The organism is Streptomyces sp. M92 (genome assembly GCF_028473745.1).
In the GTDB taxonomy this organism is placed as follows: domain Bacteria; phylum Actinomycetota; class Actinomycetes; order Streptomycetales; family Streptomycetaceae; genus Streptomyces.
This window is the reverse complement of the sequence record NZ_CP101137.1, coordinates 7288874-7404216: the sequence shown is the minus strand read 5'-3', so window position 1 is coordinate 7404216 and position 115343 is coordinate 7288874. Positions and strand designations below refer to the sequence as shown.

Annotated in this window: 95 protein-coding genes, 2 tRNA genes, 1 pseudogene and 1 riboswitch (2 of these 99 running past the window's edge); of the genes and pseudogenes, 52 read left to right on the top strand and 46 right to left on the bottom strand. The window is 71.9% G+C overall.

Annotation, left to right across the window (positions count from 1 at the left end; all coding sequences use genetic code 11):
* A protein-coding gene (locus tag M6G08_RS34115; protein WP_272590988.1) for an acyl-CoA desaturase crosses the window boundary here: on the bottom strand, nt 1-923 show its 5' portion. Its footprint begins 97 nt before the window's first position; the window shows 923 of its 1020 coding nt (coding positions 1-923); it begins with the start codon at nt 921-923; its stop codon lies off the left edge, out of view.
* A 291-nt stretch (nt 924-1214) separates the two neighbouring features.
* On the opposite strand from M6G08_RS34115, the gene ppc reads away from it, so the two are divergent.
* Nucleotides 1215-3950 carry a phosphoenolpyruvate carboxylase gene (gene ppc / locus M6G08_RS34110; RefSeq protein WP_272590987.1) on the top strand — a complete coding sequence of 912 codons (2736 nt, stop codon included), beginning with the start codon at nt 1215-1217 and terminating at the stop codon, nt 3948-3950.
* Between the two features lie 81 nt (nt 3951-4031).
* On the opposite strand, the gene M6G08_RS34105 is transcribed toward ppc, so the two are convergent.
* The 7 genes from M6G08_RS34105 to M6G08_RS34075 all read right to left on the bottom strand — a co-directional run bounded on the left by M6G08_RS34105 (nt 4032) and on the right by M6G08_RS34075 (nt 9719).
* A complete protein-coding gene (locus tag M6G08_RS34105) occupies nt 4032-4550 on the bottom strand; it encodes a hypothetical protein (RefSeq protein ID WP_383142378.1) in 519 nt (172 codons plus the stop codon).
* Between the two features lie 52 nt (nt 4551-4602).
* Complete coding sequence (pth, locus tag M6G08_RS34100; RefSeq protein WP_272590985.1) at nt 4603-5199, bottom strand: aminoacyl-tRNA hydrolase; 597 nt, start codon at nt 5197-5199, stop codon at nt 4603-4605.
* 96 nt (nt 5200-5295) lie between these two features.
* Nucleotides 5296-5886 (bottom strand): 50S ribosomal protein L25/general stress protein Ctc, encoded by a 591-nt coding sequence (locus tag M6G08_RS34095; RefSeq protein WP_272590984.1) that lies wholly within the window; start codon nt 5884-5886, stop codon nt 5296-5298.
* Nucleotides 5887-6091: 205 nt separating this feature from the next.
* A complete protein-coding gene (locus M6G08_RS34090; protein ID WP_073729275.1) occupies nt 6092-7066 on the bottom strand; it encodes a ribose-phosphate diphosphokinase in 975 nt (324 codons plus the stop codon).
* Between the two features lie 131 nt (nt 7067-7197).
* Entirely contained in the window at nt 7198-8646 is a 1449-nt protein-coding gene (gene glmU, locus M6G08_RS34085; RefSeq protein ID WP_272590983.1) for a bifunctional UDP-N-acetylglucosamine diphosphorylase/glucosamine-1-phosphate N-acetyltransferase GlmU, read from the bottom strand.
* A gap of 122 nt (nt 8647-8768) precedes the next feature.
* Nucleotides 8769-8844: transfer RNA gene (locus tag M6G08_RS34080), tRNA-Gln, on the bottom strand.
* Between the two features lie 14 nt (nt 8845-8858).
* Nucleotides 8859-9719 carry a hypothetical protein gene (locus tag M6G08_RS34075; protein ID WP_272590982.1) on the bottom strand — a complete coding sequence of 287 codons (861 nt, stop codon included), beginning with the start codon at nt 9717-9719 and terminating at the stop codon, nt 8859-8861.
* Nucleotides 9720-9853: 134 nt separating this feature from the next.
* Between M6G08_RS34075 and M6G08_RS34070 the strand changes: the two genes are divergently transcribed.
* A complete protein-coding gene (locus M6G08_RS34070; protein ID WP_272590981.1) occupies nt 9854-11179 on the top strand; it encodes a sensor histidine kinase in 1326 nt (441 codons plus the stop codon).
* A 20-nt stretch (nt 11180-11199) separates the two neighbouring features.
* Here M6G08_RS34070 and M6G08_RS34065 read toward each other — a convergent pair whose 3' ends face one another.
* Both M6G08_RS34065 and M6G08_RS34060 read right to left on the bottom strand, forming a co-directional pair.
* Entirely contained in the window at nt 11200-11694 is a 495-nt protein-coding gene (locus tag M6G08_RS34065; protein ID WP_272590980.1) for an SUKH-3 domain-containing protein, read from the bottom strand.
* Between the two features lie 82 nt (nt 11695-11776).
* Nucleotides 11777-12307, bottom strand: coding sequence for a YwqJ-related putative deaminase (locus M6G08_RS34060; RefSeq protein WP_272590979.1), 531 nt, complete (start codon nt 12305-12307; stop codon nt 11777-11779).
* Nucleotides 12308-12593: 286 nt separating this feature from the next.
* Between M6G08_RS34060 and M6G08_RS34055 the strand changes: the two genes are divergently transcribed.
* The 3 genes from M6G08_RS34055 to M6G08_RS34045 all read left to right on the top strand — a co-directional run bounded on the left by M6G08_RS34055 (nt 12594) and on the right by M6G08_RS34045 (nt 17331).
* On the top strand, nt 12594-13586 hold the full coding sequence (locus M6G08_RS34055; protein WP_272590978.1) for an SMI1/KNR4 family protein: 993 nt from the start codon (nt 12594-12596) through the stop codon (nt 13584-13586).
* A 7-nt stretch (nt 13587-13593) separates the two neighbouring features.
* Nucleotides 13594-16260, top strand: a complete 2667-nt coding sequence (locus tag M6G08_RS34050; protein ID WP_272590977.1) for an SUKH-4 family immunity protein — start codon at nt 13594-13596, stop codon at nt 16258-16260.
* Nucleotides 16261-16440: 180 nt separating this feature from the next.
* Nucleotides 16441-17331 (top strand): cellulose-binding protein, encoded by an 891-nt coding sequence (locus tag M6G08_RS34045; protein WP_272590976.1) that lies wholly within the window; start codon nt 16441-16443, stop codon nt 17329-17331.
* Nucleotides 17332-17353: 22 nt separating this feature from the next.
* On the opposite strand, the pseudogene M6G08_RS34040 reads toward M6G08_RS34045, so the two are convergent.
* A pseudogene (locus tag M6G08_RS34040) lies at nt 17354-17634 on the bottom strand (cation acetate symporter); the annotation flags it as partial.
* Between the two features lie 240 nt (nt 17635-17874).
* Nucleotides 17875-19401 (bottom strand): MFS transporter, encoded by a 1527-nt coding sequence (locus M6G08_RS34035; protein WP_272590975.1) that lies wholly within the window; start codon nt 19399-19401, stop codon nt 17875-17877.
* A 500-nt stretch (nt 19402-19901) separates the two neighbouring features.
* Here M6G08_RS34035 and M6G08_RS34030 point away from each other — a divergent pair, with 500 nt between their 5' ends.
* The 3 genes from M6G08_RS34030 to mfd all read left to right on the top strand — a co-directional run bounded on the left by M6G08_RS34030 (nt 19902) and on the right by mfd (nt 27192).
* Nucleotides 19902-20690, top strand: coding sequence for an ABC transporter ATP-binding protein (locus tag M6G08_RS34030; protein ID WP_073729257.1), 789 nt, complete (start codon nt 19902-19904; stop codon nt 20688-20690).
* A complete protein-coding gene (locus M6G08_RS34025) occupies nt 20687-23254 on the top strand; it encodes an ABC transporter permease (RefSeq protein ID WP_272590974.1) in 2568 nt (855 codons plus the stop codon). The genes M6G08_RS34030 and M6G08_RS34025 overlap by 4 nt, the downstream gene beginning before the upstream one ends.
* A 404-nt stretch (nt 23255-23658) precedes the next feature.
* Nucleotides 23659-27192: a transcription-repair coupling factor gene (gene mfd, locus M6G08_RS34020; protein WP_272590973.1), complete on the top strand. Its 3534-nt coding sequence runs from the start codon at nt 23659-23661 to the stop codon at nt 27190-27192.
* 94 nt (nt 27193-27286) lie between these two features.
* Here mfd and M6G08_RS34015 read toward each other — a convergent pair whose 3' ends face one another.
* Nucleotides 27287-27487, bottom strand: a complete 201-nt coding sequence (locus tag M6G08_RS34015) for an antitoxin (protein ID WP_272590972.1) — start codon at nt 27485-27487, stop codon at nt 27287-27289.
* Nucleotides 27488-27621: 134 nt separating this feature from the next.
* On the opposite strand from M6G08_RS34015, the gene M6G08_RS34010 reads away from it, so the two are divergent.
* Nucleotides 27622-28392, top strand: coding sequence for an HNH endonuclease family protein (locus M6G08_RS34010; protein ID WP_272590971.1), 771 nt, complete (start codon nt 27622-27624; stop codon nt 28390-28392).
* Between the two features lie 86 nt (nt 28393-28478).
* Nucleotides 28479-29222: a GNAT family N-acetyltransferase gene (locus tag M6G08_RS34005; protein WP_272590970.1), complete on the top strand. Its 744-nt coding sequence runs from the start codon at nt 28479-28481 to the stop codon at nt 29220-29222.
* A 39-nt stretch (nt 29223-29261) separates the two neighbouring features.
* Here the strand turns inward: M6G08_RS34005 and M6G08_RS34000 are convergent, their stop codons facing one another.
* The gene (locus tag M6G08_RS34000; protein ID WP_272590969.1) at nt 29262-30167 is read right to left on the bottom strand and encodes a hypothetical protein; all 906 of its coding nucleotides are present in this window, start codon (nt 30165-30167) and stop codon (nt 29262-29264) included.
* Between the two features lie 98 nt (nt 30168-30265).
* Nucleotides 30266-30748, bottom strand: a complete 483-nt coding sequence (locus M6G08_RS33995; RefSeq protein ID WP_272590968.1) for a hypothetical protein — start codon at nt 30746-30748, stop codon at nt 30266-30268.
* A 189-nt stretch (nt 30749-30937) separates the two neighbouring features.
* Here M6G08_RS33995 and M6G08_RS33990 point away from each other — a divergent pair, with 189 nt between their 5' ends.
* From M6G08_RS33990 to M6G08_RS33925, 14 genes are all read left to right on the top strand, one after another.
* The gene (locus M6G08_RS33990) at nt 30938-33208 is read left to right on the top strand and encodes an N-6 DNA methylase (RefSeq protein ID WP_272590967.1); all 2271 of its coding nucleotides are present in this window, start codon (nt 30938-30940) and stop codon (nt 33206-33208) included.
* A gap of 132 nt (nt 33209-33340) precedes the next feature.
* The gene (locus M6G08_RS33985; protein ID WP_272590966.1) at nt 33341-34075 is read left to right on the top strand and encodes a hypothetical protein; all 735 of its coding nucleotides are present in this window, start codon (nt 33341-33343) and stop codon (nt 34073-34075) included.
* Nucleotides 34076-34113: 38 nt separating this feature from the next.
* Nucleotides 34114-35604 carry a serine/threonine protein kinase PkaE gene (gene pkaE / locus M6G08_RS33980; protein WP_272591508.1) on the top strand — a complete coding sequence of 497 codons (1491 nt, stop codon included), beginning with the start codon at nt 34114-34116 and terminating at the stop codon, nt 35602-35604.
* Between the two features lie 145 nt (nt 35605-35749).
* Nucleotides 35750-36397: a SurA N-terminal domain-containing protein gene (locus M6G08_RS33975; RefSeq protein WP_272590965.1), complete on the top strand. Its 648-nt coding sequence runs from the start codon at nt 35750-35752 to the stop codon at nt 36395-36397.
* Nucleotides 36398-36515: 118 nt separating this feature from the next.
* Nucleotides 36516-37502 (top strand): nucleoside triphosphate pyrophosphohydrolase, encoded by a 987-nt coding sequence (locus M6G08_RS33970; protein ID WP_272590964.1) that lies wholly within the window; start codon nt 36516-36518, stop codon nt 37500-37502.
* The gene (locus tag M6G08_RS33965; protein WP_272590963.1) at nt 37499-38794 is read left to right on the top strand and encodes a cytochrome P450 family protein; all 1296 of its coding nucleotides are present in this window, start codon (nt 37499-37501) and stop codon (nt 38792-38794) included. Before M6G08_RS33970 ends, M6G08_RS33965 begins: the two co-directional genes overlap by 4 nt.
* Nucleotides 38795-38941: 147 nt before the next feature.
* The gene (locus tag M6G08_RS33960) at nt 38942-40015 is read left to right on the top strand and encodes a transglycosylase family protein (RefSeq protein WP_272590962.1); all 1074 of its coding nucleotides are present in this window, start codon (nt 38942-38944) and stop codon (nt 40013-40015) included.
* 183 nt (nt 40016-40198) lie between these two features.
* Nucleotides 40199-40365: riboswitch (cyclic di-AMP (ydaO/yuaA leader) on the top strand.
* Nucleotides 40366-40368: 3 nt separating this feature from the next.
* Nucleotides 40369-41091, top strand: a complete 723-nt coding sequence (locus tag M6G08_RS33955) for a LysM peptidoglycan-binding domain-containing protein (RefSeq protein ID WP_272590961.1) — start codon at nt 40369-40371, stop codon at nt 41089-41091.
* Nucleotides 41092-41384: 293 nt separating this feature from the next.
* Nucleotides 41385-42665, top strand: coding sequence for a phosphopyruvate hydratase (eno, locus tag M6G08_RS33950; RefSeq protein ID WP_272590960.1), 1281 nt, complete (start codon nt 41385-41387; stop codon nt 42663-42665).
* 99 nt (nt 42666-42764) lie between these two features.
* Nucleotides 42765-43247, top strand: coding sequence for an FtsB family cell division protein (locus tag M6G08_RS33945; protein WP_272590959.1), 483 nt, complete (start codon nt 42765-42767; stop codon nt 43245-43247).
* A 65-nt stretch (nt 43248-43312) separates the two neighbouring features.
* A complete protein-coding gene (locus tag M6G08_RS33940) occupies nt 43313-43870 on the top strand; it encodes a DUF501 domain-containing protein (protein WP_272590958.1) in 558 nt (185 codons plus the stop codon).
* Nucleotides 43867-44814 carry a Ppx/GppA phosphatase family protein gene (locus M6G08_RS33935; RefSeq protein WP_272590957.1) on the top strand — a complete coding sequence of 316 codons (948 nt, stop codon included), beginning with the start codon at nt 43867-43869 and terminating at the stop codon, nt 44812-44814. The genes M6G08_RS33940 and M6G08_RS33935 overlap by 4 nt, the downstream gene beginning before the upstream one ends.
* A gap of 483 nt (nt 44815-45297) precedes the next feature.
* A complete protein-coding gene (locus M6G08_RS33930) occupies nt 45298-46698 on the top strand; it encodes an NAD(P)/FAD-dependent oxidoreductase (RefSeq protein WP_272590956.1) in 1401 nt (466 codons plus the stop codon).
* A gap of 219 nt (nt 46699-46917) precedes the next feature.
* Nucleotides 46918-48219 (top strand): class I SAM-dependent methyltransferase, encoded by a 1302-nt coding sequence (locus M6G08_RS33925; RefSeq protein WP_272590955.1) that lies wholly within the window; start codon nt 46918-46920, stop codon nt 48217-48219.
* Nucleotides 48220-48326: 107 nt separating this feature from the next.
* On the opposite strand, the gene M6G08_RS33920 is transcribed toward M6G08_RS33925, so the two are convergent.
* Together M6G08_RS33920 and M6G08_RS33915 are read right to left on the bottom strand one after the other, a co-directional pair.
* Nucleotides 48327-50855, bottom strand: coding sequence for an ABC transporter permease (locus M6G08_RS33920; protein ID WP_272590954.1), 2529 nt, complete (start codon nt 50853-50855; stop codon nt 48327-48329).
* A 44-nt stretch (nt 50856-50899) separates the two neighbouring features.
* Nucleotides 50900-51697: an ABC transporter ATP-binding protein gene (locus tag M6G08_RS33915; protein WP_272590953.1), complete on the bottom strand. Its 798-nt coding sequence runs from the start codon at nt 51695-51697 to the stop codon at nt 50900-50902.
* 417 nt (nt 51698-52114) lie between these two features.
* On the opposite strand from M6G08_RS33915, the gene M6G08_RS33910 reads away from it, so the two are divergent.
* From M6G08_RS33910 to M6G08_RS33895, 4 genes are all read left to right on the top strand, one after another.
* Nucleotides 52115-52198: transfer RNA gene (locus M6G08_RS33910), tRNA-Leu, on the top strand.
* A 116-nt stretch (nt 52199-52314) separates the two neighbouring features.
* Entirely contained in the window at nt 52315-52920 is a 606-nt protein-coding gene (locus tag M6G08_RS33905; protein WP_272590952.1) for an NADPH-dependent FMN reductase, read from the top strand.
* Nucleotides 52921-53072: 152 nt separating this feature from the next.
* Nucleotides 53073-54248, top strand: a complete 1176-nt coding sequence (locus M6G08_RS33900; protein ID WP_272590951.1) for a 4-hydroxybenzoate 3-monooxygenase — start codon at nt 53073-53075, stop codon at nt 54246-54248.
* 168 nt (nt 54249-54416) lie between these two features.
* Nucleotides 54417-55328, top strand: a complete 912-nt coding sequence (locus M6G08_RS33895) for a Bax inhibitor-1/YccA family protein (RefSeq protein ID WP_272590950.1) — start codon at nt 54417-54419, stop codon at nt 55326-55328.
* A 109-nt stretch (nt 55329-55437) separates the two neighbouring features.
* Here M6G08_RS33895 and M6G08_RS33890 read toward each other — a convergent pair whose 3' ends face one another.
* Nucleotides 55438-55668, bottom strand: coding sequence for a DUF4287 domain-containing protein (locus M6G08_RS33890; protein ID WP_272590949.1), 231 nt, complete (start codon nt 55666-55668; stop codon nt 55438-55440).
* Between the two features lie 122 nt (nt 55669-55790).
* Between M6G08_RS33890 and M6G08_RS33885 the strand changes: the two genes are divergently transcribed.
* On the top strand, nt 55791-56084 hold the full coding sequence (locus M6G08_RS33885) for a hypothetical protein (protein ID WP_272591507.1): 294 nt from the start codon (nt 55791-55793) through the stop codon (nt 56082-56084).
* A 34-nt stretch (nt 56085-56118) separates the two neighbouring features.
* On the opposite strand, the gene M6G08_RS33880 is transcribed toward M6G08_RS33885, so the two are convergent.
* The 3 genes from M6G08_RS33880 to M6G08_RS33870 all read right to left on the bottom strand — a co-directional run bounded on the left by M6G08_RS33880 (nt 56119) and on the right by M6G08_RS33870 (nt 59692).
* Nucleotides 56119-56922 carry a hypothetical protein gene (locus tag M6G08_RS33880; protein ID WP_272590948.1) on the bottom strand — a complete coding sequence of 268 codons (804 nt, stop codon included), beginning with the start codon at nt 56920-56922 and terminating at the stop codon, nt 56119-56121.
* Between the two features lie 293 nt (nt 56923-57215).
* Nucleotides 57216-58436, bottom strand: a complete 1221-nt coding sequence (locus M6G08_RS33875) for an acetyl-CoA C-acetyltransferase (protein ID WP_272590947.1) — start codon at nt 58434-58436, stop codon at nt 57216-57218.
* A gap of 230 nt (nt 58437-58666) precedes the next feature.
* Nucleotides 58667-59692 carry an SGNH/GDSL hydrolase family protein gene (locus M6G08_RS33870; protein ID WP_272590946.1) on the bottom strand — a complete coding sequence of 342 codons (1026 nt, stop codon included), beginning with the start codon at nt 59690-59692 and terminating at the stop codon, nt 58667-58669.
* A 181-nt stretch (nt 59693-59873) separates the two neighbouring features.
* Between M6G08_RS33870 and M6G08_RS33865 the strand changes: the two genes are divergently transcribed.
* The gene (locus tag M6G08_RS33865) at nt 59874-61259 is read left to right on the top strand and encodes a cystathionine beta-synthase (RefSeq protein ID WP_272590945.1); all 1386 of its coding nucleotides are present in this window, start codon (nt 59874-59876) and stop codon (nt 61257-61259) included.
* 405 nt (nt 61260-61664) lie between these two features.
* Here M6G08_RS33865 and M6G08_RS33860 read toward each other — a convergent pair whose 3' ends face one another.
* Complete coding sequence (locus M6G08_RS33860; protein ID WP_272591506.1) at nt 61665-62090, bottom strand: hypothetical protein; 426 nt, start codon at nt 62088-62090, stop codon at nt 61665-61667.
* 183 nt (nt 62091-62273) lie between these two features.
* Between M6G08_RS33860 and M6G08_RS33855 the strand changes: the two genes are divergently transcribed.
* Nucleotides 62274-63140 carry a MurR/RpiR family transcriptional regulator gene (locus M6G08_RS33855; protein WP_272590944.1) on the top strand — a complete coding sequence of 289 codons (867 nt, stop codon included), beginning with the start codon at nt 62274-62276 and terminating at the stop codon, nt 63138-63140.
* 163 nt (nt 63141-63303) lie between these two features.
* Entirely contained in the window at nt 63304-63888 is a 585-nt protein-coding gene (locus M6G08_RS33850; protein ID WP_272590943.1) for a hypothetical protein, read from the top strand.
* Nucleotides 63889-64021: 133 nt separating this feature from the next.
* Here the strand turns inward: M6G08_RS33850 and M6G08_RS33845 are convergent, their stop codons facing one another.
* Nucleotides 64022-65401 (bottom strand): type III PLP-dependent enzyme domain-containing protein, encoded by a 1380-nt coding sequence (locus tag M6G08_RS33845; RefSeq protein WP_272590942.1) that lies wholly within the window; start codon nt 65399-65401, stop codon nt 64022-64024.
* A 169-nt stretch (nt 65402-65570) separates the two neighbouring features.
* Between M6G08_RS33845 and hutU the strand changes: the two genes are divergently transcribed.
* From hutU to hutI, 4 genes are read left to right on the top strand one after another with little or no spacing between them, the layout of a single operon-like run.
* Entirely contained in the window at nt 65571-67316 is a 1746-nt protein-coding gene (gene hutU / locus M6G08_RS33840) for a urocanate hydratase (RefSeq protein WP_272590941.1), read from the top strand.
* Complete coding sequence (locus M6G08_RS33835; RefSeq protein WP_272590940.1) at nt 67313-68530, top strand: allantoate amidohydrolase; 1218 nt, start codon at nt 67313-67315, stop codon at nt 68528-68530. The genes hutU and M6G08_RS33835 overlap by 4 nt, the downstream gene beginning before the upstream one ends.
* A complete protein-coding gene (locus M6G08_RS33830; protein ID WP_272590939.1) occupies nt 68527-69882 on the top strand; it encodes a formimidoylglutamate deiminase in 1356 nt (451 codons plus the stop codon). Before M6G08_RS33835 ends, M6G08_RS33830 begins: the two co-directional genes overlap by 4 nt.
* Before the next feature lie 41 nt (nt 69883-69923).
* On the top strand, nt 69924-71096 hold the full coding sequence (gene hutI, locus M6G08_RS33825) for an imidazolonepropionase (RefSeq protein ID WP_272590938.1): 1173 nt from the start codon (nt 69924-69926) through the stop codon (nt 71094-71096).
* A gap of 40 nt (nt 71097-71136) precedes the next feature.
* Here hutI and M6G08_RS33820 read toward each other — a convergent pair whose 3' ends face one another.
* On the bottom strand, nt 71137-72699 hold the full coding sequence (locus M6G08_RS33820) for an RICIN domain-containing protein (protein WP_272590937.1): 1563 nt from the start codon (nt 72697-72699) through the stop codon (nt 71137-71139).
* 241 nt (nt 72700-72940) lie between these two features.
* A complete protein-coding gene (locus M6G08_RS33815; RefSeq protein WP_272590936.1) occupies nt 72941-73870 on the bottom strand; it encodes an RNA polymerase sigma factor SigF in 930 nt (309 codons plus the stop codon).
* 240 nt (nt 73871-74110) lie between these two features.
* Between M6G08_RS33815 and M6G08_RS33810 the strand changes: the two genes are divergently transcribed.
* Together M6G08_RS33810 and M6G08_RS33805 are read left to right on the top strand one after the other, a co-directional pair.
* Nucleotides 74111-74488 carry an STAS domain-containing protein gene (locus M6G08_RS33810; RefSeq protein WP_272590935.1) on the top strand — a complete coding sequence of 126 codons (378 nt, stop codon included), beginning with the start codon at nt 74111-74113 and terminating at the stop codon, nt 74486-74488.
* Nucleotides 74489-74676: 188 nt separating this feature from the next.
* Entirely contained in the window at nt 74677-75243 is a 567-nt protein-coding gene (locus M6G08_RS33805) for an ATP-binding protein (protein ID WP_272590934.1), read from the top strand.
* A 1169-nt stretch (nt 75244-76412) separates the two neighbouring features.
* Here the strand turns inward: M6G08_RS33805 and M6G08_RS33800 are convergent.
* Entirely contained in the window at nt 76413-77909 is a 1497-nt protein-coding gene (locus M6G08_RS33800) for an oligopeptide:H+ symporter (protein WP_272590933.1), read from the bottom strand.
* A gap of 539 nt (nt 77910-78448) precedes the next feature.
* Between M6G08_RS33800 and M6G08_RS33795 the strand changes: the two genes are divergently transcribed.
* On the top strand, nt 78449-79126 hold the full coding sequence (locus M6G08_RS33795) for a response regulator transcription factor (protein ID WP_272590932.1): 678 nt from the start codon (nt 78449-78451) through the stop codon (nt 79124-79126).
* Nucleotides 79127-79157: 31 nt separating this feature from the next.
* A complete protein-coding gene (gene draK / locus M6G08_RS33790) occupies nt 79158-80432 on the top strand; it encodes a two-component system sensor histidine kinase DraK (protein WP_073729172.1) in 1275 nt (424 codons plus the stop codon).
* A gap of 236 nt (nt 80433-80668) precedes the next feature.
* On the opposite strand, the gene M6G08_RS33785 is transcribed toward draK, so the two are convergent.
* Entirely contained in the window at nt 80669-81241 is a 573-nt protein-coding gene (locus M6G08_RS33785) for a GtrA family protein (protein WP_272590931.1), read from the bottom strand.
* Between the two features lie 160 nt (nt 81242-81401).
* Between M6G08_RS33785 and M6G08_RS33780 the strand changes: the two genes are divergently transcribed.
* The 4 genes from M6G08_RS33780 to M6G08_RS33765 all read left to right on the top strand — a co-directional run bounded on the left by M6G08_RS33780 (nt 81402) and on the right by M6G08_RS33765 (nt 85555).
* Nucleotides 81402-82559, top strand: a complete 1158-nt coding sequence (locus tag M6G08_RS33780; protein WP_272590930.1) for a 5-(carboxyamino)imidazole ribonucleotide synthase — start codon at nt 81402-81404, stop codon at nt 82557-82559.
* The gene (gene purE, locus M6G08_RS33775) at nt 82556-83098 is read left to right on the top strand and encodes a 5-(carboxyamino)imidazole ribonucleotide mutase (RefSeq protein WP_029394366.1); all 543 of its coding nucleotides are present in this window, start codon (nt 82556-82558) and stop codon (nt 83096-83098) included. The genes M6G08_RS33780 and purE overlap by 4 nt, the downstream gene beginning before the upstream one ends.
* Before the next feature lie 5 nt (nt 83099-83103).
* The gene (locus M6G08_RS33770; RefSeq protein WP_272590929.1) at nt 83104-84282 is read left to right on the top strand and encodes a dipeptidase; all 1179 of its coding nucleotides are present in this window, start codon (nt 83104-83106) and stop codon (nt 84280-84282) included.
* A gap of 142 nt (nt 84283-84424) precedes the next feature.
* Nucleotides 84425-85555: a dipeptidase gene (locus M6G08_RS33765; RefSeq protein WP_272590928.1), complete on the top strand. Its 1131-nt coding sequence runs from the start codon at nt 84425-84427 to the stop codon at nt 85553-85555.
* 13 nt (nt 85556-85568) lie between these two features.
* On the opposite strand, the gene M6G08_RS33760 is transcribed toward M6G08_RS33765, so the two are convergent.
* Together M6G08_RS33760 and M6G08_RS33755 are read right to left on the bottom strand one after the other, a co-directional pair.
* The gene (locus M6G08_RS33760) at nt 85569-85961 is read right to left on the bottom strand and encodes a VOC family protein (RefSeq protein WP_272590927.1); all 393 of its coding nucleotides are present in this window, start codon (nt 85959-85961) and stop codon (nt 85569-85571) included.
* A gap of 34 nt (nt 85962-85995) precedes the next feature.
* Nucleotides 85996-86367, bottom strand: coding sequence for a VOC family protein (locus M6G08_RS33755; RefSeq protein ID WP_272590926.1), 372 nt, complete (start codon nt 86365-86367; stop codon nt 85996-85998).
* Between the two features lie 110 nt (nt 86368-86477).
* Here M6G08_RS33755 and M6G08_RS33750 point away from each other — a divergent pair, with 110 nt between their 5' ends.
* Nucleotides 86478-86984: a CGNR zinc finger domain-containing protein gene (locus tag M6G08_RS33750; protein WP_272590925.1), complete on the top strand. Its 507-nt coding sequence runs from the start codon at nt 86478-86480 to the stop codon at nt 86982-86984.
* A gap of 115 nt (nt 86985-87099) precedes the next feature.
* Here M6G08_RS33750 and M6G08_RS33745 read toward each other — a convergent pair whose 3' ends face one another.
* Nucleotides 87100-88443 (bottom strand): UDP-glucose dehydrogenase family protein, encoded by a 1344-nt coding sequence (locus M6G08_RS33745; RefSeq protein ID WP_272590924.1) that lies wholly within the window; start codon nt 88441-88443, stop codon nt 87100-87102.
* Between the two features lie 179 nt (nt 88444-88622).
* Between M6G08_RS33745 and M6G08_RS33740 the strand changes: the two genes are divergently transcribed.
* A complete protein-coding gene (locus M6G08_RS33740) occupies nt 88623-89780 on the top strand; it encodes an acyl-CoA dehydrogenase (RefSeq protein ID WP_272590923.1) in 1158 nt (385 codons plus the stop codon).
* Between the two features lie 134 nt (nt 89781-89914).
* Here the strand turns inward: M6G08_RS33740 and M6G08_RS33735 are convergent, their stop codons facing one another.
* Both M6G08_RS33735 and M6G08_RS33730 read right to left on the bottom strand, forming a co-directional pair.
* A complete protein-coding gene (locus M6G08_RS33735) occupies nt 89915-90343 on the bottom strand; it encodes a nucleoside deaminase (RefSeq protein ID WP_272590922.1) in 429 nt (142 codons plus the stop codon).
* Nucleotides 90340-91215 (bottom strand): LLM class flavin-dependent oxidoreductase, encoded by an 876-nt coding sequence (locus M6G08_RS33730; RefSeq protein ID WP_272590921.1) that lies wholly within the window; start codon nt 91213-91215, stop codon nt 90340-90342. The genes M6G08_RS33735 and M6G08_RS33730 overlap by 4 nt, the downstream gene beginning before the upstream one ends.
* Before the next feature lie 95 nt (nt 91216-91310).
* On the opposite strand from M6G08_RS33730, the gene M6G08_RS33725 reads away from it, so the two are divergent.
* Entirely contained in the window at nt 91311-91787 is a 477-nt protein-coding gene (locus tag M6G08_RS33725) for an Lrp/AsnC family transcriptional regulator (RefSeq protein WP_272590920.1), read from the top strand.
* An 89-nt stretch (nt 91788-91876) separates the two neighbouring features.
* On the opposite strand, the gene M6G08_RS33720 is transcribed toward M6G08_RS33725, so the two are convergent.
* Together M6G08_RS33720 and M6G08_RS33715 are read right to left on the bottom strand one after the other, a co-directional pair.
* Nucleotides 91877-92065, bottom strand: coding sequence for a DUF397 domain-containing protein (locus M6G08_RS33720; protein WP_272590919.1), 189 nt, complete (start codon nt 92063-92065; stop codon nt 91877-91879).
* 11 nt (nt 92066-92076) lie between these two features.
* On the bottom strand, nt 92077-92931 hold the full coding sequence (locus M6G08_RS33715) for a helix-turn-helix domain-containing protein (RefSeq protein ID WP_272590918.1): 855 nt from the start codon (nt 92929-92931) through the stop codon (nt 92077-92079).
* A 224-nt stretch (nt 92932-93155) separates the two neighbouring features.
* Here M6G08_RS33715 and M6G08_RS33710 point away from each other — a divergent pair, with 224 nt between their 5' ends.
* Nucleotides 93156-93671 carry an ATP-binding protein gene (locus M6G08_RS33710; RefSeq protein ID WP_272590917.1) on the top strand — a complete coding sequence of 172 codons (516 nt, stop codon included), beginning with the start codon at nt 93156-93158 and terminating at the stop codon, nt 93669-93671.
* On the opposite strand, the gene M6G08_RS33705 is transcribed toward M6G08_RS33710, so the two are convergent.
* Nucleotides 93625-94191 carry an acyl-CoA thioesterase gene (locus tag M6G08_RS33705; protein WP_272590916.1) on the bottom strand — a complete coding sequence of 189 codons (567 nt, stop codon included), beginning with the start codon at nt 94189-94191 and terminating at the stop codon, nt 93625-93627. The genes M6G08_RS33710 and M6G08_RS33705 overlap by 47 nt on opposite strands.
* 119 nt (nt 94192-94310) lie before the next feature.
* Between M6G08_RS33705 and M6G08_RS33700 the strand changes: the two genes are divergently transcribed.
* Nucleotides 94311-95597 carry an LCP family protein gene (locus M6G08_RS33700; RefSeq protein ID WP_272590915.1) on the top strand — a complete coding sequence of 429 codons (1287 nt, stop codon included), beginning with the start codon at nt 94311-94313 and terminating at the stop codon, nt 95595-95597.
* A gap of 12 nt (nt 95598-95609) precedes the next feature.
* Here the strand turns inward: M6G08_RS33700 and M6G08_RS33695 are convergent, their stop codons facing one another.
* The gene (locus tag M6G08_RS33695; protein ID WP_443048994.1) at nt 95610-97112 is read right to left on the bottom strand and encodes an LCP family protein; all 1503 of its coding nucleotides are present in this window, start codon (nt 97110-97112) and stop codon (nt 95610-95612) included.
* 139 nt (nt 97113-97251) lie between these two features.
* Here M6G08_RS33695 and M6G08_RS33690 point away from each other — a divergent pair, with 139 nt between their 5' ends.
* Nucleotides 97252-98298 (top strand): glycosyltransferase family 2 protein, encoded by a 1047-nt coding sequence (locus M6G08_RS33690; RefSeq protein ID WP_272590914.1) that lies wholly within the window; start codon nt 97252-97254, stop codon nt 98296-98298.
* Nucleotides 98299-98378: 80 nt separating this feature from the next.
* Here M6G08_RS33690 and M6G08_RS33685 read toward each other — a convergent pair whose 3' ends face one another.
* The 6 genes from M6G08_RS33685 to M6G08_RS33660 all read right to left on the bottom strand — a co-directional run bounded on the left by M6G08_RS33685 (nt 98379) and on the right by M6G08_RS33660 (nt 108133).
* Nucleotides 98379-99992, bottom strand: coding sequence for an LCP family protein (locus tag M6G08_RS33685; protein WP_272590913.1), 1614 nt, complete (start codon nt 99990-99992; stop codon nt 98379-98381).
* Between the two features lie 77 nt (nt 99993-100069).
* Complete coding sequence (locus M6G08_RS33680) at nt 100070-101827, bottom strand: LCP family protein (RefSeq protein WP_272590912.1); 1758 nt, start codon at nt 101825-101827, stop codon at nt 100070-100072.
* Nucleotides 101828-102033: 206 nt separating this feature from the next.
* Nucleotides 102034-103647, bottom strand: coding sequence for an LCP family protein (locus tag M6G08_RS33675; protein ID WP_272590911.1), 1614 nt, complete (start codon nt 103645-103647; stop codon nt 102034-102036).
* Nucleotides 103648-103788: 141 nt separating this feature from the next.
* Nucleotides 103789-105498, bottom strand: coding sequence for an LCP family protein (locus tag M6G08_RS33670; protein WP_272590910.1), 1710 nt, complete (start codon nt 105496-105498; stop codon nt 103789-103791).
* Between the two features lie 262 nt (nt 105499-105760).
* Nucleotides 105761-107002 carry an LCP family protein gene (locus M6G08_RS33665; protein WP_443048993.1) on the bottom strand — a complete coding sequence of 414 codons (1242 nt, stop codon included), beginning with the start codon at nt 107000-107002 and terminating at the stop codon, nt 105761-105763.
* A 366-nt stretch (nt 107003-107368) separates the two neighbouring features.
* The gene (locus tag M6G08_RS33660) at nt 107369-108133 is read right to left on the bottom strand and encodes a TIGR03089 family protein (protein WP_272590908.1); all 765 of its coding nucleotides are present in this window, start codon (nt 108131-108133) and stop codon (nt 107369-107371) included.
* A 139-nt stretch (nt 108134-108272) separates the two neighbouring features.
* Between M6G08_RS33660 and M6G08_RS33655 the strand changes: the two genes are divergently transcribed.
* Entirely contained in the window at nt 108273-109553 is a 1281-nt protein-coding gene (locus tag M6G08_RS33655) for an N-acetylmuramoyl-L-alanine amidase (protein WP_272590907.1), read from the top strand.
* Nucleotides 109554-109656: 103 nt separating this feature from the next.
* The gene (gene manB, locus M6G08_RS33650; protein WP_073729130.1) at nt 109657-110739 is read left to right on the top strand and encodes a mannose-1-phosphate guanylyltransferase; all 1083 of its coding nucleotides are present in this window, start codon (nt 109657-109659) and stop codon (nt 110737-110739) included.
* Between the two features lie 742 nt (nt 110740-111481).
* Here manB and M6G08_RS33645 read toward each other — a convergent pair.
* The 4 genes from M6G08_RS33645 to M6G08_RS33630 all read right to left on the bottom strand — a co-directional run.
* Entirely contained in the window at nt 111482-112486 is a 1005-nt protein-coding gene (locus tag M6G08_RS33645) for a DNA-3-methyladenine glycosylase family protein (RefSeq protein ID WP_272590906.1), read from the bottom strand.
* A gap of 65 nt (nt 112487-112551) precedes the next feature.
* Complete coding sequence (locus tag M6G08_RS33640) at nt 112552-113859, bottom strand: coenzyme F420-0:L-glutamate ligase (RefSeq protein ID WP_272590905.1); 1308 nt, start codon at nt 113857-113859, stop codon at nt 112552-112554.
* A complete protein-coding gene (gene cofD, locus M6G08_RS33635) occupies nt 113856-114815 on the bottom strand; it encodes a 2-phospho-L-lactate transferase (protein WP_272590904.1) in 960 nt (319 codons plus the stop codon). Before cofD ends, M6G08_RS33640 begins: the two co-directional genes overlap by 4 nt.
* Before the next feature lie 33 nt (nt 114816-114848).
* Nucleotides 114849-115343, bottom strand: partial view of a cysteine dioxygenase gene (locus M6G08_RS33630; protein WP_272590903.1) — the 3' portion only. 21 nt of this gene lie beyond the right edge of the window; the window shows 495 of its 516 coding nt (coding positions 22-516); the start codon falls outside the window, past its right edge; its stop codon occupies nt 114849-114851.

Sequence of the window (115343 nt, the reverse complement as noted above, 5' to 3'; positions counted from 1 at the left end):
TACGCCCAGCCGAACTGCTCGAACCAGCGGATCAGCCGCGCCGACGAGTCCAGCTGGCCGCGCATCACACCGTGCCGCGCCGACGTCGGGTCGGCGTGGTGCAGGTTGTGCCACGACTCACCGCACGACAGGACCGCCAGCCACCACACGTTGCCCGAGCGGTCCCGCGACTTGAACGGACGCTTGCCGACCGCGTGGCAGATCGAGTTGATCGACCACGTCACGTGGTGCAACAGAGCCACCCGGACGAGTGAACCCCAGAAGAAGCCGGTGAACGCGCCCCACCACGACATCGTGACCAGCCCGCCGATCAGCGCCGGGAGAGCCAGCGACACCACCGTCCACAGGATGAACTGCCGGGAGATCGCACGCAGCGCCGGGTCCCTGATCAGATCCGGGGCGTACTTCTCCTGCGGCGTCTGCTCCTCGTCGAACATCCACGCGATGTGCGCCCACCACAGGCCCTTGATCAGCGCCGGCACCGTCTCGCCGTACCGCCACGGCGAATGCGGGTCCCCCTCGTCGTCGGAGAACTTGTGGTGCTTGCGGTGGTCCGCCACCCAGCGCACCAGCGGCCCCTCCACCGCCATCGAACCCGCGATCGCCAACGCGATCTTCAGCGGCCGCTTCGCCTTGAAGGAGCCGTGCGTGAAGTGACGGTGGAAGCCGATGGTGATGCCGTGGCAGCCCAGGAAGTAGAAGAAGGCCAGCAGCCCCAGGTCCAGCCAGCTCACCCCCCACCCCCACGCCAGCGGCACCGCCGCCACCAGCGCCAGGAACGGAACGGTGATGAACAACAACAGCGTGATCTGCTCGATGGACCGCTTCTGCTCACCCCCCAGCGTCGCGGAAGACGCGGAACCGCCGTCGGGCGGCTCAGGAGGCTTCGGAGCGTCTGCGATCACATCGGAACTCGAGGTCATGCGCGTCCCCTGTGGGGTCGAGGGTGGTGTCCGGTGCCGGGCTGCCAGAACCATGCACACTTTCCTACGGTTCCGTAACCTACGGCGACGTAAGTATGGCAGTGCGTCGCCCCGCGGCAAGAGCCCGAGAACCTGCGCGTCCTGGCCGACACCTATCCTGGGAGCCGGTCGGACAGCGCGGTCCGCTCGGAATACTTCCCGGACGTCCGGCCCCGTAAGCGGCGCCCGCCGCGCGAGACGCCGTCCGGGTTCCCTCCCAGACGAGCTTCAACACTGCAAGGAGCCGCACCTGTGAGCAGTGCCGACGACCAGACCACCACGACGACCAGCAGCGAACTGCGTGCCGACATCCGCCGACTGGGTGACCTCCTCGGAGAAACACTCGTACGGCAGGAGGGCCCCGAACTGCTGGACCTCGTCGAGAAGGTCCGCCGCCTCACCCGAGAGGACGGCGAGGCCGCCGCCGAGCTGCTGCGCGGCACCGAACTGGAGACCGCCGCCAAGCTGGTACGTGCCTTCTCCACCTACTTCCACCTCGCCAACGTCACCGAACAGGTCCACCGCGGCCGCGAACTCGGCGCCAAGCGCGCAGCCGAAGGCGGACTCCTCGCCCGAACGGCCGACCGCCTCAAGGACGCCGACCCCGAGCACCTGCGCGACACCGTCCGCAACCTCAACGTGCGCCCCGTCTTCACCGCACACCCCACCGAGGCCGCCCGCCGCTCCGTCCTCAACAAGCTGCGCCGCATCGCCGCCCTCCTCGACACCCCGGTCAACCAGTCCGACCGCCGCCGCCTCGACACCCGCCTCGCCGAGAACATCGACCTGGTGTGGCAGACCGACGAACTGCGCGTGGTCCGCCCCGAGCCCGCCGACGAGGCCCGCAACGCCATCTACTACCTCGACGAACTGCACGCGGGCGCCGTCGGCGACGTCCTGGAGGACCTGACCGCCGAACTGGAACGCGCCGGCGTCAAGCTCCCCGACGACACCCGCCCCCTCACCTTCGGCACCTGGATCGGCGGCGACCGCGACGGCAACCCCAACGTCACCCCCCAGGTCACCTGGGACGTCCTCATCCTCCAGCACGAGCACGGCATCAACGACGCCCTGGAGATGATCGACGAACTGCGCGGCTTCCTCTCCAACTCCATCCGCTACGCGGGCGCCACCGAGGAACTCCTCACCTCCCTCCAGGCCGACCTGGAACGCCTGCCCGAGATCAGCCCCCGCTACAAGCGCCTCAACGCCGAGGAGCCCTACCGGCTCAAGGCCACCTGCATCCGGCAGAAGCTGGAGAACACCAAGCAGCGCCTCGCCAAGGGCACCCCCCACGAGGCCGGCCGCGACTACCTCGGCACCGCACAGCTCCTCGACGACCTGCGCATCGTCCAGACCTCCCTGCGCGAACACCGCGGCGGCCTCTTCGCCGACGGCCGCCTCGCCCGCACCATCCGCACCCTCGCCGCCTTCGGCCTCCAGCTCGCCACCATGGACGTCCGCGAACACGCCGACGCCCACCACCACGCCCTCGGCCAGCTCTTCGACCGGCTCGGCGAGGAATCCTGGCGCTACGCCGACATGCCCCGCGAGTACCGCGCCAAGCTCCTCGCCAAGGAACTGCGCTCCCGGCGCCCGCTCGCACCCAGCCCGGCACCCGTCGACGCGGCCGGCGAGAAGACCCTCGGCGTCTTCCAGACCGTCAAGCGCGCCCTGGAGGTCTTCGGCCCCGAGGTCATCGAGTCCTACATCATCTCCATGTGCCAGGGCGCCGACGACGTCTTCGCCGCCGCCGTACTCGCCCGCGAGGCCGGACTCATCGACCTCCACGCCGGCTGGGCCAAGATCGGCATCGTGCCGCTCCTGGAGACCACCGACGAACTCAAGGCCGCCGACACCATCCTCGAGGACCTCCTCGCCGACCCCTCCTACCGGCGCCTGGTCGCCCTGCGCGGCGACGTCCAGGAGGTCATGCTCGGCTACTCCGACTCCTCCAAGTTCGGCGGCATCACCACCAGCCAGTGGGAGATCCACCGCGCCCAGCGCCGCCTGCGCGACGTCGCCCACCGCTACGGCGTACGCCTGCGCCTCTTCCACGGCCGCGGCGGCACCGTCGGCCGCGGCGGCGGCCCCACCCACGACGCCATCCTCGCCCAGCCCTGGGGCACCCTCGAAGGCGAGATCAAGGTCACCGAGCAGGGCGAGGTCATCTCCGACAAGTACCTCATCCCCTCCCTCGCCAGGGAGAACCTGGAACTGACCGTCGCGGCCACCCTCCAGGCCTCCGCCCTGCACACCGCACCCCGCCAGTCCGACGAGGCCCTCGCCCGCTGGGACGCCGCCATGGACGTCGTCTCCGACGCCGCCCACACGGCCTACCGGGGGCTCGTCGAGGACCCCGACCTGCCGACGTACTTCCTGGCCTCCACGCCCGTCGACCAGCTCGCCGACCTCCACCTGGGCTCCCGGCCCTCCCGCCGCCCCGGCTCCGGCGTCTCCCTCGACGGACTGCGCGCCATCCCCTGGGTGTTCGGCTGGACCCAGTCACGGCAGATCGTCCCCGGCTGGTACGGCGTCGGCTCCGGCCTCAAGGCCCTGCGCGAGGCCGGCCTGGACACCGTCCTCGACGAGATGCACCAGCAGTGGCACTTCTTCCGCAACTTCATCTCCAACGTCGAGATGACCCTCGCCAAGACCGACCTGCGCATCGCCCAGCACTACGTCGACACCCTCGTCCCCGACGAGCTCAAGCACGTCTTCGACCGGATCAAGGCCGAACACGAACTCACCGTCGCCGAGGTGCTGCGCGTCACCGGCGAGAAGGAACTGCTCGACGCCGACCCCGTCCTCAAGCAGACCTTCACCATCCGCGACGCCTACCTCGACCCGATCTCCTACCTCCAGGTCGCCCTCCTCGGCCGCCAGCGCGAGGCCGCCGCCGCGGGCGAGACCCCCGACCCCCTGCTCGCCCGAGCCCTCCTCCTCACCGTCAACGGAGTCGCCGCCGGCCTGCGCAACACCGGCTGACCAACCCCCACGGCCGAAAAACAACGGTGCCCCGGACTCACCAGAGCCCGGGGCACCGTCACGTCGTACACACGGCGCCACTCACACCGCGAAGAACGCCGCCGTCAGCAACACCACACCGGCCCCCGCCATCCCCCACGCCACCCGAGTCCGCCGCAACCCCCCGGCCACCACCACGGACGCCAGCAACAACGCCCCACCCATCGGCACCCACGCGTACAGCACCCCCGCCGGCCCCGACCGCACCACACCGACACCGCCCGGCTTCACCACCACGGAGTACGTCCGCCCCTCCGCAACGGCCACCGAGTCCTCCAGCACCACCCGGCCCCGCGCCCGCGACCCCGCCGACACCGGCGCGTACGGACCACTGCACACACCGTCGCCGCACCGCGTCACCTCGACGGTCCCCCGCTCACGCCCCTTGGTCAGCATCACGTGCTGCGCCGTACCCCACGACGCCCACACCCCGGCGATCAGCAGCAGCACCGCCACCGTCCCCATCACCGCGACCCGCCCGAACCCGAGGACGGCCCGGGCGACCCGACGGGGACGAGGGCGAGGAGCGGCGACGGCTGAGGCAGGCATGGCCGGGATCATTGGCCATGCCTGCACGGCCGGTCAACTCATCCGCATACCACCCACGGACAAGTCACGAGTTGTACGTGCTCTGCGCCCGCTCCAGCCCCTCGATCACCAGAGCCTCCACCGCATCCGCCGCCCGGTCCACGAAGTAGTCCAGCTCCTTGCGCTCCGCCGACGAGAAGTCCTTCAGCACGAAATCCGCCACCGGCATCCGCCCCGGCGGCCGCCCGATCCCGAACCGCACCCGGTGATAGTCCGACCCCAGCGACCTGGTGATCGACTTCAGCCCGTTGTGCCCGTTGTCCCCGCCGCCCAGCTTCAGCCGCAGCACCCCGTAGTCGATGTCCAGCTCGTCGTGCACCGCCACGACGTTGCCCACCGGGACCTTGTAAAAGTCCCGCAACACCGTCACCGGACCGCCCGACACGTTCATGAACGACATCGGCTTCGCCAGAACCACCCGCCGGTTCGCCGGCCCGGGCGGACCGATCCGCCCCTCCACCACCTGCGCCTGCGCCTTGCCGTGCCGCTTGAACCGCGCCCCCATCCGCTCCGCCAGCAGATCCGCCACCATGAAACCGACGTTGTGCCGGTTCGCGGCGTACTCGGCCCCCGGGTTGCCGAGACCGGCCACCAACCAGGGCGCACCCGCGTCCGTCGTCACGTCCCTGTCTCCTTCGCGTCCGTCCACACATACGCGTCGGCCGCTGCCCCCGCACGGGAACAGCGGCCGACCACACAATGACCGTAAGGGAGACGATCAGGCCTCGGCGGCCTCTTCGCCCTCACCCTCGGCCGCCGGCTCCTCCGCCTGCGACGCCAGGACCTGCAGCACCACGGCGTCGTCCTCGACGGCCAGCTTCACACCGGCCGGCAGCTTGACGTCCTTGGCCAGGATCGAGGCACCGGCCTCCAGACCCGCCACCGACACGACGACCTGCTCCGGGATGTGCGTGGCCTCGGCCTCGACCGGCAGCGCGTCCAGGACGTACTCCAGCAGATTGCCACCCGGGGCCAGCTCACCCTCGGCCTGCACCGGGATCTCGACCGTCACGGTCTCGCCGCGCTGCACCAGCTGCAGGTCGACGTGCTCCAGGAAGCCCTTGATCGGGTCACGCTGGACCGACTTCGGGATCGCCAGCTCGTTCGTCTTGCCGTCGATGTCCAGCGCGATCAGGACGTTCGGCGTACGCAGCGCCAGCAGCAGGGCGTGGCCCGGCAGGGTCAGGTGCAGCGGGTCCGAACCGTGGCCGTACAGGACACCGGGAACGTTGTCTTCACGACGGATACGGCGGGCAGCGCCCTTGCCGAACTCGGTGCGCGTCGCGGCGGCGATCTTCACCTCGGACATGATCACTCCTCGTAGAGGTAGAAACGGACGTGGTCACCCGGCCACGAACGGCCTGCTACGAAGAGCGCGTCGATAACGGACAGCCACCACCCGCCGAGAAAACGGGCACGGCCTCCCTCGCCGAGCAACTTCAGCAGTCTACTCGGAGAGGGAGGCCGCACCCAAAACGATCTCAGCGCTGTGCAGAACGGTTACTGCAGAACGCTCACTGCTCGTCGAACAGGCTCGTCACCGAACCGTCCTCGAACACCTCACGCACCGCACGCGCGATCGTCGGCGCGATCGACAGCACCGTGATCTTGTCCAGCTCCAGCTCGGACGGCGTCGGCAGCGTGTCCGTGAACACGAACTCACTCACCTTCGAATTCTTCAGCCGGTCCGCCGCCGGACCCGACAGCACACCGTGCGTCGCCGTCACGATCACGTCCTCCGCACCATGCGCGAACAACGCGTCCGCAGCGGCACAGATCGTGCCACCCGTGTCGATCATGTCGTCGACCAGGACGCAGATACGCCCCTTCACGTCACCCACGACCTCATGCACCGTGACCTGATTCGCCACGTCCTTGTCACGCCGCTTGTGCACGATCGCCAGCGGCGCACCCAGACGGTCACACCAACGGTCCGCCACCCGCACCCGGCCCGCGTCCGGCGACACCACCGTCAGCTTCGAACGGTCCACCTTCGCACCCACGTAGTCCGCCAGCAGCGGCAACGCGAACAGGTGGTCCACCGGACCGTCGAAGAAGCCCTGGATCTGGTCCGTGTGCAGATCCACCGCCAGAATCCGGTCCGCACCCGCGGTCTTCATCAGATCCGCGATCAGACGCGCCGAGATCGGTTCACGCCCCCGGTGCTTCTTGTCCTGCCGCGCGTAACCGTAGAACGGCACGATGACCGTGATGGAGCGAGCCGACGCACGCTTCAACGCGTCGATCATGATCAACTGCTCCATGACCCACTTGTTGATCGGAGCCGTGTGGCTCTGGATCAGGAAACAGTCCGCACCACGCGCCGACTCCTGATAACGCACATAGATCTCGCCGTTGGCGAAGTCGAAGGCCTTCGTCGGGACGACCCCGACACCCAGCTGATGGGCGACCTCCTCGGCAAGCTCGGGGTGGGCGCGGCCGGAGAAGAACATCAGCTTCTTCTCGCCGGTCGTCTTGATCCCGGTCACAGCACTTTCTCCTCAGAGGTTCGCAGCTGAGCGTCACGAGCGCTCTCCCGCTGGCCGCGGGGGCGTCTCAGCTGGTGGGGTGCGGATGTGCACTTATCACGGTACGCCCAGTTCGACGCACCGGTTTCCGGTCAGCCTTCGCCACCGGCCTCCGGAGCCGCCGCCCCGGCCGCCTTCGCCGCCGCGCTCCCCGGACGCTTACGAGCCACCCAACCCTCGATATTCCGCTGCTGGCCACGGGCCACGGCCAGCGAACCGGGCGGCACATCCTTCGTGATCACCGAGCCGGCGGCGGTGTAGGCCCCGTCCCCGACAGTGACAGGAGCCACAAACATGTTGTCCGAACCCGTACGGCAGTGCGACCCGATGGTCGTGTGGTGCTTGTCCTGCCCGTCGTAGTTCACGAACACGCTCGCCGCACCGATGTTGGTGTACTCACCGATCGTCGCGTCACCCACGTAGGAGAGGTGCGGGACCTTCGTCCCCTCACCGATCGAGGCGTTCTTCGTCTCGACGTACGTCCCGACCTTCGACTTGAGCCCGAGGCGAGTCCCCGGACGCAGGTACGCGAACGGACCCACGGTCGCCTCCGGACCGACGTCGGCACCGAGAGAGACGGTGTTGTCGACACGGGCGCCCGCACCCACACGGGTGTCGGTGAGTCGGGAATTCGGCCCGACCTCACACCCCTCGCCCAGGTGAGTGGAACCCTCGAGCTGCGTACCCGGATGCACGACGGCATCCTGCTCGAACGTCACCGTCACATCGACCCACGTCGTCGCCGGGTCCACCACCGTCACGCCGGCCAGCATCGCCCGAGTCAGCAGCCGCTCGTTCAGAATCCGGCGGGCCTCGGCCAGCTGCACCCGGTTGTTGATCCCCGCGATCTCCCGGTGATCACCGGCAACCGACGCACCGACCCGGTGACCGGCCTCGCGCAGAATCCCGAGCACGTCGGTGAGGTACTCCTCGCCCTGGCTGTTGTCCGTCCGCACCTTGCCCAGCGCGTCGGCGAGCAGCCGCCCGTCGAAGGCGAAGACGCCGGAATTGATCTCCCGGATCGCCCGCTGCGACTCGGACGCGTCCTTGTGCTCCACGATCGCCGTCACGGCGCCCGAGGCCCCGTCCCGCACGATCCGGCCGTACCCCGTCGCGTTCGGCACCTCAGCCGTCAGCACCGTCACCGCGTTCCCGTCGGCGGAGTGCGTGGCCGCCAGGGCCCGCAGCGTCTCGCCGGTGAGGAGGGGAGTGTCACCGCAGACGACCACCACGGTCCCGTCCACGGCACCGCCCAGCGCCTCCAGCCCCATCCGGACCGCGTGACCCGTGCCGTTCTGCTGCTCCTGGACGGCGGTACGGACGTCGGGGGCGACCTCGGCGAGGTGCGCGGTGACCTTCTCGCGGGCGTGCCCGACGACGGCGACCAGGTTCTCGGGGTCCAGCTCACCGGCGGCGGCGAGCACGTGCCCGACGAGGGAACGGCCGCACAGCTCGTGGAGGACCTTGGGTGTGGCCGACTTCATACGGGTGCCCTCACCCGCTGCGAGAACGACGACGGCTGCCGGGCGAATGGCGCTCACGGGATGCCCTTCGGCTTTGAGGGGGTGGGGGTGGACATCCGCAGGATACCGGGGTGGTTTGTGGGGGGTATGAGTGCGGGCCCTGACGGTGTGGTCAGGGCCCGCATCGAGGCCGTGCGCAGTGGCTCCCCCGCAAGGATTCGAACCTTGTCCTGCTAGATCCAAAATCTAGTGTGCTGCCAGTTACACCACGGGGGAACGTGCGTCAGACCTTACCGGAGTCGTGTGATGGCGCCAGCAACGATTCCCGTCCACCAGCCTTCGATGCGCCGGTACAACTCGGCGCTCTGTCGCACGGTGAGCACGAGGCAACCGCGGTAGTCGTCACCCGTATTCTTGCGCACGGTCTTCGGGTTGTGTCGCTTGAGCGTCGTCTTGCCGAAGGAGCTGCGGTCAGCCTGGACGACATCTGCCCAGTAAGCCTCCGCTGACTCGACATCGGCCGTCTCGTGAATCATCACGCGGTAGGTGATGTGCTCCCGCTCGACGTCGAGCAGGGCAAGCCACGAGAGGAAGAGGCGGATCATGTCGGCGTCGCTGTTGACGAAGGTGACTCGCTCGCGCCGAGCGTGGGGCTTGTCCTTGGTGCCCTCAGCCCAGTAGAGGGCCACGCCTACCAAGAACAGATCACGGTCGGACAGAGCACCGATTTCCGCTGCCGCTGCCTCCTTGGTTTGCTGCCGTCGCTCCTCCCGCACCGCCAGTTCATGCTCCCAGCGCTTGCGTGCAGCCAACTTGGCCTGTTCCGTTGGGTCACGTCGTTCCGGTTTCGGCAGGTCGCGCACCCACAAGGAGATCGAGCCCTTCGAGCAGCCCAGCTCGGCTTCGATTTGGTCGTACGTCCAGCCCTGGAGGCGTAGCTCCCTGGCCTTCGCGCGTAGGTCGTCCTTCGCTCGCGGGCGCTTTGTCCATTCCGGTGGCGGCTCGCCCTTCACTAGCCGGTTGAGGATGTCGTTGTTGAAGACCTTCAACTCGTCGCGGATCTGCCGAAGGCTGTAGCCGGCCCGCCGCAGCGCCACCGCCCGCTCCCGCAACCCTTCGAAGTCCGCGTACTTGTTCCCTGAACGTGCCATGGGCATACCGTCCGGCCGGAATCTTCGCCTCCGGCGCCGTACGGCGCAGGGTTCACCAGTTCGAGGGATATCGCGTCGTATCGTTTGTCGAAAGTCACCGGAAATGGGGCGCCCGGCGCCCGTAGGCTGGAGCCATGACCACGACGGGGGAAGACCACGCACCGGCCCGGGGTGGGCCTTGGTGGTGGGGCAGGCGGCGCGGTGCGGTGCTCGATGTGAGCCTCGGTGCCGTGTCCGCGTTGGAGTGCGCGGCGGAGGGGATTCCGTTCGCTCGGGACGCCGGGATTCCGTTGGCGGCGGGGGTCGTCTTCGGGGTGTTGGCCGGTTCGGTGCTGGTGGTGCGGCGGAGGTATCCGATCGCGGTGGTGCTGGTGGCGATCGCCATCACGCCGGCGCAGATGGGTTTCCTGATGGGCATCGTCGGTCTGTACACGCTGGCGGCGTCGGAGTTGCCGCGGCGGGTCATCGGGGCGCTGGCCGGGATGACGTTCCTGGGGACGTTGATCGTGACGTTCGTGCGGCTGGGGCAGGACATGCGGCGGGACGGCCTGGAGCTGGGGGACTGGTTTCTTCCGTTCGCGTCGATCGCGACGTCGCTGGGGATGACCGCGCCGCCGTTGCTGCTGGGTCTGTACGTGGGGCAGCGGCGGCGGTTGATGGAGAGTCTGCGGGAGCGGGCGGACAGTCTGGAGCGGGAGCTGCAGTTGCTCGCGGAGCGGGCGGAGGAGCGCGCGGAGTGGGCGCGGGGTGAGGAGCGGACGCGGATCGCGCGGGAGATGCATGACGTGGTGGCGCACCGGGTGAGTCTGATGGTGGTGCACGCGGCGGCGTTGCAGGCGGTGGCGCGGAAGGATCCGGAGAAGGCGGTGAAGAATGCCGCGCTGGTGGGGGACATGGGGCGGCAGGCGCTGACGGAGTTGCGGGAGATGCTCGGGGTGCTGCGCAGTGGTGGGGAGGGTGCGCGGGCGGAGCGGGCGGCGGTGCCGTTGGCGGCGGTGGGGGTGGCTGCGGCGGCGGCGGCTTCGCGGGCGGCGGACGACGGGGAGCGGTCGGGTGAGGGGCCGTGTCTGTCGGAGCTGGACGAGTTGATCGGGCAGTCGGAGGCGGCCGGGATGGTCGTGGATCTGTCGGTGCAGGGGGAGGAGCGGTCGTATCCGGCGGTGGTGGAGTCGACGGCGTTCCGGGTGGTGCAGGAGGCGTTGACGAACGTGCACAAGCATGCGGCGGGTGCGAAGACGTATGTGCGGTTGGCGCATCGGGTGTCGGAGATCGCGATGCAGGTGGAGAACGAGCCGCCGCCGGTGGGGTCGTCGGAGGAGTCGGGGGCGCGGTTGCCGTCGGGCGGTAATGGGCTGGTGGGGATGAAGGAGCGGGTGGCGGCTCTGGGGGGTGTGTTCGTGTCGGGGCCGACGGATGCGGGGGGTTTCCGGGTGTCGGCGGTGATTCCGGCGGCGTCGTAGTGGCGGGCTGTGCGGGGTGGTCAGCCGGTGGTGAGGCGGGTGGGCCGGGTGCCGGCGACGAGGGTGGCGAGGGCCTGGTCGATGTCGGGGCCGAGGTACCAGTCGCCGGTGTGGTCGAGGGCGTAGACGCGGCCTTCGGTGTCGATGGCGAGGAGGGCCTGGCTGTCGGTTTCGGTGCCGAGGGGGCAGGCCTGGGTGTCGAGGGCGCGGCCGAGGTCGCCGAGGGTGCGGGCCATGTGGAGGCCGTGGAGGGGGTCGAGGTGGAGGGTGGCGGGGGCGATGTGGCGGCCGGGGCCGGCGGGGGTGATGTGGAGGCCGCCGAATTCGGCCCAGGCTTCTACGGCGGCGGGGAAGACGGTGTGGCGGTGTCCTGCGGGTGAGGTGTGTTCGCGGAGGGTGTCGGCCCAGATTTCGGCCTGTTTGATGTCCCAGCGTCCGGGTTGCCAGCCGGCGTCGCGGAGGGCGGCGTCGACGGGGACGGGGAAGCGGGTGGTGGAGGTGCGGTCGGCTTGCATCTGCCCTTGGTTCGTTTCGGGTGTGGTGCGGCGCGGGTGTGGTCGTCCGGGCGTCCCGTTGCCGGGCTGCTGGGCGTCGGGGTCAGGTGTCGTCGGTGGTGGGGTCGACGATGCGGACGCCGAAGTGGGCGCTGAGGGCGGTGCAGGCGCGGCAGGGGGTGGCGAAGCTGCCGTGGAGGGGGTCGCCGTCTTCGCGGATGCGGCGGGTGGTGAGTTTGGCGTGTTTGAGTGCTTTGCGGGCTTCGCCGTTGGTCATGGGTTTGCGGGAGGCGCGTTTGCTGCGGGTGGCGTCGGCGGTGGCGAGGTGGCGTGAGATGAGGATGGTTTCGGCGCAGCGGCCGGTGTAGCGGTCGCGTTGGCCGCTGGTGAGGGTGTCGAGGAAGTCCTGTACGAGGTGGTGCAGGGCGGGGGGTGTGTCGGCACGGGTGGGGGTGCCGGTGAGGGTGGTGCCGCGGACGGAGAGGGCGGCGGCGACGGTGGGGAGTATGCCGTCGCGGCGGTGCAGGAGGGTGGGTGCGTGGTGGGCGTCCGCGCTGCTCCAGCCGATGCGGGGGTCGCCGCTTCGGGGGTCGTCGGATCGTCCGGTGTGGGGTCCGGTCTGTGTCGCACTCATGATCATTTTCCCCTCCTGAACATCCCCCCGAAGGTCACAGAGTGCCAAATCGCGTGGCTGCTGCGGAAGCTGGGGCGTGGTGACACGCCCGGTTATGGGCGTTCCGTCACGGGAGGGTGACGTCTGGTCACGGAAGCGGAGGGGGGTGTGCCGGGTGTGGGGTCCGGGCCGGTGACCCCTCTCGTCGTACCGCATAGGCTGTCGGCACCGCGTTCGCGTGCGGTGACGAGACAGTGCAGACAGACAGATCAGGCAGATCAGACAGACGCCGCAGGGGGCAACCGCCATGACGACAGGTCGGCTCGGGCAAGCGGCCGCGCCGCCGAACGCGGCCTATGCCGGGCAGGTCGTGCATTTCCCGGATCCGGTGCGGGCGGCCCGTCACCCGAGAGGGGTACGGGTGGACGAGGGTGGTTACCCGGTCTTCTCGCCGTACGCCCGCGCGGTGGCGGAGATCGCCGATCCGCCGGAGGGTTTCGGGGTCGACGAACTGCGGTTGACGGACTATGTCTCGGCGAACGCGGCGTTGTCGGCGTCGGGCCACGAGCTGTGGGACACGGTGCCGGCGGTGGCGACGCCGCACGGCTGGACGTGGCACCACGTGGCGGGGGCGCGGCGGATGGAGCTGGTGCCGGTCGAGGTGAAGGCGCTGCTGCGGCACCACGGTGGGATCGCGACGGCGGCGGTGGACCAGGGCAAGCGTGGTACGCGGCCGTTGCAGGAGACGCGTCCGGCGCACTTCGGGCTGCCGAAGTCGGGTGTGGCGGTGTCGGAGCAGCAGGTGCAGGGGGTCGAGGAGGACCTCGGGTACCGGCTGCCGGGTGCGTACCGGTCGTTCCTGAAGGCGGCGGGTGGCTGTGCGCCGGTGGGTACGGCGTTGGACGCGGAGCTGGGGCTGCTGGTGGACCAGCCGTTCTTCACGGTGCGTGAGGAGGCGGCGGTCAATGACCTGGTGTATGTGAACAAGTGTCTGCGGGACCATCTGACGAAGGACTATCTGGGCGTCGCGTTCGTGCAGGGTGGTCTGCTCGCGGTGAAGGTGAAGGGCGAGCGGATCGGTTCGGTGTGGTTCTGCGCGTACGACGATGTGCGGGACGTGGATCCGTCGTTGGCGCCGGCGGATCGGGTGGAGCGGTTGCTGCTGCCGTGCGGTGAGGATTTCGACGCGTTCCTGTCGCGGCTGGCGGGTTCTCCGCCGGAGTTGGAGACGGTGGCGAACCTGATGGTGGACGGCGGTTTCGCGCGTGCGGTGCCCGTGTCGGCGTCGGTAGGGGAGTGAGCTGGCGATGGTGACGTTCGCGCAGGCGCAGGAGCGTGCGGAGGAGTGGGTCAACGGCGAGCTGCCGGCGTATCAGCACCGTGAGGTGCGGGTGCGGGAGTTCGGCCTGGGGTTCGTGGTGTGGGCCGAGGACCGTGCGGAGGGGCCGCGTTCGGACGGGGGCGCTCAGCGGCTGGTGATCGCGCGGGACAGTGGTGAGGCGACGCTGTGGCCGGCGCTGCCGGTGGGTGAGGTGATCCGCCGGTACGAGGAGGAGTACGGGCGTCCCGAGGAGGCGGCGGAGCCGGTGCCGGCGCCTGCGGCGCGGGTGGATCTGAATCAGACGTCGTTCTTGTTGAGTCCGCCGGAGTGGTTGCAGGAGGCGGCGGACAAGCTGGGGATTCCGGATCGGCGGGGGGATCTCGACACTGCCGGTTCGGGTGCTGGTTCGAGTGCCGGTGCCGGTGCCGGTGCCGGTTCGGGTGCTGCGGCTTCGGCGGCTCCTGCCGCTTCGGGCGGCGCGCAGGGGAGTGGTGCGGGATGGCCTGCGGCCGGTGCGGGTGTTTCCGGTGCCGACGAGGGCGCGTCCGGTGGCTCCGGCGTGCCGGGTGCGCCTGCCGGGGCGACGCCCTGGGCGGGGACGGACACCAACGCCGATGCCGGTGAGGACCGTTCCGTGCCGTTGCCGGAGACGGTGTTCGCGCCGCCGCTGAGTGATGTCGACGGGGGAACCCCGCCGCCCTCGGCGACGCCGGAGGCGAAGACGGCGCTGATGTCGGGTGGCAGTCAGCTTCCGCCGACCGCGCTGGCGCCGGCGATCGACGACCCGAACGTGTCGGCCCCGTCCGCGGGGGCGGGTGCGCCGCCGGCCGGCCCGGGGGCGTCCGCCCCGCAGGCCCGCCCGCCGGCGCCGGACGCCGGGGACATCGCGGATGCCGCGACCAGCAAGGCGACTCCTCCGCCGCGTCGCGGCGGTGGTTCGACCACGCCGCCTCCGCCGAGTGCCCCGGGTGTGCCGGGCGCGCGTCCGGGGGCCACGCCTTCGCCTTCGGCGCCCGGTGGTCCGGGTGGGCCGGCCACGCCGGCGGGTGGGTATGTGCCGACGCAGTTGGTGTCGTCGCTCGGTCCCGAGGGGCCGGGCGGTGGTCCCGGGACGCCGCCTCCGCCGAGCGCGCCGCAGCCGCCGGCCGGTCAGGGGGCGCCCGGTGGGCCGGGTACGCCGCCTCCGCCGAGTGCTCCGGGCACGCCGCCTCCGCCGAGTGCTCCGGGTACGCCGCCGGGTGGCGTGCATCATGCCGCCACGATGCTGGCCGATCCGGGACGGACGGGCGGCGGGGCGCCGCAGCCGCCCGGTCCGCCCGCGCCTCCTGGTCCTCCGGGCGCTCCGGGTGCGGCTGGTGGTCCTGGTACGCCGCCGCCTCCGGCCGCTCCTGGCGTGCCGGGTGCGCAGGGTGGTCGCGGTACGCCGCCGCCTCCCGCGGCTCCCGGTGTGCCGGGTGGTTCCTCGGGTGGCGCGGGTGGTGCCGTGCACCATGCGCAGACCGTGCTGGCCGCGCCCCCGGTGGGCGGCCCCGGCACGCCTCCGCCGCCTCCGGGTGCTCCGGGTGTGCCCGGCGCCCCGGGCGCCGCGCAGCCCGTGCCGCCCGGCGCGGTGCCGCCGCCCGGTGGGCCGGTGCCGGGTGCGCCGCCGGCGTACGGCTATCCGCAGCCGCCCGCCGGTATGCCGACCGTCGGTCCCGGCTACCAGGCGGTGCTGCGCTACCGGGCGCAGGACGGTTCCGAGCAGCAGCTGATCCGGCGTTCGGCGCCGGGTACGCCGCACCCGGAGTGGCAGATCTTCCATGAGCTGCGGGCCATGAACGTGCCGCCGGACCAGGTGCTGGAGCTGCACACGGAGCTGGAGTCGTGCGAGCTGCCGGGTGCCTACTGCGCGCGGATGATCCGGGAGCAGTGGCCGCAGGCGCGGATCACCTCCATCGCGCCGTACGGCACGGATCACGCGAGCCGGCAGCAGGGCATGCAGCAGTTGTTGGAGCACCAGGGCGAGCTGCATCAGGTGGCCGACGGGCCGGCCCGTCCGGCGCCGGTGCGGGCGCCGCTGCCGCAGGTGCAGCCGGTGCCGCCGGTTCCGCCGGAGGCGATCGGGCAGGAGCTGGCCGGGGCCTTCGGGCCGGGTGTGTTCCGGTTCGAGCAGGCGGCGGTGTCCCGGCAGGGTGTGCCGCCGGTGGTGGCGCACACGCTGGTGGCGGCGGGGCTGCCGATGGACATGGGCCCGTTCTTCTGGGCGCAGGCCCAGCCGGGGCGGCCGGTGCCGACGCTGGCGGAGCTGGCGGCGGAGCGCGGGGTGCAGCCGGCCCCGGACGCGGGGTCGTACCTGGTCGTGGGCAGTGACTTCGGGCGTGCGGTCTGTGTGCAGTACGGCACGGCGGCCATCGTGGCGGTGCCGGTGGAGGCGGGGCCGGGCGGTGCTGCGGTGGCGCCGCAGTTCGTGAACACGGGGCTGCCGGAGTTCGCGCGCTGTATGGCGCTGCTGGGCCGGATGTGGCGGCTCAGGTTCGGTCTGAACCAGGAGCAGGCGGGCCGCTGGACGGTGGACTTCCAGGCGCAGTTGGCCGCGCTGGACCCGGCCGCGCTGGGGTCGCCGGAGAGCTGGTGGTCGGTGCTGCTGGAGCAGATGTGGGACGGGCTGCTGTGAGGTCGCGGCGCAGCTGACGTACGTGAGGGGTGGGGCCCGGTCGGCCGGTGAGGCGACCGGGTCCCACCCTTTTGCGTGCGAACGGCTGCCCGGTGTGTCGCATTATGAGGGCTTACATCCGATCCATAAAGTCGGTTAAGTCCATTTACGGCGGCAGATTTCCCTACAGGGGTGATGAGCATGACCCGCGCATCGGCGTCCCCTCACGGCTTCGTGACCGTACGCGGGCGCGAGCGCGGCTACCGTCCGGAACAGGTGGAGGAGTTGGCCGCGGCCCTCTGCGAGGAGCGGGACGCGGCCTGGGAGCGGGCCGCCCGGCTCACCGTGCTCGCCCGGGAGATGGGCACGGAACTGGAGGGGCTGCGGGAGGTGGTGGCGCGGCTCCCGGCCCAGGACTACGAGGTGCTCGGGGAGCGGGCGCGGTCCCTGTTCCGGCTGGGGCAGGAGGAGGCTGAGGCCGTCCGGGAGGGGGCGCGGGCCGAGGCGGACGGCATGCTGGCCGACGCGCGGGCGTACGCGGCCGGGGTGCGCGAGGCGGCGCAGGCGCACGCCGACGACGTACGCGCGCAGGCCGACGAGCGGCACCGGCAGCGGCTGGAGGCGGCGCGGGCGGAGGCCGACGAGGTGCGGATCGCGGCGCGGCGCGAGGTGAAGGCAGGCAGGGGGCAGGCGCTGGCCGCGCTGCGCGAGATGCGGAGGCGGACCACCGGGATGCTGGCCGAGCAGAACAGGGAGCACGCCGAGCGGGCGGCGGCGCAGGAGCGTGCGCGGGAGGAGGCGTCGCGGGCCGCGGACGCGCACCACGCGGAGCTTTTGGCGCGCGCCGAACGGGAGCTGTCCGAGGCGAGGGCGGAGCTGGCCGAGGCGGAGGAAACGGCCGTGCGGTGGCAGGAGGAGGCCCGGGCCCGGGCGTCCGAGACGGTAGCCGGGGCCCGGGCCCGTCAGGAGCGGATCGCCCGCGAGACGGAGCGGGTGCTGCACGAGCACGGGGAGCGGTGGGACGAACTCCAGGCCCATGTGGCGTCCGTGCGCAGCAACCTCAGTGCGCTGACGGGCCGGGCGGTGGAGTGACGCCGTACCGTCGGCGTCGCCGTCACTCCCCTCTGCGGACCGCGCCCGCCAGGATCCAGCCCTCCACGGCCTCGTAGTGCCGGCGCTGTTCCTCCGCCTCGCGCCGGCCGGAGAGCATGGTGCCCAGCCAGCCGCAGGCGAAGCCCAGGGGGATGGAGACCAGGCCGTCGTGGTGAACGGAAACCGGTTGAAGTCGGCGTCGGGGAACGCCGAGACGGGTGAGCCGGAGACCAGGTTGGTGCCTGGCATCAGCAGCAGGACGGCCAGCGAGCCGCCGATGAGGGTGCTGAGCAGCCCGGCCTGGTGGCGGACTGTGCGGGTACGACAGGGACGGGGCGTAGGACATCCCGGGGCTCCTTGCGTGGCTCGGGTCCGGTGGGCGGACCGCAGGGAGGTGGGGGTGGGGGCCACGCACGCTACTCGCCGGTCATGTGGGGCGCTGCGTTTTGGCCGAACTGATCGGTCGGTATGCGCCTGCTGCGCCGCCCTCGGGGTGTTACCCGCGTTGACCCGCGCCTTTGTCGGGTCCGGCGGCCCGCGAGTTCAATCCTGGAGCACCGGGAACCGGCGCGGCGCCACCAGCAGCAGCACCAGGAACGCCAGCGCCGCCGCGCCCGCCGCGCCCAGGTAGACCGCGTGCACGGCGTCGGCGATCGCCCGCCGTACGGGCTCCCCGGCGGTGCCCGAATCCAGCGCCCGGGTCACGGAGTCGAGATCCCCGGTGCCGCCCCCGCCCGCCCCGCCGAGCCGTGCGGCCAGCACCCCGTTGGCGATCGCGCCGAAGGCCGCCGCGCCGACGGTCTGGCCGGTCTGGCGGCAGAAGAGCACGGACGCGGTCGCCGTGCCCCGCTCCGCCCAGCCGACCGTCGACTGGACGCCGACGATGAGCGGCAGCTGGAACAGGCCGAGCGCGCCGCCGAGCAGCAGCATCAGCAGCGTCGGCTGCCAGGCCTCGCCGGGGTAGGGGAGGAAGGGGAAGGCGAACAGGAGCAGGGAGGCGGTGCCGATGCCGAGCATCGCCGTGTCGCGGAAGCCGATCCTGCGGTACACGTGCTGGCTCAGGGCCGCCGACACCGGCCAGCTCAGCGTCCACACGGACAGGACGAAACCGGCCGCCACGGGCGCCAGGCCCAGCACCGACTGGGCGTAGGTGGGCAGGAACACGGTCGGCGCCACCATGAGTACGCCCAGCGCGCCGAGCGCGAGGTTCACCGCGGCGATCGTGCGGCGGCGCCACACCCAGCCGGGGATGACCGGCTCCGCCGCGCGGCGCTCGATCACCACCACGGCCGCCAGCAGGACGAGACCGGCGGTGAACAGGGCGAGCGAGGGTGCCGACAGCCATGGCCAGGCCACCCCGCCCTGCACCAAGGCGGTGAGCAGCACGCCCCCGCAGGCGAACACGGCCAGCGCGCCCGCCCAGTCGACCCGCGCGCGCGTGCCGTCGCCCTCCCGTGAGGACTCGTCGCGCGGCGGCTCGTGCAGGTGACGGACGATCAGCCACAGGGCGAGGGCGCCGATCGGCAGGTTGATGAGGAAGATCCAGCGCCAGTCGGCGTACGTGGCCAGCACGCCCCCGAGGCCGGGGCCGGCGACCGCCGACACCGCCCACACGGTGGACAGCCGGGCCTGGATCCTGGGCCGCTCCTTGAGCGGGTACAGGTCGGCGGCGAGGGTCTGCACCGTGCCCTGCAGCGCGCCGCCGCCCAGGCCCTGGAGGACGCGGAAGGCGATGAGGGCGGCCATGTTCCAGGCCAGCGCGCACAGCAGGGAGCCGAGGAGGAACAGCGCCGCGCCCACCACCAGGACCGGCTTGCGGCCGAAGGTGTCGGAGAGCTTGCCGTAGACGGGGAGCGTGACGGTGACGGCCAGCAGGTAGCCGGAGAAGAGCCAGGAGAAGAGGGAGAAGCCGCCGAGGTCGCCGACGATCTGCGGGACGGCGGTGGAGACGATGGTGGCGTCGAGCGCCGACAGCGCCATCGCGAGCATCAGCGCGGCGACGACGGCACCGCGCCGGTCCGGGCCCGTGCCGGGTGCGGCCTCGTCCACCGCGGACCTGGTGTCGTCCACCCGTGGGCCCCCTCCGGTTGTGTTCCCCCTGCATCCATCCGCGGGGATCAGCTTCCCACTTGACCCCGACGTCGCGGGAGGGTGGATGCTCGGTGCGTCCCGAGGCGGACCCTGAGGCGGATCCCGAGGCGGAGGCCACCCTGAGTCCGGCTCCGCCGGAGGGTGGACTGCCCCTAGGGGTACCTCCGTACTACGGGTCGGGGAGGGTTCGTACCGACGGAGGACGAGAGGGGCCCGGCGGAGTCCTTAATCTGGCTTTACGCCGCTGGGGGGCGGCGAACCGGACCCGTGGGGGTGGGGTTTTCCCCAGCAGAAGAGTGCGCTGTACCTCAGCGCGCTCGGCACCCGGTTCCGGCCACACTCTTCGACGTAGCAGCGAAACGCAGCAGCGACACGTTCCATCGCACGACCCGTTGTGAAGCCCGCACCGCCGACGGTGGCGCTCAGCGTTCACCGCCGGCACCGCCGGCACAGGTGATGACCGACATAGGAGACTTGACATGACATCGGCCGTAAGTATTCCCGCACACGGGAGCACTGGAGGGCGTACGGCCGTTGCCGCGCGGGCGCGCCAGGTCGTGAAGGCGTACGGGGCGGGCGAGACCCGGGTCGTCGCCCTGGACCACGTGGACGTGGACATCGCCCGCGGTCAGTTCACCGCGATCATGGGGCCGTCGGGCTCCGGCAAGTCGACGCTGATGCACTGCCTGGCGGGCCTGGACACCGTCACCGGCGGGCAGATCTACCTCGACGAGACCCAGATAACCGGCCTGAAGGACAAGAAGCTCACGCAGCTGCGCCGGGACCGGATCGGTTTCATCTTCCAGGCTTTCAACCTGCTTCCGACGCTGAACGCGATCGAGAACATCACGCTGCCCATGGACATCGCCGGCCGCAAGTACGACCGGGCGTGGCTGGAGCGGGTCGTGGAGACCGTCGGGCTCGCCGGGCGGCTCAAGCACCGGCCGACCCAGCTCTCCGGCGGCCAGCAGCAGCGTGTCGCCGTGGCGCGGGCGCTGGCCGCCCGCCCCGAGATCATCTTCGGTGACGAGCCGACCGGCAACCTCGACTCGCGGGCCGGCGCCGAGGTGCTGGGCTTCCTGCGCCGGTCGGTGGACGAGCTGGGCCAGACCATCGTGATGGTCACCCACGACCCGGTGGCCGCAAGCTACGCGGACCGGGTGCTGTACCTCGCCGACGGCCGGATCGTCGACGAGATGCACCGGCCGACCGCGGAGGCCGTCCTCGACCGCATGAAGGACTTCGACGCCCGGGGGCGCACGTCATGACCGTCGTGAAGACCTCGATGCGCAACTTCCTCGCGCACAAGGGCCGCATGGCGCTCTCGGCGGTGGCGGTGCTGCTGTCGGTGGCGTTCGTGTGCGGCACCCTGGTGTTCACGGACACCATGAACACCACCTTCGACAAGCTGTTCGCGGTCACCTCGTCGGACGTGACGGTCGCCCCGAAGGACGCCGAGGCCGAGGACACGCCGCAGAACGGGGTGCCCGAGTCGCTCCCGGCCTCCACCCTGGAGAGGATCCGCGCGGCCGAGGGCGTCGAGTCGGCCGAGGGCGCGGTCGTCTCGATGAACGTGACCGTGGTCAACGCGGACAACGACAACGTGGGCGCCACCAACGGCGCCCCGACCCTCGCCGGGAACTGGACCAAGAACGACCTGCGGTCCATGGAGATCACCTCGGGACACGCGCCGCGCGGCCCGACCGAGGCGATGGTCGACTCCGACACCGCCGACAAGCACGACCTGAAGATCGGCGACGAGCTGCGCACCATCGCGCAGACCGGCGACTTCAAGGCGAAGATCGTCGGCATCGCCTCCTTCACCGTCACCAACCCCGGTGCCGCGGTCGTCTACTTCGACACCCCCACCGCCCAGCGTCAGCTCCTCGGCGCCACGGACCGCTTCAGCCAGTTCAACGTCACCGCCGCGGCCGGCGTCAGCGACGCCCAGCTCAAGCAGAACGTCTCCGCCGCCCTGGACGGGGGCGCCTTCAAGGTCCAGACCGCCAAGGAGGCCTCCGACGAGGGCCGCGCGGACGTCGGCGAGTTCATGAACGTCATCAAGTACGCCATGCTCGGCTTCGCCGGGATCGCGTTCCTGGTCGGCATCTTCCTGATCATCAACACCTTCTCCATGCTGGTCGCCCAGCGCACCCGTGAGATCGGTCTGATGCGGGCCATCGGCTCCTCCCGTCGCCAGGTCAACCGCTCCGTGCTCGTCGAGGCGCTCCTGCTCGGCATCGTCGGCTCGGTCCTCGGCGTCGCCGCCGGTGTCGGCATCGCCGTCGGCCTGATGAAGCTGATGTCGGCGGCGGGCATGAACCTCTCCACCGACGACCTGACCATCAAGACGACGACCCCGGTGGTCGGCCTGGTCCTCGGCATCGTGGTCACGGTCCTGGCCGCCTACCTGCCCGCCCGCCGCGCCGGCAAGATCTCCCCGATGGCCGCCCTGCGCGACGCCGGAACCCCGGCCGACGGCAAGGCCGGCTGGATACGCGGCCTGATCGGCCTGGTCCTCACCGGTGCCGGCGCCGCGGCCCTGTTCACGGCCGCCGCGGCCGACAAGGCCAGCGAGGGCTCGATGATGCTCGGCGCGGGCATCGTGCTGTCCCTCATCGGCTTCGTCGTCATCGGCCCGCTGCTCGCCGGCCTCGTGGTGCGGGCGATCAGCGCGGTGCTGCTGCGGGCCTTCGGCCCGGTGGGACGGCTGGCCGAGCGCAACGCCCTGCGCAACCCGCGCCGCACCGGCGCCACCGGTGCCGCCCTGATGATCGGCCTCGCGCTGGTGGCGTGCCTGTCCGTCGTCGGCTCCTCCATGGTCGCCTCGGCCACCAGCGAGCTGGACAAGACGGTCGGCGCGGACTTCATAGTCCAGGGCAACCAGCGGATCGTGCCGCAGGCCGAGAAGGCGATGCAGGACACGCCGGGCCTGGAGCACGTCACCCGCTACAAGATGCTCGACGCCACGCTGACCTCGCCCGACGGCAAGACCGACGACGACGGAGTCACGGCCGCCGACCCGACCTACGCCCAGGACGTGCGCCGCGCGACGACCGAGGGCGAGCTCTCCGCCGCCTACGGCCCCGACGCCATGTCGGTCGGCTCGGACTACGCCAAGAAGCACGGCGTGCACGTCGGCGACACGATCTCCGTCGCCTTCGAGGGCGGCGAGACCGCGAAGCTCAAGGTCGCCGCGATCACGAGCGACGACGTCGCCATCGACCAGGGCGCGCGGTACATCAGCATCGAGACGATGCGGAAGTACCTGCCGGCCGAGAACATCCCGCCGAACACGATCATGTTCGCCAAGGCCGAGGACGGTCAGGCGGACCAGGCCTACGCGGCGCTGAAGAAGTCCCTGGACGCCTACCCGCAGTACCAGGTGGCCGACCAGACCGACTACAAGCAGGAGCTGAAGGACCAGATCGGCCAGCTGCTGAACATGGTCTACGGCCTGCTCGCCCTGGCGATCATCGTCGCGGTCCTCGGTGTGGTGAACACGCTGGCGCTGTCGGTGGTCGAGCGGACCCGCGAGATCGGCCTGATGCGGGCGATCGGCCTCTCCCGCCGCCAGCTGCGCCGGATGATCCGCATGGAGTCCGTCGTCATAGCCCTCTTCGGAGCCCTGCTGGGCCTGGGGCTGGGCATGGGCTGGGGCGCCACGGCACAGAAGCTGCTCGCCCTGGAGGGACTGAACGTCCTCGACATCCCCTGGCCGACGATCATCGGCGTCTTCATCGGCTCCGCCTTCGTGGGCCTGTTCGCGGCCCTGGTCCCGGCCTTCCGCGCCGGCCGCATGAACGTCCTGAACGCGATCGCGACGGAGTAGCACCCGACCCGCCGGCCACCGCACACGGGGGCTGCGGGGGAAGGGCCCGGCGCCGGATGCCTCACCGCATCCGGCGCCGGGCCTTTTGTGACGGCGGCCGGTGGCACGCGGTGCCCCGCCTCTCGCCGCCGAGCCGTCCGTCACCCCGGGCGTTCACCTTTCAGCCGACCGAGTCGGGCGGTGAGTGGGCACAGGACCGGGGGCCACGGGGGCGTAGCCCCCTGGCAGGGCCGCCGTGACGCCGGCTGCCCCCGCACCCGGCGTCATCCACACTCCGCACCCCGCGTCGTCCACAGCCCCCGGCGCCCGCGACCGCAGCGTCGTACGCTGGACACCCCCGGCCCTCACCCCGCCGGGCTACTCGTGTTGTCCACCCCAGCACCCAGGACGGAAGCGCCCCCTCCATGAGCCTGCACGGTCTGCTCGACGCCGTCGTCAAGGACACCGCCCTCGCGGAAGCGATCACGGCGGCCGCAGACGGCAACCGCATGCACGTCGACCTGGTCGGCCCGCCCGCCGCCCGCGCCTTCTCGGTCGCCGCGCTGGCCCGCGAGACGGGCCGCCCCGTGCTGGCGGTGACCGCGACGGGACGCGAGGCGGAGGACCTGGCCGCCGCCCTGCGCTCCCTGCTGCCGCCCGAGGGCGTCGTGGAGTACCCCTCCTGGGAGACGCTGCCGCACGAGCGGCTCAGCCCCCGCAGCGACACCGTCGGCCGCCGCCTCGCCGTACTGCGCCGCCTGGCGCACCCCCGCCCCGACGACCCCGAGACCGGCCCGGTCTCCGTCGTCGTCGCGCCCGTGCGCTCCGTGCTCCAGCCGCAGGTCAAGGGCCTCGGCGACCTGGAGCCGGTCGCCCTGCGCACCGGCTCCACCGCCGACCTGAACGAGGTCGTCGAGGCCCTGGCCGCCGCCGCGTACGCGCGCGTGGAGCTGGTGGAGAAGCGCGGCGAGTTCGCCGTGCGCGGCGGCATCCTGGACGTCTTCCCGCCGACCGAGGAGCACCCCCTCCGCGTCGAGTTCTGGGGCGACGACGTCGAGGAGATCCGCTACTTCAAGGTCGCCGACCAGCGCTCCCTGGAGGTCGCCGACCACGGCCTGTGGGCCCCGCCCTGCCGCGAGCTGCTGCTCACCGAGGACGTCCGCGAGCGGGCCGCCGCCCTGGCCGAGGACCACCCGGAGCTGGGCGAACTGCTCGGCAAGATCGCCGAGGGCATCGCGGTCGAGGGCATGGAGTCCTTGGCCCCCGTCCTCGTGGACGACATGGAGCTGCTGCTGGACGTGCTGCCCAAGGGCGCGATGGCGGTGGTCTGCGACCCGGAGCGGGTCCGCACCCGCGCCGCCGACCTGGTCGCCACGTCGCAGGAGTTCCTCCAGGCGTCCTGGGCGGCGACCGCGGGCGGCGGCGAGGCGCCGATCGACGTGGACGCGGCCTCCCTGTGGTCCATCGCGGACGTCCGCGACCGCGCCCGCGAGCTGGACATGATGTGGTGGTCGGTCTCCCCCTTCGCCGCCGACGACGCGCTCGAGGAGGCCGACACCCTCAAGCTCGGCATGCACGCCCCCGAGACCTACCGCGGCGACACCGCCAGGGCGCTGGCCGACACCAAGGGCTGGCTCGCCGACGGCTGGCGCGCGGTCTACCTCACCGAGGGCCACGGACCGGCCGCCCGCACCGTCGAGGTCCTCGGCGGCGAGGGCATCGCGGCCCGCCTCGACAGCGACCTGGGCACCCTCAGCCCCTCCGTCGTCCACGTCTCCTGTGGCTCGATCGACCACGGCTTCGTCGACCGGGCCCTCAAGCTCGCCGTCCTCACCGAGACCGACCTGACCGGGCAGAAGGCCGCCGGCCGTGAGGGCGCCCGGATGCCCGCCCGGCGCCGCAAGACCATCGACCCGCTCACCCTGGAGGCGGGCGACCACATCGTCCACGAGCAGCACGGCGTGGGCCGCTACATCGAGATGGTGCAGCGCACCGTGCAGGGCGCCACCCGCGAGTACCTGGTCGTGGAGTACGCCCCCGCCAAGCGCGGCCAGCCCGGCGACCGCCTCTACATCCCCACCGACCAGCTGGAGCAGATCACCAAGTACGTCGGCGGTGAGGCACCCACCCTGCACCGCCTGGGCGGCGCGGACTGGACCAAGACCAAGGCCCGAGCCAAGAAGGCGGTCAAGGAGATCGCCGCCGACCTGATCAAGCTCTACAGCGCCCGGATGGCGGCGCCCGGCCACGCGTTCGGCACGGACACGCCGTGGCAGCGCGAGCTGGAGGACGCCTTCCCGTACGCGGAGACGCCGGACCAGCTCACCACCATCGCCGAGGTCAAGGAGGACATGGAGAAGACGGTCCCCATGGACCGCCTGATCTGCGGCGACGTCGGCTACGGCAAGACGGAGATCGCGGTCCGCGCCGCCTTCAAGGCCGTCCAGGACGGCAAGCAGGTCGCCGTGCTGGTCCCCACGACGCTGCTGGTGCAGCAGCACTTCGGGACGTTCAGCGAGCGCTACGCCCAGTTCCCGGTGAGCGTGAAGGCACTGTCCCGCTTCCAGAGCGACACCGAGGCGAAGGCGACCCTGGAGGGGCTGCGGGAGGGCTCGGTGGACATCGTCATCGGCACCCACCGCCTGTTCTCCTCGGAGACCAAGTTCAAGGACCTGGGCCTGGTCATCGTCGACGAGGAGCAGCGCTTCGGCGTCGAGCACAAGGAGCAGCTGAAGAAGCTGCGCGCCAACGTCGACGTCTTGACCATGTCCGCCACTCCGATCCCGCGCACCCTGGAGATGGCGGTCACCGGCATCCGCGAGATGTCGACGATCACCACCCCGCCGGAGGAGCGGCACCCGGTGCTGACCTTCGTCGGCCCCTACGAGCACAAGCAGATCGGCGCCGCGATCCGCCGCGAGCTGCTGCGCGAAGGACAGGTCTTCTACATCCACAACCGCGTCGAGTCCATCGACCGCGCGGCGGCCAAGCTCCGCGAGATCGTGCCCGAGGCGCGGATCGCGACCGCGCACGGCCAGATGTCGGAGCAGGCCCTGGAACAGGTCGTCGTCGACTTCTGGGAGAAGAAGTTCGACGTGCTGGTCTCCACGACCATCGTCGAGTCCGGCATCGACATCTCCAACGCCAACACCCTCATCGTCGAGCGCGGCGACAACTTCGGCCTCAGCCAGCTGCACCAGCTGCGCGGCCGCGTCGGCCGGGGACGGGAGCGCGGCTACGCCTACTTCCTCTACCCGCCGGAGAAGCCGCTGACGGAGACGGCGCACGAGCGCCTGGCCACCATCGCCCAGCACACCGAGATGGGCGCGGGCATGTACGTGGCGATGAAGGACCTGGAGATCCGCGGCGCCGGGAACCTGCTGGGCGGCGAGCAGTCCGGTCACATCGCGGGCGTCGGCTTCGACCTGTACGTGCGGATGGTCGGCGAGGCCGTCGCCGACTACCGGGCCTCCCTGGAGGGCGGGGTCGAGGAGGAGCCGCCGCTCGAGGTCAAGATCGAGCTGCCCGTCGACGCCCACGTCCCGCACGACTACGCCCCCGGCGAGCGGCTGCGGCTCCAGGCGTACCGGTCCATCGCCTCCGCGGGCAGCGAGGAGGACGTCAAGGCCGTACGCGAGGAACTGGTCGACCGGTACGGCAAGCTGCCGGAGCCGGTGGAGAACCTGCTGCTGGTAGCGGGGCTGCGGATGCTCGCGCGGGCGTGCGCCGTCGGCGAGATCGTGCTTCAGGGCAACAACATCCGCTTCGCGCCGGTGGAGTTGCGCGAGTCCCAGGAGCTGCGGCTCAAGCGGCTCTACCCCGGTTCCGTGATCAAGGCGGGTACCCACCAGGTCCTCGTGCCGCGTCCGAAGACCGCGAAGGTGGGCGGCAAGCCGCTGGTCGGGCGTGAACTGCTCGGCTGGGTCGGGGAGTTCCTGACCTCGATCCTGGGGTCCTGACCCCGGACAGGCCGGCAGTCGCAGGGCAGTCGCAGAGGAAAGCCGTCCACGGGAACAGATCCCGTGGACGGCTCCGCTGTGTCGGGGGAGCGGGTTACCGCTGATCCGGCCGGTTGCCTCCACCCTCACGCCCGAAGCCGAGCCTGTCCTCGGCCTGCTGCTGCGCGGTGTCGACGTGCTTCTCGTACTTGCCGCCGGTCCGCTGGTTGACCTGGCGTTCGGCGGCGTCGGAGATCTTCCTGGACCGGTCCTTGTCCTTGCCGGCCATGCTCTTCATCTTGTCGAGGATGCCCATGCAGAGCTCCTTCCGAGACGTGACTCACTGTCGACCGTACGACAGATTTGTTCCGTACGCCCAACAAGGCCCCCTATGGTCTGAACCTCTCCCTGGCTACCGTGGAACCCGGAACGGCAAGGGGAGGGGCGCGCATGGGGCGGCAGAGCAGGATCCGTAACGGCTGGGCCGCGGGCGCGGCCCTGGCACTGGCGCTGGTCACCGGGTGCGAGGGCGTCGACGGTGGTGGGCCCACGCCGTCGGAGGAGAACGCCGGGGCACCGGCCGCGGGCCGGGCCGTCAGCCCGCTGCGCAACCCGGACGGCACCGGACCCGGCCTGGCCCCCGTCACGGGCGACACCGACCGGGCCACCGCCCGCGAGCTCATCGACGGCCTCAAGACCAAGGGACGCGGGCCCAGGACGGGGTACGACCGCGACGAGTTCGGCTACGCCTGGATGGACACGGCCGACGGCGTACCGTACGCCCGCAACGGCTGCGACACCCGCAACGACCTGCTCCGGCGCGACGGGCAGGACCTGCGCTTCCGTTCCGGGTCGGACTGCGTGGTCGTCGCCATGACGCTTGACGACCCGTACACCGGCACCACCATCGAGTGGCGCAAGCAGGAGGCGAGCGAGGTCCAGATCGACCACGTCGTGCCGCTGTCGTACAGCTGGCAGATGGGTTCCTCGCGGTGGTCCGAGAGCAAGCGCGAGCAACTGGCGAACGACCCGCTCAACCTCATCCCGGTGCAGGGCCGGGCCAACTCCGCCAAGAGCGATTCCGGACCGGCCTCCTGGCTGCCGCCCGACAAGTCCGTCCGCTGCGCCTACGCGGTCCGCTTCGCGCAGGTCGCCGCCAAGTACGAGTTGGCGGTCACGGCACCGGACAAGCGGATGATGTCCCGCCAGTGCGGCGGCTGACCGGGCCGACGGTGGCCGTCGCCCGGTGAAAACCGCTGTCCGGCCGCGTGTCCCGCTGGCTACGGTGGCGGCATGGAGCCGAAGACATGGAGCTGAGGGTTTCGAGCCTCGCCGAGCGCCCGGAGATGCTGGACCGGCTCCGGGAGATGGCCGACAGCTGGCCCGCGTTCGCCGTCGAGGACCTCTCGGGCAACGCCCACTATCCGCGCATCGCCGTCGAGTTGCCTCAGTACGTGCAGTTCGCCGAGGACGAGTACGGCGAGGTCGTCGCCCACGGACACAGCGTGCCGTTCGCCCTGCACACCGAGGGGCGCGGCGCGCTGCCCGCCCGCGGCTGGGCCGAGGTGCTCGTCTGGGCCTTCGGCGACCTGCGCCGCGGGGTGTGCCCCGACACCGTCGGCGCCGTCTCCGTCACCGTCGCCCCGCACGCGCAGGGACGCGGTCTGTCCGGCAGGATGCTCGCCGCGATGCGCGACAACGCCCGCACCCGCGGCTTCCGCGAGGTCGTCGCCCCCGTCCGGCCCAGCGCCAAGCACCTCGAACCCCGCGCGCCCATCGAGGAGTACGCCCGCCGCCTGCGCCCGGACGGCCTGCCCCACGACCCCTGGCTGCGCGTCCACGCGCGGGCCGGCGCCGTCGTCGACTCCGTGGCCCCGGCCTCCATGACCGTCTCCGGCTCACTGCAACAGTGGCGGGACTGGACGGGCCTGCCCTTCGACACCGCCGGGGACGTCGAGGTCCCCGGCGCCCTGGTGCCGGTGCGCTGCGAACCGGAGCGCGGCTACGCGGTGTACGTGGAGCCCAACGTGTGGATGCGGCACCCGCTGTGACCTCCGGGCCGGGAGTCCGCGGCGGGTGCCGTACGTCGTTCAGGCGTCGCGCCCGTTCATCGCCTCCAGGTCGATGACGTCCCCGGTGGGGACGTCGGCGGGCACCGGCTCGTCGTAGTCGCTGAAGGTGAGGGTGCCGGCGTCGTTCTCGGACTTGCTCTCGAAGCGCACCAGGTAGGGCTTGCCCTCGGAGGCGATGTAGAGCTTGCTGCGGTCCGCGCCGTCCGTCTCCCACAGGACGAGCACGGGCGTGCCGTCGACGGTGGTGGCCTCGCCGCGGGTCAGCACCGGATCGCTGTCGTCGGCGTCGCCGTCCGTGTCGTCCAGCATCGTGTCCAGGTCGCAGAAGCTCGTCATGTCCTTCGCGTCCGGACCGGTGGCGGACATCTTGGTCCACCGCCCGGCCAGCAGCGACACGAGGGCCTCCGTGTCCGCCTGCGGCTCGCCCTTGCTCTGCGCCCGCAGGAACCGCTCGTCGTACTTCATGTAGACCGCGTCGCCGGTCTTGATGAGCTCGGCTTCGCCCTGGCCGTCCATGCTCATCGTGCCGGCGCACTCGCCCTTGCGGTCCAGGGCGAGGTCGATCCGTAGCGTGCCGCCGCTCTCCTCGTCCGGAACGTCGCCCGTCACGCGCAGCGAGCGGGCTCCGGTGGTGGCCTCGAGGGCGCGGTCGGAGATCTCGTCGGCGCTCAGGCCGGCGAACGGCCCCGCCGACGCGGAGGCCGGGGCGGACGGCGACTTCTCCGGGCCCGTGCCCTTGTCCGGGTCCGCGTCCGCCTTCCGCCCGGAAGCGGGGCCGGAGGCGGACGCAGTGGCTCCGGTTCCGTCGGAGCCACCGGCTCTCCCGGAGTCGTCCTGGCCGGACTGGCATCCGGTCAGGCTCGCGGTGGCCACCGCGGCGAGGAAGAGAGCGGTGAACGTGGTGCGGCGTGCGGGCCGGCGCATGGCGGAGTCCCCCCAGGAATCCCAGCGAGCGGTGAAGGATGAACTGGTGAATGTCGTGCTGTGAACCGTGAAACAGTGCGGCGGGCGCGGTCCGGGTCTCAGAAGTTGCCGTTGCCGAGCAGCTCGCCGTCGGCATCGTAGACGGTCACGAGGCCGTTCTCGCTCTGCTTCCAGTCGGCGAACGCGGAGGCGATGAGCTTGGCCGGGCCCATGCCCTCGCCCATGATGCCGCCGGTGAAGTCGGTGTAGACGTCGGCGGCGTCGAGGATGTCGTTCTGCTCCTCCGCGCCCTGCACCTTGGTGACGTGGGCGACGGCCTCCTTCTCGGACGGCGTTCCGTTCTTGTTCACGAACGCCTTGAACTGGTCGGCCTGGGACGCCTTCTCGGTGGCCTTGTCCTCGGCCGGCTTCGCGCCGGACGCGCCGTCGCCCTTCGTGCCGCCGGGCTTCTCCTCGGCGCCGGCGGAGGCCCGGTTGTCGCTCTTGCCCTCGCCGCTCCCGTCGCCGGAGTTCGCCGAGACCGCCCCGATGACGACGATCCCCACGACGGCGCCCAGCGTGATCTTGGTCTTCATGCCCATGGCTGTGTCCCCTCCCGGTGCGGCAACCGCCACCTGATGGCGGTTGCCCGTTGCCGTGGTCAATAAGACCAGAGGTCGTGAACCGAGTCAACCATGTACACACGGACATGGGAGTGCACGCCGTGAATCGGGTCGGCTGGATGCCTCGGTATGCTCGGCGGCACACATGTGACGAGGGGAGCCGCGCCGGTGCAGGACAACGCGACTGAAGTGACCGCCGCCGGAATCGCGCGACTCGCCGGCGTCGGCCGGGCCGCCGTGAGCAACTGGCGCCGCCGCCACGCCGACTTCCCCAAACCGGCCGGCGGCACCGAGACCAGCCCCTCCTTCGCCCTCGCCGAGGTGGAGGGCTGGCTGCGCGCCCACGGCAAACTCGCCGAGGTCCCCCTGCGGGAGCGGGTCTGGCAGCAGGTCGTCGGCCACCCGGAAGGGCCGGTCACCGCACTCACCCACGCCGGCTGCGTCCTGCTGCTCATCCACGACCGCCCCACCCTCTGGCTGGAGGTGAGCGCCGGCTCCGACGAACGGCTCGCCGCGATGCTCCCCGAGGCGCTGGACCAGGTGCTGACCCCGCGCTTCGGAGCGGTGCGCCCGGGACGCCGCGGCCCCGGGAGGCGGACGACCGCGACCTCCCCCGCCGGAGCACCGGCCGGTACGTCAGCCGCGCCCGCCGCGCCCGCCACGCCCGCCGTTCCCACAGCGACCACTGTGAACGCACCGACCGGCGACCGTGCGACCCCCGCCGTTCACACGGAACACACCGGGCATGCCGTCAACACCCCCGCCCTGCAGAACCTCACCGGCCCCGCCGCCCTCGCCTCCGCCCCCCTCCTGCGCGGCACCGCCGAACTCGCCGCCGGGCTCGGCGCCCGGCAGGCCTTCGAGTTCCTGCTCGGCCGGCACCTCGACGCCAACCCCCGCCAGTACACGCTCACCCCCGCCGAACTGGCCGGCCTCATGGCCGACCTCGCCGGCCCCGCCCGGACCGTCCTCGACCCCGCCTGCGGCACCGGCGCCCTCCTGCGCGCCGCCGCACCCGACGGCCCCGCTCCCCGCCCCGAGCAGGACGGCCGGTGCCTCCACGCCCAGGACGGCGCCCCCGACCTCGCCGCCCTCACCGCGCTCCGGCTCGCCCTGCACACCCGGGCCACCGTCCGTGCCGCCGCCGGCGACACCCTGCGCGCGGACGCCTTCCCCGACCTGCGCGCCGACGCCGTCCTGTGCCACCCGCCGTTCAACGAGCGCAACTGGGGACACGACGAACTCGCCTACGACGCCCGCTGGGAGTACGGCTTCCCGGCCCGCACCGAGTCCGAGCTGGCCTGGGTGCAGCACGCCCTCGCCCGACTGCGCGACGACGGCACCGCCGTCCTGCTCATGCCGCCCGCCGCCGCCTCCCGCCGCTCCGGCCGCCGCATCCGCGCCGACCTGTTGCGCCGGGGCGCGCTGCGGGCCGTGATCGCCCTGCCGGCCGGCGCCGCACCGCCGTACAGCATCCCGCTCCACCTGTGGGTGCTGCGCCGCCCCGGAAAGGCGCCCGCGCAGCCCGAGGTGCTGCTCGCCGACGTCGGCCAGTTCACCGGCGAGGGGCGCGGACCGGACTGGCGGGCCGTCAGGGACGCCGCCCTCGACGCCTGGCGGGACTTCGACCGTACCGGCCGCCTCGACGAACGGCCCGGCCTGGCCCGGTCCCTGCCCGTCATCGAACTCCTCGACGACGACGTCGACCTGGCCCCCGCCCGCCGTCTGCCGCCCCCCGCCGCCGACGGTCCCGGACGGCTCACGGACGTACGCGAACGCCTCGCCGACACCCTGCGCCTGGCCGCCGACCTCACCCCCGCGCCCGCCGACACCCCGCAGCCCGGCACCGCGCCGCCCGGCACCGCGCCGCCCGCGCCCCGCTGGCCGCTCACCACCGTTGGCGAACTCGCCCGCGGCGGCGCCCTGCTGCTGCGCACCGGCACCAACGGCGGGCACGCGCGCGTGCCCGTCCTCACCGACCACGACGTACTGGCCGGCACCATCCCCTCGGGCACCCTTCCGGAGAGCGACGAGGAACCCGTGCTGACCGAACGCGGCGACGTCGTCGTACCGGTCCTCGGCGGCGGCTCCGTCGCCCGCGTGGTCGACGCCGCCACCGCCGGCGCCGCCCTGGGCCGCAACCTGGTCCTCCTGCGCCCCGACCCCGCCGCGCTGGACCCGTGGTTCCTCGCCGGGTTCCTGCGCGGCACCGCCAACAACCGCCAGGCCAGCAGCTACGCCTCCACCGCCACCCGCCTCGACGTCCGTCGCCTCCAGCTGCCCCGGCTCCCGCTCGACGCCCAGCTGCGCTACGGCGAACGGTTCCGCTCCCTCGACGAGTTCGAGCGCGCGCTCAGGCTCGCCGGCCGCCTCGGCGAGCAGCTCGTGCGGGGAATGTACGACGGGCTGACGGACGGGTCGGTGACACCCGGGCCCTGACCTGGTGGTGATCGGTACGACAACGGTTCGGTACATCCGGGGACCACTGTCGGCCCGGGCCTATACGCTCGGACTTTCACGCCGGACGACCCGTTCGTCCGTCCGGCACGGCATCATGGTCCAGGAGCAGTCATGTATGGCAACGGCGCCGCCGGGCCGCCGCCCGCGCGCGGCACGACCAACGTCATCACCCTGCGCGTGCTGTTCGCCGCCGCCGGCTTCCTCACCTGCGGTCTGCTCTCCTGCGTCCCACTGTTCCGGATCGCCGTGCTGCGCGGAAGCCGGCTGGACTGGACGCTGGCCTGGCTGAGCCTTCCGGTGTCCGTCAGCTGTCTCGCAGTGGTCGGCTCCCTGCCGGAGACCGACGGCCGGGGGGACGTCGCGATGGCCGCCCTGCTGCTCATCGGAGCGGCGGCCAGTGCGCACTTCCTCGTGGCCGACATACGCCTGCACGCCGCGCGGCCGCAGTTCCACGGCCACCAGCCGTACCCCGGGCACCAGTCGTACCCCGGGCACCAGCCGTACCCAGCTCCCGGTCCGCACTACGCCCAGACGCAGCCCGCCGTCGGCCCGTACCCGCCCGCCCACCCGTCGCAGTCCCCGCTGCGCCCGGACCCGCGGCACGCTCCCCCCGGGATCCAGACACCCGTACCTCAGCCGCCCCCGCCGCAGCCGCCCGTGCCCGGACCGGCGGTGGCCCGCACTCCCGTTCCCCAGCCGCCCGCCCCCACGCCGCCTCCCCAGCACCCCGCCCCCGCCCGCATCGACCAGGTCCGCGCCGAGCTCGACGAGCTCAGCGACTACCTGCGCCAGCACGACGGCACGGGCGACGGCCACGGCGGTCGCGGACCCGAGGGCGGAAGGTGACCGTGGCGGCGGGACGCGTCATCGCCGGCCGGTACGAACTGGCCACGCTCATCGGGCAGGGCGGCATGGGACAGGTCTGGACGGCCTACGACGGGCGCCTCGACCGGCGCGTGGCGGTGAAACTGCTGCGTCCCGACAAGGTGGCCGGCCAGGAGGCCGACGAACTGCGCCGCCGGTTCGTGCGCGAGTGCCGGGTGACCGCACAGGTCGACCACCCCGGCCTGGTCACCGTGCACGACGCGGGCAGCGAGGGCGAGGAGCTGTTCCTCGTGATGCAGTACGTCGACGGCGCCGACCTCTCCGACCACCTCGCCGAGAACGACCCCTACCCCTGGCAGTGGGCGGTCGCCGTGGCCGCGCAGCTGTGCGCCGTACTGAGCGCCGTGCACGCCGTGCCGATCGTCCACCGCGACCTCAAGCCGCGCAACGTGATGGTGAAGCAGGACGGCACCGTCACCGTCCTCGACCTCGGCGTCGCCTCCGTCATGGACGCCGACACCACCCGCCTCACCCACACCGGCACCCCCATCGGCTCGCCCGCCTACATGGCGCCCGAGCAGGCCATGGGCGGCGCCGTCGGCCCGTACACCGACCTGTACGCACTCGGCGTCCTGCTGCACGAACTCCTCAGCGGCGACGTCCCGTTCGCCGGCTCGACGGCGCTCGGCGTGCTCCACCGGCACCTGTACGAGCCGCCGCTGCCCGTGCGCCGCGTCCGCCCCGAGGTCCCCGAGGCACTCGAGATCCTGGTCCTGCGCCTGCTCGCCAAGGACCCGCAGCACCGCCCCGCCTCCGCGCAGGAGGTCTACGAGCACCTGGCGGCGCTACTGCCCGCGCGCGGCGTGCCCACCGGCGGCCCCCTCGACCCCACCCGCCCCTTCGTACGCCCGCACGCCCCCTGGCCCGACCGCGCCCGCACCCCCGCGCCCCAGCCCGCCCCCGCCCCGCCGGCCGCCGAGGCCGGCAAGCCGGACGTCGCCCGCGCCGTGGACGACGTCAAACGCCTCCTCGGCGAGGGCCGCATCACCCAGGCCGTCGACATCCTCGGCGCGATCCTGCCCGCCGCCGCCGAACAGCACGGCGAGCGTTCCCCGGTCGTACGCACCCTGCGCAAGCAGTACGCGGCCACCCTCATGGACGACGGCCAGTACCGGCGCGCCCTGCCCGAGCTGCGCCGCCTCGCCGACGAGCGCGCCGCCGAGGCCGGCCAGGCCGACCCACAGTCCCTGCGCCACCGCTACGACGCCGCCCAGTGCCTGGAACAGCTCGGCGAACCGGCCGCCGCCCTCGCCGAGTACCGGGTGCTGCTGCCGTACTACGAGAACCAGTACGTCGCCGGCGACCCCGACCTCGCCCACGACGTCCGCCGTCGCATCGGCCACCTGCTCCTCGCCCTCGGCGACCGCACCGCCGCCCACGAGACGCTGGCCCGGCTGCTGCACGACGTGGAGCGCCTGCACGGCCCCGGCCACCCGCTCGCGGCGGAGATCCGGCGCACCCTGCAGTGGCTCGGCCAGGTACGCGGCTGACGGCCGCCACCCCGGCCGGGGCGCGGCGGTGCCCGAAGTCCCGGTGAATCGTTGGTCGAATGGGTTGGCCAGAGCCGTACCACTGCCTACCATCGATCATCGCAAGACTTTGTGCACCGTCGCACAATCTCCTCGGGAGGTTCCCTTGCACCGCCGCCGTCGCACCGCGCTCCTGTTCACCGCCGCGATCGCCGCCGCGGCGCCCCTGCTCACCGCGTGCGGCAACGACGCGCACCCGGGAGCCGCCGCCGTGGTCGGCGACCAGCGGATCACCGTCGCCCAGCTGGAGAACCGGGTCGACGAGGTGCGCGACGCACAGCGGGCCGCCGTCCCCGACGACGCCCAGTACCAGCAGGTCCTCGCCAGGACCGGCAGCCTCACCCGCGACACCCTGCACGGCATGGTCCTCGACCGGGTGCTGCACCGGGCCGCCGAGAACGCGGGCGTGACCGTCAGCCGCAAGGAGGTCCAGGAGCTGCGCGGGGGCCTTCAGGAGCAGGCCGGCGGCCCCGAGCAGCTCGAGACGCTCTGGCTGCAGCAGTACGGCGTGGCCCCCGACCGCCTGGACGACAACCTCCGCGTCCAGCTGGAGGCCCAGAAGCTCGCCGAGAGCCTCGGCACCGACACCAGCCGACCCGAGTTCTGGCAGGCCCTGGCGAAGGCCTCCGACCAGCTCGACATCGACCTGAACCCGCGCTACGGCGACTGGGACGTCCACAAGAGCAGCCGCGTCGACACCGAGACCCCGTGGGTCCGGGAGATCACGACGGCACAGACCCAGCAGACGGCGTAACGGTCCTCCGGAACGCCGGACACCCGCGGGGCGCCACCCGCGACCCCTGTGGAAAGGCCGGCCCGGCCCCCTGTGGACAACTCGGGGGGCGGTCGGCCTCGTGCGTTACGTTCTGAAGGTGAACGCAACCAGCGCCGACACCACTCCCGGCACCGCTCCCGACCCCGGCCGCATCGTCCTGCTCACCACCAGCCACCGCGTCGCCCCCGGCCTGCTGTCCTGGCCCGCCTGGCAGGCCCTGCGCACCGCCGACCGCGTCCTGTGCGCCGACGGTGCCCACCCGCAGCTGCCGTATCTGCGCGAGGCCGGCATACGGGTCGACGAGGCCGCCCCGGCCGCCGAGGAGCTGGTCACCGCCTGCGCCGGCGGGCACACCGTGGTCGTCGTCGCCACCGGTGAGGGCGAGCCCGCCCTCACCGACGGGCTGGCCCGCCTCGCGGGCTCCGGCCGCCTCTCCATGCCGGATCTGGAACTGCTCCCGGCCTCCTACGACCTCCCCGGCGCCCGCCTGCTCGACCTCGTCCAGGTCATGGACCGCATCCGCGTCGAGTGCCCGTGGTCCTCGCAGCGCACCCACAAGGGCCTGGCCAAGTACGCGATCGAGGAGGCGTACGAACTGGTCGAGGCGATCGAGGACGGCGACCGCGACGAGCTCCGCGAGGAACTGGGCGACGTGCTCCTCCAGGTCGTCTTCCACGCCCGCATCGCCGAGGAGGACCTCGACGCGCCGTTCTCCGTCGACGACGTGGCCGCGACCATCGTCGACAAACTCGTCCACCGCCACCCGCACGTCTTCGGCGACGCCACGGCGACCACCCCCGAGGAGGTCAGGGAGCACTGGCTGCGCACCAAGGCGGACGAGAAGCAGCGCGCCTCGGTCACCGACGGCGTCCCCCTCGGCCAGCCCGGCCTGGCCCTCGCCGCCAAGCTCGCCTCCCGGGTCCGCACCGCGGGCCTCCCGGTCCCCCTGCCCTCCGGCGAGGGCATCGGCTACGAACTGCTCGCCCTCGCCGCCCGCGCCGAGTCCGAGGGCACGGACCCCGAGGCGGCCCTGAGAGCGGCCGCCCGCGCCTACCGGGACGCGATCAGGGAGGTGGAGGCATGACCGGCCCCGCGCCCGCCCCGGCCCCCGAGCTGTTCACCTGGGAGTTCGCCGCCGACCCCTACCCCGCCTACGCCTGGCTGCGCGAGCACGCCCCGGTGCACCGCACCCGGCTGCCCAGCGGAGTGGAGGCCTGGCTGGTCACCCGGTACGCGGACGCCAGGCAGGCGCTCGCCGACCCGCGGCTGTCCAAGAACCCGGCCCACCACGACGAGCCCGCGCACGCCAAGGGCAAGACCGGCATTCCGGGGGAGCGGAAGGCCGAGCTGATGACCCACCTGCTGAACATCGACCCGCCGGACCACACCCGGCTGCGCCGGCTGGTCAGCAAGGCGTTCACACCCCGCCGGGTCGCGGAGTTCGCGCCGCGGGTGCAGGAGCTGGCGGACGACCTCATCGACCGGTTCGCGCGGACCGGGAGCGCCGACCTGATCCACGAGTTCGCCTTCCCGCTGCCCATCTACGCCATCTGCGACCTGCTCGGCGTCCCCCGCGAGGACCAGGACGACTTCCGGGACTGGGCGGGCATGATGATCCGTCACGGGGGAGGCCCCCGGGGCGGGGTCGCGCGGTCGGTGAAGAAGATGCGGGGCTATCTGGCCGACCTCATCCACCGCAAGCGGGCCGCGCTGCCGCCCGAGCCCGGCCCCGGCGAGGACCTGATCTCCGGCCTCATCCGCGCCTCCGACCACGGCGAGCACCTCACCGAGAACGAGGCCGCGGCGATGGCCTTCATCCTTCTCTTCGCCGGCTTCGAGACCACCGTCAACCTGATCGGCAACGGTACGTACGCCCTGCTCACCCACCCCGAGCAGCGGGACCGCCTGCAGGCGTCCCTCGCCGCCGGCGAGCGGGGCCTGCTGGAGACCGGCGTCGAGGAACTCCTGCGCTACGACGGCCCGGTGGAGATGGCCACCTGGCGCTTCGCCACCCGGCCGCTCACCCTCGGCGGGCAGGACATCGCGCCCGGCGACCCCGTCCTCGTCGTCCTGGCCGCCGCCGACCGGGACCCGGAGCGCTTCACGGACCCGGACACCCTCGACCTCGCCCGCCGGGACAGCCAGCACCTGGGGTACGGACACGGCATCCACTACTGCCTCGGGGCCCCGCTCGCCCGGCTGGAGGGACAGACCGCGCTCGCCACGCTCCTCACCCGCCTCCCGGACCTCCGGCTCGCCGCGGAGCCCGGTGAACTGCGCTGGCGCGGCGGTCTCATCATGCGAGGCCTGCGCACCCTGCCCGTGTCCTTCACACCCGTCGCGGCATCGGCGGGTCATGGTGCGCCCCCGAAGTAAAAGTGACACGCGCTCAACTTTGTGATCTTCACGTGATCTGCGCGGCATGAACTTGTGACAAGCGATCATCTGCCTATACGTTCACGGATCAGCGTGGCCTGAGCGTTACCGCCGCGCGGTCCCCGCTGTCTCGTGAAAGGTCGTCGCATGCTCTCCGGGAACGGTCGTCACCGTCGCCCCCGCCAGGCTCCCGCCCTGGTCGTCGCCGCCGGAGTGACCGGCTCCGCCATCGCGATCCCCCTCCTCGGCGCCACCGGCGCCCACGCGGCCGACGGCGCGAACTGGGACCGGGTCGCCGAGTGCGAGACCGGCGGCGCCTGGAGCCAGAACAGCGGCAACGGGTACTACGGCGGCCTCCAGATCTCCCAGGAGGCCTGGGAGCGGTACGGCGGCCTGGAGTACGCGCGCAGCGCCGACCAGGCCAGCCGCTCGCAGCAGATCAGAGTCGCCGAGAACATACACGCGGACCAGGGCATCGCCTCCTGGCCGACCTGTGGTCTGCTCGCGGGACTGGGCAACGATTCGGGGGTCCTGGACGGCGGCACCGGTTCGGCCGGTGACGGTTCGTCGGGGACCGCGGATCCCTCGCCGACGCCCACCGCCCCGGAGGCGAGTGACCCGTCCGGCACGGCCGACCCGTCCGGTTCCACGAACCCGTCCGGCTCGACCGGTTCGGGCGAGACGTCCGAACCGGCCGCCGGGGCGTCTCCTTCGTCGTCCCCCGCGCCGACTTCTGACCCCTCGTCGACCAGTGAGGACGAAACGCCCAAGCCGGGCACTTCCGTCGAATCCGATTCCTCGGCGGGTGCCGACCCGCGGGAATCCGGCGGCCCGTCCACAGGAACCACCAAGGCCGATGGAACGGACAAGGTGGGGCAGAGTGACGGTGCGTCGACGGCCGCCGACGGTGGCGAGTCCGGTGCGGGGCGGCACCGCGGCGACAGTGCCGACGAGAGTGCGGCGAGCGGCCGTACGGACGGCCGTGCGGACGCCTCTTCGGGCCGGCACGCCTCGCGCGGTGAGGGTGAGGCGCGGGAGGCCGTGGACGGCGCCTACACGGTCCGTTCCGGAGACAGTCTCTGGGGCATCGCCGACTCCCTTGACCTCGACGGCGGGTGGCGTTCGCTCTACGCCGGCAACAAGGACGTCGTCGGCTCCGACCCGGACCACATCCTGCCCGGTCAGAAGCTCACGGTCACGGGCGAATCGGGCGAAAAGTAGGGGGAGTTCACGTCACGGTTAGAGACTTTATGTCCGTTTTGGATCTCGTGAGAGATAGGTCTCAGAAGCCGTGATCGTCTTTGAAAATCCGCGGAGCGCGTGTCTACGGTCATGACCGCTCGCCATCGCGGGCCCCGGCTGCCGCAACGCCGAATCCTGCCAGCGGCCGCACGGGAACAGTCGTCGCTTCGAGCGCCGCAGGCAGGAGCGGGGGAACCAAGGTAAGTGCCGCACCGGGCAGTTGAGCCGGAGCGGCTAGGGGTGGAGCCGAGTTCCGCGAGGGACCCGGCCGGGCAACTCAACCGGCCCGAACCCGACAGCTCACCTCGCAGGCGTCGGTGAGGGGATCAACCATGCTGTTTTCCGGCAAGGGCAAGCACCGCCGTCCGTCCAAGGCCACCCGTATCGTCGCCGTCGCCGGTGTCACCGGTGCCGCCGTCGCCGCCCCGCTGATGGCGGCCGGCAACGCCTCCGCCGCCACCGCGTCCGAGTGGGACGCCGTCGCGCAGTGCGAGTCCGGCGGCAACTGGTCCATCAACACCGGCAACGGTTACTACGGCGGTCTGCAGTTCTCCGCCTCCACCTGGGCCGGCTACGGCGGCACGCAGTACGCCGCGACCGCGGACCAGGCGACCAAGGCGCAGCAGATCGAGATCGCCGAGAAGGTGCTCGCGGGTCAGGGCAAGGGTGCCTGGCCGGTCTGCGGCACCGGCCTGTCGAACGCCGCGTACACCGGCGGCGGCTCCGAGAGCCAGGACAGCGGCTCCTCGCAGAGCCAGGACAGCGCCTCCACCGCCGAGCGCTCCACCGAGCAGAAGGCCTCCCGCTCCGACGAGCGTCCGGCCGCCGAGCCGAAGGCCGACAAGCCCGCCGAGAAGAAGACCGTCACCACCCCGACCGGCAAGAAGGTCGAGAAGGGCGACGGCGAGTACGAGGTCGTCAAGGGCGACACCCTCAGCTCGATCGCCGAGGAGCACGACGTGAAGGGCGGCTGGGCGAAGCTGTTCGAGCTGAACGGCGACATCGTCGACGACGCCGACCTGATCTACCCGGGCCAGCAGCTGCACCTGAAGTAAGCGGCGGCCCCCGTGACTCCCGCCCCGGTGCGTGTTCCCCCGTACGCACCGGGGCGGGTTTTTCGCGCCCTGGATCCAGCCCTGGATCCAGCCCCGGAATCACCCGTGATCCCGAACGGATTTTCGGAAACGTCTTTGTTCCGTTCGGAAACAATTTACTCTCGGTTCTGTCCAGCGGGTGGGCGATCGGCTGGCCGATCGCCCGGAGCCGGTTAGGCTCGGTCCCGCAGAGCCGCCGCGGTCCTCGGACCCGCGCGTCACACCGAAGCGTCACATTGAAGAAGGAGATGCTCGTGCCGTCCATCGACGTCGTCGTAGCCCGGGAAATCCTGGACTCCCGAGGCAACCCCACGGTCGAGGTCGAGGTCGGCCTCGACGACGGCAGCACGGGTCGTGCCGCCGTTCCCTCCGGCGCCTCCACCGGCGCCTTCGAGGCCATCGAACTCCGTGACGGCGATGCCGGCCGTTACCTGGGCAAGGGCGTCGAGAAGGCCGTCCTCGCCGTGATCGAGCAGATCGGCCCGGAGCTGGTCGGCTACGACGCCACCGAGCAGCGCCTGATCGACCAGGCCATGTTCGACCTGGACGCCACCGACAACAAGGGCTCGCTGGGCGCCAACGCCATCCTCGGCGTCTCCCTCGCCGTCGCCCACGCCGCCTCCGAGGCGTCCGACCTGCCGCTCTTCCGCTACCTGGGCGGCCCCAACGCGCACCTGCTGCCGGTGCCGATGATGAACATCCTGAACGGCGGCTCGCACGCCGACTCCAACGTGGACATCCAGGAGTTCATGATCGCCCCGATCGGCGCGGAGTCCTTCTCCGAGGCCCTGCGCTGGGGCGCCGAGGTCTACCACACCCTGAAGAAGGTCCTGAAGAGCAAGGGCCTGGCCACCGGCCTCGGCGACGAGGGCGGCTTCGCCCCGAACCTCGGCTCCAACCGCGAGGCCCTCGACCTCATCCTCGAGGCGATCAAGGAGGCCGGCTACACCCCCGGCGAGCAGATCGCCCTGGCGCTCGACGTGGCCGCCTCCGAGTTCTACAAGGACGGCGCCTACACCTTCGAGGGCAAGACGCGCTCCGCCGCCGAGATGACCGAGTACTACGCCGAGCTGGTCGACGCGTACCCGCTGGTCTCCATCGAGGACCCGCTGTTCGAGGACGACTGGGAGGGCTGGAAGACCATCACCGACAAGCTCGGTGACAAGGTCCAGCTCGTCGGCGACGACCTGTTCGTCACCAACCCGGAGCGCCTTGCCCGCGGCATCGACGAGAACGCCGCCAACGCCCTCCTCGTCAAGGTCAACCAGATCGGTTCGCTGACCGAGACCCTGGACGCCGTGGAGCTGGCCCAGCGCAACGGCTTCAAGTGCATGATGTCCCACCGCTCCGGCGAGACCGAGGACGTCACCATCGCCGACCTGGCCGTCGCCACCAACTGCGGCCAGATCAAGACCGGCGCCCCGGCCCGCTCCGAGCGCGTCGCCAAGTACAACCAGCTGCTGCGCATCGAGGAGATCCTCGACGACGCCGCGGTGTACGCCGGCCGCAGCGCGTTCCCCCGCTTCAAGGGCTGAGCACCGCCCTTGTAGGCAGCGTCGTACGTACGTCCCCGTACTCGGTCCCGTACCGTGTGCGGGGACGTACGCACGTGTGGACTGAAGGCGGGGACAGACATGGCGGTGAAGGACCGGGACCGTTTCTCCACCGCGACCAGGATCCGGATCATCGGGGAACAGACCGCGGCCCGGGTCTACCGCTCGCAGACCAAGCGCCAGGCCCGCCGCTCCCGCCTGACCGGCCGGGCCGCGCTGCTGGCGATGGTGCTCTGCTCGCTCGTCGTCGCCCTCGCCTACCCGATACGGCAGTACGTCGCCCAGCGCGCCGAGATCGCCGACCTCCGGCGGCAGCAGCAGGAGACCCGGGAGCGGGTCGAGGAGCTGCGCGACCTCAAGGCCCGCTGGCAGGACGACGCCTACGCCGAGCAGCAGGTCCGGCTGCGGCTGCACTACGTGATGCCGGGGGAGACGGGGTTCATCGTCGTCGACCCGGACGCGGCCCGGCAGGCCCGCGCCGAGGCGGGTGCCGCCGACCGTCCCTGGTACCGGAACGTGTGGGACGGCATCGACAAGGCCGACGCCGCCGCCGACCGGCGGTGAGCCGTGCGGGCAGCGCAACGACCGCACCGGCCGTGACTCAACAGGAAGACCAGCAGAAGACAGTCATGCAGACTCCCCCGCCGACCACCGAGCGCACCGAGCCCACCGACGCGGACGTCGAGGCGTTCGAGCAGCAGCTCGGACGCCCCCCGCGCGGCCTGCGCGCCATCGCCCACCGCTGCCCCTGCGGCCAGCCGGACGTCGTGGAGACGGCGCCGCGGCTGCCCGACGGCACGCCCTTCCCCACGCTGTACTACCTGACGTGCCCGAAGGCGGCCTCCGCGATCGGCACGCTGGAGGCGAACGGCGTGATGAAGGAGATGACCGAGCGCCTGGCCGCCGACCCGGAGCTGGCCGCCGCCTACCGGGCCGCGCACCAGGACTACATCCGGCGCCGCGACGAGATCGAGGAGCTGACCGGCTTCCCGAGCGCGGGCGGCATGCCGGACCGCGTGAAGTGCCTGCACGTCCTGGTCGCCCACTCGCTGGCGGCCGGTCCCGGCGTCAACCCGCTGGGCGACGAGGCGATCGCGATGCTGCCCGAGTGGTGGCGCAAGGGACCGTGCGTGACGGTTTCCGGGACGGACGGGACGGACGGGACGGACGGGGAGGACGCCAAGTGACCCGGGTCGCCGCCATCGACTGCGGCACGAACTCCATCCGCCTGCTGGTCGCCGACGCGCACCCGGAGACGGGCGAGCTGACCGACCTCGACCGCCGCATGACCATCGTGCGGCTCGGGCAGGGCGTCGACCGCACCGGGCGGCTGGCGCCCGAGGCGCTGGAGCGGACCTTCGCCGCCTGCCGCGAGTACGCCGCCGTCATCAAGGAGCACGGCGCCGAGCGGCTGCGCTTCGTGGCCACCTCCGCCTCCCGGGACGCGGAGAACCGGGACGTGTTCGTGCGCGGGGTGCTGGACATCCTCGGGGTGGAGCCGGAGGTCATCACCGGCGACCAGGAGGCCGAGTTCTCCTTCACCGGGGCCACCAAGGAGCTGGCCGGCCGCGACCACCTCGACAAGCCCTATCTGGTCGTCGACATCGGCGGCGGCTCGACCGAGTTCGTCGTCGGTGAGGACCACGTGCGCGCCGCCCGTTCCGTGGACGTCGGCTGCGTGCGGATGACCGAGCGGCACCTGGTGCACGACGGCGCGGTGACCGACCCGCCCACCGGGGTGCAGGTCGCGGCGATGCGCGCCGACATCGAGGCGGCCCTCGACCTCGCCGAGCAGACGGTGCCGCTGCGCGAGGCGCGCACCCTGGTGGGGCTGGCCGGTTCGGTGACGACCGTCTCCGCGATCGCGCAGGAACTGCCGGAGTACGACTCGGCCGCCATCCACCACTCCCGGGTCTCGCTGGAGCGCGTACGGGAGATCAGCGACTGGCTGCTGCGCTCCACCCACGCCGAGCGCGCGGCCGTTCCCTCCATGCACCCCGGGCGCGTCGACGTGATCGGCGCGGGCGCGCTGGTGCTGCTGGCGATCATGGAGCGGACGGGCGCGGAGGAAGTTGTGGTGAGCGAGCACGACATCCTCGACGGCATCGCGTGGTCGCTGGCGCAGGCGTGAATGCGGGCCTGAACGCGGGCGTGAGCGCGGGCCTGAACGCGGGCGTGAGCGCAGGCGTCGGCGGTCGCGGTCTGAGCGGTGCGGACGACGATTGAGCGGCTCCCGGGGGGCCTTTCGCGGTCCTTCGGGGCCCTCCGGTGACGTCCTGTCGGGAAAGTTCGTGAAGTTCTTCACAAGGAATTGGGCCCGGTCGGGCGGCGAAAGTGCGCCCGCTGACCCTTTTGGGGGTTCAACTGCCCTTTGAACGTGTTCAGGACGGTGTCCCGACAGAGGCCCGGAGGGGGGCGTGGGCGGACTGGTTCACCGGCCCCGGCGATGCGGAGGAGCAGCTCACGCGGCATTGACAACGGAGTGCCGTACACGCTGGTTCCACTGCTCGCCATGATCTCCGTCACTCGGGCGGCGAATGGTAACACAGCCCTCACATGAGCTTGTGAAGGGGCGCACGATCGACCCCCCTGGGGCGGGTGGATACTCGATGGCATGAGCACCACGGAGCGTCCCAGGATCCTCGTAGTAGGCGGTGGGTACGTAGGCCTGTACGCAGCTCGACGCATCCAGAAGAAGATGCGTTACGGCGAGGCGACCGTCACCGTCGTCGACCCGCGGTCGTACATGACCTACCAGCCCTTCCTCCCCGAAGCCGCCGCCGGCAACATCTCCCCGCGGCACGTCGTCGTCCCCCTGCGGCGCGTGCTTCCCAAGGCGGAGGTCCTCACCGGCCGGGTCACCACCATCGACCAGGACCGCAAGGTCGCCACGATCGCCCCCCTGGTGGGCGAGGCGTACGAGCTGCCCTTCGACTACCTGGTCATCGCCATGGGCGCGGTCTCCCGCACCTTCCCGATCCCCGGCCTCGCCGAGCAGGGCATCGGCATGAAGGGCATCGAGGAGTCCATCGGCCTGCGCAACCACGTCCTGGAGCAGCTCGACAAGGCCGACTCCACCACCGACGAGGAGATCCGCCGCAAGGCGCTCACCTTCGTCTTCGTCGGCGGCGGCTTCGCCGGCGCGGAGACCATCGGTGAGGTCGAGGACATGGCCCGCGACGCGGCCAAGTACTACAAGAACGTCTCCCGCGAGGACATGCGCTTCATCCTCGTGGACGCCGCCGACAAGATCCTCCCCGAGGTGGGCCCCAAGCTCGGCCAGTACGGCAAGGAGCACCTCGAGGGCCGCGGCGTCGAGGTCTACCTGTCCACCTCCATGGACTCCTGCGTCGACGGCCACGTGGTGCTGAAGAACGGCCTCGAGGTCGACTCCAACACCATCGTGTGGACGGCCGGCGTCAAGCCGAACCCTGCCCTGTCCCGCTTCGGCCTGCCGCTGGGCCCCCGCGGTCACGTCGACTGCGCGCCCACCCTCCAGGTCCAGGGCACCGACTACATCTGGGCCGCGGGCGACAACGCCCAGGTGCCCGACCTCGTCGGCCGCAAGGCGGGCAACGAGAACGCCTGGTGCCCGCCGAACGCCCAGCACGCGCTGCGCCAGGCCAAGGTCCTCGGCGACAACGTCGTCTCCGGCATGCGGGGCTTCCCGCAGAAGGAGTACAGCCACGCCAACAAGGGCGCGGTGGCGGGCCTCGGCCTGCACAAGGGCGTCGCGATGATCGTCATGGGCAAGATGAAGATCAAGCTCAAGGGCCGTCTCGCCTGGTACATGCACCGCGGCTACCACGGTCTTGCGATGCCGACCTGGAACCGCAAGATCCGCGTCTTCGCGGACTGGACGCTCGGCATGTTCCTCAAGCGCGAGGTCGTCTCCCTCGGCGCGATGGAGACCCCGCGCGAGGAGTTCTACGAGGCCGCCAAGCCGGCTCCGGCCGCGCCGAAGGCCGACCAGAGCGACAAGCCGACGGCTAAGACCGAGGCCAAGGCCTCCTGACCTCCGGTCGCCGCCGGCCGTAGCAGTCCCCCGAAGGGGCCGCCCGCCATCCGTGGTGCGGGCGGCCCCTTCGCGTTGCCCGCGCACACCCGGCGACAGAACTCGTGGTGTGTACAAGTATTTTGCCGAGTCATAACGCGCGCCGGGGACTGTACGGCGGGCTCCCAGGTGTTTACGTGGTGATGGACATTCCGGGATCGCTCGTCACGGAGGTACGCCATGGCTGATGCCGCGCTGCGGCTGCAGAACCTCTTCGAACAGTTGCTGGGAGCGCCCCTCCCGGTGCGTATCCGCGCCTGGGACGGTTCGCAGGCGGGCCCGCCGGGCGCCCCCGTCCTCGTCGTCCGCAACCGCCGGGCCCTGCGCCGGCTGCTGTTCAAACCGGGCGAACTGGGCCTGGCCCGCGCCTGGGTGGCCGGCGACCTCGGCATCGACGGAGACCTCTACACCGCCCTCGAACTGATGGCCGGTTTGATCTGGGAGCGCGGTGAGGACGCCCGCACGCTCGCCGGGGCGCTGCGCGACCCCGAGGTGAGGGCCGCCGTGCGCGGCCTGGTGAGGCTCGCCGGCCCGCCGCTGCCGCCCTCCCCGCCGCCGGAGGAGGTCCGCCGGGCCCGCGGCCACCTGCACACCAAGCGCAGCGACCGACGCGCCATCAGCCACCACTACGACGTCGGCAACGACTTCTACGAGCTCGTCCTCGGCCCGTCCATGGTCTACTCCTGCGCCTACTGGCAGGCACCGGAGGCCGAGGGCGGCACGCTGGAGGACGCCCAGCGCGACAAGCTCGAACTGGTCAGCCGCAAGCTCGGCCTGCGGCCCGGCCTGCGCCTGCTCGACGTGGGCTGCGGCTGGGGCTCCATGGCGATCCACGCGGCCCGCGAACACGGCGTGAGCGTCGTCGGCGTCACCCTCTCCCAGGAGCAGGCCGCCTACGCCCGCAAGCGCGTCGCCGACGAGGGCCTGACCGACCGGGTGGAGATCCGCGTCCAGGACTACCGGGACGTCGCCGACGGGCCGTACGACGCCATCTCCTCGATCGGCATGGCCGAGCACGTGGGTGCCGAGCGCTACCTGGAGTACGCCATCGACCTCCACCGGCTCCTGCGGCCCGGCGGGCGGCTGCTCAACCACCAGATCGCGCGGCGCCCCCAGCGGGACGAGTCGGCCTACGACGTGGACGAGTTCATCGACGCCTACGTCTTCCCCGACGGCGAACTGGCCCCGCTCGGCACCACCGTGACCCAGCTGGAGCGTGCCGGGTTCGAGGTGCGCGACGTGGAGTCGATCCGCGAGCACTACGCGCTCACCCTGCGCCGCTGGGTCGCCAACCTGGAGTCCGAGTGGGCCGCGGCGCTCCGGCTGGTCAGCCCCGGCCGGGCCCGGGTGTGGCGGCTGTACATGGCCGCCTGCGCGCTCTCCTTCGAGCGCAACCGCATCGGCGTCAACCAGGTCCTGGCGGTGAAGACCCCGGAGGCGGGCGGCTCCGGCCTGCCGCTGCGCGCCCGCACCTGGCACTGACCGGCCCCCGCGACGCCGAAGGGCCCCGCTCCGGACGGAACGGGGCCCTCCTCGTACGCGCCGGCTGCCCGGCCGTACCGTCACTCCAGCTGCTCGGCCTGTTCGGCCTACTCGGCCTTGATCGCCTGGAGCATGTTCAGCCGTGCCGCCCGCCGGGCCGGCCACAGCGCGGCCAGGACGCCCACGACGGCGGCCAGCAGCAGGAACACGCCCATCCGTCCCCAGGGCAGGACCAGTTCGTACGTCGCGATCGTCGAGCCCATCAGCTCACCGGCGGCCCAGCCGAAGAACACGCCCAGGCCGATGCCGAGCACCCCGCCGAACAGGGAGATCACCAGGGACTCCAGGCGGACCATCCGCTTGATGCCCTTGCGGTCCAGGCCGATGGCCCGCAGCATGCCGATCTCCTGGGAGCGTTCGAAGACCGACATGGCCAGGGTGTTGATGACACCGAGGACGGCCACGATCACCGCCATGGCCAGCAGGCCGTAGAGCATGTTCAGCATCAGCGTGAACATCTTGGCGATCTCGTTGGAGATGTCCTTCTTGTCCTGGATCTTGATCGCCGGGTTGGTGTCGAGCGCCTGCTGGAGGCTGTCCTTGGCGGCCGCGGAGGCCCCGTCGGACATCTTCACCATCACCTGCATGTCGACCGGGTCGCTCAGGTGCGGGGTGAGGACGGAGTTGTCGAGCATGATGCCGCGCAGCATCTCGTTGGCCTCGTAGACGCCCGCTACGGTGAGCCGCTGCTTCTCGCCGTCCTCGTAGGCGACGGTGAAGTCCGAGCCGGCCTTCCAGCCGTTCTCCTTCGCCGTCTCGCCGTCCACGACGACCCCGGTGCCGCCGACCTCGAACGCGCCCTGCTCGACCTTCAGGTCGGTCAGCTCGGTGATCGTGGAGCCGTTGACGCCGGTGAGGTACTCGGTGTCGCCGCCGATGCGGGCGGGGGAGTTGCGCAGCGGGCTGACGGCGGTGACGCCGTCGGTCCCGGCCAGCTTCTCGCCGACGTCCGGGGAGAGCCAGTTGCCGTTGGCCATGGAGACCACGTAGTCGGCCTTGATCGCCGCCGACGCCATCTTGTCGATCGACTTCTGCAGGCTGCCGGCCATCACGGTCATGCCGGTGATGAGCGTCAGACCGATCATCAGCGCGGAGGCGGTGGCGGCGGTGCGGCGCGGGTTGCGCACCGAGTTCTGCCGGGCGAGCTTGCCGGAGACGCCGAACACGCGCAGCACCGGAGCGGCGGCGGCGATCAGCGGGCGGGAGAGCAGCGGCGTCAGGATGAACACGCCGATGATCAGCAGCACCGCGCCCAGACCCATCGGGGCCTGCCCGTCCGAGCCGCCCATGGTGGTCGCCGCGAGGACGACCGCGATGCCGGCGCCCGAGACCAGTGCGCCCAGCGTGTTGCGCAGCACCAGCGACTTGGTCGTCGCCTTCGCGTGCACGCTGCTCATCGCCGCGACCGGCGGGATCTTCGCCGCCCGGCGGCCCGGCAGCCAGGCGGCCAGCATGGTCACCAGGACGCCGACCGCGAGGGCCGCGACGATCGTGCCGGTCGAGACCACCAGCGGCCCGTCGGGCACGACCTCGCCCATCGAGCCCATCAGGGCGCGCATCCCGGCCCCGATGCCGATGCCCGCGAGCAGGCCGGTGACCGCGGCGACGACGCCGACCACGAACGCCTCGATCAGCACCGACCGCGTCACCTGCCGGCGGGAGGCGCCGACCGCCCGCATCAGGGCGAGTTCCTTGGTGCGCTGGGCGACCAGCATGGTGAAGGTGTTGGCGATGATGAAGGTGCCGACGAAGAGCGCGATGCCGGCGAAGACCAGCAGCCCCTGCTTCATGCCGCTCATCGACGAGGCGATCGCCTCCGCCTGGTCGTCGGCCAGCTCCTGGGCGGTGGTGGTCTCGACCAGGCCCTTCGGCAGCGCCTTGTCCAGCTCCGCCTTCAGCGCGGCCTGCGTGACGCCGTCCTTCGCCTTGACGTCGATCTCGTCGTACGCGCCCGTCTTGCCGAAGACCTTCTGCGCGGTCGCCGTGTCGAACAGGGTGAGGCTGCCGCCGGCCGCGACACCGCCGTCGTCGGTGGTGAAGACGCCGACGACCTTCGGCGTGATGACCGGGCCGTCCACGGACATCCGCACGGTGTCCCCGACGCCGTAGCCGGTGCGCTCGGCGGTCTTGGAGTCGATGAGGATCTCGCCCTCGCCCTTGGGGGCGCGCCCGTCGGTCAGCGGGTACCGGGGGTCCTTCTCGCCCCAGTAGTTGCCGCCCTTGGTGCTCCAGCCGTCGCCGATCAGGTCGCCGTCCTTGTCGGCGACCGCGGTGAAGCCGGAGACCACGCCGATGGCGTGGGCGGCGCCCGGCACCCCGGCGCTGTCCTCGACGAGGGCCTGCGTCAGCTCGGGCTGCTCGCCGACCTTGTCGCCCTCGGCCTCCTGGAACTCGGGGGTGACGGCCACGTCGACGTGGTCGAAGCCCTTGGCGGAGCTGTTCTGCAGGGCGTCGGAGATGGTGTTGGTGAAGACCAGGGTGCCCGACACGAACGCCACACCGAGCATCACGGCGAGCACGGTCATCAACAGCCTGGCCTTGTGCGCGAGAACGTTGCGCAGGGCGGTACGGAACATGGGTCTTCTCTGTCCGGAGGTGAGTACGAGAGGGCGGGGACGGGTCAGCTGGTACGGCCCTTGGCGTCGAACCGCTTCATGCGGTCCAGCACCGAGTCGGCCGTCGGCCCGTACACCTCGTCGACGATGCGTCCGTCCGCGAGGAAGACCACCCGGTCCGCGTAGGCCGCGGCCACCGGGTCGTGGGTCACCATGACGACCGTCTGCCCGAGCTCGCGCACCGAGTTGCGCAGGAAGCCCAGCACCTCGGCGCCCGAGCGGGAGTCGAGGTTTCCGGTCGGCTCGTCACCGAAGATGATCTCGGGCCGGGAGGCCAGCGCCCGGGCCACGGCCACGCGCTGCTGCTGACCGCCGGAGAGCTGGGAGGGACGGTGACCGAGCCGGCCGGAGAGGCCGACCATCTGGATCACGGAGTCCAGCCACTGCTTGTCCGGCTTGCGGCCCGCGATGTCCATCGGGAGGGTGATGTTCTCCAGGGCGGTGAGCGTCGGCAGCAGGTTGAACGCCTGGAAGATGAAGCCGATCTTGTCGCGGCGCAGCTTGGTCAGCTGCTTGTCCTTCAGGGAGCCCAGTTCGGTGTCGCCGATGCGCACCGAGCCGGAGGAGAAGGTGTCCAGCCCGGCGACGCAGTGCATCAGCGTGGACTTGCCGGAGCCCGAGGGGCCCATGATCGCGGTGAACTCGGCCTGCCGGAAGTCGACGGAGACCCGGTCCAGGGCGACCACCTGGGTCTCACCCTGGCCGTAGATCTTGGACAGCTCCGTGGCGCGCGCGGCCACGGTGGTGGACCGGTCGGCTGGGGGTCCTTCCGGGCGGAGCCCGGGGGAGGGTGCGGTGGTCACGGGAAGGGCGCTCCTGTCGGTACGGCGTGTGTTCGGGGACGTTCTCCATCCTTCCGGCCGCGGGGCGCCGTGTAGTCAGCCGCTGTTCCCGTTCCTGGGGGCGACTTCGGTCGGACGGCGAGGGCGCGTGTACTACCTGAGGATGACGGTCGACCCCGACCCGCCGGTTGACACGGACGGGCGTCGCGGCGGGACGCCGTAACGGGGCGGGCACCCTTGAAGAGACGGTGAAATTCCGTCATTCCGCATGTGTGGCCGGGCACCACGGGCAAGGCTGTTGGCGAGTGAGGATGGGTCGGCCCCGGAGCTGATGACCCCTCAGGCGCCAATAAAATAAGACAACATCGGTCCGCCTGCCCCCTGCGCGAGGGGCGTGCCCCGATAGGCTCAAGGCGCTCGACGCGGAGCCCATGGCCTGCCCGGATGGTGGAATGCAGACACGGCGAGCTTAAACCTCGCTGCCCCTTCGCGGGCGTGCCGGTTCAAGTCCGGCTCCGGGCACTCTCCCGCAATGCGCGCGGACCGGCGTTTGACCTCAAGCAAACTTGAGTTTCTAGGTTCCTCTCCAGGCGGTCACCGAGGCCGTCACCGAGGTCGTCACGAAACGAGGAACCCTCATGTCCGTCCTGCCTTCCGTGTCCCTGTCCCCGCTGAAGATCGGCGTGATCGTCGGCAGTGTGCGGCCCGGCCGGTTCGCCGACACCGTCGCGCGGTGGTTCGTCTCCGAGGCGGGCCGGCGCGACGACATGGACGTACACGTCATCGACCTGTCCGAGCCGGCGCTCGCGGCGGAGCTGAAGCTCTCCCTGGGTGAGGACGGGGCGCCGTCCGGCGCTCCAGGCCTCGCCGAGCGTGTCGGCGGGCTCGACGGCTTCGTGGTCGTCACCCCCGAGTACAACCACGGCTACCCGGCCTCCCTGAAGCTGGCCATCGACCACGTCTACGCCGAGTGGCGCGCCAAGCCGGTCGGCTTCGTCTCCTACGGCGGCATGGCCGGCGGCGCGCGGGCGGTGGAGCAGCTGCGGCAGGTCTTCGCCGAGCTGCACACGGTCACCCTGCGCGACACCGTCTCGTTCCCCATGGCCTGGGAGAAGTTCGACGAGGACGGCCGCCCGTTCGACGAGGGCGGTCCGGCCAAGGCCGCCGCCGTCCTGCTGGACCAACTCGAATGGTGGGGCCGGACCCTCCGCGAGGGCCGCGCCGCCCGCCCGTACGGAGGCTGACCGGTACTCCCGCGACGGTCCGCGGTGATTCACCGCGGACCGTTGACAGCGGCGCAGCGTGGCCGGAGACTCAGCCCAGCGCTCAGTGAAGGAAATTTCACCAGGCGAACGACTGGGCGACGACGCCGCACGACCCATGGAAGGGACGACCGATGCGCACCACCGTCGGGATCATCGGGGCCGGCCCCGCCGGACTCCTCCTCGCCCGCCTGCTGCACAACGCGGGGATCGACTCGGTCGTCCTGGAGAGCCGCGACCGCGCCTACGTCGAGCGGCGGCAGCGCGCCGGAATCCTGGAGCAGGGCACCGTGGACGTCCTGCGCGCGGCCGGGGCGGGGGAGCGGATGGACCGCGAGGGGCTGCGTCACGACGGCATCGAGCTGCGGTTCGACCGCCGCCGCCACCGCGTCGACTTCCCCCGGCTGACCGGCGGCAGGTCCGTCATGGTCTACGCCCAGACCGAGGTGTGCAAGGACCTCATCGCCCTCCAGCTCGAGGAGGGCGGCCCGCTGCTCTTCGAGGCCGAGGCGCTGGCCGTGGAGGGCGCCGAGACCGACCGCCCGCGCGTCCGCTTCCGGCACGAGGGCGTCGAGGACGTCCTGGAGTGCGACTACGTCGTCGGCTGCGACGGCTTCTGGGGAGTCGCGCGCAAGGCGGTCCCGGCCGGACTCAGCCGCACCTTCGAACGGACGTACCCCTTCGGCTGGCTCGGCATCCTCGCCGACGTCGCCCCCTCGCACGACGAGCTGGTCTACGCCCGCCACGACCGCGGCTTCGCCCTCCTGTCCATGCGCTCCCCGTCCGTCTCCCGCCTCTACCTCCAGGTCCCCGTCGGCACGGACGCCGAGAGCTGGAGCGACGACGAGATCTGGGCGGAGCTGGACCGCCGCTTCGAGACCGACGACGACTGGACCCTCCGGCGCGGCCCGGTCACCCAGAAGTCGGTCACCCCCATGCGCTCCTACGTCCACGAGCCCATGCGGCACGGCCGCCTCTTCCTGGCCGGCGACGCCGCGCACATCGTGCCGCCCACCGGCGCCAAGGGCCTGAACCTCGCCGTCGGGGACGTCGTCACCTTCGCGCGGGCGCTGGCACACCGGCGGGAGACCGGCTCCGAGGCCCTCCTGGACGCCTACTCCGCGACCTGTCTGCGCCGCGTCTGGCAGGCCGAGCGGTTCTCGTACGACATGACCACCCTGCTGCACCGCGCTCCCGACGCCACCCCCTTCGAGGACCGGCTCCAGGTGGCCCGCCTGGACCGCATCGCGTCCTCGCGCGCCGCGGAGACCGACCTGGCCGAGGCCTACACCGGATTCCCGATCGGGTGAGCGACGAGGGGCCGCGCGCACGACCCCGCCCGTGAGGGGAATCACTGATCCGCGTAGCGTGTTGACCCGCAGGGGCAGGGAAAGATCCTCCCCAGGCAGTAGGGTCATTCCTTTGCCGTTCCATTACTCTTGAGCCAAGGCTGCGCAGTGTGGCCATGGAGGAGTGAAATGAGGAGCAGAAACCCGGTCTTCTCGCGACGGGGGTTCAGCCGCGACAACGGCTACGCGGGCTTCAACACCGCGCCGCAGGCCGGGGGTCCCGCTGTCGCCACCCAGGGCAACCCGTATGCCCAGCCCGCGGGGGCCAACCCGTACGCGCAGAACCCGTACGCGACCAACCCGTACGCCCAGCAGGACGTGCAGCACGGCGCGCCGCCGCAGGCGCCGGCCGGCGCCGGCCGGATGACGATGGACGACGTCGTCATCCGCACCGCGAGCACGCTCGGCACGCTCATCGTGACGGCCGCGCTCGCGTGGGCGCTGCTGCCCGTGGACGACGCCAACATCGGCCGTTCCTACGGCATCGGCATCGGTGCCGCGCTGATCGGCATGGTCCTGGCGCTGGTCCAGTCCTTCAAGCGCAAGGCGTCGCCCGCGCTGATCCTGACGTACGCGGCCTTCGAGGGTGTCTTCCTCGGCGTCGTCTCCAGCGTCGTCGACAACCGCATCGCCGACGGCGCGGCCATGCAGGCCGTGATCGGCACGATGGCGGTCTTCGCCGGTGTGCTGATCGCGTACAAGGCCGGCTGGATCCGCGTCAACCGCCGCTTCTACGGCTTCGTCATGGCGGCCGCGCTCGGCTTCGTCTTCCTGATGATGGTGAACCTGCTGTTCGCCGTCTTCGGCGGCGGTGACGGCCTCGGCTTCCGCAGCGGCACGCTCGGTGTCGTCTTCGGCATCGTCGGCATCATCCTCGGCGCCTGCTTCCTCGCCATGGACTTCAAGCAGGTCGAGGACGGCCTGGCCTACGGCGCCCCGCGCGAGGAGGCCTGGCTCGCCGCCTTCGGCCTCACCCTGACGCTGGTCTGGCTGTACCTGGAGTTCCTGCGGCTGATCGCGATCCTGAACAGCAACGACTAGCGACGGACGGTCCGCGACGGCGGACGCCGGTCGACAGTGAAGGGCCCCGGGCTTGCCGCCCGGGGCCCTTCGTCGTCGTGGTGGGTCGTCGTGGTGCGGCGGCGCGCGCTCAGCGGAGCCTGCGCGCGGCCCTTCTCAGGTCGTACTCGTGGATGATCGCCTTCGCGTGGCCGTACGCGAGGTTGTGTTCGTGACGGAGCCAGCTGACCTTCTCCTCGAAACGGAAGAGGGCGGGGCCGTCCTCGACGGCGCGCAGCCAGTCGGAGATCTCACGACCGGTGCAGTGCGGGATGCGGGCGAGCATGTTGCGATGGGTCTCCTCGGAGAAGACTTGGGACATCGGCGCCTCCGGGCGGAAATGGGATGTAAGCCGGTCCTTCAGGTCACCGTGCCTGAGCGTTCGCCCGTTGGCAACAGTCCCGGAGGGGCGCGTACGCTCGCGCCGTGGTTGATACGACGCCTATGACCCGTGCCGTGGACGACTTCGCCGACCGGTTGCGGGCCGCCCCGCAGAGCAGGCTGCAACGCGGGGCCGCCGCCGAGGCGCTGGAGCTGGCCAGGGAGCTGTCCCGGCGTGCCCAGTTGCTGGAGGAGCCGGGGACGGAGCCCCGGGAGATGCCGGACGCGGGGATGTTCGCCGCCGCCGACCAGATCGCCGTCGCCGCGCACGACTTGGCCCTCGTACTGACGGACGAGGGCCAGGTGGCAGAGGCGGTGCGGCTGGTGGAGGAGGCCCGCAAGCGGGCCGGGGTCTGACGGCCCCGGGCGGGCCGCACCGGGCGCGGGGGCGCTAGAGGGACGCGATGACCCGGTCCGCCAGGATGTACACGTTGTCCTCGCCGCAGGCGAAGGTCAGCGTGTAGGCGCCGGAGATCCCCGAGCCGCCCAGCAGGTACGGCGTCTTGCCCGCGCCCAGCGCGGCGGCCAGGCGCTCCGCGGTCTCGCGGTGCCCCGGCGTCATGCAGAGAGTGGTCCCGTCGGCGAAGACGTACACGTCCAGCGTGCCCAGCGGGCCCGGGCGGACGTCGGCCAGCGCCACGCTCGACTCGGCCAGCTCCTCGAGGGTGGCGACGGTGCGCTCGTGGTCGCCGACGGCCGGTGACGGGTTCGGCACGAAGTCCGGGTGCGAGGGGTGCCGGCGGCGGGCGGCGGCCAGCTCGGCGGACTCCCGCGGACCGCCCGCGTCCTGCGCGGTCGCCTCGTCGGTGTCGGCGCCCGGTTCGGCCACCGGCTCCATGCCCGCGAAGTCGGCCTGGCGGGGCAGGAACAGCTCGCTGTCGGCCAGGCCGAGCAGCAGCGGCGCGTCGGAGGAGTCCCGGGACTCCTGGGCGGCCCAGAAGGCCCGCGCCTCGGCGAGCTCCCGCTCCCGTTCCTCGGCCAGTGCCTGAGCGACGGCGTCGCGTATCTCCTCCGCGTCGGCGGTGGAGCGGGCGGCGGGCACCCGGCCCCGCGGGGCGGTGGCGCGGCTCTCGGCCAGCTCGGTGCGCAGAGCCGCCACCTGTCGGCGCAGCACCAGGATGCTGCGCAGGACGGCGACGCCCACGGCGCCGGTGGCGGCCGTGGTGAGCAGCAGGGCGATCGGCATGGCGCTCACTGACGTACTCCCGGTTCAAAGTCGACCCCCGACTTCCTACATCAGCTTGAAGGGAGGACTAACCGTCTGTCAGTGCGTAACGTCACGAAACGGACAGGACTTTGGGCCCGGAAGGTAGGGGTGTTGCTGGTCTGACCTGCGTAAATCAGGGGTGCGGGAGAGGTAGGTCACATCCTGGGGGAGTTTGGGTCACAAAACGGCCCGGAACCCCGGGTGCTCAGGGTTCCGGGCCGTCGCGTCACGCTGGGTCCCCCAGGTGCTACTGACGGTGCCTCAGTGGAGCGGCGGACGGGTCAGCTCAGACGCTCGATGACCATGGCCATGCCCTGGCCGCCGCCGACGCACATGGTCTCCAGGCCGAACTGCTTGTCGTGCGTCTGGAGGGAGTTGATCAGCGTGCCGGTGATGCGGGCGCCGGTCATGCCGAAGGGGTGGCCGACGGCGATGGCGCCGCCGTTGACGTTCAGCTTCTCCAGCGGGATGCCGAGGTCGCGGTAGGAGGGGATGACCTGCGCGGCGAACGCCTCGTTGATCTCGACCAGGTCGATGTCGCCGACGGTCAGCCCGGCGCGGGACAGCGCCTGCTTGCTCGCCTCGACCGGGCCCAGGCCCATGATCTCGGGCGAGAGGCCGGAGACGCCGGTGGACACGATGCGGGCGAGCGGGGTCAGGCCCAGCTCGCGGGCCTTGGTGTCGCTCATGATCACGAGGGCGGCGGCGCCGTCGTTGAGCGGGCAGCAGTTGCCGGCGGTGACCAGGCCGTCTGGGCGGAAGACGGGCTTGAGGCCCTGCACGCCCTCCAGGGTGACGCCGGCGCGCGGGCCGTCGTCCTTGGCGACGACGGTGCCGTCGGGCAGCGTGACCGGGGTGATCTCGCGCTCCCAGAAGCCGTTCTTGATGGCTTCCTCGGCGAGGTTCTGCGAGCGGACGCCGAACTCGTCCATGTCCTGCCGCGTGATCCCCTTGGCGCGCGCCAGGTTCTCGGCGGTCTGGCCCATCGCGATGTACGGGTCGGGGACCAGGCCGTCCTCGCGCGGGTCGTGCCAGGTGGTGCCCTCCTGCTGGGCGACCTCGGCGGTGCGGGCCTCGGCCTCGGCGAAGAGCGGGTTGCGCGTGTCGGGCAGGCTGTCGGAGTTGCCCTTGGCGAACCGGGAGACCATCTCGACGCCGGCCGAGATGAAGACGTCGCCCTCACCGGCCTTGATCGCGTGCAGGGCCATACGGGAGGTCTGCAGGGACGAGGAGCAGTACCGGGTGACGGTGCAGCCGGGCAGGTGGTCCATGCCCATCTCGACGGCGACGATCCGGCCGAGGTTGTTGCCCTGCTCGCCGCCGGGCAGACCGCAGCCCAGCATCAGGTCGTCGATGTCCCGGGGGTCCAGCTCGGGAACCTTGGCGAGCGCGGCCTGGATGATCGTGGCGGCGAGGTCGTCGGGCCGCAGGTCCTTGAGGGAGCCCTTGAAGGCGCGGCCGATGGGGGAGCGGGCGGCAGAGACGATCACGGCTTCGGGCATCACGGCTCCAGTGGCGTCGCGGGGATGAGGCGGCTGGTTGGGAAGTTACCCGGCCGTATGGCCTGGGTCACGGGTGCGGGGGTGTGACATGGACCGCAACTTTCTAAGCGCTTGCTTGCCTGCTCGCACAGCTGCGGGCAGTCGTGCCGCTGGGGCGGCACGGGTGGGCGCAGCGGCACCGGTAAGCGCCGGGCAGCGTCACGCCCCTACCTCGGCTGCGCGTCACGCCCCTACCTCGGCTGCGCCGACGTGGCGGGCTCCGCCTCCGCCACCCTCCTGCGCCTACGCCGTTTCAGCAGCGCCCACGGCCCCCGCGGCCCCGACGGCATCGCGGCCGCGACCTCCGTGCCGGCCTCCGACGCCGCCTCCGCCGCCGCCCGTGCCACCGGCAGGAAGCCCTCGCGGCGCAGCGCGTCGGGGCGCTCCTCCTCGGCCGGCCACAGGCCGAGCGCGGCGCACACCGACGGCAGTACGGCCATCGCGGCGGTGGCGTACCCCTCGGCGGAGGGGTGGTAGTTGTCCGGCCCGAACAGCTCCCGCGGGTTCTGCGCGAACTCCGGGCCCAGCAGATCGCCCAGCGACACCGTGCGCCCGCCCTGCTCCACGACCCCGATCGTCTGCGCGGCGGCCAGCTGCCGCGAGGCCCGCCGGGCCAGCCAGCGCAGCGGCTGCCGCACCCGCTCGATGGTGCCCAGGTCGGGACAGGTGCCGACCACCACCTCCGCGCCGGCCGTGCGCAGCCGCCGTACCGCGCCCGACAGGTGACGGACCGAGCGGGTGGCCGGCATCCGGTTGGTGACGTCGTTCGCACCGACCATGATCACGCAGATGTCGGGGACCGTCCCCGGGTCGGCGAGCACCAGGGCCACCTGTCGGTCCAGGTCGTCCGAGCAGGCCCCCGGCAGCGCGACCGAGCCCAGCTCCACCGGCCGCTCCGCCACCGCCGCGAGCCCCGAGGCGAGCAGCGCGCCCGGGGTCTGCCCGGCCCGGCGCACGCCCTGGCCCGCGGCCGTGGAGTCGCCCAGCATCATCAGCCGCAGGGGCGGCTCACCGGCCGTCGGCAGCCCGCCGCCGTACAGTCCCCGCGCGTTCGGCACCCGGTCGGGTCCCCCGATGCCCACCCGGCGCCTGGCCAGCTGCACCTCCGCCAGCAGCAGACCGGCCGCGGCCGCACCGGCCAGCCCGATGCCGCCGCCGCCGTACGCCGCGCCGGCCGCGATCCGCCGGGCCACCCGCGCCCTCGACATGCTCGTCATACGTCGCCGCCACCTCCTCCAACCCGTACACCCACTCCTTGCCCCGTACGGACGGTCGCCCAATCTCAACGGGGAGTGAACGGGGGAGCGGGCAACCTTCACGGGGCACGGGCGGGCCGCCAGGCCATAGGCTGGCCGGACCGATACACGACCACATCCTTTGCAGCATCCGGAGACCACGGTGCAATTCCACGACTCGATGATCAGCCTCGTCGGCAACACCCCGCTGGTGCGGCTCAACAGCGTGACCAAGGGCATCAGGGCCACCGTCCTGGCCAAGGTGGAGTACTTCAACCCGGGCGGCTCGGTGAAGGACCGCATCGCCCTGCGCATGATCGAGGCCGCGGAGAAGAGCGGCGAGCTGAAGCCCGGCGGCACGATCGTCGAGCCGACCAGCGGCAACACGGGCGTCGGCCTGGCGATCGTGGCCCAGCAGAAGGGCTACAAGTGCATTTTCGTCTGCCCCGACAAGGTGTCCACCGACAAGATCAACGTACTGCGCGCGTACGGCGCCGAGGTCGTCGTCTGCCCCACGGCCGTCGACCCCGAGCACCCGGACTCCTACTACAACGTCTCCGACCGCCTGGTCCGCGAGACGCCGGGCGCCTGGAAGCCGGACCAGTACTCCAACCCGAACAACCCGCTCTCCCACTACCACTCGACCGGTCCCGAGCTGTGGGAGCAGACGGCGGGGAAGATCACCCACTTCGTCGCCGGCGTCGGCACCGGCGGCACCATCTCCGGCACCGGGCGGTATCTGAAGGAGGCCAGTGACGGCGCGGTCAAGGTGATCGGCGCCGACCCCGAGGGGTCCGTCTACTCCGGCGGCTCCGGACGCCCGTACCTCGTCGAGGGCGTCGGCGAGGACTTCTGGCCGACGGCGTACGACCGCGAGGTCGCCGACGAGATCGTCGCCGTCTCCGACAAGGACTCCTTCCAGATGACCCGCCGCCTCGCCAAGGAGGAGGGCCTGCTGGTGGGCGGCTCCTGCGGCATGGCGGTCGTGGCGGCGCTGGAGGTGGCGTCGCGGCTCGGCGAGGACGACGTGGTCGTCGTACTCCTCCCGGACAGCGGGCGCGGCTACCTCAGCAAGATCTTCAACGACGAGTGGATGGCCGACTACGGCTTCCTGGAGGACGCCGGCCCCAGCGCCCGCGTCGCCGACGTCCTGAACCACAAGGAGGGCGGCCACATCCCCTCCCTCGTCCACATGCACCCGGACGAGACCGTCGGCGAGGCCATCGAGGTGCTGCGCGAGTACGGCGTCTCGCAGATGCCGATCGTCAAGCCCGGCGCCGGCCACCCGGACGTGATGGCCGCCGAGGTCGTCGGCTCCGTGGTGGAACGCGAGCTGCTGGACGCCCTGTTCGCCAAGCGGGCCTCGCTGGAGGACCCGCTGGAGAAGCACGTGTCCGCCCCGCTGCCGCAGGTCGGCTCCGGCGAGCCCGTCGCCGACCTGATGTCGGTGCTCGGCGCGGCCGACGCGGCGATCGTCCTCGTCGAGGGCAAGCCGACCGGTGTGGTGAGCCGTCAGGACCTGCTGTCCTTCCTGGCCAAGGGCAAGTAGCCAAGGGCAAGTAGCCAAGGGCAGGTGCGGACTTCGCCTTCGCGGAAGTGGTACGTGCGCGTCATGTGCGCGCAGCAGTCGCTTAACACGGGGGCGGCAGAGTAGGCGGTGTCGGCAGGGGCCGGGTCGGGGTACCTCCCAGGCGTCAAGCACTGGGGGAGGCTCCCCGGTCCCGCCGGCGTCGAACGGCGTCACGGACCTTCCGGAGCGGCTCCCGGACCTCCAAGGACGCCACGGACGCGCGCCGCCCGGCCGTGAGGCCCGGCACGGCGCGCGTCCACCGCGGGGACCGCCGTCGTCCCGCCCCCCAGCGATGGGGGTGCGGCGGTCCCCGCGCAGTCCTTCCTCAGAGGCAGAGGCGGAGGCAGAGGCGGAGGCAGAGGCGGAGGCAGGGGCCAGGGGCCTTCACCCGTCCCAGGTGTCGCCCTTGTCGGTCCGGCGGCGGCCCGAGAACAGGCCCGGATTGGTCCGCGCCACCTGGACGACGTTGACCCCGACGATGCCCGCCCAGGCGACCAGCAGTCCGGGGAGGTTGGCGACGCCGCCGCCGATCGCCGACAGCGGGACCGCGAGCACCAGCGAGACGATGCCGAAGCCGAAGCGCTCCCCGAAGGAGTCCGTCGGCCTCGGCGACCGGCTGTCCCGGGCCGTCGCCATCTGCTGCTCGGCCATCTGCCGCCGCACCCGGCGTTCGACCGCCCCGTCGATGCGCTGGTCGACCTTCTCCAGGAACGAGTCGACCAGCGCGGACTCGTACTCCTCCCCGAGCTCCCTGCGGGTCTGCAGGGTGGCGTCGAGTTCCTTCTTGAGGTCGGTGTCCCGCCCGTCCATTCCGGTCATGGCACCCAAGGTAGGCAGCCGGGACGCGGTCGGCACTGGGGTTAGCCCCCCTCTGTGGCGGGGGCGGGCGGGAGGAGCGCCGCACGTCGTGCCGGCCGCCGGCCCCGCTGTATAACGGTATGCAGGAATCGGGGTACCTGAATAGGGACGAAGTAGGGCGAGGGGGAGCACCTCATGAGCGGGACCAGCGGCACCGAGGGCGGCGGCACCGACAGTCCGGCCGTGCGGCTGCAGGCGCTGTTCGAGGGGCACCGGCTGACGCCGACCCAGCGGCGCATCGCGCACAGCATGGTGCGCCGCGCCTCCGAAGTGCCCTTCCTGTCCAGCGTGGAACTGGCCGAGCTGGCCGGGGTCAGTCAGCCGTCCGTGACCCGCTTCGCCGTCGCCCTCGGCTTCGACGGTTATCCGGCGCTCCGCCGCCACCTGCGCGAGGTGGCCCCCGCCGAACCGGTGGCGGACACCGGCTCCTGCAACGAGTACCAGCAGGCCGTCGAGGCCGAGATCGAGAACCTGCGCCACCTGGCGGAGGCGCTGGCCGACCCGGCGCCGGTGCGGGAGGCGGGCCGCGCCCTCGCCGCGAGCCGGCCCCTGCCGGTGCTCGGGCTGCGGGCGGCGGCGGCCCAGGCGCACGGCTTCGCCTACTTCGCCGCCAAGGTCCACGCGGACGTCCGGCTGCTGGACGAGGGCGGCACGATGCTCCACGACCGGATCGACGCCGCCGTCCGGGCGGGGGCGAGCGCTCTGCTCTGTTTCGCCCTGCCCCGCCATCCGCGCGAGGTCGTCGACGCGCTCGCCCACGCCAAGGGGGCGGGGCTGACGGTGGTGACCGTCGCCGACTCGGCCTTCGCGCCGGTCGCCAAGGTGTCCGACCTGCTGCTGCCCGCCGCCGTCGGCACCGGGCTCGCCTTCGACACCGCATGCGCGCCGATGCTGCTGGGCCGGGTGCTGCTGGAGGCCATGTGCGACGACCTGCCGGACGCCCAGGCCCGGCTGGAGGAGTTCGACGCGAAGGCGGCGGCACGGGGGCTCTTCGTCGACTGAGTCGCGTGGGGCGGTCCGGCCTGCCGGTGCCGGTGCCGGTGCCAGGGCCGGTGCCGGTGTCGGCGCCGCGTTCTCAGATTCGTCTCAGCTTTTCCCGTTAACCTGCCTCGCCGCACACCCTTCAGACGCATCGCAGGCAGCACAAAGGGACAGGAGGCCGGACGTGGCGCGCGGAGGACAGGGGCTGGCTCGGGTCGCCGTCGTCGTCAGGGCGGGGGCGGCGCCACTGTGGTGGCTGGGCGTCTTCGCGGCGGGCATCGGGTTGCTGGTGCCGGGACTGACCGGGCGCCGGATCGGGGTCCTGGCCGGAGCCGCCCTGTTCGTCGTCGCGGTGGCCGTCGTCGCCACCGTACGGCGCAAGCGGTACACCGCCCTGGCCGGCTCGGCCGCCCGCGCGGGCAAGCACGACGTGCTCCAGGACCGCGCGGTGACCCTGCGCAACTGGCGCCGGGGCCACCGCTGGTGGCTGCTCCTCGCCTTCCTCGCCGCCCTGGGCAGCGACTTCGCCGTCCCGGCCGCCGCCGGGCTGCTGATGGCCGGCTGCGGCGTGGGCCTGTGGTTGAAGTCCGCCTGGGTCGGCCGCCGCGAGCAGGCCGGGGACGCCCTGCTGTGGGTCCGCGTCGACTGGCTGTCCCGGGGCGGCGGCCGCCCGGCGGGCAAGACGGTCAAGGCCTACCGCAGCACGGGCATCGCGGCCGGCGACGCGGCACCCGGCGGGGCGCGGCGGAAGGCGGCGGCGCTGGTGTGACGCCGGGGTGCCGGTGCGGGTGCCGGTGCGGCGCTGAGAGCGGTGCGCCCACCGGTGCCGCGCGGCGCGGGTGCGGGTGAGGGGTGCGGCGTGGCTGGTCGCGCAGTTCCCCGCGCCCCCGGGGAGGGAGGCGTCACCTCAGCCGGGTCGTGAGCGCGTCCGTGTGTGCTCCGCCCGCCTCCGACACGATCTCCGCCACCGACTGGGCCTCCCGCACGGTCGCGAAGGCGACGCCCCCAAAACCGTCCGTCCCGAATCCGTAAACCCCGGGACGCGCCAGCGAGTTGTACGCGTAGTGGTGCGCGAAGTAGTACGCCCCCGTGTCCAGCGCCGCCGCGTAGTCCCCCTGCTCCAGCAAAGGCAGCGCACGCCCCGCCGCCAGCAGGTCGCCCGCGAAGCACGCCGGGCCCGCCACGTCCTGCACCACGTCCGGCCCCGCCTTCGGCAGCCCCTTGCCGTCGTACGCGGCGATCCGCAGCGGCCACGCCCCCGGCGCGTACACCGTCCGCGTGGCGACCTGCACGCCCGCGTGCGTCACCGCGACCGGCCGGCCCCCGGCGTTCTTGGCGTACTCCACGCGCGCCACCACCGTGCCGTGCTTGGCCAGCAGTGACCGCCCGAACTCGGTGACCAGCCCGTACCGCCCGTCGAACAGCCCCGGCACCGTCTCGCGCAGCACGCGCGCGTACTCGGCGTACGCCGGGGTCGTCTCGTCCGTCGCGAAGTTCACCGGCAGCCCGCCGCCGATGTCGAGCGTGTCGACCTGCCGGCGGCCCGCCCGCTCGTTGATCTCCTCGGCGAGCGCGTACGTCGCCGCCACGCCCTCGGCCATCAGCGCCAGCGGGATGCCCTGGGAGCCGGTGTGCGCGTGCAGCCGGGTCAGCCACGGCCGGTCCAGATACGCCCGCACCACCCACTCGCGGGCACCCTCGTCGCGCAGCGCCACCCCGAACTTCGAGGTCGCCGTCGCCGTCGACAGCGCCTCGATGGAGCCCCCGCCGACCTGCGGGTTGACCCGGATGCCGAGCGGGGACGTGCTCCTCCCGTCGGCCATCAGGGCGTCGATGCGCGCCAGCTCCTGCGGGTTGTCCGCGTTGACCGCGATGCCCAGCGCCAGCGCTTCCCGCAGCTCGCCCGGCGTCTTGGCGGGCGAATCCAGCACCGTCCGCTCCGGCGGCACCCCCGCCGCCCGGGCCAGGGCCAGCTCGCCCGGGCTCGCGACCTCGGCGCCGATGCCCTCCTCGTGCAGCAGCCGCACCACCGGGACCAGCGGGGTCGCCTTCACCGCGAAGGCGTGCAGCACCGCAGTCCCGGGTGCCGTCACCGCGTCGAACGCCGCCCGCAGTGCCGCCGCCGACTCGCGGATGCCCGCGACGTCCAGCAGCCCGACGATCGGGGCGTCGGGCCCCAGCAGCCCCTGCTCCACGGCCGCCCGCACCGCCTCGTCCCGCCGCGCCGCCCGCTCCGCGCCGGTGCCGCCCAGGTCTCCGCCCACGTCCGTGCCGTCGCTCACGCGATCCTCCGTTCCTTCGGGTGCCTGCTGACCGGTCCGTACTTCCAGCCAAACATCCGCGACGCGCCCGCGTCGGAACACGGACGTATTGACTAGTTCTATTCACAAGACGAGTATGTGAATATCCGCAGTAACAATCCGCCGGGAGCAAGCCACCAGGAGGCAGACCATGTCCGGACCCCGCCCGCCCGTCTCCCGCCGCCACCCTCAACCGAGGCCCTTCGGGCCGCCCTCTGGTCCTGTCCGCGCGCCACGCGGCACCACGCCGAGCGCCCTGGGCTGGCAGCAGGAGGCCGCCCTGCGGATGCTCCAGAACAACCTGGACCCGGAGGTCGCCGAGCACCCGGACAAGCTCGTCGTCTACGGCGGGACGGGGAAGGCGGCCCGCGACTGGCGCTCCTTCGACGCCATGGTGCGGACGCTCCAGACCCTCAAGCAGGACGAGACGATGCTCGTCCAGTCCGGTCGCCCGGTCGGCGTCATGCAGACCCACGAGTGGGCCCCGCGCGTCCTCATCGCCAACTCCAACCTGGTCGGCGACTGGGCCAACTGGGAGGAGTTCCGCCGCCTGGAAGCCCTCGGCCTGACCATGTACGGCCAGATGACGGCCGGCTCCTGGATCTACATCGGCACCCAGGGCATCCTCCAGGGCACCTACGAGACCTTCGCCGCCGTCGCCGCGAAGAAGTTCGGCGGCACGCTGGCCGGGACCATCACCCTCACCGCCGGACTCGGCGGCATGGGCGGCGCCCAGCCCCTCGCCGTGACGATGAACGACGGCGTCGCCATCTGCGTCGACTGCGACCCGCGCGCCATCGACCGCCGCATCGAGCACCGCTACCTCGACGTGAAGGCCGACTCCCTCGACCACGCCCTCCAGCTGGCCACCGAGGCCCGTGATCAGCGCAAGCCGCTGTCCATCGGCGTCCTCGGCAACGCCGCCGAGCTGGTCCCGCAGCTGCTCGCCATGGGCGCCCCGATCGACATCGTCACCGACCAGACCTCGGCCCACGACCCGCTGGCCTACCTGCCCACCGGGATCGCCTTCGAGGACATGGCCGACGCCGCCGCCAAGGACCCGGCGGGCTTCACCACCCGCGCCCGCGAGTCCATGGCCCGGCACGTCGAGGCCATGGTCGGCTTCCAGGACGCCGGCGCCGAGGTCTTCGACTACGGCAACTCCATCCGGGGCGAGGCCCAGCTCGCCGGGTACGACCGTGCCTTCGCCTTCCCGGGCTTCGTACCGGCGTACATCCGCCCGCTCTTCTGCGAGGGAAAGGGCCCCTTCCGCTGGGCCGCCCTGTCCGGCGACCCCGCCGACATCGCCAGGACGGACAAGGCGATCCTCGACCTCTTCCCCGAGAACGAGTCCCTCGCCCGCTGGATCAAGATGGCCGGTGAGCGCGTCCACTTCCAGGGCCTGCCCGCCCGGATCTGCTGGCTCGGCTACGGCGAGCGCGACAGGGCCGGTGAGCGGTTCAACGACATGGTCGCGAGCGGCGAGCTGGCCGCGCCGATCGTCATCGGCCGCGACCACCTCGACTGCGGCTCCGTCGCGTCCCCGTACCGCGAGACCGAGGCGATGCTCGACGGCTCGGACGCCATCGCCGACTGGCCGCTGCTCAACGCCATGGTCAACGTGGCCTCCGGCGCCTCCTGGGTCTCCCTGCACCACGGTGGCGGCGTCGGCATGGGCCGCTCCATCCACGCCGGTCAGGTCACCGTCGCCGACGGCACCGCACTCGCCGGCGAGAAGATCCGCCGCGTCCTCACCAACGACCCCGGCATGGGCGTCATCCGGCACGTCGACGCCGGGTACGACATCGCCGAGTCGGTCGCCGGGGAGCGGGGCGTGCGGGTGCCGATGCGCGAGGGCGCCGAGGCGACCGAGGCGCGCGAGGGTGACGGCGCGTGAGCTTCCACAGCATGTGGGCGGAGCTGCTGCCGGTCGGCCGCAGCTCCGCCTCCGGCGGCTACCGGCGCTACGCCTGGACCGGGGCCGACGCCGACTGCCGGGACTGGTTCCGGCAGCAGGCCCAGGCGCGCGGGCTGGCCTACGAGACCGACCGCAACGGCAACCAGTGGGCCTGGCTCGGCGACCCCGCCGCCGGCGACGCCGTCGTCACCGGCTCCCACCTGGACTCCGTGCCCGACGGCGGCGCCTTCGACGGCCCCCTCGGCGTGGTGTCCGCCTTCGCCGCCCTGGACGAACTGCGCGGGAGGGGAGCGCGGCTCACCAGGCCGCTCGGCATCGTCAACTTCGGCGACGAGGAGGGCGCCCGCTTCGGCCTCGCCTGCGTCGGCTCCCGGCTCACCGCCGGCGCGCTCACCGTCGAACAGGCCCACCGCCTCACCGACGGCGACGGCATCACGCTTCCGCAGGCCATGGAGGCCGCCGGGTACGACCCGGACGCCATCGGACCCGATCCCGAACGGCTCGCCCGCATCGGCGCCTTCGTCGAGCTCCACGTCGAACAGGGCCGGGCCCTCGACCTGTCCGGCGACCGCGTCGGCATCGCCTCAGCCATCTGGCCGCACGGACGCTGGCGGTTCGACTTCCGGGGCGAGGCCAACCACGCCGGCACCACCCGTCTCGCCGACCGCCGCGACCCCATGCTGTCCTACGCCGAGACCGTCCTCGCCGCCCGCCGCGAGGCCGAACTCGCCGGTGCCGTCGCCACCTTCGGCAAGATCGGCGTCGAGCCCAACGGCGTCAACGCCATCCCCTCCCTGGTGCGCGGCTGGCTCGACTCCCGCGCCGCCGACCAGGCGACCCTGGACACCGTGGTCACCGGCATCGAGAAGGCCGCCCGCGAGTACGCCGCCGCCCACGGCGTCGACCTCGGCGTCGAGCGTGAATCCTTCACCCCCGTCGTCGAGTTCGACCACGCCCTGCGCGACGAACTCGCCCGCATCCTGGGCACCGACACGGAACTGAAGGTCCCCGTCCTCGGCACGGGCGCCGGACACGACGCCGGAATCCTCTCCGGACGCGTCCCGACCGCCATGCTGTTCGTGCGCAACCCCACCGGCGTCTCGCACTCCCCGGCCGAGCACGCCGCCGAGGACGACTGCGTGGCCGGGGTGAGCGCACTCGCCGACGTACTGGAAGGGCTGGCCTGCACGTGACGACCACCGAGCGGACCCGGACCTACTGGCTGGAGCACGCCTGGCTCGGCACCCACGTCGAGCCGGGCGTCGCCGTGGACGTGAGCGACGACGGCCGCCTCGCCGCCGTCCGCACGGACGTCCCCGCACCGCCCCCGGGCGCGGAGCCCCTGCGCGGGCTGACCCTGCCGGGACTGGCGAACGCCCACTCGCACGCCTTCCACCGCGCCCTGCGCGGCACCGTCCAGGTCGGCTCCGGGACCTTCTGGACCTGGCGCGAGGTCATGTACTCCGTCGCCGACCGGCTGACCCCCGAGACGTACCTCGAACTCGCCCGCGCGGTGTACGCCGAGATGGCGCTGGCCGGCATCACGACCGTCGGAGAGTTCCACTACGTCCACCACGCCCCCGGCGGCGCCCCCTACGCCGACCCCAATGCGATGGGGGAGGCCCTGATCCAGGCCGCCGCCGACGCCGGCATCCGCATCACCCTCCTCGACACCTGCTACCTGTCCTCCGGCTTCGGACAGCCCCCGAACCCCCACCAGCGCCGCTTCTCCGACGGGACTGCGGAGGCCTGGGCGCAACGCTGTTCAGTTCTCAAGGAACGGGATCACGCACGGATCGGGGCGGCGGTCCACTCGGTGCGGGCCGTGCCCGCCGACCAGCTGGCGACCGTGGCCCGGTGGGCCGAGGAGCGACGGGCCCCGCTGCACGTGCACCTGTCCGAGCAGACCGCCGAGAACGACGCCTGCCGCGACGCCCACGGCTGCACCCCCACCCGGCTCCTCGCCGACCACGGAGTGCTCGGACCCCGCACCACCGGCGTCCACAACACCCACCTCACCGACGAGGACATCGCCCTGCTCGGCGGCAGCCGCACCGGCACCTGCATGTGCCCGACCACGGAACGGGACCTCGCCGACGGCATCGGCCCCGCGGCCGCCCTCCAGCGGGCGGGCTCCCCGCTCTCCCTCGGCTCCGACAGCCACGCCGTCGTCGACCTGCTGGAAGAGGCGCGCGCCATGGAGCTGAACGAGCGCCTGCGCACCCGCACCCGCGGCCACTGGACCGCCGCCGCCCTGCTGCGCGCCGCGAGCGCCGACGGGCACGCCGCCCTCGGCTGGGACGACGCCGGGACCATCGAGGCCGGGGCCCGCGCCGACCTCGCCACGGTCGCTCTGGACTCGGTCAGAACGGCGGGGCCGCTGCCGAGGCTCGGCGCCGAGACGGCCGTATTCGCGGCGACGGCAGCGGACGTACGGCACACGATCGTGGGCGGACGGCATGTCGTACGCGACGGGGTCCACACCCTCGTACCCGATGTGCCGCAGGCCCTCGCGCGGGCCGTGGCAGCCCTGCGCGCCCAGTAACGAACGCCCGCCCCCGCCCCCACGAGGACGTCACGGACACCATGAGCAGCACCGTCATCACCAACATCGCCGCACTCGTCACCAACGACCCCTCCCTGGGTGACAACTCCCCCCTCGGACTGGTCCGGGACGCGGCCGTCGTCATCGACGGCGACCGTGTCGCGTGGACCGGTGAATCAAGCAAAGCACCCGCCACTGACAATCGGGTCGACGCCGGCGGCCGGGCGGTCCTGCCCGGCTTCGTCGACTCCCACTCCCACCTCCTCTTCGGCGGCGACCGCACCGAGGAGTTCAACGCCCGCATGTCCGGGCGTCCTTACAGCGCCGGAGGCATCCGCACCACCGTCGCCGCCACCCGCGCCGCGAGCGACGCGGAACTGGAGGCGGGCCTCACCCGTTACCTCGAAGAGGCCCTGCGCCAGGGCACCACGACCTTCGAGACCAAGTCCGGCTACGGACTGACCACCGCCGACGAGTCCCGCGCCCTGCGCGTCGCCGCCCGCCACACCGACGAGGTGACGTTCCTCGGCGCCCACATCGTCGCGCCCGAACTGGCCGACGACCCCGCCGCCTACGTCGCGCTCGTCACCGGCGAGATGCTCGACGCCTGCGCCCCGCACGCCCGCTGGATCGACGTCTTCTGCGAGAAGGGCGCCTTCGACGGCGACCAGGCCCGCGCGATCCTCACCGCGGGCAGGGCGAGGGGCCTGCACCCCCGCATCCACGCCAACCAGCTCTCCTACGGCCCCGGAGTGCAGCTCGCCGTCGAACTCGACGCCGCCAGCGCCGACCACTGCACCCACCTCACCGACGCCGACGTGGACGCCCTGGCCAACAGCGGCACGGTCGCCACACTGCTGCCCGGCGCCGAGTTCTCCACCCGCGCCCAGTGGCCCGACGCCCGCCGCCTGCTCGACGCGGGCGCCACCGTCGCCCTGTCCACCGACTGCAACCCGGGCTCCTCCTTCACGTCCTCCGTGCCCTTCTGCATCGCGCTGGCCGTGCGGGACATGGGGATGACGCCGGACGAGGCGGTCTGGTCGGCCACCGCGGGCGGCGCCGCGGCCCTGCGCCGCGACGACGTCGGCCGCCTGACCCCCGGCGCCTGTGCCGACCTGACCCTCCTCGACGCCCCGAGCCACGTCCACCTCGCCTACCGGCCGGGCGTACCGCTGGTCCACGGCGTGTGGCGGCGCGGCGCACGGGTCGTCTGACCTCCTCCGGAACGGGTGGTCCGATCCCCGCCGGACCGGCTCAGCGGGTGGCCCCGGCCCGCCACCGCTGGTCGGTCCGGCCGGAGTCCGCCCCGACGAGCACCACCGCGTCGCCCCCGCCCGGCGTCACCGCCCGCTCGGGGGCGATGCCCGGGTGGACCACGCCGCGCGCGTCCACGGCGAACCGCAGGTTCTGGCCGTTGCGCCCGTCGACGGAGTCGCACTCCCAGATGCCGACGCCCTTGTCGACGGAGCCGCGGCTGTCCAGGCAGAAGTCGTCGTCGGCGTACGACTGGACCACCCCGCGCCCGGCGTCGGCCCGCCACAGCTGGGTCGGGGAGGAGGTACAGGGCGCCGTCACCACGTCCGTGCCCTTCTCCAGGGCGCCGTCGATGTCCAGGCACCGGCCCGAGGCGACGTTCACCACCTGGGCGTACGTGCCGTCCGGCGCCCGGTACGACGGCGCGGAGGGCGTCGGCGACGGCCGCACCGTGCGCGACGGCGTCGGACTCGGCGCAGGAGAGGGCGATCCCGGGGCGACCGAGGGGGAGGACGAGGGCGTGGGGGAGGCGGACGGCGTCGCGGGGACGGTGGCCGTCACCGTCACCGGCGGCGGTCCGGCCGGGGAGCGGGACGACGCGTTCGCCGCCGGATGGGACGGGGCGTCGTCCGGTGACAGCAGCAGGAAGAGCAGCGGAGCCAGGGCCACGCCCAGGGCCGCCGAGGCCAGGGCGAAGCGGCGGGAGGGCGGCCAGGCCCCGGGCAGCGCGAGCGGAGCGCCGGCGCCCGGCGCCTCGGGCTCCCGTGCCGGGTACGCCGTACCCGCCCACGGCAACAGGCCCTCGGCCAGGGCGGTGCGGGGGGAGTCGCGCAGGGTGTGCTGCTCCTCGTGGGCCGCCGTGCAGTGCGGACAGTGCGCCATGTGCGCGTGCAGGTCGGGGCTGTCCCGTGGGCTGTCCGGCCGTACCGACTCCTCGATGAGGCGCCGGAAGTCCACACAGCGGGGGTCGTCCGAGGCCGTCAGCCGGTACCGCAGGCAGGCCTGGGCCAGTGACTGGAGCGCGGGGGCCGTGCCGTACGTGACGTCCTGGCCGCCGAGGCCCAGCAGCGCGGCGGTGCGGTCGGTGGGCTCTTGCTCCACCACGTCGTACCAGAGCAGGCCCTGAGCGCGGGACGGCAGCGAACGGAAGGCCGTGAGCAGGGGCGGGACCGGGCAGCCGGGACCCCCGGTGTTCAGGACGAGGAGCAGACCCGGGTCCAGTCCGGCGGAGCGCTCGTCGGCCGCCCACTCGGCCGCGACCTCCCCGGTGAGGAGCAGCAGACGGTGCCGCCACGGCCCGCCCGTGTCCGTGCCGCGGACCGCCTGGCGGGCCGCCAGCGTGAAGGCCCGGGCGGCCAGTTGGCGCGCCGCCGAATCCCCGGCCGCGCACAGGCGCGCGTAGGCGAGTACCGACGGCTGGTGGCGCGCGCGGAGTTCCCGGAGCGCCGGGTAGGCGGTGGGTGTGTCGGCGTGGAGCAGTTCGGTCAGCCGCGCGTCGGAAGCGCCGGCGTACCACTCCTCCCCGGCCCGGTCACCGCTGTCGGTCCTGTCGCCCCGCGCCATCCGTCCGCCTCCTCGCACCACGCCGCAGCACCGCGCCGGTGCTGACGTACCGGCCAGTTTGGAGGGTGCTCATAGTGGTGGAACGGGACCCGGGTGGAAAGAGGTGTCCCCGGGTAACAGGCGGTGGTTCCGAACGGCGAACCGGATCCGCGAGGGCAACCCGAAGGGGGGCGGCCCGTATTCGGACCGCCCCCCTGGAGGGCAAGCGTCACCCGGTGAGGATCACTGGACCATGGCTGGCCTACTCCTCGACCGTGAGCCCCTTGCGCAGCTTCACGAGGGTCCGCGACAGCAGACGCGAGACGTGCATCTGGGAGATGCCGAGTTCCTCGCCGATCTCCGACTGGGTCATGCCCGCGACGAAGCGGAGGGAGAGGATCTTCCGGTCCCGGGAGGGCAGCTCGGCGATCAGCGGCTTCAGCGACTCGACGTACTCGATGCCCTCGAGACCGTGGTCCTCGTAACCGATCCGGTCGGCCAGCGCGCCCTCGGCGTCGTCCTCCTCCGGCTGGGCGTCCAGCGAGGAGGCGGTGTAGGCGTTGGAGGCGGCCATGCCCTCGACGACCTCGTCCTTGGACAGGCCCAGGTGCTCGGCCAGCTCCGTCACCGTGGGGGCGCGGTCGAGGCGCTGGGCCAGCTCGTCGCCGGCCTTGGCCAGGTCGAGGCGCAGCTCCTGGAGGCGGCGCGGGACGCGCACGGACCACGAGGTGTCACGGAAGAAGCGCTTGATCTCGCCGATGATGGTCGGCATCGCGAACGTGGGGAACTCCACACCACGCGACAGCTCGAAGCGGTCGATCGCCTTGATCAGGCCGATCGTGCCGACCTGGATGATGTCCTCCATCGGCTCGCTGCGCGAGCGGAAACGGGCGGCGGCGAACTTGACCAGCGCGAGGTTGAGCTCGACGAGCGTGTTGCGTACGTACGCGAACTCGTGGGTGCCCTCCTCCAGCGACTCCAGCCGCTCGAAGAGGGTCCTGGACAGGGCCCGGGCGTCGGCGGGAGCGACCTCGTCGTACGCGGGGATGTCCGGAAGCCCGGCGAGTGCGTCGTCGTCGGGTGCGACGACCGCGTCGTGGTGCTCGATGGGATCCAGATGTTCCGGAGGGAGTGTCGACGTCGCTTCCTGGGTACGCGATCCGTCGAGCCGGGGTGACATGATGTCCTCCATCGTTCTCGGCATACGGCTGCCGAAGCCAGTTACGTGCACTGCGGTGTGCGGCGCCTCCAAAGCCGGCCGTGTCGGTTTACGTGTCTTACTAGCCCTACCGGGTTTACCGAGCCCACCGCAAGTGTGTTCTGTGTGGGTATGTCCGTTTGTGTGCGGTTGTTCGGGTGTCGGAGTGCGGTGGGAAGGCGTAGTGTTCGAGGGCGTCAGCAAGCAGTCACGACCTCGGGAGAGAGAAACGGCATGGACCGCGGGACGGTCGGCAGTGCCCAGTCGGGCCGGCTTCTGGTCGAAGTACGGGAAGAGGGCCCCAGTGCCGTCGTGACACCGGCGGGTGAGTTGGATCACCACACCGCCGATCTGTTGCGCGAGCCGCTGGAGGACTGTCTCGCCAAGGGATTCAACCGGCTCGTCGTCGACTGCTCGCGCCTGGAGTTCTGCGACTCCACGGGACTCAACGTCCTGCTCGGCGCGCGGCTGAAGGCGGAGGCCGCGGGGGGCGGTGTGCACCTGGTGGCCATGCGGCCGGTGGTGGCTCGCGTGTTCGAGATCACGGGGGCCGAGGCGGTCTTCACCCTCCATGACACGCTTGAGGCCGCGCTGGCCGACCAGTCCGGCTGAGCTGCTCCTTGTCCGGCCGACGGCGGATTCGGGCGCTCCCTGGGGCGGGCGTGCCCGCCTCGCCCCGAGTTCCGTGGCGAATACAGGGGTGTTCGGACGGTCCGGTCGGGCAGGAGACTCCCTGAACTGACTGTGTACGACGTACGACTTTGAAACGTGAACTGGTGAATCGGTGAGGTGAAGCGCTGATGAGCACCACCCGGCCCTACTCGCCGGGCGACCGCGGTCCGGAGCCCAGCGGCGCTTCCGGGGCGTCCGCGTCCGCGCCGGTGCCTTCTTCGGGGGTTTCCGCGGCTCCCGGGGCGGCGTCCGCGCCCACGGCTGCCTCCGCTTCCGGGGGCGGTGGGCGCCAGGCCCGCAGACTGAGCTTCGAGGACGCGAGCGGGGTCGTCCCGCTGGCCCGTGACTTCACCCGCGAGGCGCTGTACGCCTGGGGCTGGCTGCCGTCCGCCACCGCGGACCAGCGGGCCGCCGCCGAGGACGTGCTGCTCGTGGTGTCCGAGCTGGTCACCAACGCGTGTCTCCATGCGGAGGGCCCGGACGAGCTGTGGATCACCTGCGAGAAGAAGGTGATCCGGCTGGAGGTCTCCGACCGGGGGACCGGGCAGCCGGCGCCGCGTACGCCGCACCGGGCCGGGCGTCCAGGTGGGCACGGCATGTTCATCGTGCAGCGGCTGTGCCTGGACTGGGGTGTGGTGCGGACGCCGGGGGTGGCGGGGAAGCGGGTCTGGGCGGAGCTGGGGGCGCCGGGGTAGGGGCGGAGGTTTCCCACCTGCCCACCCACCCACTCACCCGCCCGTCTCGGCAGGTCAAGCGGTGACCCTCGCGGGGCTCCGCCCCGGACCCCGGGCTGCTCGGGGCGTCTGCCGCAGCCGTTCCGGCTCCGTCCCGACCCGTCTGATCCGCTTCGTCGGCTTTACGTCTGCCCCGGCCCGCGCAGGCCGTCTCACTCGGAGGCGCTGGCTCTGTCGCCCCGCGTCTGCTCCTGACCTAGTAAGGCCCGCTTCGCGGCGTGGTCCCCTGGTCGTGTGTCTGGCCTTGGTCCTTGGCGGCGGCTGCCGGGTCTGCGGCTGCTCTTGGTCTCGCGGGGCCCACTGTGCGGTGTCGGAGCCCTCGGTCGTGTGTCTGGCCTCGGTTCTTGGCGGCGGCTGCTGGGTCTGCGTCTGCTCTTGGTCTCGCGGGGCCCACTGTGCGGTGTCGGCGCCCTCGGTCGTGTGTCTGGCCTCGGTTCTTGGCGGCGGCTGCCGGGTCTGCGTCTGCTCTTGGTCTCGCGGGGCCCACTGTGCGGTGTCGGCGCCCTCGGTCGTGTGTCTGGCCTCGGTCCTCGGGGGCGGCTGCCGGGTCTGCGTCTGCTCTTGGTCTCGCGGGGCCCACTGTGCGGCGTCGGAGCCCCCGGTCGTGCGTCCGTGCCCCTGGGCCTTCGCGGTCCCGCTTTGCGGCGTCGCCTTCCGGTCGGCCTTGCCCTTGCCCCGGGCCCCTGCTGGTTCTTCCCGTATCGAGGCTGCGGCTTGGTCGGGGGCCCTGGGGTCGGCCCTGGGCCCGCTCCAGGGCCTTGCCGGCCCTGGTCCGTGGCTGTGGCTCGGTCGGCCTTGTGCCGTACTGGGGCCCCACCGACCCCGCTCCGGGGCTGCGGCTTTGCCCCCCGCCTGCCCGTGCCCTGGGGCCCCGCCAGGCCCGCTCCACCGGCGCTGCAACTGCCCCCGCCGGACCTCACACAACGTCTCCCCGACGCCAGGTAGGTGCGTCCCCGTGCCCGTCCGTCCGCCAAGCCCCTCGCTGCTCACGCCGAGCGCATGATCTCAAGGGCCCCGCCGCGCGGTCCCGCCCGCACAGCGGCCCGCAAACGCCCGAAGGGCCACCGCACCCACCCGGGATGCGGTGACCCTTCTCGGATCTCAGAGCCGTACGGCCAGGCCCGCAGGGCTCAGCGGACGTCGCCCATGAGTTCCTTGACGCGCTTGCGGTACGTCCAGATCGCGACACCGGCGAGGACGGCCAGGGCGGCCTCCGCGGCGACGATGCCCGTCTTGTTGAGGTCGACGCCGGCGATGGAGAGCAGGCCGGTCGTGGCGTCACCGGCGGTGACGGCCAGGAACCAGACGCCCATCATCTGCGAGGCGTACTTCACCGGCGCCATCTTCGTGGTGACCGAGAGGCCGACCGGGGAGAGCATCAGCTCACCGCAGGTCTGGACGAAGTAGATCGCCACCAGCCACAGCGCGGCCGCCTTGTGGCCGCCGTCCGCGATGGCCAGCGGGGCCAGGAAGAGGAAGAAGGACGCGCCGACCAGCACCAGGCCGAACGAGAACTTCACGATCGTGCTCGGCTCCTTGCCGCGGCGGGCGAGCGCCAGCCAGACCGTGGCGAAGACCGGGGCCAGGGCCATGATGATGACCGGGTTGACCGACTGGAACCAGGAGACCGGGAACTCCCAGCCGAAGACGCTGGTGTCGGTCGAGGAGTCGGCGAAGATCGCCAGGGTCGAACCGCCCTGGTCGTAGATCATCCAGAAGACGGCCGCGGCGACGAAGAACCAGATGTACGCCGACATCTTGGACTGCTCGGTGCGGTCCAGCTCCTTGTCGCGCTTGATGCGGGTCAGCACCAGCACCGGGACGATCACACCGAGCAGCGTCAGCGGGACCAGAATCCAGTTCAGGGTGTAGGCACCGGAGAAGCCGACGATCGCGTAGAAGACGACGGCGAGCGCGGCCCAGAACGCGGCCTTGCGCAGCGTGGAGGTCTTCTCCTCCACCGAAAGCGGCTTCGGCACGACGCTGGAGTGCGGGGCCAGGTGGCGGCTGCCGAGCAGGAACTGGAGCACGCCCAGACCCATGCCGACCGCGGCGAGCGCGAAGCCCAGGTGCCAGTTGACGCTCTCACCGATGGTGCCGATGATCAGCGGCGCCGCGAAGGCACCGAGGTTGATGCCCATGTAGAAGACGGTGAAGCCACCGTCGCGGCGCGGGTCGTCGGGGCCGCTGTAGAGCTGGCCGACCATCGTGGAGATGTTGGCCTTGAGCAGACCCGAGCCGATGGCGACCAGGCCGAGGCCCGCGAAGAACGTGCCGGAGGACGGCAGCGCCAGCGTGAGGTGGCCGAGCATGATCACACCGCCGGCGACGGCGACGGTCTTGCGGGGGCCCCAGACGCGGTCGCCGAACCAGCCGCCAGGCATCGTGAGCAGGTACACCAGGGAGAGGTACACCGAGTAGATCGCGGTCGCGGTGCCGGCGTTCATGCCGAGGCCACCGGGAGCCACCAGGTACAGCGGGAGCAGAGCCCTCATGCCGTAGTAGGAGAAACGCTCCCACATCTCGGTCATGAAGAGAGTGGCCAGTCCGCGGGGGTGGCCGAAGAAGGTCTTCTCGGACCCGGGGGTGCCCGGGGTGACCGAGTCCTTCGTCAGGCTGGACGCCATGGTCGATCCTTGCTGGTCGGGACGCGCTCATGAGGCGATGCGCGCCCGGTGGGGGGCGGCCGGCACCGGCGGCCTTCCCCGCCCGTCCCACGCCTGAGGGATTCCGCTCCGGATTGCGAAGCGGTGGGCGGCGGCCACCGGGATCCACGCCTCGCGTACGTCACTGCACGCGGTGAGGCCCGGCCACAGGTCATTCCTTTCAAGGCCGACCGTGGGGGTCGACCCGCACACAAAAGAGACCTTCAGCGTCGAACAGTCGCCAAAGGTCCTCTGGGTGCTACAGGCGCTGATTCACCATACGGCAGGACACCGCCCGGTATGGAAGGACTTGAGACACGGATCACAGGTAGGACTGGAACCGCGAACGATCATTCGAAGGTCCATTCCAGGATGGCACCCCGCACCCGCAGGTCGAGGAGCGGGGTGCGCCGGGCCGCTCGCCGACCGGATGTCCGGCTTGTCCACAGCTGGGGTGCGGGCGCGGGAGCCTTGGGACGATCACGGCCCGGGCCCTGCTCCGGGCGGACTACCATCGGCTCATGACCCGTGTACTGCTCGCCGAGGACGACGCGTCCATCTCGGAGCCGCTGGCCCGCGCACTGCGCCGGGAAGGGTACGAGGTCGAGGTGCGTGAGGACGGACCCGCCGCACTCGACGCCGGGCTGCGGGGCGGCATCGACCTGGTCGTGCTGGACCTCGGCCTGCCGGACATGGACGGGCTGGAGGTCGCCCGCCGGCTGCGGTCGGAGGGGCATGCCGTGCCGATCCTCATCCTGACCGCGCGCGCCGACGAGGTGGACACCGTCGTCGGTCTCGACGCGGGCGCCGACGACTACGTCACCAAGCCGTTCCGCCTCGCCGAGCTGCTCGCCCGGGTCCGCGCCCTGCTGCGGCGCGGTGCCGTCGAGCCCCCGCAGCCGCCCGCCACGCACGGCGTGCGCATCGACGTCGAGTCGCACCGGGCCTGGATGGGCGAGGAGGAGCTCCAGCTCACCGCCAAGGAGTTCGACCTGCTGCGGGTGCTGGTGCGGGACGCGGGCCGGGTCGTCACCCGCGACCAGCTGATGCGCGAGGTCTGGGACACCACCTGGTGGTCGTCGACCAAGACGCTCGACATGCACATCTCCTGGCTGCGCAAGAAGCTGGGGGACGACGCGGCGAACCCGCGCTACATCGCCACCGTGCGCGGCGTGGGTTTCCGTTTCGAGAAGAACTGAGCCCCCGCAGGGCCTGCCCGGGTAAGAGGACATGCGCCGTCGACTGATCCAGTCCACCCTCGCCGTGGTGCTCGTCGTGATCGCCGTCTTCGGCGTCTCGCTCGTCATCGTCGAGACCCGCACGATCAGCAGCACCGCCCAGGAGCGGGTCGACCTGGAGGCCGTGCGGCTGGCCAGCATCGTGGACAGCCGTCTGCTCGGCACCGGCTCCGTGGACGCCGCGTTCCTGCGCGAGCAGATCCGGGACGCCCGGTACGCCGAGATCCGCATCCCCGGCGAGCCGGTCATCGAGGTCGGCAGCCGGCCGACCGGCGAGGTCATCCGCGGCAAGGCCACCGGCGAGGAGGGGGAGACGGTCCTCGTCGAGGAGCCCAGCTCCTCGGTGACCCGCGAGGTCGGCCGGACCCTGCTGATCATCGGGCTGGTGGCGCTGCTCGCGGTGGTCGCGGCGGTGCTGCTGGCCATCCGGCAGGCCAACCGCCTCGCCTCCCCGCTCACCGACCTCGCCGAAACCGCCGAACGCCTCGGCTCCGGCGACCCGCGCCCCCGCCACAAGCGCTACGGCGTCCCCGAGCTGGACCGGGTCGCGGACGTGCTGGACTCCTCCGCCGAGCGCATCGCCCGGATGCTCACCGCCGAGCGCCGCCTGGCCGCCGACGCCTCCCACCAGCTGCGCACGCCGCTGACCGCGCTGTCCATGCGGCTGGAGGAGATCACCCTCACCGACGAGCCGGAGACGGTGAAGGAGGAGGCGACGATCGCCCTGTCGCAGGTGGAGCGGTTGACGGACGTCGTGGACCGGCTGCTGACGAACAGCCGCGACCCGCGCAGCGGCTCCGCCGTCACCTTCGAACTGGACGACGTCATCCAGCAGCAGATCGACGAGTGGCGCCCCGCCTACCGCAGCGAGGGGCGGGCGATCGTCAGCTCCGGCAAGCGGCACCTGACGGCCGTGGGCACCCCGGGCGCGGTCGCCCAGGTGCTGGCCGCGCTGATCGAGAACTCCCTGATGCACGGCGGCGGCACGGTGGCCCTGCGGACCCGGGTGACCGGCAACCAGGCGGTCGTCGAGGTCACCGACGAGGGCGCGGGCGTGCCCGGCGACCTGGGGGCGCGGATCTTCGAGCGGGCGATCAGCGGGCGGAACTCGACGGGCATCGGCCTGGCCGTGGCCCGCGACCTGGCGGAGGCGGACGGCGGCCGGCTGGAGCTCCTCCAGGGCAGGCCCCCGGTCTTCGGCCTGTTCCTGTCCCGCACGCCTCCGCCGAAGAAGTCGTCCGGGGACTCGAAGGACACGGTGCGCTAGGCCTGTCCGGCGGATCATGCCGCAGACGTGAGCCTGGCACGCCCTTCCCCACTGCCTGAAGGGTGCGCGGTGCCCCCAGCGGCGTTGTCGTCGGTTGCCGACTCCCACGCTCGGCTTCGCTCGCGCGGGAGGGGCCCCCATCCCCGCTCACCTGCACTGATCAGGCGCCGTCGGCTTCCTGTGACCTGCCTGATCCGCCGGACAGGCCCTGGCCGCCCTCAGCGGTCACGCGGCCCTCAGCGGTGGGCCGCCGGGGTGCCGTCCGCGGCGCGCACCGCCGTCGGGTGCTCGTGCTCCAGGAAGGTCTCCGCCCGCGTCACCGGCTCCCGGGCCGGCAGGGTGCGGAAGACCCAGCTGCGGTACGACCAGAAGCGGAACAGCGTGCCGATGCCGATGCCGAGGAACTTGAAGATGTTGCTCTGCAGCGGGCTGTCCCAGCCGAAGCCGTACGTCGCCGTGTAGAGGACGCCGTTCTCGATCACCAGCCCGACCGCGCTGAACAGCAGGAACAGCGACATCTCGCGGGTACGGCCGCTCTTGTCGCGGTCCCGGTAGGTGAAGTAGCGGAAGCCCAGGTAGTTGAAGACGATCGCGACGATCGTCGCGATGATGCTTGCCCGCACCACCGCGAGGTCGGTCACGTGCCGCACCAGGTTGAAGACCAGCAGGTTGACCAGCACACCCGCGCCGCCCACCGCGCCGAACTTCACGACCTCGCGGACCAGTCGGTCGATCCGGTCCCGCAGCGCGCCGCGGGGGCCGGGGGCAGCCGGGGGAGCCGTATGAGCACCCGAGGAACCATGTCCCATGGTCGTGCAGGCCCCCGTCCGTCGGTTGGCGTCAATCCGTTCATGCTAACCACCCGGACGCGCGATCTTCCTGCGGACGGACCCGGGACGAGGGCCCGGGGCCGCGGGAAGGGCCGGGAAACGGCCGGTAAACATGTGGGCCCCCCGCGGCCGATACGCTATGGGTGTGACGTTCCCCGTAGTCGGCATGGTCGGCGGTGGCCAGCTCGCTCGTATGACACACGAGGCGGGCATCCCGCTCGGCATCAGGTTCAAGCTCCTCAGCGACACTCCCCAGGATTCCGCGGCGCAGGTCGTGAACGAAGTCGTCGTCGGCGACTATCGCGATCTGGACACGTTGCGCGAGTTCGCGCGCGGCTGTGACGTGATCACCTTCGATCACGAGCACGTGCCGACCGAGCACCTCAAGGCCCTGGAGGCGGACGGCATCCCCGTGCGCCCCGGCCCCGAGGCGCTCGTGCACGCCCAGGACAAGGGCGTGATGCGCGCGAAGCTCGTCGAGATCGGCGTGCCCTGCCCGCGCCACCGGATCGTGCGCGATCCGGCCGACGTGGCCGCCTTCGCGGCGGAGGGCGCCGCCGAGGGCGACGGTTTCCCCGTCGTCCTCAAGACGGTCCGCGGCGGGTACGACGGCAAGGGGGTGTGGGTCGTGGACTCCGTGGAGGAGGCAGCCGAGCCCTTCCGCGCCGGGGTGCCCGTGCTGGCGGAGGAGAAGGTGGACTTCGTCCGCGAGCTCGCCGCCAACGTGGTCCGCTCCCCGCACGGCCAGGCGGTGGCCTACCCCGTCGTCGAGTCCCAGCAGGTCAAGGGCGTGTGCGACACGGTGATCGCCCCCGCCCCCGGCCTGGAGGAGGGCTTGGCCCTCCAGGCCGAGGAGATGGCGCTCAGCATCGCCAAGGAACTGGACGTCGTCGGTCACCTGGCCGTCGAGCTGTTCCAGACCCGCGACGGCCGCATCCTCGTCAACGAACTGGCGATGCGCCCGCACAACTCCGGCCACTGGTCGATGGACGGCGCGATCACCTCGCAGTTCGCCAACCACGTCCGCGCCGTCCTCGACCTCCCGCTCGGCGACCCCCGCCCGCGCGCCAGGTGGACGGTGATGGTCAACGTCCTCGGCGGCGACTTCCCCGACATGTACTCCGCGTACCTGCACTGCATGGCCCGCGACCCGCAGCTCAAGATCCACATGTACGGCAAGGACGTGAAGCCCGGCCGCAAGGTCGGCCACGTCAACACCTACGGCGACGACCTCGACGACGTGCTGGAGCGCGCCCGTCACGCTGCCGGCTACCTGAGAGGGACGATCACCGAATGAGCCAGGCCAGCCCGGTCAGCCCGGTCGTGGGCATCGTCATGGGGTCGGACTCCGACTGGCCCGTCATGGAGGCCGCCGCCAAGGCCCTCGACGAGTTCGAGATCCCCTACGAGGTCGACGTCGTCTCCGCGCACCGCATGCCGCACGAGATGATCGCGTACGGCGAGCAGGCGGCCGGACGCGGACTGAAGGCGGTCATCGCGGGCGCGGGCGGTGCCGCCCACCTGCCCGGCATGCTCGCCTCCGTCACCCCGCTGCCGGTCATCGGCGTGCCGGTGCCGCTGAAGTACCTGGACGGCATGGACAGCCTCCTGTCCATCGTGCAGATGCCGGCCGGCGTGCCGGTCGCGACCGTCTCGGTCGGCGGCGCCCGCAACGCCGGGTTGCTGGCCGCCCGCATCCTCGCCGCGCACGACGAGGAGCTGCTGGCCCGGATGCGCGAGTTCCAGCAGGAGCTCAACGACCAGGCCACCGAGAAGGGCAAGCGGCTGCGCAACAAGGTCGCGGGCTCGGCGGCCGGCTTCGGCTTCGGGAAGTGAACCGGATGACGTCCCTGGACCAGGCCCGGGAGCTGCTGCGCGAGTTCCCCGTCGTCGACGGCCACAACGACCTGCCGTGGGCGCTGCGCGAGCAGGTCCGCTACGACCTCGACGCCCGCGACATCGCCGCCGACCAGTCCGCCCACCTGCACACCGACCTGGCCCGGCTGCGCTCCGGCGGCGTCGGCGCGCAGTACTGGTCGGTGTACGTCCGCTCGGACCTGCCCGGCGCGGTGACGGCGACGCTGGAGCAGATCGACTGCGTACGGCGGCTCATCGACCGCCACCCGGGCGAGCTGCGGGCCGCGCTGACCGCCGCCGACATGGAGGCCGCGCGCACCGAGGGACGTATCGCCTCCCTCATGGGCGCCGAGGGCGGCCACTCCATCGACAACTCGCTGGCCACCCTGCGCGCCCTGTACGCGCTCGGCGTGCGCTACATGACGCTCACCCACAACGACAACGTGGCGTGGGCGGACTCGGCGACCGACGAGCCCGGCGTCGGCGGCCTGTCGGCCTTCGGCCGCGAGGTCGTGCGGGAGATGAACCGCGAGGGCATGCTCGTCGACCTCTCGCACGTGGCGGCGACGACGATGCGCGACGCGCTGGACACCTCCACCGCGCCGGTGATCTTCTCCCACTCCTCCTCCCGGGCCGTCTGCGACCACCCGCGCAACATCCCGGACGACGTGCTGGAGCGGCTGCCCGCCAACGGCGGCGTGGCGATGGTGACGTTCGTGCCGAAGTTCGTGCTCCAGGCCGCCGTGGACTGGACGGCCGAGGCCGACGACAACATGCGCGCGCACGGCTTCCACCACCTCGACTCCAGTGCCGAGGCGATGAAGGTGCACGCCGCCTTCGAGGAGCGCGTCCCGCGCCCCGTCGCCACCGTGTCCACGGTCGCCGACCACCTCGACCACATGCGCGAGGTCGCCGGCGTCGACCACCTAGGCATCGGCGGCGACTACGACGGCACGCCCTTCACCCCGGACGGCCTCGACGACGTCTCGGGCTACCCGAAACTCGTCGCCGAACTCCTCGACCGCGGCTGGTCCCGGGCCGACCTGGCCAAGCTGACCTGGAAGAACGCGGTGCGGGTGCTGGGCGACGCGGAGGACGTGGCCCGCGGGCTCCGGGCGACGCGGGGGCCGTCCAACGCGTCCCTGGAGGAACTGGACGGCTGAGCCGCGGGGCGGCGGGGCGGGCCGCCGCCCCGCTTCCCGGCCGGGTGGGGCGCCCGTACCCCCGAACGCCCCACCCACCAGGAAGCCCTTACCGCGCCGTGCGACGGTGACCGTAACGCACGACGACCGTACGGAGCCCGCCATGGCAGACCTCCAGGACGACCTGCACACCAGCACCGAGGCCGCCGGGCTCGACGACCTGCCCGTGTCGTCCGCCGCCGAGGTCGTTCCCCCGGAGCCCTACGCGCCCGTGTCCGACCCGGACGACGAGCCGCTGACCCGGGCGCACGCCGTGCTGGCCGCCCACCCGGTCGCCGACGGCTACAGCGGCCTGCCCCGGGCGCTCAAGCACCTGCCCTGGTACGACCTGGAGCTCGGCGAGACCGCCGTCGACACCGACGTGCCGCGGCTGCGCGAGGGGCACGTGGGCGCGCTGTTCTGGTCGCTGCACCTGCCCGACGCCGTCGACGGGGACCGGGCCGTCGGCGCGACCCTGGAGCAGCTGGACCTGATCAAGACGGTCGTGCGCGCCCACCCGGAGGGCCTGCGCCTCGCCCACGACGCCGGGCAGGCCATCGACGCCCGCAACTGCGGCCGGGTCGCCGTGCTGCCGGGCCCCGCGGGCGCCGCCGCCGTCGGCGACTGCCTCGGCATCCTGCGCTCCCTGCACGCGCTCGGCGTGCGCGTGCTCACCCTCACCGGCGCGAGTTGGGCGAGCGAGGCGGGGCTGACCCGGTTCGGCGAGGAGGTCGTGCGCGAGATGAACCGGCTCGGGGTGATCGCCGACCTCTCCGGCGCCTCGCCCGAGACCGTCCGCCGCACCTTCGCCGTCTCCAAGGCGCCCGCGCTGTGCACCCGCTCCGCCGCCCGTGCCCTGCGCCCCCACCCCGCCAACCTCCCCGACGACCTGCTGGTGGAGCTGGGCGCGGCCGGGGGCCTGTGCATGGTGCCGCTGACCGCGGAGCAGACCGGCCCGACCGTCCGGGACGTCGCCGACCACCTCGACCACGTCCGCTCGGTGGCCGGCCCGCAGAGCGTCGGCCTGTCCGGCACCTACGACTCCGGAACCGCGCACCCGCTGGAGCTGGGCGACGCCTCCTGCTACCCGCGGCTCATCGCCGAGCTGCTGCGCCGTGGCTGGGACGAGGCGGACGTGGCCTTGCTGACCTGGGGCAACGTCCAGCGCGTACTGCGCGGTGCGGCCTTCACCGCCCGCGCGGCCCAGTCGCGCCGGGAGCCGTCGACGGCGACGATCACCGACCTCGACGGCTGAGGCGCCCTCGGGCTCAGGCGTGCTCGATCCGGCACAGGCAGAACGGATGCCCCGCCGGATCGGCGTACACCATGAAGCCCTTCTTCTCCCGGTCCTCCAGGTCGAGGGGCCGGGCACCGAGCGCGAGCACCTTCTCGTGCGCCGCGTCCATCTCCTCCCAGGTCGCCCCGCCGTCGAAGTCCAGGTGGAGCTGCTGGGCGTTGCGGTCGGAACGCGGCCACTCCGGAGGGGTGAGCTCCGCCACCCGCTGGAAGGACAGCCGCGGCCCGCCCGGCACCTCGAGCACAACCCAGTCGGGGTCCCGCTCATCGGGTGTGCCGCCCCCGACCTGTGCGTAGAAACGGGCCAGCTCGGTCGGCTCGGTGCAGTCGACGACGACGGAACGGAAATGTGCCGCGGGTGCCATGAGGCCCTCCCGAAGTGGACGACAGGGGTTGTGTTCAGCAGGCGCAGAGGCAGAACGGGTGCCCGGCCGGATCCGCGTAAACCCGGAAGGAGCGGGAGCGGTCCTCCGCGTCCAGCGGCCTCGCGCCCAGCTCCAGCACGGCCTTCTCCGCCGCGTCCAGGTCCTTCACGTCGAGGTCGAGGTGGAACTGCTGCGCCCCGTCGGCGGCGGGCCACTTGGGCGGTACGTACTCGGGGGCGCCCTGGAAGGCCAGCGTCCGTCCGCCGGGCAGGTTCAGGTCGACCCACTCGTCCTGGCCGTCGCTCTTGTCCTCGACGGTGCCGCCGAGGACGTCGGCGTAGAAGCGGGCCAGGGCGTGGGGGTCGGGACAGTCCAGGACGACGGCGCCCAGTTCGGCGACAGCCATGGCTTCCTCCTTGAAGTCCGCGGTCCGCGTCGACCGCGTGGTTACCCGTAAGGTCCGGTTAACCGGTAACGGTTACTCCATGCTCGCCCATTGGCGGTAACGTCGCAAGCATGAGTGACAGATCGCCCGCACCGGGGGGCTTGGATCTGGTCGAGAAGCTGGTGAACACGATCGACCTCGAGACCGGCGCCGACTCGCTGGACACACCGCAGGGCCGGGCGGGTCTCGGTCTCACGGAGGACGACGTGCCCGGGGCGCGGGAGCTGCGCGAGTCCCTGCGCGCGGTCCTGCTCGCCCACGCCGGCCACCCGCCGCACCGCACGGTGACCCCGCTCGGCGACCTGCTGGCCGCCGCCCCGCTGGTGGTGACCGTCGACCCGGCCGACGGTACCGCCGCCCTCGCCGCGGCCCGGGACGGCTCCCTGACCGCCCGCGTCGCCGCCGCCGTCGCCGAGGCACTGGTCGCGGGCACCTGGACCAGGCTCAAGGCGTGCGAGGCGGCCGACTGCCACTGGGCGTACTACGACCGCAGCCCGGCCGGCCGCGGCCGCTGGTGCTCGATGCAGGTGTGCGGGGCACGCGCCAAGATGCGCCGGTACCGGGCCAGGGGGACGTGAGGAACGCAGCGATTCACCGGCCGCGAGGCCGGTGCCTGGGGCAGAATGCGGACGACGCCGGTTCGGCCGACTGAGCCTCGGCCGAACCGGCGTCGTCCTTCGCGCCGCGTGATGGTCAGGCCGTCGGACGGCCCATCGCCCGGTACGTCCACCCGGCCTTGCGCCAGGCCACCGGGTCCAGGGCGTTGCGCCCGTCCAGGAGCACCCGGGCCGCCACGGCCTCGCCCAGCGCCTGGGGGTCCAGCTCGCGGAACTCCCGCCACTCGGTGAGGTGCAGGACGACGTCGGCGCCCCGCACCGCCTCCAGCGCGGAGTCGGCGTACCCGAGCGTCGGGAACAGCCGCCGGGCGTTGTCCATGCCCTTCGGGTCGTACACCGTCACCTGCGCGCCCTGGAGGTGGACCTGCCCGGCCACGTTCAGCGCGGGGGAGTCCCGGACGTCGTCCGAGTCGGGCTTGAAGGTGGCGCCGAGCACCGCGACCCGCTTGCCCAGGAACGGGCCGCCGCCCAGCGCCTGCCGGGTCAGCTCCACCATCTGGCCGCGCTGGCGCATGTTGATCGAGTCGATCTCGCGCAGGAAGGTCAGTGCCTGGTCGGCGCCCAGCTCACCGGCGCGCGCCATGAACGCCCGGATGTCCTTGGGCAGACAGCCGCCGCCGAAGCCGATCCCGGCCCGCAGGAACTTCTTCCCGATCCGGTCGTCGTACCCGATGGCCTCCGCCAGCTTGGCGACGTCGCCGTCCGCGGCCTCGCACACCTCGGCCATGGCGTTGATGAAGGAGATCTTGGTGGCGAGGAAGGAGTTCGCGGAGGTCTTCACCAACTCGGCGGTCGGGAAGTCGGTGACGACGAAGGGCGAACCCTCCGCGACCGGCGTCGCGTACACCTCGCGCAGCAGCCGCTCCGCCCGCTCGCTGCGCACACCGGCCACGATCCGGTCCGGGTGCAGCGTGTCCTTCACGGCGAAGCCCTCGCGCAGGAACTCCGGGTTCCAGGCCAGCTCGGCCTCGTCCCCGGCCGGGGCGTGCGCGGCGAGGTAGGCGGCCAGCCGGTCGGCGGAGCCCACGGGCACGGTGGACTTGCCGACGACCAGCGCGGGCCCCGTCAGGTGCTCGGCCAGCGACGCCAGCGCGGATTCGACGTACGACATGTCACAGGCGTACTCGCCGTGCTTCTGCGGCGTGTTCACGCACAGGAAGTGCACGTCGCCGAAGGCGGCGACCTCGGCGAAGTCGGTGGTGAAGCGCAGCCGCCCGCTGGACCCCTCGATCCCGGCGACGTGCTTGCCCAGCAGCTCCTCCAGCCCCGGTTCGTACATCGGGACCGCGCCCCGCTGGAGCATCTCGATCTTCTCCGGCACCACGTCCAGGCCCAGCACCTCGAAACCGAGCTCGGCCATGGCCGCCGCATGGGTGGCGCCGAGATAACCGGTGCCGATCACGGTGATCCTGAGGGCCATGGGTGCTCCAGACGTACGGCGTGGGGTGCGCGCCCGAGCATATCCGGGGCGCCGGGAAAGCCTCGCGGTCGGCTGTCGTCAAGCTCACCTATCCACGAACCGGGGCAGGCTCTAAAATTTGGGTTACTTAACGGTAGTTAGCGTGCCCAGCATCACAGCGTTTTGGAGCGTGAGAGACCTTGGCCGGATCGGCTGACTTCGACCTGTACCGCCCGTCCGAGGAGCACGACATGCTCCGCGACGCCGTCCGCTCCCTGGCCGAGGCGAAGATCGCGCCGTACGCCGCCGCGGTGGACGAGGAGGCCCGCTTCCCGCAGGAGGCGCTCGACGCCCTGACCGCGAACGACCTCCACGCGGTCCACGTCCCCGAGGAGTACGGCGGCGCGGGCGCCGACGCGCTCGCCACGGTGATCGTCATCGAGGAGGTGGCCCGCGCCTGCGCGTCGTCCTCCCTGATCCCGGCCGTGAACAAGCTCGGCTCCCTCCCGGTGATCCTCTCCGGCTCCGAGGAGCTGAAGAAGAAGTACATGACCCCGCTCGCCAAGGGCGACGGCATGTTCTCCTATTGCCTCTCCGAGCCCGACGCGGGCTCCGACGCGGCCGGCATGAAGACCAAGGCCGTCCGCGACGGCGACCACTGGATCCTCAACGGCGTCAAGCGCTGGATCACCAACGCCGGCGTCAGCGAGTACTACACGGTGATGGCCGTCACCGACCCCGCCAAGCGCTCAAAGGGCATCTCCGCCTTCGTCGTCGAGAATTCCGACGACGGCGTCTCCTTCGGCGCCCCGGAGAAGAAGCTCGGCATCAAGGGCTCGCCGACCCGCGAGGTCTACCTCGACAACGTCCGCATCCCCGCCGACCGCATGATCGGCGCGGAGGGCACCGGCTTCGCCACCGCGATGAAGACGCTGGACCACACCCGCATCACCATCGCCGCCCAGGCCCTCGGCATCGCCCAGGGCGCCCTCGACTACGCCAAGGGCTACGTCCAGGAGCGCAAGCAGTTCGGCAAGCCGATCGCCGACTTCCAGGGCATCCAGTTCATGCTCGCCGACATGGCCATGAAGATCGAGGCCGCCCGCCAGCTCACCTACGCCGCCGCCGCCAAGTCGGAGCGCGGCGACAGCGACCTGACCTTCCAGGGCGCCGCCGCCAAGTGCTTCGCCTCCGACGTGGCCATGGAGGTCACCACGGACGCCGTCCAGCTCCTCGGCGGCTACGGCTACACCCGTGACTACCCGGTGGAGCGCATGATGCGCGACGCGAAGATCACGCAGATCTACGAGGGCACCAACCAGGTCCAGCGCATCGTCATGGCGCGCAACCTGCCGTAGGGCCCCACACGGCATGAGCGGCGGCCCTGTTCCTTCCGGGCCGCCACTCATGGCCGACGGTACGGGCGCGGGAGAGCGCCGGACCTCGCGATGTCGTGCGCGGCGGTCAGCGGTAGTACGTCAGCGGTAGTACGTCAGCGGTAGTACCCCTCGACCACGGTCCGTACCTCGTCGAACAGCGCGGGGCCGTCCTGCGGCACGGGCGGCCGGCCGCTGCCCGGCCTGATGTCCAGGAGCTGCTCGCCGGACAGGGCGAACACCACTCGGCGCAGCCCTGCCCACTGGATGACGGCCTCGCACATCCCGCACGGCTGGCAGCTGGTGTACATCGTGGTCCGCGCCGCCGTGGCCGCGTCCAGGTTCCGGGCGGCCCACCTCGCCAGCTTCAGTTCCGGGTGCGCGGTGATGTCCCGGTCGGTGAGGGTCGTGTTGTGCTCCTGTGCCAGCACCGTCCCGTCCGGCCCCGCCAGCAGGGAGCCGAACGGCGGGTTGCCGCTTGCGCGTGCCATGTCCGCGAGTTCGATGGCCCGCCGGAGGAGGGCGTGGTCGCCGGGCGTGGTCATGGCTGCTCCGTTCCGGTGTGGGGCGGGGCGTGGGGCGCGGAGAAGTGCGCGGCCACGGTCGCGAGGGCCTGCCGGGCCGCATGCGGGTGGCAGGTCTCGCGGGGGTCGCCCTGATAGGTGTCGAGGACGACGGACTCCGCGCCCAGCAGCCGCAACTGGTCGAGGTCGTCCATGACCTGCTCGATGGTGCCCTCACCGGCGAGCCGTTCCGGCCCGACGACCGGAGCGGCGGTGAGCCGGAGGGCGATCCTGGGCGCGAGGGCGGGCACGGGCAGGTGCTGCGCCTTGGCGTACGCCTCCAGCCGGGCCACGGCTTCGCGCAGCCACGGCAGGGTGGGGCGCAGCGGATGCCATGCGTCGCCGAGCCGTACGGCCCGGCGCAGCCCCGCGTCGCTGTTGCCGCCCACCCACACCGGGACCCGCCGCTCTCCGTAGGAGGCGGTGTCCGCCCAGGCCGCCCGGATGTCCCGGAGGTGGTCGTCGGTCAGCCGCCCACGCTGCTCGAAGGGGACACCGAAGGCGGCGAACTCCTGCCGTGCCCAGCCCACCCCCACGCCGAGGACGAGTCGGCCGCCGCTCAGCTCGTGCAGGTTGGCCGCCGTACGGGCGGTGAGCAGCGGGTGCCGGTAGGGGGCGATCAGGACCGTCGTCCCGAGCCTGATGCGGATGGTCAGACCGGCCAGCCAGGACAGGGTGGTGAAGGGCTCGTAGAAGGGGGCGGGGTAGCGCTCGGCGACGTCGGGCGTGATGGCTACGTGGTCCGAGACCATCAACAGGTCGAAGCCCAGGCCCTCCACGGTCTGGGCCCAGCTCCGCAGGATTCCGGGGTCGGTGCCGGGGCCGAAATTGAGGACGTTCACTCCGATCTTCACGAGGCACAACCCTAGGCGCGGCGCGTGGGCTGCCAGAAGGGATTCCCGCCTGTTCAGGGGCGGTTGCGCCGTGGATCCGCCGGTAGATTGGGCGGATGACCGAGAGCCTCGACGCAACGGACTGGGCCATCCTGGCGGAGCTCCAGCGGGACGGCCGGATCGCGTTCACGGAACTGGCCCGGCGGGTGAACCTGAGCGCGTCGGCGACCAAGGAACGGGTGCGGCGGCTCGAGGCGGCCGGGGTGATCACGGGGTACCGGGCGGAGGTGGACCTGGAACGGACCGGGCACCCGGTCATGGCGGTGGTCCGGCTCAAGTACCCGGGGCCGGGGGCCCGGCACGAGCCGTTGCGCCGGCTGCTCGGTGAGCGCCCGGAGATCCTGGAATGCCTGCGTACCACCGGCGACGACTGCTACGTCATGAAGGTGGCGACCACGTCGATGGCCCACCTGGAGAAGGTCGTCGACGAACTCGCCGAGTTCGGGAGCACGACCACCAACCTCGTCCTCAGCCGCACGCTCGCGTTCCGCGGCCCGGAAGTGCCCCGGGTGGATACCGGTAGGCAGGCGTGAGCACTTCGACTGTCAGTGTCCTCGGGGCGCTCGAATGAGCGCTTGGATGACAGTTGGGTGTGGGTTGTTCGCGGGGTGCGGGGGGATGGTCAGGGGCGGGGGGAGGCTTGGGCCACGTACGAGGTGAAGTCCGCCCACGTGGTCGGGAGCAGCGCGAGTCGGGGACCGACCGGGTTCTTGGAGTCGCGAACCAGGATCTTGGTCGGGCCGACGGCTATCTCGACGCAGTTCGAGCCGTCGGGGCTGTAAGTGGACTTCTGCCAGATGAGGGGATGCACGGCGTTCCTGTTCAAAGGCTCTGGGCGATGTGTTCGATGAACTTGCGTGACGCGGCTGGGTCGAGCGCGCAGGTCTCCATACGGTCCAGGAGGTTCCGGTACTTCGAGAGTTGGGCCTCAGCGTCCAGGAACTCGCAGCCTCCGTGGTGGGTGTCCAACTGGACGGTGTCGAGTTGGGGGACCGGGCCGACCGCGTAGTCGAAGGGCTGGCCGTTTCCGGGAAAGTGCGGCGAGGCGTAAGGGATGACCTGAACGGTGATGTTGTCCTGCTCGCTCAGTTCGAGGACGTGGAGCAGTTGAGCGCGGGCGACATCCGGCCCGCCGTACTGCATGCGCAGTGCCGCTTCGTGTACCAGGGCGGTGTAGGGGAGCCCTCCGGCGCGGTGGAGGACCTCCTGCCGCTTGATGCGATACGAGAGGCGGTGTTCGAGCTCATAGGCACGAAAGGGTGGAGCCGCTTCCCTGAGCATCGCCCGGACGTGATCGGTGGTCTGCAACAGGGCGGGGATGTGAAGCGCGAGAGCCACGCGCAGCGCGGTCGCGTGGTGCTCCAGTTCGGCGAGGTCGATCAGTCCGACGGGGAGGTAGTCCCGGTACTCGTCCCACCAACCGCGAATGCGGCCGCCCGTCATGCCGACCAGCGCCTCCACCAGCGCCTCGTCGGGGCAGCTGTACGCGCGTGCGAGAGTGCGCACCCGGTCCGCACCGACGGCGTAGCGGCCCGACTCGATGCTGCTGACCTGCGCCTGTTTGAGGCCGAGGAGTGTCGCTGCGGCGGTCGAGGTCAGGCCCGACTGCTCACGCAGTTTGCGCAGTTCCACGCCGAGACGTTGCTGGCGCAGGGTGGGCGGGGTGCTGGGCGGCACGGTCCTTCTCTCCTCGCGGCGCGCTCCCTCGCGTCACTCACACGGGGGAAATGTAAATCCTCTGCTCTGTTCGATGTTAACTATCACATCGAACCCTCTATGGTGAGTCTCGCTCCACCGCCCAACCTCCCGCCCCGTTAAGCCGGAAGCGCACCCCTCGGGCACAGCCACCGCGCGGCGCGGCCGTTGGGCACGTCGATCCCCTCTCTCCAGGAGGCCCCTCCATGGGCACCGTATCCCTGTCCGACACCTGGGCGTACGCCCTCCGCCTGCCTCACGACCCCAGAGCCGCACGCGTCGCACGCATGACCGTACGTGCCGCCCTCGGCGGACACGGTCGGCACGAAGTGCTGGACACCGTCGAGCTGTTGACGTCCGAGATGGTCACCAACGCCTACCGGCACACGCGCGGACCCTGTTCGCTACGGCTCACCGCGCTGAGCGACGGACGGCTGCGGGTCGGCGTGTGGGACAGCCACCCGCACATCCCCGCCCCCTTCGCGCAACCGCCGGACGGCGGCCGTACGGCTGTCGTCCCGCCGGAGACCGCAGACGGCGGACGCGGACTGCACCTCGTACAGGCGTGTGCCGACTCGTGGGGCGGCTGGTCACTCGGCGACGACCCGCTCGGCCGCGGCGCCGGAAAGCTGCTCTGGTTCGAGGTGAGGTGTGTCCAGACCGCCCCGGGGGCGGTCAGTCCTCGTACCCCTCCGCGACCCGCCGCTCCCGCAGCTCCATGATCGCGCGGCGGCGGGCCAGGCGGTGGGTGCGGCGGATCTGGGCCTCCTGGTAGCGGCGCTTGTCCTTCTCGGTCTCGGGGAGGACCGGCGGGACCGTGCGGGGCTTGCCGTCGGCGTCCACGGCGGCGAAGACCAGGTAGGCCGAGCCGACCTGGGTGGCGGGCGTGGACTCGTTCCAGCGCTCGGCCATGACCCGCACGCCGACCTCCATGGAGGAGCGGCCGGTCCAGTTGACCTGGGCCTTCACATGGACGAGGTCGCCGACGCGGACCGGTTCGAGGAACGCCATCTCGTCCATGGACGCGGTGACGGCGGGGCCGCCGGAGTGCCGTCCGGCCACGGCGCCCGCCGCGTCGTCCACCAGCTTCATGATCACCCCGCCGTGCACGGTGCCCAAAAGGTTGGTGTCGCTGTGGGTCATGATGTGGCTCAGGGTGGTGCGGGACGCCGAGGTCGGCTTGCCCGGGATCTCCGGAGTCGCCGACCGCGCGGCCGAGGCCTGTTCTGCCTGGTCTGTCATGGCCTCCACCTTATGCCGGGACGACAGGCGCGTAATTTGTGTCAGCTTCGCAACAGCGCCGCCCCTATTTTCCGACGACCCTTGTACGGCCCTCAGGGCGGACCGGCACACTGGTGCGCATGAACGATTGGCCCGAGGGATGGTCCGGTGACAACCGCGGCGGCGGGTACGGACGCGGCAGCGCGAGCGCGCGGCCCGAGAGCGCCCGTGTGATGCGTCAGGTCCGTCGCGGCGCGCCGCGGTCGCCGTCCGGCCCGGGCCCGTCGGCCCCGCCGTACGGCGCCGGGGTGCCGCAGCAGCCGTCGTACGTCGACGGGCAGGGCCACGGGGGCTACGACAGCGGCTACAACACGGGTCAGGTCTACGGCAGCCCCGGTGGCCGGGGCCCCGCGGGTCCGGGCCCGCGCCAGGGGGAGGGCCGTCCCGCGCCCGACTGGCGGCGGCGGATCAAGTGGACCGCGATCACCGTGGTGACCGCGCTGGTCGTGACCACCGTCGGCACCTACTTCTGGGCCGACTCCAAGCTCAACCGCGAGGTCGACCTCTCCAAGGTCATCGAGCGGCCCGAGGCCGGCGAGGGCACCAACTACCTGATCGTCGGCTCCGACAGCCGCGAGGGCATGACCGACGAGCAGAAAAAGGACCTGCACACCGGTTCCGCCGAGGGCAAGCGCACCGACTCGATGATGATCCTGCACACCGGGGACAACGGGTCGACGCTGATCTCCCTGCCCCGCGACTCCGACGTCGAGATCCCGAGCTTCGTCGGCTCCGAGTCCGGCAAGAAGTACGAGGGCACCGGCCGGCACGTGAAGCTGAACGCCGCGTACGCGGAGGACGGCCCGGAGCTGCTGGTGCGCACCATCGAGTACAACACCGGGCTGCGCCTGGACCACTACGTCGAGATCGGCTTCGCCGGCTTCGCGAACATCGTGGACTCGGTCGGCGGCGTCGAGATGGACATCCCGCAGGACATCAAGGACCCGAAGTCCGGCGCCGACTTCCAGAAGGGCAAGCAGACCCTGAACGGCGAGGAGGCCCTGGCCTTCGTCCGCACCCGGTACGCGCTGGCCGGTTCCGACCTGGACCGCACGAAGAACCAGCAGAAGTTCCTGTCGGCGCTGGCCAACCAGGTGGCCACCCCGTCGACCGTGCTGAACCCCTTCAAGCTGTACCCGACGATGGGCGCCGGCCTGGACTCCCTGATCGTCGACAAGGAGATGGGCCTGTTCGACCTGGCGAGCATGTTCTGGGCGATGAAGAGCGTCAGCGGCGGCGACGGCACGTCGATGAACATGCCGGTCTCGGGCAGTGTCGGCTCCAACCTCAAGTGGGACGACGCCGCGGTGAAGGAGCTGGTCGAGCAGCTGAAGAACGACGAGAAGGTCACCGTGAAGGGCAACTGAGCCCGTCGCCGGTCACTGCTTGCCGCAGACCACCTCGTCGCCCCGCACCACCGTGCCCGGCTCCCGCGGCGGGTCCGCCGGCCTCACCTTCACGACCTCCTCGAAGCCGGCGCCCGCGATCACCTTCAGCGTCGGGCCCTGGCCCTTGACCGGCCGCAGCTCGCTGCCGGGCAGCGCGGCGGCCAGTGACTTCGCCGAGCGGTCCCAGCGGGGGTCGAAGGCGACGACGGTCCGCTCGACCGAGCGGTCGGTGGCGTTCCTGGGCGCCTTGGTGGTGCGGAAGCCGGTCGCGGCCAGCGCGTCGTCCACGCGTCTGCCGAGCCCCGGAGTACGGGTGCCGTTCTCCACCTGGACCCGGATCTGCTTCGGGTCCACCGGGACCCGGAGGGGCGCCGGGCCCTTCGGCTTCGGCTTCGGCGCGGCCAGCGGCTCGTCCTCGCGCAGGGCGTCGAAGATCCGCCCCGACTCGGCGGGGTCCCACTTCAGGGTCGAGCCGACGCCCTTGACGGCGTAGCCCATCTGCCCGATCGGCACGGTGGTGAACTCGGAGGAGGAGGGCGAGAAGTTCCGCATCGCCCGCCCCAGTGCCAGCATCTCGTCGGTGCCGAAGCCCTTGTCGGCCCGCACCGAGCCCAGCACGGCCTGGGTGACGTCCCGGAACTTCAGCGGGTTCAGCAGCAGCCCCGAGGACGTCGCCCGGTCGATCAGGGCGGCCAGGAAGCGCTGCTGGCGCTTCATCCGGCTCAGGTCGGAGGCACCGTCGAGGTGCCGGGCGCGGACGTACTGCAGCGCCTGCCCGCCCATCAGCGTGTGCGTGCCGGCCGGCAGGTCGAGTCCGGTGTGGCTGTCCTTGAGCGGCTCTGCGGTGCAGATCCGCACACCGCCGAGCACGTCCACGGTCTTCATGAAGCTGGTGAAGTCGACCTCCAGGTAGTGGTCGATCTTCACCCGGGTCATCTTCTCGACCGTGCGGATGGTCAGCTGCGGGCCGCCCTCGGCGTAGGCGGCGTTCAGCTTCACCGGGTGCCCCTTGTGCTGCTCGCCGGTGGTGCGGTCGGTGTGGTCGGGCGTCTCGGCGTAGGAGTCGCGCGGCAGGCTGACCACGCTGGCGCGCTTCCGGTCCTCCGAGATGTGCACGATCATGATCGTGTCGGTGCAGTGGCAGGGGGCGCCGCCCAGCCGGTACTTCTGCCGCTGCTCCTCGCTGATCCGGTCGCGGCCGTCGGTACCGACCAGCAGGACGTTCATGCCGTCGCCGGCCCGCGGCCGGTTCTTCATGTCCTTGAAGGCGTCGACCCGCGTGATGTCCGAGTCCAGGCCGGAGAGCACCGCGTGCCCGATCCCGGCCGAGGCGAGCACCACCACCGACAGCGCGGTCACCGCCCGCATGGCCCAGCGCGGCCGCTTCCGCCGTACGGGGGGCCGGGGCGGGCGCCCGGAGGCTCCGCGCTGCGGCGGCGGGACGCCCCGGGACGTGGCGGCCGGGACCCGGGGGGAGCGGGGCGGCGTGGGCAAGGTGACACCTCCGCGGGGGACGGGCCGTGCGGCCGGGCGTGTGATCCGTGAGCACCGTAGGCCCATACGATCTGCGGCCCGGGGCTGCGGCCCCCGCGGCGCGCACCCGTGTCCCCCGTTCGCGGTAACGTGAGCACCGATGAACGCCAAGTCCGACGTGCGGCTGCCCGCCGTTTCCGTGATCATGCCGGTCCTCAACGAGGAACGGCACCTGCGCGGCTCCGTCCGCGCCATCCTCGCCCAGGAGTACGCCGGCGAGATGGAGGTCGTGATCGCCCTCGGTCCCTCCACGGACCGCACGGACGAGATCGCCGCCGAACTCGTCGCCGAGGACCCCCGCGTCCACACCGTGCCCAACCCCACCGGCCGCACCCCCGCCGCGCTGAACGCCGCGATCAAGGCGTCCCGCCATCCGGTCGTCGTGCGCGTCGACGGCCACGGCATGCTGTCGCCGAACTACATCGCCACGGCCGTAAGGCTCCTGGAGGAGACCGGCGCGCAGAACGTGGGCGGCATCATGCACGCCGAGGGCGAGAACGCCTGGGAGGACGCCGTCGCCGCCGCGATGACGTCGAGGATCGGCGTGGGCAACGCCGCCTTCCACACGGGCGGCGAGGCAGCCCCGGCCGAGACGGTGTACCTGGGTGTGTTCCGCCGCGAGGCGCTGGAGCAGCAGGGCGGGTACAACGAGGAGTTCGTCCGCGCCCAGGACTGGGAGCTGAACTTCCGCATCCGCGAGGCCGGCGGTCTGATCTGGTTCTCGCCCGAGCTGCGGGTCTCCTACCGGCCCCGCCCGTCCGTGCGGGCACTGGCCAAGCAGTACAAGGACTACGGCCGCTGGCGGCACGTCGTCGCCCGCTACCACGCCGGTTCCATCAACCTGCGCTACCTCGCCCCGCCGACCGCCGTGTGCGCGATCGCCGCCGGTGTGGTGGTGGGCGCGGCGCTGACGCCGTGGGGCTTCGTCGTGCCCGGCGGCTACCTGGCCGCGATCGTCGCCGGGTCGCTCCCGGCCGGCAAGGGGCTCGGGCTCAAGGCGCGGGCCCAGATCCCGGTGGCGCTGGCGACCATGCACATGTCCTGGGGGTGGGGCTTCCTGACCAGCCCGAAGTCGCTGGCCAGGAAGGTCATCGCCTCGCGGCGCCCGGCGGTCCGGCCGGACGCGGAGACCGCCGGGACGCGGTGACGTCCGTCAGGACCAGGTGAACGCCGGGACGCGGTGACGTCCGTCAGGACCAGGTGAACGCTGGGACGCGGTGACGTCCGTCAGGACCAGGTGAACGCCGGGTTCACGTGCATGCAGGCGCTGTCGTCCGCGCCGTTGAGCGCCTCGGCCGACTCCGGGACCGAGTTGTCGGACTCGGGCGCCTCGTACCCCGTGCCCTCGCGCCAGTCGGCGCCGACGACGAGGGTGACGCCCGAGACGTCGGTCGACTGCCGCACCGCATCCGCGGGGATGCCGACGGCCTTGGCGACCCGTCGCGCGTCGCCCTCGAGGTCGGCGCTCGGGTAGTGGACGGTGGTGCGGTCCTCGCTGGGCAGCACCGAGGGATCGGCGACGGCCTGGCCGAAGCCCTGCTCCACCAGCAGCCCGGCGACCGTGTCCGCGCGTCCGCGGGCCGCCGCGAGGGTGTCGGTGCGGGTGCCGTTGCGGACCTGGACCGCGATCTCGGCGTCGGGTGCGGCGGGGTCGGCCGGTTCCCTCGGCGCCTGCGAGGGCTTCTTCTTCTCCGCGTCCCCGCCGTCCAGCGCGATGTCCTCGCGCACCAGCCGGAACAGTTTCCCGGCGTCCTCGGTGGGCTCCACGCGGGCGCCCACGTAGCGGTTGGGCATCGTGGTCATGGTGATGCGCCCCGGCTCCACCTCGCGCAGTTCGTCGCTGAGGTCGTACAGCTTCTTGACGGTGTCCAGGCCCGGATCGACGGTCAGTGCCCGGGTGGCCTCCTCGGCGAGCCTGCGCAGCTTGTTCGGGCTGCTCAGGGTGGCGTTCTCGCGCAGCGTGCGGACCAGTGAGTTCAGATACATGTGCTGGGCCTTGGCCCGGGCGAGGTCGCTGCCGTCCTCGAAGCCGTAACGGGTGCGCAGCCACTGCAGGGCCTGCTCGCCCTTGACGGGGTGGGTGCCCTTCTCCAGCTTCAGGCCGGAACCGTGGCCCTTGCTGTCGCGCGAGTGGATGTTGGCGTCCACGCAGACCGGGACGCCGCCGACGGCGTCCGCCATGGACACCACGCCCGCGAAGTCGACCATGATGAAGTGGTCGATGCGGATGCCGGTGAGCTCCTGCCAGGTGGCGACCGTGCAGCCGGGCCCGCCGTGGCCGAGGCTCTGGTTGGTCATCGTCCGGCCCTCGCTCGCCGGGTAGACCTTCCCGTCGTCAGGGTCGGTGCACTTGGGGATGTGTACGAGGGTGTCGCGGGGCATGCTGACGACCGACATGTTGCTGCGGTCGGCGGACAGGTGCACCAGCATCTGCACGTCCGCCAGCGGCGTGGAGCCGAACGTCTCCCGGGCGCCGCCCAGTTGCTGGTTCTCCTCGCTGTCCCGGGCGTCGGAGCCGATCACGAGGATGTTCAGCGGGGTCTGCCCGGCCGCGTTCGGCGTCGGCGCGGCGACCTTGCTGTCGCCCAGGTTCAGCGGGTCCTTCCTGATGTTGCTGTTGAGGTGCTCGTAGTAGAGGTAACCGGCGCCCGCCGTACTGGCTATGAGCACGGCGAGTGTCAACGCCGTCCAGCGCAGCACCCGGCGGCCCCGGCCCTTGCGCCGTCTGCCGACCGCCTCGACGCCCCCGTCGCCGGCCTGGTCGACGGCTGCCCCGGACCGCTCGGCGGCGTCCGGTGCACCCTGCCGCGTTTCCTCCCCCTGCACACTGCTTCGCGTCATCTCCGCGTCCCCTCCCGCCCCCGCGCCGCCGCGCGGGCCCGTCGCCGTCCTGTGAGACGTACGGCGGGCCCGTCAGGTCAACTGGCGCACAGCTTCTGGTCGGCCGTGGTCTTGTCCACGTCCGGCGTCTTCACGGATGTCGCGTCGAGCTTGATACCGGCGCCCTTGAAGTCCTTGCCGAGGGTGAGGGTCATGGTGGGCAGGCCCTGGGCGTTGGTGACGCTTTCGCCGGGTTTCATGGCGGCGCCGGACAGGCCGAGGATCTCGGCGAGGGCGCGGGCCTGGTCGGCCTGGTCGGGGGCGTACTCCAGGGTGGTCCTGGCGATCTCGGCGTCGGCGTTGCCCGCGTTCTCGGACTTGGTGACGCCGGCCTCGTTCTGGAGGTAGCGCAGTTCCTGCGAGGCGCTGCCGCCGGGGGCGCCGCCGTTGAGGATGCGGACGCGGATCTCGGAGGGGTCGGACTTCGCCCCCTCCAGACGGGCGGCGATCGCTGCGGCCTCCTTCTTCTTCTCCGCCTTCTCCTTCTTCTCGACCTCGGTGAAGGAGACGTCGTTGCGGATCGTGTTGAAGACCTGTTCGGCGGTGCCCGGCGCGAGGACGACCGTCACCGGCTTCGGCTCGTCCGGGTTGTCGATCACCGGCACCGTCATGAACGTGATGTTCTTCGTCGGCACCTTCTTCAGCTCCAGGGCGATGTCCTTGAGCGTGCCCACGTTGCCGATGGGCTTGTCCACGGTCAGCGCCTTGGTGGCGGCCTCGGCGAGCTTCACCAGCTTGGTGGGGCTGGTGAGGGTGTCGCCGGAGGCCATCTTCCGCATCAGCGAGCTGAGGAACTGCTGCTGGACCTTGATGCGGTCCAGGTCGCCCTCGTTGCCGAAGGCGTGCCGGGTGCGGACGAAGGCGAGGGCCTGCTCGCCCTCGACCTTGGACTCGCCGGCGGGCAGCTTCAGGTGGGACTTGGGGTCGTCGACGGCGTGCTCCACGCAGACGTCGACGCCGTCGACGGCGGTGGTGAGCGTCTTGACCGCGTTGAAGTCGGCCATCATGAAGTGGTCGGGCTTGATGCCCGTCGCCTCCGTCACCGTGCGCATGGTGCAGCCCGCGTTCCGGCCGCCCTCGCCGAGACTCCGGTTGAAACGGACGTCCTGGTCGCCGGGGACGATCTCCTTCGAGCCGTCCTCCTGCGTGACCTCGCAGTCGGGGATGTCGACGATCAGGTCGCGGGGGATGCTGAGCGCGGTGGCGTTGGAGCGGTCCTCGGCGACGTGCAGCAGGATCGTGGTGTCGGCGTGGCCGACGCTGCCCTTGTCGCCGTAGCCCTCGTTGCCCGCGCCGGTGCGCTTGTCGGTGCCGATGATGAGGATGTTGAAGGCTTCGTCCTTCTTGAAGCTGCTGCTTCCGGCGCTGCCCACGTCCGTCGTCGTGACGTTGCCCTCTAGGTGCTTGAGGTAGAGGTAACCGCCGACGCCGGCCGCGAGGACGACGAACGCGGTGCCGCCGCCGCCCCACAGCAGGGCCTTCCTGCCCTTCGACTTCTTCTTCGCCGGACGGCGTCCGCGCCGCCCCGGCGCCGGCTCCTCGGGGGCCGAACGGCGCCGCCGCTGGGGCGGGACCTCCCGGCCGGGCGTGGCCGTACGGCCCGCCGTGCCGGTGGTGCCGCCGTCGCCCGGGGAGGGGGTGCCGCTGTCGCGGGGGGCGGACCTGCGGGGGCCCGGCACGGGTGACTGCGGTGCGGAAGGGGGCAGTCGCAGCTCGTATTCACCGGTGCGCGGATTCAGTACCCACTGGTCTGCGGGGTCGACGTCGTCTGCCCGCCCACGTCCTTGCGCGTCCACGGTCTCCCAATCCTCCGTAGGGGCCACGCGGCACCTTCTGCCGGAAGGCGCACGATAAAGGGTCAACATGTGCACGACGCCAGGGCGGACCTCGCGGCGGGGGCACTGGAGCGCTCACACTATCCGCCCGGTTCGGCGTGCAACTACTCCGGTGGCGCGCCCGCCGTCCCTACAAGCGGGCAAATCCCTCCTATTTTCCTGAGTTCCTACCATCGGTAAGGTGCGTACACGTCCATGCACTTACCGGTGTCCGAGCCGTTGAGGGCGTCGCTGTTGTCCGGCAGTTCTCCGGCGTCGGGCTTCTCCTGCCGCGGATACGAGGTGCCGGAGCGCCAGTCGGCTCCCACCACGAGCGTGATCCCCGACACGTCCGCGGACCGGCGCACGGAACTCGCCGGGATACCCAGCGCCTCGGCCACGCGCCGCGCGTCCCCCGCCGTCTCCGGGCCCGGGTGGCGGACCACGGTCTTCTCCTCGGCGAGCGCGGCCGAGGTGTCCGTGGCCGCCTTGGCGAACCCCTTGCGCGCCAGCACCTCGGCGACCACGCTCGCCCGGCCGCCGACCGGGCCGAGCGTGGCGGAGCGGGTGGCGTTCTGCACGAGGACGCCGATCTCGGCGTCGGGGGCGGCCGGGTCCTTCCCGGTGGCGGAGTCCGCGCCCTTGTTGCCTGAGTCCTTGCCGCCCTTGTCGTCGAAGGACACGTCCTCGCGGAGCATCGTCCACATCTTCTCGGCGTCACCGGCCGGGAGCAGGTGGTTCCTGTCCTGGGGGTCCTCCACGGTGGGCATCGTGGTCATGGTGATGCGGTCCGTGGGGACGGTCTTGAGCTGCATGCCCAGGTCGTAGAGCTCCTTGACCGTGCCGATCTCCTGCGACACCGTCAGGGACCTGGTGGCGGCCTCGGCCAGGTCCATCAGCCGGCCGGTGTCGGTGAAGACGTTCTGCCCCTTCAGGGTGCGGATCATCGAGTTCATGTACATGTGCTGCGCACGGGCGCGCAGCAGGTCGCTGCCCCAGGCGTGCCGGGTGCGCAGCCACTGGAGCGCTTCCTCGCCCTTGACCTTGTGCGAGCCCTTCGTCATCTTCAGCCCGGAACCGCCGGGCACGGCGGGCAGCGGGCGGTCCCACACGTTCTGGTTGACGCAGACCTCGACCCCGCCGACGGCGTCCGCCATCGCCACCACGCCCGCGAAGTCGATCGTCATCCAGTGGTCGATGTAGACGCCGGTGAGGTTCTCCCAGGTGGCCAGGGTGCAGCCGGCGCCGCCGCGGCCCAGGGACTCGTTGATGATGGCGTTGGTCGCCGGGTACTTCTCGCCGGTCTTCGGGTCCGTGCACGCGGGGATGTCGACCCTGGTGTCCCGGGGGATGCTCACCACGGCGGCGCTCTCTCGGTCCGCGGACAGGTGGATGAGCATCTGTACGTCGCCCAGGGGCGGGTTGCCGCGGTTGTTCCGGCCGCCGCCCAGGGCCACGTTGGCGTCGGAGGCGCGGCTGTCGGAGCCGATCAGCAGGATGTTCAGGGGCGTCTGCCCGGCGGCGTTCGGCTCGGGCTTGTCCGCCTTGGAGTCGCCGCTGCTGCGCTCGCCCTTCTGGATGTTTCCGTTCAGGTGCTCGTAGTAGAGGTACCCGGCGCCGGCCGTGCCGAGTATCAGCACCGAGAGGACCGTCGCGGACCATCGCAGCGCGCGGTGCCGGCGCCCGGAGCGACGCCTCCCGGCCCGCCTGCCCGGACCAGGGCCGGGGCCGTCTTCGGGGTCGCCGTGGTCCGGGGCTGAATCCGGTCGTGTCCGCTCCCCGTGCACACTGCTCTGCGTCATGTCCCTCTTCCCACCCTCGACCCCGCGAACGTGCCCAGGTGCCCGCTCCGTTCGCACAGTTGGACGTACGAGGTGCCCCGTTGGCTGTACGGCGGCGCCGACGGACTCTCGTACTGCCAGACGCTGTCGGGGCCCGTCAGGTCACTTCGCGCACTCGACCTTGTCCGCCGTGGACTTCTTGGCGCCCTCGGGGACCTCGGCCGACGCGTTGAGCTTCGCGCCGGCTTCCTTGAAGTCCTTGCCGAGGGTGAGGGTCATGGTGGGCAGGCCCTGGGCGTTGGTGACGCTTTCGCCGGGTTTCATGGCGGTGCCGGACAGGCCGAGGATCTCGGCGAGGGCGCGGGCCTGGTCGGCCTGGTCGGGGGCGTACTCCAGGGTGGTCCTGGCGATCTCGGCGTCGGCGTTGCCCGCGTTCTCGGACTTGGTGACGCCGGCCTCGTTCTGGAGGTAGCGCAGTTCCTGCGAGGCGCTGCCGCCGGGGGCGCCGCCGTTGAGGATGCGGACGCGGATCTCGGAGGGGTCGGACTTCGCCCCCTCCAGGCGGGCCGCGGCGGCGGCCTTCTCCTTCTTCTCCTTCTCCGATTCCTTCTTCTTGACCTCGGTGAAGGAGACGTCGTTCTTGATCATGTCGAAGACCTGCTGGGCGGGCCCCTCCTGGAGGACGACCGTCGCCTTGACCGTCTCGGCGGGGTTGTCCCGCACCGGCACCGTGGCGAAGGTCAGGTTCTTGGTGTTGAGCTTGCCCAGCTCCAGCCCGAGGTCCTTCAGCTTGCCGATGTCGTCCAGCTTGGAGTCGACGGTCAGCGCCTCGGTCGCGGCCTCGGCGAGCTTCACCATCTTCGAGGGGCTGGTGAGCGTGTCGTTGGACTTGAGCTTGCGCATCAGCGAGCTGAGGAACTGCTGCTGGATCTCGATGCGGCTCAGGTCGCCGCCGAAGCCGACGGAGTGCCGGGTGCGGACGAAGGCCAGGGCCTCCTCGCCCTCGATGGTGTGCTTGCCCGCGGGCAGGTTCAGGTGCGAGTCGGGGTCGTTGATGTCCTTCGCGAGGCACACCTCGACCCCGCCGACCGCCGAGGTCAGCGTCTTGACCGCGTTGAAGTCGGCCACCATGAAGTTGTCGGGCGTGACGCCCGTCAGCTCGGTGACCGTGCGCATGGTGCAGCTGGGCGTACGGCCGTTCTGGCCGAGGCTGTTGTTGAAGCGGACGCCGGTGGTGCCGGGGATGACCTCCATCGTCCCGTCCTCCTGCGTGGTGGGGCAGTCGGGGATGTCGACGATCAGGTCGCGGGGGATGCTGAGCGCGGTGGCGTTGGAGCGGTCCTTCGCGACGTGCAGCAGGATCGTGGTGTCGGCGTGCCCGGCGCTGCCCGCGTCGCCGTAGCCCTTGTTGCCCGCTCCGGTGCGCTTGTCGGTGCCGATCAGCAGGATGTTGATCGCCTCGTCCTTGCGGAAGCCCCCGGTGCCGGCGCCGTCGTCGGGGAGCGACTGGATGTTGTCGTTGAGGTGCTGCAGGTAGAGGAATCCGGCCGTGGCCGCGGCGAGGACCACGAACGCCATGGTGCCGCCGGTCCACAGCAGGATCTTCTTGCCCTTCGACTTCTTCTTCGCCGGACGCCGCCGTCCCCGCCGCCCGGGCGGCGGCTCCTCGGGCGTCGAGCGGCGCCTGCGGGGAGGGGGGACCTCACGGCCAGGGGCGGACGGGGGAGCGGGGGCGGCGCTGCGGGGACCCGGAATTCTCGACTGCGGTGCGGAATGGGGTGGTCGCAGTTCGTATTCACCGGTGCGCGGGTTCAGTACCCACTGGTCTGCGGGGTCTACGTCTTCCGCCCGCCCACGGCCTTGCGCGTCCACGGTTGTCCGAATCCTCCGTCGGGGCCACGCGGCGCCCTCCCCCCGAGGCGCCCGGACTGGCTCACTGAGTGCGCGACCCCGGGTATCACCTCGTGGCCGGGCACACCGGCCCGATCACATTAGCCTCACGGTTCCTCACCGGGCGACGCCCGTGACACATTCCACGAACCTTACAACTGGGCATTCCGACGCATTTATTGGACAACTGTCCGCACTTCCGCGCGCGGTTCCGCGTACCGCTCGCCCCGTCTTGGAATGCGTTTTACTCGCAGACGTCTTCGGCGGCGGTGTTCCCGCTGAACGTCGGCGCCGGGGAATCCCCGGTTCCGGATTCTCCGGATTCGCCGGATTCTCCCGGCTCCCGGGCGCGGGGTGACGCCTCCCCGTCGGTCCCCGCCGCGACCGCCACGGGCTTGTCGGTCCTGAGGCGGGTGAACAGTTCCTCCGCGTCCGGTTCCACGAGTTGGTCGCGATTGGCGTCTCCCGCGTACGACTCCCGCGGCACGGTCAGGAATTGCACGCGTCCGGTGGGAATGTCGCGGAGCCCTCGTACGAGGTCGTACAGGCCGCGCAGGCTCGCCAGATCCGGATCCGTCGTGAGCGAGGAAGTGGCCGCGTCCAGAACGGGATACAGCTTCACGGGATTCAGCAGTACGTCATTGCTCTGCACCTTGTTGACGAGGGCGCCCAGAAAGCGCTGCTGCCGGTCCATCCGGTCGGTGTCGCTGCCGTCGCCGAGCGACTTGCGGGCCCGGACGTAACCGAGGGCCTGCTCCCCGTCGAGCGTCACCCTGCCCGCGGGCAGCCGCAGTTCGGCGTCCTCGTCGTTCACCGGCTCGCGCAGGCACACCTCGACGCCGTCGAGCGCGTCGACCATCTTCTTGAAGCCCTGGAAGTCGACGACCACGTGGTGGTCGATCCGGATGCCGGTCAGCTTCTCGGCCGTCCGGATCGTGCACGCCGAACCGCCCACCTCGTAGGCGTAGTTGAACTGGGCGAACACGGGCTCCGAACGCTTCCCGTCCGAGCGGCGGCAGCCGGGCACGTCCACCATCAGGTCGCGGGGGAGGGAGACGGCGGTGGCGCTGTCCCGGCCCGCGGCCAGGTGCAGCAGGATCGTGGTGTCCGACCGTTCGGTCCCGTCGTTGCGCCCGTAACGGGCGTTGCCTTCGCCGGAGCGGGTGTCCGACCCGATCACCAGGACGTTCTGCGCGCCGCGGACCAGCGCGGTGGGCCGATCCTTCTCGTACCGGGCGAGCTCGGCCGCCGCCGCCTCGTCGGCGGTGATGTTGCCGCTCAGCTTGGCGTAGACGGCCCATCCGGCCCCCACGGCGCCGACGGTCAGCACGGCGACCCCGGCCCCGGCCCACCCCAGCCGCCGCCTCCGACGCCGCCTCCGCAGCCCGTCCCCGGTCGCGGACGCCCCCGCACCGGCCCCGGGGCCACCACCGTCGTCGTCGCTCACGTCTCCCTCCGTCCCGCACACGTGCGCTCCTACGACCATGACCCGAGCGGACGCGAATGACGGAACGGGGCTACGCCGAACGGGGCTACGCCGAACGGGGCACGAGGCCCGTCTCCTCCCCCCAGCCTGCGAGCGCGCGCGACCGCCTCCCTGCCCAGCCTCCGGCGTGCGCGACCGCCTCCCCACCCAGCCTGCGGGCGCGCGTACCCGCCTCCCCCACCCAGCCTGCGGGCATTCGTGCCGCTTAGGGCGGCACGGGTGGGCGCTGGGGGTACCCCGCTGGGGGAGGCACCCCGTCAGCGCCGGGCCGCGTGACCCACCCCGCGCCCACACCCACGCCGGTGCCCGCTCTACGCCGGACGCGCAACCCACCTCACCTCGGCGCCGGCACCCCCTGCGGGCACCTCACCGAGCCGTAGCCGAAACCCGCTCCGCCTCGATCCGCTGATCCAGCACCCCGTCCCCCGCCCGCTCCAGATGCCGGCACAGCACCACCGACCCCCCACTCGCCAACGGCCCGTACAGCCCCGCGCTCAACCCCTCCCACGTGTCGTACGGCAACCCCGACAGAATCCGCGCCCCCGGCCCCGTGAGCCCCAGCCCCGACGCCTCCGCCCGAGCCCGCTCCACGACCTCCGCCCCGCTGAACTCCCGCCCGGCGACGATCAGCGCGGGTGCCTCCGGATCCACCGGCACGTACGGCACGAACCGGTCCCCCTGCCCCGGCACCTCCACCGCGTAATCGGCGAAGCCCTCCGGAGCGGCCGGTACGAACCGCCCCCCGAGCGGCCGCAGCGCCAGCGCGATCCGTGGCCCCGGGCACGCCCGCGCCGCCTCCAACGACTCCGGGTCGGGCCCGCTCACCACGACGTCCGCCGCCGCGGCGTCGCCCGCCACGTCCGCGACCACACCCACCGACGCACAAGCCAGCAGCCACACCGCCGTCTGCCAGTGCGCGGGCAGCAGCAGCGCGACCCGGTCGCCGGGTTCGACGGACAGATCGTCCTGGAGCAGGTTCGCGGTCTTGGCCACCCAATTGGCGAAGGTGGCCACGGACAGTTCGACGCGTTCGCCGGTGGCGTCGTCGTAGAAGGTCACCAGCGGGCGTCCCGGGTCCGCGGCGAGCGCGGAACTCAGCAGGTCGGCAGGTGTGCGATCGGTCGCGTTCATCCGCGCAAGGGTACGCGGGCCCGCCCCCGCGCACCGAGCGTACGGCGTACCGCACCGCCACCGGATCGGGCGAAAACGCCCTACGGCCCGTCAGTTCACCATTGGACAGATTTGTACATGAATGACCACGATCGCTTGCATGCGTGGAATCCTTGCTTCCTCGATCGGTGTCACGTGTGCGGCGGCCCTGGCCCTCCCGCTCACCCCGCCCGCGTCGGCGGCAACCACCCCCGCGAACCGAGGAGCGGCGCCGACCGGGGCGTACGCCCCCGGCAGCACCCAGTCGCTGCCCCTCGCCCCCCTCAGCCGGGACCGCGCCCCCGGCGCGGCCGAACAGGGCGTCCCCCGCCGGGACGTACCGCGCTTCTCCCTGGTCGGCGTCGTCTGGGACGACCCGGCCACCGAACTGCACGGCCAGGTCCAGGTCCGCACCCGCGCCGCCGCCACCGGCGTCTGGTCCGGCTGGCAGGAGCTGGAGACCCACAACGCCGACCACGCCGCCGACCCCGGCACCCCCGAGAGCACCTCGGGCCGCGTCCGCGGCGCCACCGCACCGCTGTGGGTGGGCGAGTCCGACGGCGTGGAGGTCCGGGTACGGGCGGACAGGGCGCCGGGGGCCGCCCGCACCGCCTCGCACACCACCGGATCCGCCCGGCACACGGCCTTCGCACTGCCCACCGGCATGCGCCTCGAACTCGTCGACCCCGGTGAGGGAGCCCCGCCCGCCCCGGCGGACGGCCCTCGCACCACCACCGCCGGCCCCGCCCCGCTCGGCGCCCACGAGATCCCCGCGGAACGGCAGCGGGCCAAGCCGTACACCGGCCCCCGCCCCGCCATCACCACGCGCCGCGGCTGGGGAGCCGACGAGAAACTGCGCGAGAAGAAGTCCGTGTACACGAAGAAGGTGAAGGCGGCCTTCGTGCACCACTCGGCCACCGGCAACGACTACCGCTGCTCGCAGGCCCCGTCAGTCATTCGCAGTATCTACCGGTACCACGTCAACAGCATGGGCTGGCGCGACCTCGGCTACAACTTCCTCGTCGACAAGTGCGGAAAGATCTACGAGGGACGGGCCGGGGGAGTGAGCAAGGCCGTCCTCGGAGCGCACACCTACGGCTTCAACTCCAACAGCATGGGCATCGCCGTACTCGGCACCTACAGCTCCAAGAAGCCGTCGTCCGCCGCCGTGAAGGCGGTCGCCCGGCTCACCGCGTGGAAGCTCGGTCTCTCCGGCATGAATCCGCGTGGGAAGACATACCTGAAGTCCGGGGGTGGCAATCTCTACCGAAAAGGTAAGAACGTACGACTGAACGTCATCTCCGGGCACCGTGACGGCTTCGCCACGAGCTGCCCCGGCAAGAAGCTCTACGGCAAGCTCGGCACGGCCCGCTTGACGGCGGCGAAGTACCAGGGCCGCTGAGGGGGGCACACCGCACGACCACCGACGGCGCCGAGGAACGGTCTGCATACACTGGCCGGCCGAAAGACAGTTCGGCCGGTCCCGGCAGGAAGCGGAGACGACGGTGACAGAAGCGATCCTCCTGGTCGGGGGCAAGGGCACGCGGCTGCGGCCGCTGACGGTGCACACGCCCAAGCCCATGGTCCGGGCGGCGGGGGTGCCGTTCCTCACGCACCAGCTGGCGCGGGCCAAGGCCGCGGGCGTCGAGCACATCGTCCTCGCGACGAGCTATCTGGCCGAGGTCTTCGAGCCTTACTTCGGCGACGGCTCGGCCCTCGGGCTCCACCTCGAGTACGTCACCGAGGAGGAGCCGCTCGGCACCGGTGGCGCGATCCGCAACGTGGCGTCCCGGCTGCACTCCGGCCCCGAGGAGCCGGTGCTGATCTTCAACGGCGACATCCTGACGGGCCTGGACATCGGGGCGCTGGTCCGCACGCACGAGACGACGGGCGCGGACGTCTCCCTGCACCTGACGAAGGTGACCGACCCGAGGGCGTACGGGCTGGTCCCCACGGACGACACGGGCCGGGTCCTGGCCTTCCTCGAGAAGCCCCAGACCCCCGAGGAGATCGTCACCGACCAGATCAACGCGGGCGCGTACGTCTTCCGGCGCTCGGTCATCGACACGATCCCGGCGGGGCGGCCCGTCTCGGTCGAGCGGGAGACCTTCCCGGAGCTGCTGGCCACCGGAGCGCACCTCCAGGGCATGGTCGACTCCACGTACTGGCTGGACCTGGGCACGCCGGCGGCCTTCGTACGCGGCTCGGCGGACCTGGTCCTGGGCCGCGCCCCGTCCCCGGCGATACCGGGCCGCTGCGGGGACCGTCTCGTCCTGCCCACGGCACGCGTCGCACCCGACGCCAAGTTGGCCGGCGGGACGGTCGTCGGGGAGGGTGCCTTCGTGGCGGAGGGAGCGCGCGTCTTCGGCAGCACGATCCTTCCGGGCGCGGTCATCGAACCCGGCGCGGTCATCACCGACTCCCTCATCGGCACGCGCGCCCGCGTCGGCACCCGTTCGGTCCTCACGGACACGGTCATCGGCGACGGCGCGGTCATCGGCGCCGACAACGAACTCCGCTCCGGGGCACGCATCTGGTGCGACGCCCACATTCCGCCGGCGGCACTGCGCTTCTCGTCCGACACGTAGGCCTCCGGCGGTGGGGCGGGCTGCCTGCGGCGGCCTGTGGCTGTTCGGTGGGGGTGCGGATGCGGATGCCTGCGGCGGCGCCGCGGGTTGGGTGGGGGTGCGGGTAGCGCGGCGTGTTGTCTGTGGGTCGGGGCCGCGCCGGGGGTGTCCGTCCTCGGAACGGCGCGGAATCGGTCGGCTACGGGGGTGAACGGCGCGGACGCGCCAACCGCTGCGGGCGGACACCCCGACACGTCCCCTTCCCGCCGTACGCGGCCAACCGCCCGCGCGGGACGCGCAGTCGCCGGGTGGCTGCCTCGCCATCATGCGCGGCCGCGGACCACCGTCCCACCCAGCTGCGGTCCCCACCTAGCTGCGGGCAGTCGTGCCTCCCCCCTCAGTGCCTGAACGGCCTGGGAGGTACCCCCAGGGCGGTGGGGGTCCCCCCGCTCGAGCGAAGCCGAGAGTGGGGGAGGGTGGGCGGCGGGGGCACCCCCCCCGCTCATGGGGACCCCTCCCGCGCGAACGAAGCCGAGCGTGGGGGAGAAGCCGAGCATGGGGGAGAAGCCGAGCATGGGCGAGAGGCCGAGCATGGAGGAGAAGCCGAGAGTGGGGGAGAAGCCGAGAGTGGGGGAGAAGCCGAGAGTGGGGGAGGCACCCCGCCACGCCGAGCCGCGCGACCCACCCCCGCCCGCCCACACCCACGCCGGGTGCGAAGGGAACCCCGGCCGACGCGCCCGACCTCACCCGCCGCCCCTCCACGTCACAACCGCTCAATCCCCCGCGGAGCCATCCGCGGCGCCCGCCGCCCCGGCACCCGCCCGCTCAGCAGCACCAGCCGAGCCGCCCGATGCCGCTGCCCGGCATACGGCTCCAGCAGCCGCAGCATGGCGGAGTCGTCCGCGTACCGGTCCCCGCCCAGCGCGAACCCCACGATCCCCGGCAGGTGCAGGTCCCCCACCGTCACCGCGTCCGGCGCACCGTGACTGCGCTGCACGGTCTCCGCGGACGTCCACGGCCCGATCCCGGAGACGATCTCCAGCCGCTCCTGCGCCGCCGCCGGCTCCATACCGGCCGCCTCCTCGAGCCGCGCGGCGACCCGCACCGCCCGCAGGATCGTCGACGCCCGCTTGTTGTCGACGCCGGCCAGGTGCCACTCCCAGGACGGGATCAGCGCCCACGTCCGCGCCGCCGGCATGACGTACATCCGACCGGGCGCGGGCCCCGGCGCCGGCTCACCGTACTTCCGGACGAGCAGCCGCCACGCCTGGTACGCCTCCAGCGTCGTGACCTTCTGCTCCAGGATCGAGGGGATCAGCGACTCCAGGACCAGTCCGGTCCGCGTCAGCCGCAGCCCCGGACGCCGGTGCGCGGTGTGCGCCAGCAGTCTGTGCCGCGGCACGAACGCGGACGGGTCGTCCTCGGCGCCCAGCAGCCGCGGCAGCCGGTCCAGCAGCCATTCCGCTCCCGGCCCCCAGGCCTCGCCCCGCACCTCGCCGCCGCGTGCGGTGACCCGCAGGGTGCCCGGGCCGGCGGGTGTCCGGCTGGCCCGCCACACCGACCCGTCCGGCATCGTCCGGAAGGTCGGGTCGCCCGGCCCGCGCCGCAGCGGCCCGAGGACCAGCCCCAGCTCCAGCGGCCCGTCCGGCACCCACACGCGTGCCTTGCCCGGTGCGGCGGCCTGCCGGGGCACGGCGGGCGAGGGCACGACGGTGTCCCCGGCGCGCACCGTGGCGCGCGTGGGGCGGGGAGCGAAACGTCCTGCCACGAGAGAGGTCCTTGGGACGAGGGGAAGGAAAAGCTCCTACGAGGGTAGAGGCTCGCCCGGACGGCTCACCGGACCTCGATGAACGCCCCGGCCTCCCGCTCCGGCCGGGGTCGGGGCTCCTGTGCCGGGTGACCGACGGCGACGGCGCCCATCGGGTCCCAGTCGTCCGGCAGTCCCAGCACCTCACGCACGACGCTTCTGCAGAACATCGTCGAGGACACCCAGGCCGAGCCCAGCCGCTCCCCGGCGAGCGCGACCAGCAGGTTCTGCACGCCCGCGCCGGTGGCGACCACGAACATCTCCCGCTCGGCCACGTCGCGCCGCTCGTCCCCGTAGGTGTGCGAGCCGTCCATGACCAGGCAGGGGACGACGAGGTAGGGGGCGTCGCGCAGGACGTCGCCGCGCCGGATCCGCTTGGTGATGGATTCCTCGGTCTTGCCGTCCCGGCGCAGGTCCGCGATCCAGGCGTCGCGCATCGCGTCCAGCAGGCGGGCGCGGGAGTCCGGGGACTCCAGGAGTACGAAACGCCACGGCGTCGTGTGGTGCGGGGCCGGCGCCGTCACCGCGGCCGCCACCGCGCGGCGCACGGCGCCGGGGTCGACGGGCTCGTCGGTGAAGGCCCGTACGGTACGGCGCTGGGTGACCGCCTGCCGCACCGCCTCGGAGGTGCCCAGCCGGAACATGTCGCCGTGTGCGCCGCGGACCAGCGCGCGGGCGCCCTCGCCGTCCTCCTCGGAGACCGCGTGCGGGAGGCCGCGCACGACGGCGACCGGCAGATCCGCGGCCTTGCCCTTGACCAGGTCGCCCGCGGCGGCGAGTTCGTCGGCGGTGGCGACGACGGTGGCGCTGAGCGGGTTGCCGTGCGTGTCGGTGCCGCCGCGCAGGTCGTCCAGGACGCGGACGCCCGCGGCGCCGATGGCCATGTCCGTGAGGCCGGACCGCCAGGGTCGGCCGCAGGTGTCCGTGACGATCACGCCGACGTCGACGCCGAGTGCGTCGCGCAGGCCCTCGCGGATGGTGCGGGCGGAGGCGTCCGGGTCCTCGGGGAGCAGCAGGACCGTGCCGGAGGGGGTGTTGGAGGCGTCCACCCCGGCCGCGGCCATGACCAGGCCCTGGCGGTTCTCCACGATGCGCAGCGTGCCGCGCCGGGCCACCACCCGTACCGTCTCCGCGTCGATCGCGGCCTCCCGGTCGGCGGCCTGCACGATCCGGCCCTCGGCCTTGGAGACGATCTTGGAGGTGACCAGCAGCACGTCCCCGTCGGCGAGGGCGGGCTCGGCCGCCGCGATCAGCTTGGCCAGGTCGTCGCCGGGTGCCACCTCGGGCAGGCCGGGGACGGCCCACACCCGGTAGCCGGGAGCGCCGTCGCTCATGCCTCGCGCACCTCCTCCGCCAGCGTCAGGGCCTCCCGGGCCATCTGCGCGGTCGCGTCGAGGTCGGTCATCATCAGCGGGACGGCGCGGCACAGGATGCCGGCCGCCTTCACGCGCGTGACGGACTCCGCGTCGACCGTGTCGACGAGCCAGCCGTCGAGCAGTCCCGAGCCGTAGTGCTCGGCGACCGCCGCGGCGGTGGACTCCACGCCGACCGCCGCGAGGACCTTGTCGGCCATCCCGCGCACGGGCGCGTCCCCGACGATCGGGGAGAGGCCCACCACCGGCACCCCGGCGTCGGCGATCGCCTCCCGGATGCCGGGCACGGCGAGGATCGTGCCGACCGAGACGACCGGGTTGGAGGGCGGGAAGAGGATGACGTCCGCCTCCGCGATGGCCTCCAGTACGCCCGGGGCCGGCTTCGACTGCTCGGCGCCGACGGGGACGACCGCCTCGGCGGCAACCGAGGCCCGCAGCCGTACCCAGTACTCCTGGAAGTGGACCGCCTTGCGTTCGCCGTCGAGTTCGACCGCGACGTGGGTCTCCACGCGGTCGTCGGTCATCGGGATCAGGCGTACGCCGGGCTTCCAGCGGTCGCACAGTGCCTCGGTCACCGCGCTCAGCGGGAACCCGGCGGTGATCATCTGGGTCCGCACGATGTGCGTGGCGAAGTCGCGGTCGCCCAGGCCGAACCACTCGGGTCCGGCGCCGTACGCCGCGAGCTCCTCCTTCAGATGGAAGGTCTCGTCGGTCCGTCCCCAGCCCTGCTCCTCGTTGATGCCGCCGCCGAGCGTGTACATCACCGTGTCGAGGTCCGGGCAGACCTTCAGCCCGAAGAGGTGGATGTCGTCCCCGGTGTTGCCGATGACCGTGATGTCCGCGTCCGGCGCGGCCTGCTTGAGACCACGCAGGAACCGGGCACCGCCGATGCCGCCTGCCAGAACCACAATGCGCATGGCACCAGTCTTGCAGGCGGGTACGACAGCGCGTCAGACAGTCGTCACCGCGCCCGTGTCCGTGTTCCGCACGGTGGCCGAGCACCGCGGGGAGTGCATGGGCATCTCGGTCAGGCCAGGGAAGTAGACGTGCAGGCTGACCGCCGGCTCCAGCGCGTCGTTGACCACCTCGTGCACGTGTCCCGGGGCGAAGACCTTCTGCGTCCCCGGCCGCAACGCGCGCGTGCCGCGTTCCGTGCGCTCGGTGAGGGAGCCCTCCAGGACGGTCCACACACCGGAGGAAGGCCCGTGGTCGTGGCGCCCGCTGCCCTGGCCGGGCAGCCAGGACAGGAGCCAGACCTCGTAGCCGGGGCCGGTGCGCAGCCGGTGGTACCAGCGTGTCGTCGCGTCGTACCGGACCAGGTCCTGCCACGCGGACCGGTCGGCGGCCAGGGAACGGACCAGGCCGGCGAACTCGGCGACGGTGGCCGGGTGCTCGCGCGGTGCCTGGAGGAGGTGGGGGACTTCGAGGATGTCGCCGGCGATCTG

Excerpts from the sequence above, each read along its gene's own strand:
- M6G08_RS33750 (WP_272590925.1), top strand. The coding sequence starts at position 86,478 with ATGAGTGACAGATCGCCCGCACCGGGGGGCTTGGATCTGGTCGAGAAG.
- M6G08_RS33955 (WP_272590961.1), top strand. The coding sequence starts at position 40,369 with ATGCTGTTTTCCGGCAAGGGCAAGCACCGCCGTCCGTCCAAGGCCACC.
- M6G08_RS33860 (WP_272591506.1), bottom strand. The coding sequence starts at position 62,090 with ATGGACGGGCGGGACACCGACCTCAAGAAGGAACTCGACGCCACCCTG.
- M6G08_RS33805 (WP_272590934.1), top strand. The coding sequence starts at position 74,677 with ATGAGCACCACCCGGCCCTACTCGCCGGGCGACCGCGGTCCGGAGCCC.
- M6G08_RS34010 (WP_272590971.1), top strand. The coding sequence starts at position 27,622 with ATGGGGCGGCAGAGCAGGATCCGTAACGGCTGGGCCGCGGGCGCGGCC.
- M6G08_RS33765 (WP_272590928.1), top strand. The coding sequence starts at position 84,425 with ATGGCAGACCTCCAGGACGACCTGCACACCAGCACCGAGGCCGCCGGG.
- M6G08_RS34025 (WP_272590974.1), top strand. The coding sequence starts at position 20,687 with ATGACCGTCGTGAAGACCTCGATGCGCAACTTCCTCGCGCACAAGGGC.
- M6G08_RS33985 (WP_272590966.1), top strand. The coding sequence starts at position 33,341 with ATGTATGGCAACGGCGCCGCCGGGCCGCCGCCCGCGCGCGGCACGACC.
- cofD (WP_272590904.1), bottom strand. The coding sequence starts at position 114,815 with ATGCGCATTGTGGTTCTGGCAGGCGGCATCGGCGGTGCCCGGTTCCTG.
- M6G08_RS33770 (WP_272590929.1), top strand. The coding sequence starts at position 83,104 with ATGACGTCCCTGGACCAGGCCCGGGAGCTGCTGCGCGAGTTCCCCGTC.
- M6G08_RS33940 (WP_272590958.1), top strand. The coding sequence starts at position 43,313 with ATGCAGACTCCCCCGCCGACCACCGAGCGCACCGAGCCCACCGACGCG.
- M6G08_RS33780 (WP_272590930.1), top strand. The coding sequence starts at position 81,402 with ATGGGTGTGACGTTCCCCGTAGTCGGCATGGTCGGCGGTGGCCAGCTC.
- M6G08_RS34005 (WP_272590970.1), top strand. The coding sequence starts at position 28,479 with ATGGAGCTGAGGGTTTCGAGCCTCGCCGAGCGCCCGGAGATGCTGGAC.
- M6G08_RS33725 (WP_272590920.1), top strand. The coding sequence starts at position 91,311 with ATGACCGAGAGCCTCGACGCAACGGACTGGGCCATCCTGGCGGAGCTC.
- M6G08_RS34055 (WP_272590978.1), top strand. The coding sequence starts at position 12,594 with ATGACGACAGGTCGGCTCGGGCAAGCGGCCGCGCCGCCGAACGCGGCC.
- M6G08_RS34070 (WP_272590981.1), top strand. The coding sequence starts at position 9,854 with ATGACCACGACGGGGGAAGACCACGCACCGGCCCGGGGTGGGCCTTGG.
- hutU (WP_272590941.1), top strand. The coding sequence starts at position 65,571 with ATGTCCGGACCCCGCCCGCCCGTCTCCCGCCGCCACCCTCAACCGAGG.
- M6G08_RS33930 (WP_272590956.1), top strand. The coding sequence starts at position 45,298 with ATGAGCACCACGGAGCGTCCCAGGATCCTCGTAGTAGGCGGTGGGTAC.
- M6G08_RS33875 (WP_272590947.1), bottom strand. The coding sequence starts at position 58,436 with ATGCCCGAAGCCGTGATCGTCTCTGCCGCCCGCTCCCCCATCGGCCGC.
- M6G08_RS34065 (WP_272590980.1), bottom strand. The coding sequence starts at position 11,694 with ATGCAAGCCGACCGCACCTCCACCACCCGCTTCCCCGTCCCCGTCGAC.
- M6G08_RS33890 (WP_272590949.1), bottom strand. The coding sequence starts at position 55,668 with ATGTCCCAAGTCTTCTCCGAGGAGACCCATCGCAACATGCTCGCCCGC.
- M6G08_RS33900 (WP_272590951.1), top strand. The coding sequence starts at position 53,073 with ATGCGCACCACCGTCGGGATCATCGGGGCCGGCCCCGCCGGACTCCTC.
- M6G08_RS33690 (WP_272590914.1), top strand. The coding sequence starts at position 97,252 with ATGAACGCCAAGTCCGACGTGCGGCTGCCCGCCGTTTCCGTGATCATG.
- M6G08_RS33665 (WP_443048993.1), bottom strand. The coding sequence starts at position 107,002 with ATGGTCGTAGGAGCGCACGTGTGCGGGACGGAGGGAGACGTGAGCGAC.
- M6G08_RS34060 (WP_272590979.1), bottom strand. The coding sequence starts at position 12,307 with ATGAGTGCGACACAGACCGGACCCCACACCGGACGATCCGACGACCCC.
- M6G08_RS33945 (WP_272590959.1), top strand. The coding sequence starts at position 42,765 with ATGGCGGTGAAGGACCGGGACCGTTTCTCCACCGCGACCAGGATCCGG.
- M6G08_RS33710 (WP_272590917.1), top strand. The coding sequence starts at position 93,156 with ATGGGCACCGTATCCCTGTCCGACACCTGGGCGTACGCCCTCCGCCTG.
- M6G08_RS34030 (WP_073729257.1), top strand. The coding sequence starts at position 19,902 with ATGACATCGGCCGTAAGTATTCCCGCACACGGGAGCACTGGAGGGCGT.
- M6G08_RS33675 (WP_272590911.1), bottom strand. The coding sequence starts at position 103,647 with ATGACGCAGAGCAGTGTGCACGGGGAGCGGACACGACCGGATTCAGCC.
- M6G08_RS34045 (WP_272590976.1), top strand. The coding sequence starts at position 16,441 with ATGACCCGCGCATCGGCGTCCCCTCACGGCTTCGTGACCGTACGCGGG.
- M6G08_RS33755 (WP_272590926.1), bottom strand. The coding sequence starts at position 86,367 with ATGGCTGTCGCCGAACTGGGCGCCGTCGTCCTGGACTGTCCCGACCCC.
- M6G08_RS33815 (WP_272590936.1), bottom strand. The coding sequence starts at position 73,870 with ATGGAGGACATCATGTCACCCCGGCTCGACGGATCGCGTACCCAGGAA.
- M6G08_RS33700 (WP_272590915.1), top strand. The coding sequence starts at position 94,311 with ATGAACGATTGGCCCGAGGGATGGTCCGGTGACAACCGCGGCGGCGGG.
- M6G08_RS33745 (WP_272590924.1), bottom strand. The coding sequence starts at position 88,443 with ATGGCCCTCAGGATCACCGTGATCGGCACCGGTTATCTCGGCGCCACC.
- M6G08_RS34015 (WP_272590972.1), bottom strand. The coding sequence starts at position 27,487 with ATGGGCATCCTCGACAAGATGAAGAGCATGGCCGGCAAGGACAAGGAC.
- hutI (WP_272590938.1), top strand. The coding sequence starts at position 69,924 with ATGAGCAGCACCGTCATCACCAACATCGCCGCACTCGTCACCAACGAC.
- mfd (WP_272590973.1), top strand. The coding sequence starts at position 23,659 with ATGAGCCTGCACGGTCTGCTCGACGCCGTCGTCAAGGACACCGCCCTC.
- M6G08_RS33795 (WP_272590932.1), top strand. The coding sequence starts at position 78,449 with ATGACCCGTGTACTGCTCGCCGAGGACGACGCGTCCATCTCGGAGCCG.
- M6G08_RS33655 (WP_272590907.1), top strand. The coding sequence starts at position 108,273 with ATGCGTGGAATCCTTGCTTCCTCGATCGGTGTCACGTGTGCGGCGGCC.
- M6G08_RS34050 (WP_272590977.1), top strand. The coding sequence starts at position 13,594 with ATGGTGACGTTCGCGCAGGCGCAGGAGCGTGCGGAGGAGTGGGTCAAC.
- M6G08_RS33705 (WP_272590916.1), bottom strand. The coding sequence starts at position 94,191 with ATGACAGACCAGGCAGAACAGGCCTCGGCCGCGCGGTCGGCGACTCCG.
- M6G08_RS33885 (WP_272591507.1), top strand. The coding sequence starts at position 55,791 with ATGACCCGTGCCGTGGACGACTTCGCCGACCGGTTGCGGGCCGCCCCG.
- M6G08_RS34000 (WP_272590969.1), bottom strand. The coding sequence starts at position 30,167 with ATGCGCCGGCCCGCACGCCGCACCACGTTCACCGCTCTCTTCCTCGCC.
- M6G08_RS33640 (WP_272590905.1), bottom strand. The coding sequence starts at position 113,859 with ATGAGCGACGGCGCTCCCGGCTACCGGGTGTGGGCCGTCCCCGGCCTG.
- M6G08_RS33965 (WP_272590963.1), top strand. The coding sequence starts at position 37,499 with ATGACCGGCCCCGCGCCCGCCCCGGCCCCCGAGCTGTTCACCTGGGAG.
- M6G08_RS33920 (WP_272590954.1), bottom strand. The coding sequence starts at position 50,855 with ATGTTCCGTACCGCCCTGCGCAACGTTCTCGCGCACAAGGCCAGGCTG.
- M6G08_RS33960 (WP_272590962.1), top strand. The coding sequence starts at position 38,942 with ATGCTCTCCGGGAACGGTCGTCACCGTCGCCCCCGCCAGGCTCCCGCC.
- M6G08_RS33800 (WP_272590933.1), bottom strand. The coding sequence starts at position 77,909 with ATGGCGTCCAGCCTGACGAAGGACTCGGTCACCCCGGGCACCCCCGGG.
- M6G08_RS33905 (WP_272590952.1), top strand. The coding sequence starts at position 52,315 with ATGTCCGTCCTGCCTTCCGTGTCCCTGTCCCCGCTGAAGATCGGCGTG.
- M6G08_RS33995 (WP_272590968.1), bottom strand. The coding sequence starts at position 30,748 with ATGGGCATGAAGACCAAGATCACGCTGGGCGCCGTCGTGGGGATCGTC.
- M6G08_RS33810 (WP_272590935.1), top strand. The coding sequence starts at position 74,111 with ATGGACCGCGGGACGGTCGGCAGTGCCCAGTCGGGCCGGCTTCTGGTC.
- M6G08_RS33820 (WP_272590937.1), bottom strand. The coding sequence starts at position 72,699 with ATGGCGCGGGGCGACAGGACCGACAGCGGTGACCGGGCCGGGGAGGAG.
- M6G08_RS33895 (WP_272590950.1), top strand. The coding sequence starts at position 54,417 with ATGAGGAGCAGAAACCCGGTCTTCTCGCGACGGGGGTTCAGCCGCGAC.
- M6G08_RS33785 (WP_272590931.1), bottom strand. The coding sequence starts at position 81,241 with ATGGGACATGGTTCCTCGGGTGCTCATACGGCTCCCCCGGCTGCCCCC.
- M6G08_RS34095 (WP_272590984.1), bottom strand. The coding sequence starts at position 5,886 with ATGTCCGAGGTGAAGATCGCCGCCGCGACGCGCACCGAGTTCGGCAAG.
- M6G08_RS33925 (WP_272590955.1), top strand. The coding sequence starts at position 46,918 with ATGGCTGATGCCGCGCTGCGGCTGCAGAACCTCTTCGAACAGTTGCTG.
- M6G08_RS33760 (WP_272590927.1), bottom strand. The coding sequence starts at position 85,961 with ATGGCACCCGCGGCACATTTCCGTTCCGTCGTCGTCGACTGCACCGAG.
- M6G08_RS33870 (WP_272590946.1), bottom strand. The coding sequence starts at position 59,692 with ATGACGAGCATGTCGAGGGCGCGGGTGGCCCGGCGGATCGCGGCCGGC.
- M6G08_RS33660 (WP_272590908.1), bottom strand. The coding sequence starts at position 108,133 with ATGAACGCGACCGATCGCACACCTGCCGACCTGCTGAGTTCCGCGCTC.
- purE (WP_029394366.1), top strand. The coding sequence starts at position 82,556 with ATGAGCCAGGCCAGCCCGGTCAGCCCGGTCGTGGGCATCGTCATGGGG.
- draK (WP_073729172.1), top strand. The coding sequence starts at position 79,158 with ATGCGCCGTCGACTGATCCAGTCCACCCTCGCCGTGGTGCTCGTCGTG.
- M6G08_RS33735 (WP_272590922.1), bottom strand. The coding sequence starts at position 90,343 with ATGACCACGCCCGGCGACCACGCCCTCCTCCGGCGGGCCATCGAACTC.
- M6G08_RS33685 (WP_272590913.1), bottom strand. The coding sequence starts at position 99,992 with ATGACGCGAAGCAGTGTGCAGGGGGAGGAAACGCGGCAGGGTGCACCG.
- M6G08_RS34075 (WP_272590982.1), bottom strand. The coding sequence starts at position 9,719 with ATGGCACGTTCAGGGAACAAGTACGCGGACTTCGAAGGGTTGCGGGAG.
- M6G08_RS34105 (WP_383142378.1), bottom strand. The coding sequence starts at position 4,550 with ATGATCCCGGCCATGCCTGCCTCAGCCGTCGCCGCTCCTCGCCCTCGT.
- M6G08_RS33855 (WP_272590944.1), top strand. The coding sequence starts at position 62,274 with ATGAGCGGGACCAGCGGCACCGAGGGCGGCGGCACCGACAGTCCGGCC.